The following is a 115,343-nucleotide window of genomic DNA, read 5'->3' as shown; positions in this document are numbered from 1 at the left end:
GTTCGGTTTGTTCATCTTCAGGGTTTTCAAGCTTCATCAGCTTGGCCATATCTTGAAATGAAGAGTCATGGAAAAGTAGCAAAGCTTCTCCAGCGACTCCAGCGCCGATAAACCCTTGGCATAACGCCGATACCGTACTCTGCTCCTCTGTCGCCTTTAGCGTCATGGTCAGTTCACTGACCTCGAGTACGTTCACGTTAGGGATGGGCAACTTTACGAAAACGTTGAGTAGTTTAGACAGGAGATCGGCGGCGCGACCCATTGCGACGTTGGCCACTTCTTGGCAGGCATCACGCAGATCGACCTTGATCATCGGTGCCTGATTTTCGCCGCCGCTTTGGGCCAACTCTAAAATGCCGTATTCTTGCAGAATATGGCTAATCGAATCGACACTCACTGGTTTTTGAATAAAATCGAGGGCACCTAAGCTTTTAACCCGCTCGTGGGCTTTAATTTGAATATCACCAGAAACCACAATAACTAATGCAGGGAGATCTTCTCGTTGAATGGCTTCTAAGACTTGATAACCATCCATAACGGGCATGTTCAGGTCGAGAAAGACAACTTCGCCCTTTCCTTCACGAATCGCCTCGATACCTTCTAAGCCATTAGTGGCATAGGTGATCTCTACATCCCAATTTTTGGGGAGTGTGCGGGCCATCTGCTTTCTGGCCAGCGCAGAATCGTCACAAATTAGTATAGGGAGCGGCATTATTCTTGTTCTTTCCTATTTAACCATTTACTTAACGAGTGTGATCAATTGGTATTATCCCCCCGAATACTGAGGTCCTTATCACTTTGATATGATTAACAGTTCACCACTGGGGCATCAATAATGTATCCCAGTCGTTAATCCTTGGCTTATGCCTTCGAAGTGAAATCGATTGTCTAGCTTCCATAACATCCCCTTTCATGGTCGGGGAATGCTATGGCTGATTATTAATTATCAACCTATTAATAGATAGGCTTATTTTAGGACAATAAAATGATGAGTGTCATAATTTCACCGCATGTTATATCTATTAACCTAATATGCCAAATGTGTTAACTTGTTCAGTCTGGACAGACCACTTGCCAAGAAAGGCCTTAATATGACTTATGATTTAGTACGCGTCGTCAAAAAAAATGGCATTGCTTACGTGAGTCTTAATCGACCTGAAAAGTATAATGCACTGAATTGTAGACTTTTTTGTGAGATTGAACACTGTATAAAAACATTGTCGAAAGACCGAACGCTTACTGCGGTGGTTCTTTTCGGTGAAGGGGGCAATTTTAGCTCAGGTTTAGATGTAAAAAGTGTGATGAGCTCGCCTTTAGATGCAGTTAAACTATTATTTAAGTTTCTACCGGGGAATGCCAATTTGGCGCAGAGGGTCTCCATTGGTTGGCGTCGATTACCTGTACCTGTCATCGCGGTACTCGAGGGGGTGTGTTATGGCGGTGGTATGCAGATCGTTCTTGGAGCCGATTTTAGAATAGCGGATCCCGATTGTAAAATGTCGATAATGGAAGCGAAATGGGGCTTGGTTCCTGATATGGCTGGTTTGGTTGGTTTACGAGAGTTAATGCCAAAAGATCAGGCGCTTATGTTAACGATGTCGGCGGATGTATTGACTGCAGAGCAGGCGCTTGCCGCTAACCTTGTGACCTCGGTAGAAGCTGAGCCATTAGCCGCAGCTACGGCTCTAGCGACCAAATTGTCGCAAACGTCCCCTGATGCCAATGCGGCTATCAAGCGCAGTATTAATAACAATTGGTCGGCCTCTATTCGGCAATTACTCAGGCGCGAGTCCTGGTATCAAATACGATTATTACTGGGAAAAAATCGAATGATTGCAGCGTTAAGACAAGGTAAGGATCCAGATAAGAGATATCGAAATCGGCAGTCAGGTTGGTAGTTTTTAGTAAAAAGCATTAAGCGTGATCTGGTTCACGAATTGCTGTGATTTTTATGTCGTAGGCAGGCGCTTCTTTTACACTTCCCGCCTATTTATTGTTTTTGCTCGCCCGCTTAGGCTTAGCTGCAATTTAACAAAACCATCTCCTTTCAATCAATTGGAACCCTTTTACTCATGCGCGAACTTTTTGAACGTTTTCTATGGAGCAGCCGTCTTTCGGTGATGTTTGGTGTGCTTTCTTGCATCATTGCGGCTTTCGTTGTCTTTGCCATGGGGATTAGAGATATCGTGCATATGATTGAGCTTATTCTCGGTTATATATTTAGTGGCAGCCACGCGGTGCGTAATGATCTAGTGATGGTTGTGGTTGAGATCTTAGACACTTTCCTATTAGGCGCAGTACTGCTTATTTTTGCTTTTGGTTTGTACGAGTTGTTTATCAGCAATCTTAAGCATGCGAGTAACAGTGAAGCTGGCGGTAAGATCCTTATTATTAGCAGCATCGATTCACTCAAGAGTAAGCTCGGTAAGGTGATCTTAATGATGTTGATCATTAAGGTGTTCTCTTTCTTTACCGATATGAAGCCTACCTCTATGTTAGATCTGCTTTATATGGGGATTACCGTAGTATTAATCGCGGCTGCGCTTAAGCTGAGCAAAGACTAGCTCAGTAAAAGACTGCTCAGTAAAAGACTGCTCAGTAAAAATTAGCTCTGAGCACGTCTAACTTTAGCCTTCATTATGATAAAGCCTATCTATTTGGATAGGCTTTATTGATCCTATTAGCAAAACCTTCAATAAACTTAAGACTATCATTCCAAGCAACTTGCAGTGATAGATCCAGTGCTAAGCTCTGCTGGCTATAACGTGTCGGTGCGTTGGCCGGTGATAATACTCGTCGCTGCGCCTGAGTCGCGAGCGATGCCGAGCTACCATCTTTTGATTGAATATCGAGCACGGGTATAGATAGTGCTGCCAGCTTTTGTGGTAGCGCCTTATTGACGGAGGCTATATCGCTGTATGGGTTTATCACCACCAATATGTCAGGCATCGGCAGGTGCTTAGTCTCTAATAACTCTATGACTAAGTTAGCGCTGTTACCGATAGCAATAAGCATGCGCTTACCGGTAAAACTCTTGCCTAAACTGTCGAGCTGCGCCATTGCACTCAGCATAAAGTCTCGTTGCTGCTGTTGAGTTAGAGCCAGTTGTTCGGCGCTAAAGTCAGGTATTTCCTGATTAGCGGGTACTGAGTTTTGCTGCTCACCCGCTTTATTCACTTCTTCGGCGTGAGTGACGAAATAGGGAGCCTTACTGAGGCTCGGGGGAGTCAGTGCTAGCGTTGCCCAACCAGAGTAGTTTAACTCGTGTCTGAGATTGCTGACCAAACCCGGTGCATCGGCTCGCTCAGAAAAAGCAGGGACGATAATCGTTAATCCGAGTTGCTTGTTACCTAACCAGGGGCGTAAAAGTGCAGGGACATCTTTGCCTTCCACCTGCAGTTGTTTTAGCTCGCTTGCAGGAAGATAGCTGTAATCCGCGTTCGAAGCCGATGCCATAAAGGAGTTGAGGCAAAGTAGCACAGCACAAATGCAACAAACAGATGAAAGGGGCTTCGCGATATTAGAGAACAACTTCATACTGACAACAACATCTTTGGCTATAGGATCACCGCAGCAGTATATACGTTTACTTTGCTTTTGTGGGCAAAAAAAAGCCCCGAAATATCGAGGCTTTCCTTACAAGATAGTGCTGTTAAGCGTGGCTGACTAATACGAGTCTAACCGCATCAAGTTGTAGCTTGCTGCTGTCTAAGTATCGGTTTAGTTCGCTCATCTGCTCGCTAAGGTGACTTAGCTCTTCATCACGAATGTTTGGGTTAACCGCCTTTAGGGCTTTCAAACGCTCTAGCTCGCCCGATAACTGGCTGGTCATCTTCTCACGCGCACAAGCTGTTAGCGTCTGTAGCTCGGCATTGGCAAAGGTTTCAGCCTTAGCAAACAGCGGGTGTAAAATCGCCTGTGATGCATTGACTAGCTTACTGGCAATATGGCGGTTCACCGCACTTAACTGCTTGTTAAAGCTTTCGTAAGTCACATTATCAGACAAGTTATTGCCGTTCTTATCCAGCAACACGCGAACCGGTGTTGGTGGCAGGTAACGGTATAGCTGGCTCGACTTAGGTGCAGACGCATCGGCTAGGTAGATAAGCTCAAGGAATATGGTGCCTGCTGGCAATGCCTTGTTCTTCAACACTGCCACGCTAGTGGTACCCGTTTCTGATGAGGTGATTAAGTCTAGACCCGTTTGTACCAGAGGGTGCTCTTGAGTGATCAGTGCGATATCGTCACGAGACAGCGCCATTTCACGATCGAAGGTCACGGTAATACCATCTTCTGGTAGACCTGGGTATGTTGGGAACATCATATGTTCGCTCGGGTGCAATACAATCGCGTTTTCGCCGCTGTCTTCTTGCTCGACACCGATAATGTCCCACAGACGAATTACCGAGCCAATTAGCTGAGTATCGCCATCTTTATCCGCAAGGCTTTGTACTAACTTGTTAGCACGCTCACCGCCATGAGAGTTGATCTCAAGCAGTTTGTCACGGCCTTGCTCCATCGCAAGCTTTAGCTCTTGATAGCGCGCTTTAGTGTTATCCAGTAACGTCTCTAGACTCGTTTCATCATTATTTAGCAAGGTTTCTAGCAGCTCGCCAGAGAACTCGTTAAATAGAATATGACCACTTGGGCAAGTGCACTCAAAAGCGTTTAGGCCCTGGTGATACCACTCGGTTAATCTCTCTTGCGCCGTATTTGCTAAGTAAGGCAGGTGGATCTCAACATCGTTCTTCTGACCGATACGATCGAGACGACCAATACGTTGCTCTAGTAGATCTGGGTTTAACGGCAGATCGAACAACACCAAGTTACTGGCAAATTGGAAGTTACGACCTTCAGAACCAATCTCGCTACAGATAAGTGCCTGTGCACCACCCGTTTCTTGAGCAAAGTAAGCACCCGCTTTATCGCGCTCGATAATCGACATGCCTTCATGGAAGACGGTCGCTTGAATACCTTCACGAGTACGTAACGCCTCTTCAAGGCTCAAGGCAGTCTCGGCTTGGCTAGCAATAATCAGTACTTTCTTGCTGCGGTTGGTCTTTAAGAAATCAATCAGCCAATCTACGCGAGGATCGAACTTCCACCAGCTTGCACTGCCGCTGTCAAAATCTTGATAGATCTTCTCAGGGCTGAGTACTTGGCGAACTTTAGCATTGGTGTCTAAATGCTTGTTCATCATCGCGCTAACGCGGTAAGCGGTAACGTACTGCTCAGGCATCTTTTGCGGATGTACATGCAGATTACGCTGTGGGAAGCCTTTTACCGATGCGCGGCTGTTACGGTAAAGCACGCGGCCAGTACCGTGACGGTCGAGCAGGTCTTGCAATAGTTCGTCACGAGCTTGCAAGCGAGTGTCTGTGTCGGCGCTGTCATCTTGGATTAATGCGATGCTAGCGCTGATATCTTTTTCAGACAGTAGCTGTGTCAAACCTGCTATCGATTCATCCGACAGTGACTCACCACTGGCTAGTGCATCGGCTGCGGTCGCCACGTCTTTGTAACTGTCCTCTTCTTTTAAGAAGGCTTGATAGTCATAGAAACGATCAGGATCGAGCAGGCGCAGGCGAGCAAAGTGGCTCTGGTGACCAAGCTGATCGGGTGTAGCGGTAAGTAGTAATACCCCTGGAATTTCTTCACTCAAGGCTTCAACAATTTGGTAAGCACGGCTTGGTGCTTCTTCCGACCACTCTAAGTGATGCGCTTCATCCACTACCATCAGATCCCAGTCGGCATCTAAGGCTTGATCTAAACGGCGCTTCTTACGCAGTAGATCCAGTGAACAGATCACTAGCTGCTCGGTATAGAAAGGGTTGTCGTTATCGGCATAAGCTTCAACACAGCGGTCTTCATCGAATACCGAGAAGCGCAGGTTAAAGCGGCGCAGCATCTCAACTAACCACTGGTGGCGAAGTGTGTCTGGCACAATCACCAAGATACGCTCGGCACGGCCTGTCAGCAATTGCTGATGGATAATCAAACCCGCTTCAATGGTTTTACCTAGACCCACTTCATCGGCTAGCAATACGCGGGGCGCAAAACGCTGACCCACTTCGTGTGCTATCCATTGTTGATGTGGGATCAATCCAACGCGTGGCCCTTGTAGTCCAAGCAGATCTGATGTGGCTAGCTTATTGCGAAGTAGCTGACACTGATAGCGCACATTAAACCGGTCTAGACGGTCGATCTGGCCGGCAAACAGACGATCTTGTGGCTTATTAAAACGGATATTGTGATTCAGCAAGGTTTCGCGCAGGCTAACTTGCTCGCCAGTTTCGCTATGAGTGCCGTGGTAAATAATCAGTGAATCTTTTTCTTCAACTTCAGTAACGACAAGACTCCACTCTTCGTGGCTTTCAATGGTGTCGCCTGGGTTGTAGATAACACGTGTTAGCGGGGCTTCGGTACGGGAAAACAGTCTATTCTCGCCAGTGGCAGGGAAAAGAACGGTGACCATACGGCCCTCAACTCCAACTACTGTACCTAAACCTAATTCTGATTCGGTGTCACTGATCCAACGTTGACCTAAGGAAAACGGCATTTAAAATTCTCATATACTGGGTGAATCACAAGGGGCGCGTATGTTATACCAATCGCGAGCATATTGAAAATTGAACCCGCTAATATTCGCCCTAATCTGAAGTAATAGTGTACTAAATAATCAGTTGCACCGAAGTATTTTTTTGTGACATCGCCCAATCATATCAGCTCGATATCAATGGTTAGCGCTTAAAAAAACTAAGCTGAGGCCTAAAAACTTATTTAGAGCATTGAAGCTGAAACTTATTGGTGGCAATATGGAATTGTTGTTAACAAATTTATAACTAACAAAAGGAGCTGCAGCGATCTTGTAATTGACACTAATGCACAATTGGAGGCGCCATGGGACAAGACGACAGAAAGTTGTTTGTACTGGATACCAACGTATTACTGCATGAACCCTTAGCTATCTATTCATTTAAGGAACATGACGTAGTCGTGCCAATGACAGTTCTGGAAGAGCTGGATCTGATTAAGGATAGAAAACGAGACGTCAGCCGTGATGCTCGAGTTGCGATTAGAGCATTAGAAGATATTTTAGGTGGTAAAACCACACCCGAGCAAATAGTCAAAGGGGTTCCCCTACCAAGACGTGAAGACCACGCCGATGTGAGTGGCACCTTATCCATTTTCCCCGACCATCAAATAGAGTTCACCATAGGTAGCATGCCAGGTGACAATAACGACAACCGCATCATTAATACAGCGCTACACCTACAAGAGTTACATCAACCTCGTAAAGTGGTACTGGTTACCAAAGATATCAATATGCGCCTTAAAGCCAAAGGTGCGGGTATTGAGCAGGTGGAAGATTACCGTACCGATCAACTTATCGATGATATTCGCTTTCTAACTAAAGGTTTTCATCGCTTCGAAGGGGATTTTTGGCAGCATACCGATGAAGTGAAAACACAGAGTAATGGTCGCCATACTGTGCATAGTGTGCCGCTCGAAAAACTCGGCGAAGATCTGTTTTACACCAATCAATATCTACTCGATGACAGTAGTGAGTTTTGCGGACGTATTGTCGATAAAACCCCGACCGAGCTTAAGTTTTTAGATCTGGGCCAAGAAAGACTGCTTAACCTTGAGGCGTGGGGCATTAGACCTAAGAACGTCTATCAAGGTATGGCGATGCAAGCGCTGCTCGATCCAGATATTGATATGGTGATCTTAACCGGGCCTGCAGGTTGTGGTAAGACCCTACTGGCCATGGCGGCCGCACTGGAGCTGGTGGTTGAGCGTGGTAAGTACGAGAAAGTTATCGTCACCCGTAATACACCTGAAATAGCCGAGTCTATTGGCTTCTTACCGGGCACCGAAGAGGAGAAGATGACCCCTTGGTTAGCAGCAATCACCGACACCTTAGAGGTGCTACATAAAAATGATGTCAACCCGAGTGGCAGCATGAACTACATCATGGATAAAGCCAATATTCAGTTTAAGTCGATTAATTTTATGCGTGGTCGCTCGATTCAAAATTCGGTAGTCATCCTCGATGAGTGCCAAAATTTAACCGCTTCACAGATAAAAACCATGATCACTCGAATGGGCGAGGGCACTAAGCTTATTTGTAGTGGTAACCTTGCGCAAATTGACTCCAATTATTTAACCGCCGTGACCTCAGGACTCACTTATATTGTCGAACGTTTTAAAAATTTCGATGGCAGTGCAAACATCTATCTAAACGGTGTTGTACGCTCTCGTCTCGCTGAGTTTGCTGAAGAAAATCTCTAGCCAGCTCTGTTTTGGCTAGTAAATCAATTAGGCCTCACATTTGTTGAGGTCTTTTTTAACTTTTAAGTTACATTTTTAAGCTATTATTGAAAGCTATCTTACTGATATTATTAACCCCAAAGTTCTGTCTTAGGGATGGTGCGCATTTTGAATAATCTCGAGAGAGTATATCAAGGGTTGTAAATGAAACGGATTGAGCCGACTCTTCAGCTAAAGTCAACGATTCAGAAAAACTATAACAGAGCGGTTTTTTACACCTATATCGGCGTAATCATCATGGCTTTGGCAACCGCTTGGGTGTCATTTGACGGACAAAAGGCCCAGCTCATAGAGCAAACGGAAGAGTTAGTCGAGCGGCATGTGCTACAGGTCGACTTACTGCTGGAATCGAGTATTCGTGCGGTTAAGAGCTTACGTAATGTTGCGGTAGACCATTTACGCTTAGGGGAGTTAGTACGTAAGGACCGACTGCCTCAATACGAAAAGTTTAACGAGAGTGGCCAGTTCTTTACCCTAGAGCCAAGCTATGCCAAAAGCGGCAAGCCGTTTACCAATATGGGGCGTATCACTGGCGCTGGTTCATTAAACGGTCGTAGCGATAAGTTCTATCAAGAACTTGAGATGTTGTTCGAGTTATCCCTTTCTTTCCCTGTTGCCAATGAAGCCGCCCCCAAGGCTTCTTCTATCTATTACATCTCCAAGCGCCGTATCATGTCTTATTTTCCGTGGCCATCGGATGAGCAGCGCTTTCGTGATGAGCTGCTAAATAAGAAACAGTTTCAGTTAGTGACCCCAGCTAACAACCCTCAGCGCAGTGTGGCCTGGAGTCCCGCCTATGTGGAGCCTACAGGTAAAGGCTTATTAACCACATTAGGGGTGCCAATTTACCTCGAAGATGAGTTTATCGGTTCGATCAACCTAGATATGACGCTGGCGTCACTGAGAAAACAGATCCGGCTCTATTTTAAAATGCCAGGTACGGTGATCTTACTGGATCAAAACAATAATATTTTGACCCACAGCGACATCGACAATTCAGATATTAACCGTGTTTATCATATCAGCCAGAAGATCCCATCGGAGCTGCACTCTATCCCAGAGTCTGAGCTGTTCGATGCTCACGAAGGTATTATTCGTAACGGCTATTATATTCATTCGGTTGCGCTACATAATGCGCCATGGCGCTTACTGTATCTGCAAGATGTCGACGACCTGTTTAAAGATTCATGGGAAAAGCTGGAGATGACATTCGTGCTGGTTGTCTTAGCGCTATCGATTTTGGTGACCATAGTGCACTGGCAGACTCGCCGGTCATTCGTTAATCCCGCTTCTCGATTGCTGACTCACTTAGAGGAGTGTTCGGCAGAACCTATCAAGCCTCCGGAAAAAATAACCGTTGGCTGGGCGCCTTGGTTCCAGTTGGTGAGTCGGATTTTTGAAGAGAACAAACAATATACCCGGCACTTGGCGGAGCAAAACCGGCGGCTCGATAAGCTGGTGGCGCAGCGCACCGAGCGACTTAAAGATACCACCGAGCGCCGCGAGCAAGAATACGCTTTACTGCGTTCACTGCTCGACTCGATCCCTGAAGCGATTGTGTTTAAAGACAAAGAGGGGCGTTATCTAGGTTGTAATAAATCTGCTGAGCGTATGCTGGGCTTTAGCGAGAGTGAAATGATCGGCCAGTTCTCTGATGCACTGGCACCCGATGAACAGTCGTTGCGTATTCGCGCAGAAGATGAACGGGTACTGACCGATAGAACGCCACTTCGTTATCAAGAGAAGGTCGAGCTTGCTGGTAAGCCTGTGCTACTCGACACCTTAAAAATACCTTTCTATAACCGCCGTGGTGAGCTGTTAGGTCTGATTGCCGTGTGGCGTGATGTGACGCGTGAATATGAGTCGGCGGAGCAATTACGTCTATCGGAGGAGCGTTACCACTTAGCCATGGATGCGGTAGAAGATGGTCTATGGGATTGGTATTTAGACTCGGAGCAGATTATCTGTAACCCTGCCTACTATTCAATGCTGGGTTATAAGGTCAACGAATTCCCCGCATTAGTGAGTACTATCGACGAGCTTATTCATCCGGACGATCGCATTCGTGTGGAAGAGTATCGAGAGCAATATCTTGCTAATCCAGTCGGTGCCTACGATATCGAATTTAGAATGCTAGGCAAGAATGGTGAATATCACTGGTTATTGTCTCGTGGACGTGTGGTGGAATTCACCCCGAAAAAGCAGCCTAAACGTATGGTGGGTACTCACAAAGATATTACCCGCCATAAACGTAATGAAGTGGCGATGCTCGAAGCCAAGCAAGATGCTGAGATGGCCAACCTATATAAGAGTGAATTCTTGGCTAATATGAGTCATGAAATTCGCACGCGGATGAATGCCATTATTGGTATGTTGCAGCTAGCGCAGCGCACCTCTTTGACGCCGCAGCAAAAAGACTACCTTGAGAAAGCGGGTTTCTCGGCGCACTCTTTGCTGCGGATCATCAACGATATCTTGGATTTCTCCAAGATTGAAGCGGGTAAGTTAGAGCTTGAGCGTATCGGCTTCCCGCTGGATAAGGTGCTTGATCATGCACTGGATATTAATGCTCTGAAGGCGCAGGAGAAGGGAGTCGAATTACTGCTGTATGCCCCTGTTACAGCGGGGCTCATTCTTGAAGGTGACCCCCTGCGTTTAGGGCAGGTCCTGATTAATATGTTGTCTAATGCGGTGAAGTTCACTCAATCCGGTGAGATTGAGCTCGGCTGTGAAGATGTGGGGGAGCGCGATCACCGCATCACCCTTAAATTCTGGGTGCGAGATACCGGTATTGGTATTAGTAAAGAGCAACAAGCGACCCTGTTTGATGCCTTTGCCCAAGCCGATGGTTCTACCACCCGTAAGTATGGTGGTACCGGTCTTGGACTCTCTATCAGTAAGCATCTAGTGTCTATGATGGGCGGCACCATGCAGGTTGAAAGTGAAATGGGGGTGGGTAGTACCTTTAGCTTTACCATTAGCTTTGAGATTGCCGAAGAGGCTGAGGTCTTGCCGCTTGTGGTGCCGGAAACCTTAGGTCATCTAAAGACCTTAGTTATCGATGATAATCCAACTGCGCTGCAGATCTACTCGAGCGTATTACGTGATTTTCATTTTAATGTTGACACTGCTGCTAGTGGCCCTGAAGGCTTATATAAGCTAGGTAAGAATCCTGTCGATCTGTTATTGCTTGACTGGATGATGCCTGAAATGGATGGTATCGAAGTTATCAAGCAGATCGATGCCATGGTGGCCGATGGCCGATTGGAGAAGCGACCCATCATCATCATGATGACGGCCTACACTGCCGAGCCGATGCACAAAGATGTCGAGCAGGCTAATGTTTATGCCTTATTGCAAAAGCCATTTAAAGCCTCAGCGCTATTTGATGAGGTCATCTCTGCGTTTGCCGACGAGCCAAGTTTAAACCCACTGCCCGAGAGTGTGGAAGAGGTGGCTGATAAAGATAGCGGTTACGTGTTATTGGTTGAAGACAATTTTATTAACCAGCAAGTGGCTACCGAGTTACTTAAGAGTGCGGGTTATACGGTTGATGTCGCCGAAAATGGTCAGATAGCCTTGGATATGATCGACAAGACTCAATATGACGCGGTATTGATGGATATTCAGATGCCGGTGATGGACGGTCTTACGGCGACCAAAGAGCTACGCAAACGCTACTCGACCGAAGAGCTGCCGGTGATTGCGATGACGGCTCATGCCATGTCTGGTGACAGAGAGAAGAGTCTAGCGGCGGGGATGAATGCCCACATCACTAAGCCGATAGTGCTTACCGAGCTATTTGAGACGTTAAGTCATTGGATTGGCGTATGTGGCAGAAAGTCCTAAGCCGGATGCTATAAACCCTGATGCTATAAAGATAGTCGCTTAAGTGATTGTTACTCAAATAGATCAAGATAGGCTTGCTAAAGTGCAAGCCTATTTATTAAGCTATTCAACAATATTAATAATAACAATAAAGACTATTGTATCTAACTGAGTACGATAGCGACCAACAAGGATCAAGGAGATCGAATGAGACCCTACAAGCTTGCGCTGGCAATGGCACTCGCCGTTGTACCTATGACCAGTGCTGTGGCTGCCACCACAAACACCGCAACATTGATTAAAAAAAGTCAGGCAGCGACAGGTTTCATCAATCTGTTCTATGAGAAGTCTTCAGGGGAACTCTACCTCGAAGCGAATAAACTTAACCAACCCTTTTTGATGCTAACCAGTCTACCCCATGGTGTTGGCTCAAACGATATCGGGCTCGATCGCGGTCAATTGGGACGTACCCGTATGGTGCAATTTGAGCGCCATGGTCCCTATCTTATTCTAAAGCAGCTTAACACGGCTTACCGTGCCGATACGGACAGCGCTGCCGAACAGCGCGCCGTCAAAGAAGCCTTTGCTGAGTCAGTGTTATGGCGTGGCAAGCTGGTTACCGGGAAGCGTAATCTAGTCGCGATCAACGACTTAGTGGTTAACGATCTACATGGGATCAGTGACGTACTGGAACAAACCAAGCAGGGCAGTTACAACCTAGACAAGACTAAGTCACTTATTTTGCCGGAAGGGGTTAAATCCTTTGAGCGCAATAGTGATATCGATGTGCTACTGACCTTCGATGCCGCCAAAGAGGGGAACTATGTTGCTCAGGTAACCCCTGATGCTAAACATCTATCGGTGCGCCTGCGTTATTCATTTATCGCGCTGCCAGAAGAGGGCTACCAAGCACGCGCTTATCACCCTTTAAGCGGTTATCTATCTGATGAGTACTTAGATTATGGTACCCGTGTCGATGAAGATATTCGCCAGCGTTTTCTTCTTCGTCACCGCTTAGAAAAAGTCACCCCAGGCTCGGCGCCAAGCCAAGTGGTTAAGCCAATTACTTATTATCTCGATCCTGGCGTACCCGAGCCGATTAGAACCGCGCTGCTAGAAGGGGCAAGCTGGTGGGAAGATGCGTTTACCCATGCTGGCTTTATCAATGGCTTCAAGGTCGAGTTACTGCCAGAAGACGCCGACCCACAGGATGTGCGTTATAACATGATCCAGTGGGTGCATCGTGCAACTCGAGGCTGGTCCTATGGATCGGCGGTTACCGATCCTCGTACCGGCGAGATCATCAAAGGTCATGTCACCTTAGGCAGTCAGCGCGTACGACAAGATCACCTTATTGCTCGGGGCTTAACGGCTGGCTGGGAAGACAGAGCCGCAGCCGATGACGCTTCGATGGCGCTGGCGCTAGCGCGTATTCGCCAGCTCTCTGCCCATGAAGTTGGCCACACATTAGGGCTGGATCATAACTTCTCCTCATCGAGTAATAACAACGCCTCGGTGATGGACTACCCGCATCCAATGGTAACTCTCAATGGTGATAAAATTGATATCAGCAAACCTTACGATGAAGGCATTGGTGCTTGGGATCTATATACCGTGGCCTATGGCTATGGTGAGTACGGGGCAGCAGAAGAGGAAGCGCAAGGCCTCGCTAAGCTGCGTGATGATGTGGCTAAACAAGGCCTGAGATATATTGGTGAGGCTGATTCTCGCAGCGCTGGAGCCAGTAATGCTTATGCTAGCCTTTGGGATAACGGCAACGATCCTGTGGCCGAACTGACCCGACTTTCACAGGTGCGCGCCAAGGCTATTAGTGATTTCTCTGCCGAAGCGTTACTTGCAGAACAGCCCCAAGGCGAGCTTCAAGATGCATTTGTACCTATCTACCTGCTGACGCGTTTTCAGATCGCCGCAGCGGCGAAGATGATCGGTGGCACCACCTACAGCTATAGCGATGGTGTCGATGGCAACACGTGGCACTATATTGCCCCTGCCATTCAGCAGCAGGCGCTTGAGGCCCTGTTAGCAAGCCTGTCGCCAGATGTGTTGATTATCGATGAGAAGCTGCAAGAGCTATTAGTGCCAAAGGCGGGCAACTATTATAACACCCGTGAGAGCTTCGATTCCGGTCTTGGAGTGATTACCGATCCAGTGGGCATGGCTGAAGTACTCAGTCGCTTAACCGTGTCACAGATCTACACACCTGAGCGTCTCAACCGTGTCAATCAAGCCTATTTGAGTGATAAAGAGCAGTTATCGGTGACTAAACTCACCGACAAAGTGCTTGCCGCAACCCTGTTTAGCGATATTCCTACCGGACATGAGTTAGGCGTGTGGATGCGAGTCAATGCTGTCACGCTCGATAGCTTGCTTAAGGCTTATCATGACGATAAAACCCGCCCAGAAGTGAAAGCACAACTGGCTGAGCGTTTGGCTTATACGATTAAGCAGCTAAAACGTAAAGTTAAGCGTGTGAGCGCTTATGAAGCGGCGCACTTTGCATGGCTGCAGCAAGGTGTTGAAAAGGGCCTAACCGATGCTAAGGCTAAGTTAATCACTAAGCCGTTGACGTTGCCGCCGGGATCGCCGATTTGATCTCTGTATTTTATTAGTGGATTAATCGATATCAAAAGCGCGAATATTCGCGCTTTTTTTATCTTAAAAATTTATTTGTCATTGAAACTATATCGTTATCTCTTTGTCTACAGAGTAGATTTCATTTTGTTTGTGACAAAATTGGTACATTGATGGCCAGACGTTTCGCCCATTGGGTATTACTCTTTTCCTTACTGGGGCAGTTTCTGCTTACTCCAGCGATGGCGCTGCCTGATCAGTTACATCGGCTGGGTCAGGTTCATCTACAAGAGCCTCTGCAACAATCTGCAATTTTGCTCAATAGTGAGTTGAGCATTGCCGATAGTAGTGGATCTGTAACCGATGCTAGCGCGACTCAGATTGATTCAAGTTTATTTAGCAATCACTTATTTAGTTTGGTGGCTGAGTTTGGCGAGCAGGTGAGTGCGTCACTTTGTGAAGCAAGTTGCCAAATGTTGTCCTCTGGTCACTGCACAACTCACAGTCAATGTACTGCGGGGTTGGACTCCAATATCAGTTTGTTGTTAAATCAGGACATAACAACTGACAAAATAGAATCACCTGCTTGGTCAGTAAAAAGTGCTTTGCTTCAAATAGTTATGAAACCTCCAATCGTATAAATGCTGCTTTAATATTGAGTTTTTTATGTTTCATTTGTATCAAAATGCAATATTTGTCCCTTTTTTGTTCTCTAAAACAAACAAGTAAAGTAGACTGTTTGTTAATCGAATGTGGGCAAATAAGATTGGAGTTGTATATGAAAAAGTTAACCAGCGTAGCCTTAACAGTAGCGATTAGCTGTATTTCTACCTCAGTATTGGCTGAAAGACCTGATTTCTCAAAGACAGTAGCAGCACGTGCTGACTATGACTTTTCTAAAAATATCTCTGCTGCAGAGCAGCCGAATAATATTCAACGAGTCTCAACGCGTCATGATTTTTCAAAGACGTTAGCTGCGACGAGTGACTATAATTTTTCTAAAAATCCCTATGTTGAGCCAGTTAAGCACACTCACCCTTCGAGTCAGCATGACTTTTCTAAAACAGAGGCGTTGCTCGACGGAAGTCTGTAATCGTTAGATTTAGATTAGAAGTGAAAAGATAGAGAAGAGGGCTACCGACGAGTAGCCCTTTTTTGTGGCTGAAGCTTAAGTGAGATTAACGCCAATGCCAGTATTAGTACCAGTATTAGTGTCAATATTAACCTTAGTGTCTAAGCCTGTGTATAAATTACTGCTTAAGTTCTGCGTCATCGGCCTGCTTACCCAAGCGATAAGAGTCGATAATGCCAATGACCCATGCGGCAATAAAGCCCATGGTCGCGATATTAATATAGAGGGCTTCGTTACCTACTGGCGCTTGTGTCACGGCACTATAGATGGCATCGAGTTGCAGTGGAATTTCACCATTTAAGATCTGCTGCGAGATCACTTGAGCACGCTGATAAGCATGCCAGAGTAGAAAGCACAGTGTCATCACTGTGGTGATAAGTAGCAACTTACCGGTTGTGTTTTTCTTGAGATAAAAATGGCCACTGCCAGGGCAGACAAAGGCTGACAGCAGTGCTGCCTTTACAGATGTTTTCATGTGTTATTCGTCATAGCTTTAATCCAAGTGAAACAGTTTAACTAGAGTGGAATGCGAGATCATTCGAGATCGATACGGCGGATTGCTTGTTTAAGGAAGTCGACCCTCTGCTGCAGTTTGGCTTTGTGCGCATCATGGCTGTTATCCAAGTCATCTGAGCGATAGGCTGCTAGCTGGCTCTTCACTCCCTGTAACTCCTGCACTAACCAGCCTCTAACCATCACGTAATAGCGGCTGTCAGTACCATACTGCGTTATGGTGATGAGAGACTCGTCCGATGGCTGTTTTATCGCACTACCGAGAGATTTGACCATCACACCAATGGCATATTCTTCAGATTGAGTCGCTTCATTTGCCAAGGCTTGGGTTGCTAGCAGTGAACTGAGTGCGAGCATGCAGCTGGCAATCTTGTTGCGACAGAAGTGATTCATTTTATGGCCCAGTGGGTAACTCATTGAACTACAGTAACAGTCCTCTTTAGGGAATACCCATAAATTTTTGTTTAGAGGGTGGAGAAAGGAGCATTAGTTTAATATTGAGTTAGAGCCGTCGAGCCGAGCTTGTGTTTAAGGGGGAAGAAAACCCTAACTTAACCTTTTACATTAAGTTAGGGGGCCGGGAAGCATTTTTAGGGTTGATATTACTGATATGATTTAAGTGCCTTAAGCATCGACCTCCTTATATCAGTGCTTGTTACCAGGGTAAGCAATTCTGAACGCTAAGGTGTAGGTCACCGGCAAAACGATCAAGGTCAATACAGAGGCAAAACCTAAACCGAAAATAATCGTGATTGCCATCGATCCAAAAAACGCATCTGAGATCAATGGCAGCATGCCTAGCATCGTCGTAATAGCCGCCATTAACACTGGTCTGACACGGCTTACGGCTGAGTCGACAACGGCCTGATAGGCCTCTTTACCAGATGACAGTTCAAGGTTTATCTGATCCACTAACACGATGCCGTTCTTGATGATCATACCGGTTAAGCTCAGTAGTCCTAATAGCGCCATAAAGCTAAAGGGCGCATCGAATATCAGTAAGCCTGATACCACACCAATCAGCGCTAACGGCACGGTAAACCAAATCACCAAAGGCTGCCTGACTGAGTTAAACAGCAGCACAGTGATTATGAACATCGCCAAGTAGCCTAGCGGAATAGAGCTAAATACCGACTCCTGCGCCTCCATTGAGGTTTCATACTCACCGCCCCATTCAAGCTCGTAACCTGCAGGGAGTGGGATCGCTTCGATATCGGCTTTCACTTTTCTAAATACCGAGTCGGCGGTTTCCCTCGTGCCGTTGAGCGGATCGGCAAGTACTGAGATCACTCGCTTGCGATCTCGGCGCATGATCAAAGGATCTTCCCATTCAGTGCTAAAGTCAGACACCACCTGAGTGACAGGTACAAAGGTATGGTTGTCACTGCTCCATACCTGCAGTTTCCAGATGCTCTGGGCATCGAGCCGCTCCTCGTCAGGTGCACGGGCAATGATCGGTAACAGGTGACTATTCTCGCGATAGGTGCCGATCTGTTTACCGCTAAAGTTAGTCAGTAGGGCGTTATCGAGATCTTGTTTACTGATCCCAGTCTCACGGGCTTGAGCCTGTGCCAGTTGTGGTCGCACTAAGGTCACTTGATTGCGCCAGTTGTGTCTTACGCCAACGGCCGTTGGTTCCGCCTTTAATATATCTTCAGCTTGCACCGCCAGTTGACGCAATACCTGAGGATCTTCGCCATAGAAACGGGCCTCAATTTTTGCCGCAGGGCTTGGGCCATTTTCCATATATTTGAAGCGATACTCGGCTTCAGGAAATTTAAGGCTTAGCTCTCGCTCAAGCACCCGCATATATTGGTTGAGAGTGGTAAGATCTGTCATCTCTAGCAAGATCTGGCCATAAGCTTTGTAGCCTTTCTCTGGCACATAAGAGAGTACGAACCGCTGGGCGCCTTGGCCAATAACCGTCGTCAAATTAACAAGGCCTGTATCTTGTTCCTTTTGTTGCTGTAGAAGATCGGCTTCAATTCGGCTTAGTAGCCTCTCGGTCGCCTTGATATCTGAGCCTTCAGGCATCCACACATCAACAAAGAATATCGGCGTGTTTGATGCAGGGAAGAATACGTTCTTTACGTGGCCAAAACCGATCACTGACGATACAAGTGCTGCAATAACCAAAATCAGGGTTAGGCTTCTAAAGCGCATGGCAAGGTTTAAACTCTGGCGATAAATAGCAAATAACCAACCTTTATACGGGTCGTCATTCTCATCTTCCGAGATTACTCCATCTTTAAACATCAGGTTGCAGAAGAACGGTGTTAGCGTCATCGCAGTGATCCAGCTGATAAATAGTGAGATAAGTAATACTTGGAATAAAGAAGCACAAAACTCACCTGTGGCGTTATCAGACAAACCAATAGGCGCAAAGGCGATGATGGCGATAATGGTGGCGCCAAGCAGCGGCCACTGTGTTTGCGAGACCACCTGCTTGGCAGTTTCTAAGCGAGTCTGGCCTCGCTTAATGCCGATCAAGATCCCCTCGGTCACCACGATCGCGTTATCGACCAGCATACCCAGAGCGATGATCAATGCGCCGAGCGAGATGATCTGTAGCTCAATATTAAGCACATTCATCACGATAAAGGTACCGAGGATCGTCAGTAGCAGCACTAACCCCATTAATAGGCCAGAACGAACGCCCATAAAGATAAGTAGTACTCCAATAACGATCGCAACTGACTCGGCCAAGTTAACCAGAAAGCCATTGACCGTCTGGTCTACCATCTTGCTTTGATCGTAAACGGTATTCAGTGTCATGCCGATAGGTAGCTCACTATAAAGCTCACTCATACGCTGGTTGACGGCCTCGCCAACCTTAACCACATTTACACCGCTAGAGAAGGCGATGCCGATAGACAGCGCTTGCTTGCCATCCGTGTGATAGATGTTCGACGGGGTTTCTTCGCTGCCTTTATAGATCTTAGCAATATCGCCTAAATAGATAAGCTTAGGGCTGCCCGGTGGGCTGATCAGTAGACGCTCCATCTGCCGCACGTTATCAAACTCACCCGTTGGATGAATACGGATGCGGTTATCGCCAACCAACATGCTGCCCGCATTAGACACCACGTTTTGGCTGTTGATAAGGCCATAGATATAGTTTTGATCTAAGCCTAAGGCGTTGAGTTTTTGCTGGGAGATCTCAACCACCACCTGCTCATTGACGCCCCCCGCTATGGTGACCTTCTTGATGCCATCAACCAGCACGAGTTCACGGCGTAAAAAGTCGGCGTAATTTTGCAGCTCACGGTCGCTGTAGCCATCACCGCTGACATTGAGCAAGATGCCATAAACATCACCAAAGTCATCAATAACCGATGGAGTATGCACGCCTGGCGGTAGCTCTACCGCCTTGTCGTTAACCTTGCGGCGCACTTCATCCCACACTTGAGGCAGTTCGCTGGCATCATAATTCTCTTTGATCTCGATCTCTATCTGCGACAGACCCGCGCTGTTGACCGAGGTGATATGCTTGATACCATCGAGTTGCTGCAATGCATCCTCAAGTGGCAAAGTCACTTCCTCTTCCACCTGTTCAGGTGAAGCGCCAGGGTAGGTGGTGACCACTAGGGCCTGCTTAATGGTAAATTCGGGGAACTCCAGCTGGCCTAAGCTAAAGAATGAGACTGTGCCGCCAATGAGCAGTAGTAGGGCAAACATCCAGCTAATGACTTTGTGGGTTATGGAATATTCAGCAAAATTCATCAATTACATCTCTTGTAAGACATGGTTAAAACATCCGAGTTTTGACCAATAAAAAAGCGGCGAGAACAGGGCACTTTGATTGAGTAAGTTAACGGAGCAGACTAACGGATATCGATTACACGCCTCGCTGCCAACGTAGTGGTTTAACTTCAAGCCCTTCAGACAGGTACTGCACACCCGCAACCACCACTTTGTCACCCACCTCGATGCCATCGACAATCTCAATGCCATCGGTAGTGACCTTACCTAGTGTCACTATCTGCTGCTTAACTTTGCCAAGTTTGCTGTCAAAGGCCCAAACCACGCTCAGGCCATCTTGGTCGCGTTTGCTGATGGCGCTTGGAGGGAGAATTGCCGTTAGCGCTTGGGACTTTTGCTGTGCAATATCCATGGTGAGTTCGGCGCTCATTCCCGGCAGTACCGTCATATTGCTTGGACGGGCTAGAGTAAACACCACCTCATAGCTTTGAGTGCCTGGTGTCACTTGGGTGGCATGCTCTTTTAGCAGTACCGGATAAGCAACGCTTGGATCGTTAGCAAATCGCACCACAGGTTGAGTGACTGCGTTTGGATTAAATTGAGTGACTTTGCTCGCTAGAGACTCGGGCACTTGGATGACGATATCTATATCGCTGTCTTTTTGCAGCACCAGAACTGGTTGGTTTGCCTGCACCATCTGGTAGTTATCGATGGAAATCTTAGCCACAGTACCGTCATAAGGGGCGGTCAACTCGGTATAGCTAAGCTGATCTTGCGCGCTAGCAAGATTGGCTTTCGACGACTTTAACTGCGCAGAGGCCAAGTCGTATTCCGCCTGTGAGATTAGCTCGCGGCGCAGCAGTTCACCTTTGCGCTTAAAGTCGGCTTTGGCTAACTCATAATCGGCTTCACGGTTAAGTAGGGTATTTTGAGCATCGCGTCTATCTAAGCGCGCCAACACCATTGCCTTTTTAACCTGCTGCCCCTCAACTAAGTTAAATTCCACTAGGTGTCCCGACAGCCTAAAGGCAAGCTCCGCTTGTTTAGTGGCGGCGACTTTAGCGGGGAAGGTGCGCAGTGAACCGGCATTGATATCGGTGATCTCCAGCAGTTTAACTGGTCGTATGCTAGCAGGGGCAACTTCGCTAGACTCTGCATTACAACCTGAAACGAGTACGGCTAAAAGGAGTAGTGAAACTGAAGTTGTCAGGCTTTTCATAGCGCAAATTCCATATAACAGGGGCAAATATTTAGAGAGAGCAAAGATAGCAGGCCTCAGTGTTGAGTAAAATGGAATTATATGGAACTATCAGTTCCGAAAAGTGAAACTACTTTTACTTGCTTTGGTGTCACAAGTGTGAACAAAGTGATAATAGCGAGTAGTCAGCGGGTTGGAAATGAGAGGATTTTTAGATGAAAACCGAAGATATTGCCCTGTTCCATCGAATTGTCGAAACTGGCAGTTTAGTCGAGGCGGCAGATATACTCAATTTGCCAAAATCCACCTTGAGTCGACGTCTGCAGGCTCTCGAGGATGAACTTGGCGTGAAGTTGTTTCATCGTCAGAGTCGGGCGATGACTTTGACGGCTTCGGGTAGCCATTTCTATGATAAAACCACCTCTATGTTAGCGACACTGGAGCAGACTCTGTCTGAGCTCAGTGGTGAGGAGTCTGAAGTTACAGGCCATCTGCGCATTTTGATCTTTCCGGTGCCAGAGCTGACCCATATTACTCATGCTATTTTTGAGTTTATGGATTTGCATCCTGAGTTGACGGTAGAGATTATTGTCAGCACAGAGCCGCAAGATATGATCCGTAATAACATAGACTTGGCCTTTATGCTCGAAGATGCCTTCAATGAAAATGAGATGGTGGCGCGGCATATCATTAGCGAAACCGTGCACTTCTTTGCCAGTCCAGAGTACCTAGCAAAAGCGGGGCGTCCAACGAGTCCTGATGAGTTACCCCAGCACAACTCCATTTTGTTCCGTTACCCTAATGGGCGGATTTTTAACGATGTGCCCTTTGGTAAAGACAGAACCCTGTCGGTTAAGGGCAACCTGTGTGTTAACAGCCTCGCCACCTGTTTAGAAGCGACCTTGATGGGGCGGGGGATCTCCATGATGCCGCTTCCTTTTGCTAAAGAGCATATTGAAAGCGGTGAACTAGAGATGTTGTTTGAAGATGTCGAGCCCTACGAGGGCAAGTGTTTCTTAGTTTATCCATCGAGACGTTTTATTAGTTTAGCGAGCCAGCGTTTTATCGACTACATGATGAATGCTATGGAGGAGTGTATGCAGAGCGGCAGCGGTCGTTGTGATAAGGAGGTCAAGATCCGTGGTGCTATCAAGTCAATGATATAGCTAGCCAAGATAGTCTGCCGTCGAGACAGAATTCAACCGCGAGCCTAGTTAGGCTCGCGGTTTTTGTTTTCAGTCCTAAAGTGCCTGCTTCAGTAGGTGGAGCATTTATTAATTGTCCACAGCGCCTTCCTCAATCCACTCTTTAATCACTTTAATCTGTTCGCTGGTTAATGGCTTGCTAGTACCTTGGCTTAAATGATCGTCATGATGGGGTGGCATCTGGATAGAGGAGTCGAGCTGATGGTCAATAGCCAGATACAGGGTACTCGATGCAGGGCTACCTGCCACAATCACAGGACCATTCTTGGTACCTCGCATCAGATTGGCATAACTATTTAGGGCGAGTCCTGTACGCTCAACCCCCTCTCCGCTAGCGGAATGACATTCGATACAAGATTCTTGGAATATGGGCAGCACTTGATGTTTAAAGCTGACATTAGGGGTTAGGCCTAAAAAGAACACCAAAAATACTATCGCGGTCAGCAGTACGACTTTTAGGGCGGTCATAGGGACCTCCTTTGGCAAGGCATCGCATTCGCGAGCCTAAGTTTGTTGTTTTTTTAAGTATAGTCGTGGTTGCGGGTTACTCTAGTGTCGCTGCCCCGAGGAGTGGCTTTTGGACAATTGATAGCCGATAGCTTGATGTTGGACAAATTTTAAATAGAAAGTCGCTTGCTTAATCAGCCGTCACAATCAGCCCAAGTGGCGCGAGCAGTTGCTCCTGCTGCCACTGGTTTATCATTACGCCATCGAGCGCTACGATGCGCGGATCTAAGCCCTCGAGCTCAACCCGAGTCAGATTAGCGCCCTTAAGCTCGAAGCTGCCCCATTGCTCAGGGGAAAACTCACCGCCGCTTAGATCGCTGCCTTTCAGCGATGCACCAGTTAGGTTAGCGCCGCGCCAACGGTTATCGAATAGCTCGCACTCCTCCAGTAACGCTCCATTCAAATCTGCATAAGCTAAGTTGCAGGCAGTAATATACGCCGAGCAGAAATAGCTCTTTGCCGTGATGTAGTTAGCAAAGCTGGCACGGCTAAAGTCGCTGCCTTGTAGGTTAGATTCGCGCAGCTCAAGGCCATAACAGCGCGCGCCCTTAAACAAAGCCATACTGAGATTACAGTGCTTAAAGCTGGCGCTAGTTAAGGTGGCATAGCTAAAGTCGCAGCCGCTGTCGTCACCGGGCACAACAAACTTACACTGAATAAACTGCGCATCGGTGAGATCAGCATGGTTAAAGCGGCAGTGGTAGAAGCTGCAGCGCTCGAAGTGGGCATCTTGCAAGTCTTGGTCTGAGAAGTCTTCATCATTAAAGATTTGATCGACGGCGTGCATAGTGCTGCTCCCTAGCGTTTTTGATTGAGCAATTGTAGCTGAAAATAAACCTGATTTAAGACTGGCTCACCACAATCGGCGTCTTATCTGGCTCGGAGATCCGTGTTGCCAGAATATAACAGACGATGCCCATAATGGCATTAGTGATAGGTAGTGCCAAGAGGAGGCCTTTTACACCTCCTAAGTAGGAGCCCAATGCCGCCAGCGGCAACATGATCAAAAACAATCGGCATATATTCAATATCAGCGAGCTCATGGGTCTATGGTAGGCGTTAAGCGTGGTCGCGACTAAAATCACAATCCCTAATGGACCATAGGCTGCTGGCATCACCAAGATATAAAAGGTGAGCCACTCAACCACCTGCGGGTCGTTACTAAATAGCTCTGCTAACGGCTTGGCCAAAAACAGCAGCGGCAGATACAACAAGGTTTGAAACAGTAATACGAATTTAAGTGACAACATCAGCGCGCTACGTGCCCTTAATGTTTGCCCCGCGCCAAGGTTTTGCGCCACAAACGGCACTAGACTCGATGATAGTGCCATTACTACAATCAGCATCACCGACTCTAGCCGCGTTCCAGCACCGAAGGCCGCCACAGCGCTATGATCGATACGCGCCAGCATCGCCATAATTATCGCGTTGGCGAGAGGGTTAAGTAGGTTCATCATCGCCGCAGGCTGGGCAATATGTGCCAGCTGCTTCCAGTTGCACTTGAGGCGCTCAAGATTGGGCTCAACAAAGTCGACTAAGTGACGTTTAAAAATCAGTAGATGGGTCGACAGTGACAGCGCCACCACCCAAGAGATCACCGTGGCAATCGCCGCGCCTTCAATCTCTAAACGCGGGAAAGGCCCAATACCAAAAATAAGTAGCGGGTCGAGAATAAGGTTAATTAGTGCTGCCAGCATCATTATCTTGGCTGGAGACTTGGTATCGCCCGTGGCGCGTAGGCCTTGGTTACCCACCATCAGCAGCACTAGCAATGGTGCGCCGAGATACCAGATAAACATATAGTCATGAATAAGCGGCAGGCTTGAGTCGTTGGCGCCTAGCAGGCTAAATAACGGGTCGATACATAAACTGCCCAGCAGGGCGATAAAGGCTATCAGTAAGAAGGTCAGCATCAAGGCGTCGTGCAAAAATACCTTGGCCTTGTCTGCGTGGCCGCCGCCAATTAAACGACCCAAATTGGTTGATACCCCAGCGCCAATGCCAATCGCAATGCTGGAAATAATCAGGGTCACAGGAAAGGTAAAACTGATGGCCGCGAGGGATTCGGTGCCTAACTGGCTGATAAAAAAAGTGTCAACGAGGCTGAACCCGAGAATGGTTAAGATACCAATCAGGTTTGGAAGGCTCATATTTAGCAGTACACGACCAATTGGCTGAGTTAGCAGCCCGTGTCTGTCTCTCATGGGGAAGTCTTGCCTAGTCTTTGCTCGGAGAGCGATTCTATCAGGAATGCCGCAAATTTTATTCGGCGCAGTTAAAAAAAACGGATTTATTTTGTAAATAGGCCTTGGAACTGCTGACATTCACCCCCATGTATCGAACATCAAGCGGCAGTTTTGGCTTTCACCAAGACGAAACCAAGCGAAGTCGTTACTAACTTTACTCGCCTGAAAAATATTTAGGCACACAAAAATAATAGGAGCATCCATCGATGAACATTCGTCCATTACATGATCGTGTCATTGTTAAGCGTTCAGAAGTTGAATCAAAGTCAGCTGGTGGTATCGTACTAACAGGTAGTGCTGCTGAACAATCTAGCCGTGGTGAAGTTCTTGCTGTAGGCAATGGACGCATTCTTGAAAACGGTAACGTAATGCCTTTAGACGTTAAAGTTGGCGATATCGTCATCTTCAACGAAGGTTACGGCGTGAAGAAAGAGAAGATTGATGGTGAAGAAGTTCTGATCCTATCTGAATCAGATCTAATGGCTGTAGTAGGTTAATCCCTTACTCTTGTAACATACAAATCATTAATGCCGTTGTTGGCGCAACTGTGTAACCACGGCTAAAAAGAATTGAAAGGATATTAAAGATGGCAGCTAAAGAAGTATTATTTGGTAATGACGCACGCGTAAAAATGCTTGCAGGCGTAAACGTTCTAGCTAACGCAGTTAAAGTTACCTTGGGCCCCAAAGGTCGTAACGTAGTACTAGACAAGAGCTTCGGTGCTCCGCTTATCACTAAAGATGGCGTGTCAGTAGCTAAAGAGATCGAGCTAGAAGACAAGTTCGAAAACATGGGCGCACAAATGGTTAAAGAAGTTGCTTCTAAAGCCAATGATGCAGCCGGTGACGGTACTACTACTGCTACAGTACTTGCGCAAGCAATCGTTACTGAAGGCCTAAAAGCTGTTGCAGCTGGTATGAACCCAATGGATCTTAAGCGCGGTATCGACAAAGCGGTAATCGCTGCAGTTGCCGAGCTTAAAAACCTGTCTCAAGAGTGTTCTGATACTAAAGCTATCGCTCAAGTAGGTACTATCTCTGCTAACTCTGACGAGTCAATTGGTGAAATCATCGCAACGGCGATGGAGCGCGTGGGTAAAGAAGGCGTTATCACCGTTGAAGAAGGTCAAGCACTAGAAAATGAGCTAGACGTAGTTGAAGGTATGCAGTTCGACCGCGGTTACCTATCTCCATACTTCATTAACAAGCCAGAAACTGGCAGCGTTGAACTAGAAAGCCCATTCATCCTTCTAGTAGACAAGAAAGTATCAAACATCCGTGAATTGCTACCAATCCTTGAAGGTCTAGCTAAAACAGGTAAGCCACTGCTTATCGTTGCAGAAGACGTTGAAGGTGAAGCACTAGCAACCCTAGTAGTAAACAACATGCGCGGCATCGTTAAAGTTGCAGCTGTTAAGGCGCCAGGCTTTGGTGACCGTCGTAAGGCAATGCTACAAGACATCGCTATCCTAACTGGCGGAACTGTTATTGCTGAAGAGATTGGCCTAGAGCTAGAAAAAGCGACCCTAGAAGATCTAGGTACGGCTAAGCGCGTTATTATCACTAAAGATGACACGACTATCATCGACGGTAACGGCGAAGAGACTCAGATCAAAGCGCGTGTTGCACAGATCAAGATCCAAGCTGAAGAATCAACATCAGACTACGACAAAGAAAAGCTTCAAGAGCGTATGGCTAAACTTGCTGGTGGCGTAGCCGTAATCAAGGTTGGCGCAGCAACTGAAGTTGAAATGAAAGAAAAGAAAGCACGCGTAGAAGACGCACTACACGCAACTCGCGCAGCGGTTGAAGAAGGTGTCGTTGCTGGTGGTGGTGTTGCACTAGTACGCGTTGCAAGCAAAATCGGCGAAGTTGAAGTACTTAACGAAGACCAGAAGCACGGTGTGATCATTGCACTACGTGCTATGGAAGCGCCACTACGTCAAATCGCTACCAACGCGGGTGAAGAAGGTTCAGTTGTTGCTAACAACGTTAAGAACGGCACCGGTAACTACGGTTACAACGCGGGTAACGATACATACGGCGACATGCTAGAGATGGGTATCCTAGACCCAACTAAAGTAACCCGTAGCGCGCTACAGTTCGCTTCTTCAATTGCTGGTCTAATGATCACAACTGAATGTATGGTAGCTGACGTTAAAGAAGATGCTGCTGATATGGGCGGCATGGGCGGTATGGGTGGAATGGGCGGTATGGGCGGCATGATGTAATTATTGCCCATGACTTAACAGTCATATAAAACAATAAGTTAAGGCTACCGTGTTGACACCAATGTTGACCCCAACGGTAGCCTTTTTGTTTATAGGTAGCAAGATAAAAGTAAGTTTGTTTTTTAAAGGAAGAAGGAATGCAACTTAACGCTCGATTTTATGAGACTTATTATTTTTGCAATGTAATCAACAATGTATTGAATGACTCTTTTACCTATGCTGTAGAGTTAAATGACTTCTACGGTGATGGGCGAGTTTTTAGTTTAATTGATAAGTTCCCAAAGCAGTCCGTTTTCCATAGCTTTATTACATTCGTAGTCGAAACCATTTATTCCGAGAATTCAAATAAAATTGATTTTGATAACTTTGATTACAGGAGTAGTGGTTTACTTCCAATAGAAAAAGCTTTCGAGTATCACGGTATAAAGTATCAGCTATTTAAAGAGCATCTAAAAGAGCTGTGTTCTTTAAAAGATGTATTTATAGAGGATGCTTATTATGATTGGTTACTTGCTTCCCAGTACTATGAAGACTTAATCACGCAGACGGTGGAAGAAGTTTTCTATCTATTATTTCTTAATAGAGAGCTTTTACTTAATTTTAATCAAATTATGGCTGATAGCCTTGAGATGCAAGCTAGTGATGTAAGTGTTCATGTTCATTTGAATGATCTACTGACTACTCGGTGTAAAAATAAGCGTTGTCATATTCCCCAGTGGGCTAAAAGAGCTGTGTACTTCAGAGATCGAGGAAGGTGTGTTCTTTGCGATAAAGACTTATCTGGTAAATTAAATATTAATAACCTCGAAAACTATGATCATATGGTTGCACTTGCTAATTACGGCTTTAATGATGTCACAAATCTTCAGCTTTTATGTAAGGAATGCAATCAAAATACTAAAAGCGCGGGCGTTGGCTCTACATCAAATAGTTATCAAGGGTGGTATTAACAGCCATAGGGGGGGGAGGTGAGGTATTAACTCTTCCTTACTATTGCGGCGTTCCCTTATTTGTACACAAAACGTGTTTTACAAATGTTCATTTTTTATGGTTGCTCAAAGGTACTAAGTACCTTGTTGTCGTCCTTAATATTTGCCGAAAAGCCCCGTGCACAGGGCTCTGTAGGTGTTTTTGTGCTGGATCTTTGAGGTCTACATAATTCGTCTAAAAGTCCTCTGCAGACAGGTCTTCATCAATGGTCTTACCGTAGTGATACTCTATATAACTTGAACCTTGCACGCCCTGTTGAAGGAATTGATCAAAAGCATTAGAGAAGTCATTAACACTATTAGCAGTCCAATTACCACCGAGTCTATTTACTTCTTCAACGAACAGTTTAGATGGGGCAACAGAACCTTGACTTAACCAGAGGTCACTTTGAGGTGTCTCTGTGGATTTAGATTTTAGCTTTAACTCTTGAGCAATAGCAGCAATATTGTATGTCTTAGTACACCATGCTTTAACTGCTTGGTTATCCTTAAAGGGCACCTTATCGGTATGAACTCTAAAGCCATGGTCTACGGCCTGCGAGTTACCTAGAGTTTGATTATTAATAGCTGGCGCAATGACTAGGTTCTTAGCGGTTAGCCTTCCTTGGAAGCCTTTACCTGCAACAGGGTCTAGGTGACATAATTGATACTTGTATTCACTTTGCCACTTGCCAGACTCTACTCGTACTGGCTCAGAATCAGCACCAAAAGGGTCATCACCATAATCAAAGGCCTTTTCTGATACGTAACGAGTTCCTTGGGCTTGTCTTCGTCTTAACCATAATTGATAGATAGCCATAACATCGTCATTATCGAATGGCATTGAGTCAATTGATTGTCTTGAAGCTGCATCTAGAAACCATAAGCCAAAAGCTGAAGTCCAAAAGCTACCACCTTTACACTCTTTGCAAAACTTTGTGGGTCTATTTTTACTGCCAAGGAATGGAACTCGTTTCTTTCCACACCCCTTACAAATGATAGGTTTAAGTTTATTCATTAGCCGCTAAAGCCCTTTGTACTGTAGATAATGATACGCCTATTTCCTTGGCAATCTTCCTTAGTGAAACCCCTTGAGAACGTAGCTCAGAGATCCGCTGGTGGCTTAATTCGTTAGTAGGCCTACCTTTGTATTTGCCTGCTGCTTTAGCCTTCTCAATGCCTTCCTGACGCCTCTCCTGAATCATCGCTAATTCAAACTGAGCTACAGCACCAAGCATGTTAAGCATTAGCTCTGACATATGGTCGTTACCACCAGCATTAAAGCTTAGACCTTCTTTATGGAACTTGACGGTTATACCTTGGCTATTCCATTCATTAATCAGTTGCTTTAAATCAACCAAGTTACGAGCAAGGCGGTCAATGCTATGTACATGAATAATGTCACCATCCCTAACGTAGTCTTTTAGTTCCGTTAAGGCTGGTCGTTTGGTTGTACCACCACTGCATTTATCAGTGAAGGTCTTATCAAAGGAGATACATGTATCGTTGAGTTGGCGGTCAGTGTTCTGCTCTACTGTGGAGACTCGGAGATAGGCAATGTGTGCCACGTAGTGTACCCGTTAGGTCTTAAGAGGGGGTGGAGATTACAGTACCCGTTAATCAAAATCAATCCTAATGGGTACTGTTCGATCGGAGTTTGACCATACCTATATGGGTATACCTAATGGGTACATAAAAGATGTTAGAAAATGGTGGCGATTAATTTCTACTAACTATGGAACTAAGCAGTATCTTTCAGTGCTTTTGACTCGGCAATTAGTTCTGCCCACGAATCAGGGATTGTTCCATTTTTTAGCATTTTGGTGAAGACTGCATAAACATCGGTCTTTGCACCTTCTTTACGAAGGGTTTGTTCGTTATTGAGCCACGCATAAACAATAGTTTTTGGCTGCTGAGTATTGAAGCGGAAAAATAGTCTATACCTAGCAGGCATGTGTTTTTTTACTCTTTTCCAGCTAGTAAACTTTCTGCTTTTACTTTTATCTAGGGTGGTTCCGAGATTGAAATCTCTAGACTGGGGGTCTTTAGGGACATACTCATAGATAGCAGAAGCAACACAATCTAACAGCTTATACGAGGGGTGCTCATAAAGTGCTTCGCTTGTTTTACTAATTGCTTCTACTTCTGAAATTAAAGAATCGAGGTATTCTTGAAAGATTTCGAGAGAGTGTAACTCAAAGCCGTTTACTACTTGTACATCCATGCAACAAGCCTTAAATTAGCACTCAATAAGATCGTGTTCTTGACGCTGAACTTCAGCTTGCTCACGAAGTACTTTTATGCGGTCAAACATAGATCGAGGAAGAGGTTTAACACTACCTTCAATACTAGCTTCCTTGTCTAACAGCTCGGCAAAATGCACTTCAACTTCACGTTCTTCACGCTTAGCTTGGATACTTATTACATTGCCCATACTAATAATCCTGTTTAGTTGTTAATACATACCATCGGAAAAACTGGTAGAATTAAGTTAACCAATATTTGCCTGTCAGTAACAGGGCGCAGAGTATAACAGACTCTAAAACTGAGCACAATATACTCAATCTGCGCAAAACTAATTCCCTTTAAGCTTAGTTCAAAGCTACCTTAAATGTATTTTAAAAACAACATTTGAATTTACTTTACGTTAACTCTGGCATTGTTGTTTGACCTTTATGCGTAAGCCAGTCTCGCTTAATTACCACGACCGCCTTCTCTGTAGCCTCCTTTAGCCTTTGCAGTTCATCAGCCTTAGCGTAGTAACCATAAGACATTGTCTTGCCTCCTTTGTGACCAAGGATAAATGCAGCCGTTAGCTCATCAATTCCTGCACGACTAAAAGCTGTTGCCATATGGACACGGAAACTGTGGAATCGCTTGGTCTTATCCTTTGTGATTGACTCGATCTTGAAGTGGCTAAAGTCACGGCTAGCTTGCTTGCCATTCATTCCAAATAACAGAGCTTCAGGTTCAAGAATGCTCAGACGTTTCCTAATTGTAGGTACTAGCTCATTACATACAGGCACAGTGCGTTGAGCTGCGTTAGTTTTCCCTTTGCGAATAAAGAAGGCCATTACGTCATTTTCAATGTGAACATCTTCAGCTTTAAGACTACAGATTTCACCAATTCTCATCCCTGTAAACAAACCTACCTTTGTGATATCTGCCATTGCGTTCTGTTGTGAGTTAGCCCATAGCATGATTGTTTGGACTTCTTCAGCACTAAACATTTGGGTTTTCTGCGTAGTGCTTTCTTTATAGTAAGCTAGGTCATGATCAGAGAATGGGCATGGACGTTGTTCAATTAGACCTATTTGCCAAGCGTGTTTATAGAGTGTTCTCAACCTACTGAGGTTACCTGAAACGGTGCTAACACTGTAACTGTCAATCGTCAGCTCTATGTAGTTAAGGACATCTTTACGGTGGATAGATTCAAGTTCAATATCAAACTGACCACAGCACTTTAAGAACTTATCTGTAGTGGTTTTAATTTTTGATAAAGTATCTGCATTTCGGCGTGTGTTACGCTCAAGCCATGAATGCAAAGCCTCTCGTATTGTTGGTCGATACCCTTCTGGAATATTGCCTGTCTCAACCGAGTGCGAGGCTGCTAATTGAGCCTTAGGGAAGGAGTCTGTATCAAGAAGATCTTGGGTTGAGAGTTGATAATATGCTTCGTAACGGTTGCCTCTTGCTTCCTGTTTAGCTTCTTTAAGGGTATCAACGAAAGCTAAGAAGGCTACTCTTTCATTGCTGTAAGCTGATTCCTTTTGCGCTGCAATTTCACCAACAATTCTATCCCTGCGAATTCTAGCTGTTTTAATGCATGCAGTGCCTAGTGTGCGAGTAATGAATGTCTTATGAGGGTAGAGGTGCATCAAGGCCTTAGGCACTCGCATATTGAACTGGTAAGTGTCTTTCCCCTTCTTTTTGACTATGTACTTGTCTTGCAATGTATACCTCTTCGTTGACCTTAATAAAACCAATCATAGACACCCAGCCTAATGGCATGTTTTGCAGCCTCTTACTAAGCTATAGGTATTGCTTAGTAGGAGGATATTATGCCCCGCGCAAGAAGTACCTTAATAAGTCTTGAAGATACGCCTTATTATCATTGTTGTAGCCGAGTTGTTCGCCGTGCCTACCTGTGCGGTGATGATAAATATACAGGCAAGAATTATGACCATCGTCGTGGTTGGGTTGAAGCGCAAATACTCAAGTTAACAGAGGTGTTTGCGATAGATGTCGCAGCCTATGCCGTGATGAGTAACCATCTGCATGTAGTGCTTTATATTGACCTTGAAATGGTGAACAGTTGGTCAGATAGGAAAGTCGTTGAGCAGTGGCACAAGCTGTTTAATGGTACTGATTTAACACAGAAGTTTGCTAAAGGTGATGTGATAGAGGAGTGCATGGTAGCCGCACTAAAACACCTCATCGCGACTTATCGCTCACGTCTGAGTGATATCAGTTGGTTTATGCGCTGCCTCAACGAACCTATCGCTAGACAAGCCAACTTCGAAGACAATTGCACAGGGCATTTCTGGGAAGGACGCTTTAAGAGCCAAGCCTTATTGGATGAGGCAGCTGTGCTAGCTTGTATGGCTTATGTAGAACTCAATCCTATTCGGGCCAAGATGGCGAAGACCCCGGAAAAGTCTGATTTCACTAGCTTGCAACTACGAGTGAACGCAGCCTTAAGGGGTAAACAACCTGCTAAGTTATTGCCGTTTATTGGTAATGAGACAAAGCGCCAACTAAAAGGCATTAATTTCTCGCTGCAAGATTACTTAATGCTTGTAGATGAGACTGGCCGAATCATTCGTGATGATAAACGAGGCTCTATTTCTCCTAGTGCTGAAAGGCTATTGAATAGACTTAATATTCCAAGTGAGAATTGGGTCAAGCTTGCTGCTGATTTTGGTAAGTTGTTTCATGGTCCCGTTGGGTCATTGCAGGAGTTAACCTATTATTGTGAACACCTAGAGAAGCGGCGAAGGCACTTTGCTAACAGTTGTCAGTATCTTGGATAGGAAACACGGTTAACGCTCACCAGCGAACATTACTCATAGCCTTATAGTCTATGCCGGCTTCTTTCGTCTAAATCCTATCATTTTCTGCTCAAATCATGGTTTTTAAAGCTTCTGCGCTATTCGTACTCTTTGGATATGAAAAAGTGAATGCTGATTACTCTTGCAAGCAGCACTTATTGAGAGAGGTGAATATGTTATTGATTATTAATGGGTGGCTTTGGTTTACTGATGTTTTCTTGGTTAAATCTAATATACATATCAGCCTGCCCATGACTCGTTAAAGGTTGCAATTGGCACGAATTCAACGCCCTTTGGTGAATGTTGCATGATTTGATTGACGATATCTTTATGATAAAAGGTGTGAAAGCCCCAAGATTTATCTCGGAAAACGAGCCTTTTGTATAGCGGGATTTGCGCAAGTTTAGTTGGGTCAATAACCAGTTTTTTCATCCCCGATATATAGCCTCGTTTGAATCGTTTAAAAACGCTCTGCTGATGACAAATAACATCGACTTCATGTGCCAATTGCATCATCATGAAATCATGTTCACCTTGATCAATCAGCTTTATCGGTATCCAGTTTGCGCCATACATCTGCTCTAATTGTAGTGAATCAAAAAGCCGCTTAGATATTGAGAGTGCAGGCTCTAATATAACGTCTGGGATCTCATACTCTTCTCTTGGCTTATGTTGTGCCAAAACCGGTATTGGTGCACTTGGAAAGGTAAATCGAGTGCTGTACGCCGCCTCTTCATACTCTTCTGCTACTGCATATATGGGCGTAGGCTGGTTCTCTTTTACAAAAAAATAATCACTCATGTTATAACCTTTAGCTTTCTGGTTCCATTATCTTACAGCCTGAACGGGTTAAATCTTCCCTATTCTCTTAAATCACTCGCTGTCCACCACCACACTCTTGGCAGCCCAATCTTTTAAGAGAGTAAATTTGCCATACATTGGTAGGTAATTCGTTGATTATCCGCAATGTTTGCAGCGTAAACTTACCTGGAAATAATCATTGCCCTCGCGCTCATGGCGTATATCTAGCAGTGTACTTTCTTTGTCTGTCATTTAGCCATTTTCCGCTTATATGATTGATTTTTTAAATCTTAGTAACTTCTTGGAAGGGAGGCGATTGCTGAATAATGACTACGGCTATTAAATACCAAGGCAAGCTAACGCGTCTTGGGTATCTCATTGATTATTCGTGAGTAATTGGTTGTTAATGGGTGGCAATGACTTTTTTCATTATCGATTATTAATGTGTGGCAATGGCTTTTTGGATTACAATAGCGGTCCAAGACAAGCTTGTTAATTTTTAGGCCATAGATAACCTCATGGCCCTTTTTTTTTGAGATATACATTAGTGAGGGTTTAGCATGTCTAAACAAGATTATTACAGCGTGCTAGGTGTTTCAAAGGCCTCCTCAAATCAAGAGATAAAAAAAGCCTATAAAAAGTTGGCGATGAAGTATCATCCCGATAAAAATCCTGATGATGCTACAGCTGAAGCAAAATTTAAAAATGCTAAAGAAGCGTATGAAGTACTGACTGATACTGACAAGCGTCGCAAATATGATCAATTTGGTCATGCAGGGCTTGAAAACAACGGCCAAGGTGGGCGTCATTACAGTCAAGATGGATTTAACGACATGTTTGGTGGCGGGTTTAGTCAGCGTGAACGTGGCTTTGGTGGTCAAAGCTTTGATGGCTTTGATTTTGAAGAGATGTTTTCTCAATCAAGAGGCGGGCGTAGTCGAGCCCAAAAAGGCCAAGATAGTGAGTTTGTGTTCACTGTAGACTTTGTTGATGCAGTGCAAGGTGTTGAGAAAGTTGTTGAATTACCGGTTAATGGCGAAACTAAAAAGATAAAGGTTAAGATCCCTGCTGGTATTAAAGACGGTGAAAAAATACGTTTCACTGGCAAAGGTAGTGCTGGAGTGAATGGTGGGGCCGCTGGTGATCTATTGCTGACCATAGCAACCCGTGAACATGCGTTTCTTGAGCGTGACAACAACGATCTCATTTATACCGCTAGCGTCGATATGGTGATGGCGGCATTGGGTGGAGAGCTTGAAGTTAACGTATTGGATAAGCGTTTTAAGCTTAAACTGCCAGCTGGGACTCAACCGGGGCGTAAGTTCAAGATAAAGGGCAAAGGTGTTACGGATCGTAAGGGAGCGACGGGTGATTTGTTTGTGCAAATTAAAGTGGAAATCCCGCAGGATCTAACGGAACAGCAGCGTTCATTACTTGAACAATTTAAAGCGTTAACGGAAGTGAATACACTTTAAATTGGCTGAGCGCTGAGCCGTATTGTACATGAGTATAAGCTCATATCTCACCAGCCTAAATCTCAGCATTTAACCCCCCTACTTATCGCTAAGTTGGGGGTTTAGTTTACAACTTTTAAGCTAACTTGGTTTAAAGGTGCCTTATTAAGTTAGCGTTAGCTATTTAGCTTTAGCCCCACAGTTGAGCTCTCCGTTGTAGTCGCGTGGCTAGGCGAGCCAATTTTCTATTATAAAGATAGTGCGGTGATGAAAAAAATCTGGGTAAACACTATGAGCATTGGTGTGGTTGTATTAATAATGCAAAGAGACTAGCATAATAAACTTACCGCCCTACGCTCAGTTGAAAAAGTGTAGCCCGTGACACATTTAAGGCGGCATTTAATATGGCGTTTATTTAACTCTGGCTTCAAAAAATCTTTACTGATTATTGGCAATAACGGATATCTATTCAATATTGACAGTTACTTCCTTTTTTATACAAAGTTGGAGCGTACAAGGGGGCGGGGGGCTGAGGTTTAGTTTTCCAGTCTTAATATTAATCAAAATTATTGCTTAATAAAAAAGGTGGTAATGCTTTGGGTGGGCGTTATCGGCAAAGCTTGAGAGATGTAAAAGTGTAACTTACGTAACAAAAATAAGAATAATCAATTTACAACAAATAGCTATGAGTTATATTTTGCACAAAATGATTTTGTGGCTAAGCGCATTATCGGGCTGCTATTAAATATACCGCTGAAGTTAAATTTTATGGAATATTAATTTCAATTTTCCAAGTTTGATGTCGTTAAGGATAGACAAATGATAGAGGAAGACGTCAATCTGCTGAATGGGCTGCGTGCAGCATTAGATCACGTGCAGTCTTTTGTATATATTAAGAACTGCAAATTAGAGTATGTATACGCAAACAAGCACACTCTTGATCTTTTTGGATGTACTGCTGAAAATTTGAACTTAGCTGATGACTCTAACTTTTTCTCACCTGATATAGTGCCAATTCTAAGAGCCGTTGATCTAAGAGTTTTATCTGGAGAGTCCACAAGAGAAGAGGTTATTGTTGACGATGGACATCCGGAAAAACGAATTTATCTTAACGTAAAAACGCCAGTTTATTGTGATAGCGATCCTGAGTGCATCATAGGCATTTTAGGTATATCTACGGACATTACTTTCGCGAAATTACTTGAAGAAAAAGCTCTTAAGCTAGCGAAAACTGACGTACTAACGGGATTGGCAAACCGATTGGAGCTGGATTCAGTACTTAGTTATGAAATTGAAAGACTCAAACGCTTTCAACATCCTTTAAGTATCATCATGTTAGATCTCGATCATTTTAAGACAGTGAATGATAATTATGGTCACCTACTTGGGGATAAGTGTTTGATAAATATCGCCAAAATGATGAAAAATAATTTCCGCTTAATTGATACTGTCGGTCGCTGGGGAGGGGAAGAGTTCCTTATTATATGCCCCGAAACAGACTTTAATGGGGCTATAAAGCTGGCGGAGAAATTTAGACGTCTTATTGAAGAGCATATTTTCCCAGAAGTTAAACGCATAACCGGAAGTCTTGGGGTAACCTCGTTTATTGAGGGCGATACTCATGAAACTTTAGTCAATAGAGCCGATAAGGCTTTATATAAAGCTAAAAAGGCTGGAAGAAATAGAGTTGAAGCTTTTGAGGCGTGAGTAAAATAGTGGGGTTAGAGTAAAGTCTCTCTCCCCAAATAATCCGCAGTCCATAACCAAACTTTTTGCCGCTCAAGCAGTAGGCTTATCTTTTCGTCACCCCGCGTATTCCGACTTTGGTTCACTGTTTTTAGAAAGTGGTCAAGTTTGTCTCATCAGTGTGTTTTTAGTGATTATAAATGGGAAGCTTCACAATATTTGGACGATTGTTTATCGGCCACTGTCAGCTAATATTTAATTATTATAAAAAACCCTACTTATCACTAAGTAGGGTTTAGTTTAATCACAACTTTTAAGCTAACTTGGTTAAAGGCTAAGTTATTAACTTAGCCACTTAGCCACTTAGCCACTTAGCCACTTAGCCACTTAGCCACTTAGCTACTTAGCTTTAGCCGCACAGTTGAACTCACCGTTGTAGTCAAAGTTAAAGTGGAACTTAGTGAAGCCTTCAGTACCGGCTTTAGTTTCTTCTACTTTCTCAGTTGAAAGACCAGTGATGCCATTGTCTACACAGCGGAATGCTTCATCAAGTGTGGCAGATGCAAACCAAACGCTCTTGGTATTGGGTGCTACAAGCTGGAACACTTCAGCATTAGGGAATGCCAATGCAGCCTCACCGCCATTATTAGCTAGCGAATCTTCTAGGTAGAATTGCACTAACTCACGGTTATTAAAGGCTGCTTCTTCTTTTACTAGAACAGCTTTATCAACACCCGGCATGCTCTTATTAGAAGCACGGTAGTTGTTAGTGATGACATAAATTTCAGCATCATCAGCAATTTCAACACCGTTATAGGTCAGGCTAGTTAGCTGTTTATTCTCTGTAACGTCATGTTCAAAGCCATTAATGTTGATGTACTTTGATTCATTTTCAACATTCACAGTGTACTTAAGTAAGCCTTCACCTGATTGGCTGAATCCACCAAAGAACGCATCAAAGTTATAACCTGGGAATGATTCATTTAGGAATCGCTCACCCGCTGCTAAAGGTAGGCTGTTGTAAGCATTTGAGTTAACCCACTCAATCCAGTTCTTCATATCAGAACCCGTCATCTTCAACACTGCTGGGGTATTGTTATCAAATACATAGATATCAGCAACAGATGCGTTAGTGAGCTCGCCTTCTTGGATGTTAGTAAAGTCTTGTGGACCGTTACGGCCAGACTTGAATGGCGCTGAAACTGACAAGAAGATAGCGTCTTCAGCTGCGTCGTTAAATTCACCGGCTTGTTTCCACTTCATTAACTGATGCAGTTGTGCTTCGTTAACGACCTGAATCGATAAATCAGGTACCACTTGTGGGAAGAAGCTGTTCATGTTCACATCGATGTCGGCAATTGATGTAGACATGTAATCAATCGTACCTTGATGCTCTTCAGCGACTAAATCTTCGATAATACGATTTGAGCTATTAGGGATTAGTGAACGAAGCTCTGATGTTGACTGAGTATGGTCAACGTCCCAGCTTTCGCCGTTATCTTTAGTTGTAAGGGTTAAGTCAATAACACCTAGCTTAGCGCCCCAAAAACCTGGCATCACAGCAGGAATACCATTGATTAATCCAAGCTCTGCATCTACGCCTTCGATTTCGCCGTATTCGCCAGTGGTATTTGGAAATTCACGATGGTCATGACCAAACATGATTGCATCAATATCATTAACATAGGCAAGATGTAACGTTGCGTTTTCAGCAAACTCATTGTCATTATCATTTAGGCCTGAGTGAGGAATCGCAACAATAATGTCTGCGCCTTCAGCTTTCATCTTTGGAACATAATGCTCAGCTGTTTTCTTGATATCAGACACCATGACATTACATTTAAGTAGTGATTCATCCCAGCCCATAATATTTGGTGGAGTAAAGCCAATAACACCGACTTTAACTAAGTAAGTTTCGCCGTTGCTGCTCATAAATTCACGATCTAAGATCACGTATGGCTCATATTTGTGCTTAGCTGTGTCATAGAACTCTTCAGTGATGCGAACTTCACACTCGTCTGCAGCATTACTTACTTTCTCTAGCGAGTTATCAACTTTCCATACGTTGGCACTCACATAAGGGAAGTTTGAACCTTTTAGCGATTCATCAAGAAAATCAAGACCGTAGTTAAACTCATGGTTACCCAAGTTAGCCGCGTCGTACTGCAATTCGTTCATTGCTTTGTAAACAGGGTGGGTATTTTCTTTAACGTGCTCAGTACCCAGCGACGCCATATAGTCGCCCATTGGGCTACCTTGGATTAAATCGCCATTATCAAATAACATGCTGTTATGAACTTCACCACGTGTGGCTTCGATAACCAAAGAGGTACGTGCTAAGCCCCATTCAGGCAGTTTAGTTTCGTTAACTTCTTTGCTGACAAAGTAGTTGTATGGCATTACGTTGGTGTGGATATCAGTGGTTTCCATCAGGCGAACGCTGATGGTGTTATCACTAACGTTATTGTCATCGTCTGATGAGCTGTTACAACCTACTAGCGCAGCTGCAATGCTTGAAACAAGCAAAAGCTTTTTAGTACTTAATTTCATGTTTACTCCAAAAACCATTTTATTTTTATTAAAGTCATTACTACCACTCAAGAATTCGATAGTGTGTTCTCAAATGAAGTAGGGAATATCAAGCTATAATGCTCAATATCAATAAATTCTGAGGCAAAATAAATAAAAAAAGTCACTAAGTAAAGTGAGTGATGTACTTCTTAAAATAGCCGTTAACAATTGAAATGAATAAGAAATTAACTATGCAGGTAAATTAAGTAATAAAATTAAAAAATGTAAGTAATAGAAAGGTATAGCAAGCAGTAAACAATCAAATCTAGGCATGTGCACCAGCTTAAATCCACCCACAACTACACAACTAAATATTGTCCAGCCATACACAAGTAAAACGTTAGGCGTTTTTTCATTACAATAGTTGCAATTGTTTGCAGTGGTAAATACCAGATAAACATATATTCAAAATAGAAATATATTTCATAAAATAGAACACTAAGATTAAATAAACATTTAAACTAATTAGAAACAATAAGCTAGCTCATAACACGATTTGGGTATTACTATTAATAGGTATGGTTTAGTAATATTGATATCTTTGCTAAGCATGTTTTGAATACTGATTTCTTGTATTTAGTAGGTAGTTATGTATCTTTTTGATATTTAATGATCAAAATAGAACAGCTCTGACTAAAAACTAAAATTTAGAGATGCTTTTTATCGCAAAAATATTTTTAAGAAATATAATTCCTCGCACTAAAAAATACAATATTAGTAACATAGTTGAAGCCAAACTGGAACAATTGCAACATAATGCCAGCGACTCTGCCGCGTAGGAGAAACCTGTTTAGATTAGCATTCCAACAAAATAACCAAGAAAAATCTCATCGACAGCCAGCATTAATGACAGGTTTTGAGACCTCTTACTAAGCTTTAGTGCTTACTGAAGTAGGAGATTGATATGCCCCGCACAAGAAGTACGCTCATTAGCTTGAAACTTTCTACTTAATAAGAAAACCTTACGATCATTGTTATCCTCTTGCATGTTGAGCGTGGCGTGGTCGTTGCGTTTGGCGACACTTGCAGCCATCTGCTGTGGCCTTAGATGCAAAGTGTGGTCTAGCTTAGAGTAGTCAATCTAGAACGTAGGGTGGTGTAACGGTTTGTTAGTACGAATGCGCGAGTTACATCTCTTCAGTGACGGTGCACATTCCGGTAAAGGCGGGTTGGTCAGCAACTTGTACTGTGGCAAGCAATTGATGATCCGCTAAGGGGTATTGGGTGTAAGCAATATAGGTTGGTGTTTCACTAATATCTTGGCCATCGACACCGTCTATCCGGTAAATGTTATTCATGGTGGGAGACATGTAGCTGCCATCAATTTTAACTAGCGCCTGATTTGAACGTAAGATCTCAATATTCTTCATGATGACATCATCACCGCCTTTGACTTTACAGATCAGGTCGCTGGCCTGTGCGGCACCACTCAATGCTGCGATACCGATGGTTGAACTTATCAATAGTTTGCTCAATATATTCATATAAAATCTTGCCTCATTAGTTTGTTAAGTATCTGCACTTACATAATAAAACTGCTCTGTACAATTAGGTTGAGTACTTAACTACAATAATAGTTCCCAGTCTGTGGCAGTCAATGTATGAACGCGGCTTGTTTACTCAGCGCAGAGGTAGACAGCCAAATCACTCCTACAGGCGAGTTTTAGCGCATCCGATGCGGTGTTAAGGAGCTTAAACGTAGAAAAGCTATGTTCTTCACTCGGTGCAAACTACATGCTCTTGTATGTTCCCGACATAAATAAGACATTTCCTCCGTCCTTGGGGGTTAGATGTGGTGAATGTCATTAATGCACGACTATATGGATATAGGAGGTAGGGTAACGCTGGAGCTGTTACCGAGGAGCAATTAATTACCTTGCCTCAGAAGCGCTAAACTCTCGCCGAGCGACCACATCTTTATGCCGATTGGTATTAACTGTACAGGCTTCAAACAAATACTTTGCCTTTAACGTAGCTTAGTGCAAAGTTAACGAGTCGCTTGTATTTTTAAGGAACTTGCATGGACGTGTTGATCTTAATGGCGCTTATTCTTCTTAACGGGGTGTTTGCGATGTCTGAAATTGCACTGGTTTCAGCCCGCAATAGCCGTTTACAAAAGCTTGCCGATAAAGGAGATAGTGGCGCTGCTAATGCGATTATACTTAAACAAGATCCCACTCGATTTCTATCTACAGTACAGATTGGCATAACGACCATAGGCCTGCTTAATGGTATCTATGGTGAGGCGGCACTGGCGGCACCATTAGCCGAGTATCTAACTTCGTGGGGAGTATCTTCAAAAACGGCCTCTATGGCTTCAACCGTTATTGTTGTTCTGGGGATCACTTATCTATCTATTGTCATTGGTGAACTGGTTCCCAAAAGACTAGCCCAGCTCCATCCCGAACTTTTTGCCCGCCTAGTTGCTAGGCCACTCACCTTTCTAGCCATGCTATCTCGCCCCTTTGTGACGCTACTGGCCTGGTCGACAGATCTCATGCTTAAGCTTCTGGGTAAAGGTCGTGGAAGCGGTGAAGAAACCATCACTGAAGAAGATATTTTTGCCCTGTTAATGGAAGGATCACGCAGTGGTAGCATTGCGCCTCATGAACGAGATATGGTGCGTAATGTCTTCCATCTCGATGACCGTAAGGTGTCATCTTTACTCACCCCCCGCAGCGACATCATAGCCTTTGATTTAAGTAAGCCTATAGATAGCAATCTAACATCTTTGCTAGCCTCAGAGCATGATCGCTTTCCCATCATTGATAGAGAGATAGATAACCCCATTGGCGTGCTATCTGCAAATAAGCTACTGAAAATAAAAATATCAGGAGTACTGGATAATGCCGCAATAAAGTCAGCAGCATTTCCGCCCGTCTTTATTCCAGAGAGCTGGAGCGGTAGTCAGCTATTGGCTTTTTTTCGTCACACAGGTGAACATATAGCCTTTATTGTCGATGAATATGGCGATCTGCAAGGCATAGTGACCCATACCGACCTGCTTGAAGCGTTGGCTGGTGAGTTTAAATCTGCTTCACCCGATGATATCGGATCCAAGCTACACGCTGATGGCAGCTGGACCATTAATGGACTTATCTCTATTTTGGTCCTCAAAGAACTCCTAGAGTTAGACGCCCTTCCCGATGAGGAGCTGCATGGCTACCACATCCTTAGCGGCATGATGATGTGGTGTCTAGATAGCATGCCCAAGGTTGGAGATGTATTTGTGTGGGAGCAGTGGCGCTTTACAGTGTTAACGCTTGATGGCAATCGGCCCGATAAGATTGAGGTGACGCCAGTTCCAAAAAGTTAGTTAATCATAGACATATGGGCGCTCCCGGTTAGTCAAGATGATTATTAATGGGTGGCTTAGCTGTTTGGTTTTTATTTCAAAATCTTATCCTTATCTCATTTATTGCATAATTATTAAACTATCATGGCTGTTGGTATTAATTTAGGGATGGAGATAAGCGTGCGTCAGTTAATCAAAAACGCCACCGTCATAGATGGAACTGGTGGGGCAGCTTTTAAAGGCGACGTTCTAATTGATAATCAGTTGATTATTGATGTGGCACCGCTTATCGAACTTGCTGCTGACAGTGTCATCGATGCTGGTGGTGCCTATCTGACTCCAGGGTTTATTGATGTTCATAGTCACAGTGATTTAGCGACATTTTTACCACAGGGATTTAAGCCAAAAGTGCTGCAAGGGATCACCACCGAGCTTATCGGTGTCTGCGGCCTTGGGGTCGCCCCGCTACCCAAACCACTTCAGGCGGAGGTCAGAGAGCGCCTGATCATCGGTAACCCTAATATCGATTGGAGCTGGGACAGTTTCAGCAGCTATGGCGCTGCCCTTAAACGGCATGGGCTGGAGGTCAATCTGTCTGCCTTTGTTCCCCACGGCTTATTGCGTTATCAGATCTGCGGTAATAGCAGTTTGACGATGGATGGCTCTCAGAGAGAAAGGCTGGCTCAGCTAGCTGATCAAGCCTTAAGTGAAGGGGCTCTTGGGATCAGCTTAGGGCTCATCTACCACCCGGCGCTGTTTAGTGACAAGCGTGAGCTATTAACTCTGGCTCAAGTCGCTGCTAAACACCATAAACCCTTAGTTGTGCATATGCGCAGCGAAAGCGATGAGGTTATTGAGGCGTTGCAGGAGATGATTATCCTGTCGCAACAGGCTGGGTGCCAGCTGCATATCTCTCACCTAAAGCTAATCGGGCGACGAAATGCTGCTAAAGTATCAAGGTTACTGGCACTGATTGATCGCCATGAACTGACATTTGATCAATATCCATATAACTACGGCAGCACAACACTGCTCTCTATTTTACCGCCTAGCCTTATTCGCACATACGAACCCGATGCCTTGATGATTGCCCTGAAAAAAGCGGAGATCAGACAGCAAGTTCGAGATTGGTTTGCTGAGCGGATTTTGCCTCAGGCTGGTGAGCCATGGGACAACCTGCCTGCTCTGTTGGGCTGGGAAAATATCTTAATCTGTGAAGTGGGATCTCAGAGCGCAAAGCAGTGGTTAGGATGTTCTATTACTGAGTGCGCACAAAAAATGGATCAGCACCCTGTTGATTTTGCACTTGACCTTCTTGTTAGCGAGCGAGGAAATGTGCGTATGATTGATTACTTTATGGATGAGGAGCTAGTTGAGCAGATCTTTCAGCACCCTAGGGGGATGGTTGGTACAGATACCATATTTGGAGGGCATCTTCACCCAAGAGTTAGTGGGTCATTTCCACGGATTATTCAACGGTTTGTCTCGCAGCGTCAGCTACTGCCACTTGAGCAGGCCGTACATAAGATGACCGGTTTGAGTGCAGAGACTTTTTCGCTCCACAAGCGAGGCAGGTTAGCGCCGGGCTACTATGCCGATATCAGCTTGTTTGATGCTAGTTTTAGTGACAATTCAACGATAGATAAGCCTGATGCCTATGCAACGGGGTTGCGTGATTTGTGGGTGAATGGCAAGCGAAAAGTGAAGCAGGGTGAGTATCTAGAAATCCGCAGTGGCGAGCTGTTACTGTAGCGGCAGCTCATTTTGAGCTGGATAGACTAGTTATGCCATTGATTAAGAATGGGTGGCTAGGCTGTCATTTACAATTCAAGGCGTTACAACTAGTCATATCACTACCGATATGAGTTCAAGTTAAATGCTTGAAATAACGTTAAAAGCGAAATAATTCACTGCGCTCTAATATTTGCTGCGACTTTCCTGTTGCTTATCTCGATTTTATTCCTACTTTCAATTGTGCTAAAATATCGCCCCTTTTACAGCCTCAACCTTTACAAAGTCACTCAATGTCTTTGCGATAGCCGAGGAAAATTCACCGACTCAGCTTAAAATATATCTTAATAAACAGACTTATATTTAATGGCTGACGATGACAAAAGCGAATACTTAATGTCGAATTTGACACAATCTGTTGATCGTAAATCAACAGATGAAAACTACCTTGCAGCCCATCCCCCTGAACAAAGTGATGCGTCAACCAAGGTAAATCCCTTCTCCAGTCCAGTACTCTGGTTAAGTGGCGGCTTTTTAGCTCTCTTTGTACTGCTTGCTGTTTTCGATACCTCAGCTCTGTCCAACATCATTCAAGTTGGATTCTCTAAAGTGACCCAATGGTTTGGCCCATTTTGGCAAATTCTTTTGCTGGCTAACTTTATTATTGGTCTCTACTTAGCCTTTGCTAGAACTGGCGACGTTAAGCTCGGTAATCGCAGCACCCCAGAAATTGATACCTTCAAATGGTTGGCGATTGTTCTGTGTACCCTGTTAGCCGGTGGTGGTGTATTTTGGGCTGCAGCTGAGCCTATCGCTCATTTTGTTTCCTCGCCACCTTTTTACGGTGAAGCAGAGGGGCGCACGCTGGCGATCAATGCCTTATCTCAATCTTTTCTGCATTGGGGGTTTCTTGCATGGGCGATACTCGGTAGCTTAGCCGCGATTGTTTTAATGCATCTACACTACGACAAAGGTTTACCATTGCAACCTCGCACTTTGTTGTATCCCATTTTTGGCGATAAAGCACTTAACGGTTGGATTGGTACCTTAACCGACACATTTTGTATTATTGCTGTGGCCGCCGGTACGATTGGTCCAATTGGCTTTCTTGGTCTGCAAATTAGCTATGCGCTCAATGCGCTTTTTGGTGTGCAAGATACCTTAATCACCCAGAGTTTGGTGGTACTGTTTGCCATCGCTATGTATACCTTATCGGCATTAAGTGGCCTAAGCCGCGGCATTCAGCTAATAAGCCGCTACAACATTTTACTTTCTGCTGCACTGATCATCTTCATTCTACTATTTGGCCCTACCAGCTTCATCATCGATGGCTACATGCAGGGCGTGGCTAAAATGGTCAATAACTTTGTGCCGATGTCACTCTACCGAGGCGATGCTAATTGGCTAAGTTGGTGGACGGTGTTTTTCTGGGGCTGGTTTATTGGCTATGGTCCGATGATGGCGATCTTCATTGCGCGAATTTCTCGCGGCCGCACGATTCGTCAATTGATCCTGTCTATTTCTATTATTGCACCACTCATCACCTGTTTCTGGTTTAGTGTTGTCGGTGGATCTGGCCTTGCGTTCGAGTTAGCGGAGCCCGGTGTTATCTCGACAGCATTTGAAGGATTTAATTTACCTGGCGTGTTGCTGGCTATTACCTCACAACTGCCAATGCCGTCGCTGATTGCAGTACTGTTTTTAATCCTAACGACCACATTTATCGTCACTACAGGTGATTCGATGACTTATACCATTAGTGTGGTCGTGACAGGTTCCACCGAGCCTAGTGGCGCAATGCGTGCGTTTTGGGGAATATTAATGGGACTGGTTGCTATCGCATTGATCTCGATGGGCTCTGGTGGCATTTCCGCCCTACAGTCGTTTATTGTGATCACTGCCGTTCCGGTGTCATTTGTTTTGCTACCATCACTGTGGCAAGCACCCAAAATGGCTAAAGCGATGGCGGAGCAGCAATTTGGTAAGCCATCACTCAATCATGCGCAAGCAAGCCATTCACAAACAGAGCATTCACAAACAAAGCATTCGCAAGCAAAGCAATCCGGATAAGTGGGTTAAAGTAAACGTTTACTTTAAAGCCCCGATGCTTGTTAGTATCGGGGCTATTGCTTATGTACTGACCCACACCGCCGCCTCGGCAGTATAGCCTGTTAAAGTGCGCCGACTTGGATAATCACACTGGAAAAAATGCTAAGTACAGCTAATTAGATTGGTATAAAAAAATGGCTGTGGTAAATTAATTCTATCGATAAGTTCGTATGTTGAACGATTTGTTTTCACCGTATATTTTTTGTATTGAGAGGTACTTCATATGAAGAAGACTTTTGTTACCACTGTCAGTGGTGTGACGGAGCCTGGCATAATCAAATCATTAGCTGAGATCACCCGAAAGCATGGTGGTGAATGGCAAATGAGTAAAGTGATTAAACTTGGCGGGCATTTCACTGCTTTGTTTGAGGTGACTATCGAGGCTGAGTCTCAGCCCCAACTTGAGTCGGACTTTGTGACTCATTTTCCCGCACTGTATTTTTCCTACGCCCTAGTCGCTGAGCGAGCTCCGAGCGCATGCCAACGCGTCAAACTTGTATTTGATTGTAATGACCGCCCCGGTCTAACACGAGATATCGATGATATTTTGGCGGATCTTGAGGTTGAATTGGAATCGTTGGAGTGTCACCGTTTAGCCGTTATAGGCATGAGTTCTCCCGTATTCTCTTCAATCTTAACGTTAGCTATTCCAGGATCGATAACCAGTGAGAGGGTGATCGAGTCACTCGAAGGTTTGAGTGATGATGTGAGGGTGAGTCAGATCTGAGTGATTCATGTTCTAGACCAGTGCATTCAAGCCTAGATGAATGCACTGACCTGATGCACCATCAACGACCTGCACCACCACAGACTGCCATGGTTAATACTTGATAGTTAATGTCAGATAGTTAATGGCTATCATTAATGACATGTTTTTAGACCTCTTACTAAGCGTGAGCTAATGCTGAAGTAGGAGGTTATATACCCCACCCTATAAGTACGCTAATTAGTTACAGCTAACGTGATCAATAATGGGTGCCTTGCTTTTTATTGGCATCGATTACTAAGATCTGTCGTACTCAATATGTGATTGGTATAAGCACAATGGCCCATTGCTAATGCTGTTTTGGTCGAGTCCTTGTTGTAACTGCATTGTCTCTAGCACTCAAATCTATCTGCTTGGCTTTCTGTAATCCCCTAGGCTTAGTTAAAGTTTTTTCTTGACCTGCGCGTCTTCATTAAAAATTTTACCAAGGTTTAAGAGCTATTTTGACGCCTTAAAATCGCTTACGGTAGGCCTGTTAACTTGTTGATATTTAAGGCTTTGTTTTTATTGGTTTCTCATGGCGTGAATGTTAGTCTCCGATTTCTAAACTTGGTTTTATGTTGCAAGAGGCGTTAATGAATAGAATAGATGAGCAATTTGATGGGGATGATTTTAGTCATCAAGACTTGAGTGATTCACATTTTGAGCGGTGTAAATTTTATAACTGTAATTTTAATCATACCGATCTCAGAGAGAGCCGTTTTGTTGACTGCTCATTTATTGAGTCAGGTTCATTGAGTGGTTGTAATTTTGAGTATGCAAATTTGCAAGATTCGAGCTTCAAAGGTTGTCAGTTATCTATGGTGATTTTTACTGGGGCCAATTGCTTCGGTGCGGAGTTTAGAAACTGCGACTTGAAAGGGGCTAACTTTTTTAAGGCGAGTTTTGCCAACCAGATCAGTCGACAAGTCTATTTCTGTTCTGTTTATATTACTGGGTGTAATTTGTCTTACGCTAATTTTGAGCGTCAATGCATCGAGAAATGCGATCTATTTGAAAACAAATGGACGGGCGCAAATTTATATGGGGCGTCATTTAAGGGGTCTGATTTGAGTCGGGGAGATTTTTCCAGTGATGCCTGGGGACAGTTTAATGTGCAAGGCTGCGATCTTTCTTATTCTGAACTATCTGGACTGGACCCAAGAAAGGTGGATCTTAGTAATGTCAAAATATGCATGTGGCAGCAGGAGCAGCTATTAGCGCCTCTTGGAGTCATTGTTGGAGCTGACTAACTGTTTCAGTCTGAGTCAATTTCAACTATGCCAAGTGCCCACTTTGGCAAAATAGTCGCAAATTTTAACTTTTGATTTTTAATCTAGGCCTCAGGTTAGCTGATTACTATGGGACGATTTGCTATCTATTTTATCGTTAAAAGAAGGATTTTCACCTTGGATACACTAAATTCGAATACGAGTCGTAAGCCGTGGATTGCGTTTGCTGTGGTTGCTGTCATCGTGATTTTATTCGCAGCGCTGGTAATGGTGATGCCTAAAGGCTTTAAATCGACCCATGAAGAGATAGGTACGGGTAAACCTGCAGTCGTGTTTGTTTATGATAATGGTCTTGCGGTGAGTAATAGTCAGACAGAGCAGATGAATGAAGCGCGTGATTACCTTGGCGATCAAGTGCACTTTCTTATCGCTAGAATGGGCACCCCAGAGGGGGATTTACTGATTGCTCAGTACCGCGCCGACTCGGCAGAGCTTTTACTGTTTGATCCAGCGGGGGAGCTAGTCAAAAGGCAACCTGCGATGAAATATGCCGGGGAGCTAGTTCAGTGGGTACAGTAGTAAAGTAGCTACTAGTCACCTTTCAAAGTTGGCCATCTGAAAGCCCTGATAGTAAAAACTATTAGGGCTTTATTGTTTGTGAAAGTTGTGAAGCATGGCGCTATACAGTTGTGTATCTGTCAGTGTAAAATCTCTTGGCATATTCAAGAGAGGTTAAAATGAAAAAGATACTATTAGCTTTGGTGCTACTTGCCGCGACAGGCTGTTCAAGTAATGGACTCACTGAGTTGAAACAGATGGAACCCAGCTTTGATAAGCAAATCGTGATGACTAACGATGCTAAGCAAACGGCTAACGTTAGAAGTATTGTCACTAACTGGATGCTTGATAATGGTTATAACGTATCCAAGACAACGGCGAGTCCTAAGGCTCAGTTAACAGATAATCAGGTGATGTTTGAGTTTAACGCTAATTGGTGGTGGGATATGGCTACTTACATGCGTTATGTAAACTTAGATGTGACTGATAATAAGGGTAACAAGATAGCGGAGTTAGATTTCGATTCCGTGCAATACGGTGGCTTCGATAAGTTTGGTAATGCGGAAGAAAGGCTTAACCTGATCATGGAGGTTTTCTTTCAAAAAATATCGATACAAGATGCAGAGCGTCAATTGGAGCATGGTAAAGACGTAAGAGGTAGCAGCGCTGAGTCGGTATCAACATGCGCATATGACTGTGACTAAATAAGATCAGATTAAGATTCGTTATGGTGAGACTTTAGCTGACAAAAAACCATCCATCTTGAGTGTTCAATTTAACACTAATGAATGAACTGATGGATGGTTTGCTTGTTTAACAGCTAGTTAGCCGTAGATGCAAAGGTAAGCGGTTTGGGTCTCAACCTTTACTTGGAACTTAGCATTGCCGATAACATCAAACTGTTCACCAGCGTTAAAGGTCTGCCATTCAGTTTGACCCGGCAGCATTACCGTTAGTGCACCTGAGATCACTTGCATCACTTCTGGTGCTGCAGTACCAAACTCATAATCGCCAACTTCCATTACACCAACAGATGCTGGTTTTTCAGCACCATCAAAAGAGATCGACTTAACCTGGCCTTCAAAATATTCATTTACAGCTAACATTATTATTCCTCGTGATAAGAATGTTGAGCACAGCTAAACAGCCTTAGTTTAGAGCCTGCGTCTCAACGGCGGGATAATATATCAATTGTATAAGTACCAAAAATAAAATATGCCTAGATTTATCGATGAAATGTGAATGGTGTTTTACCTAGCCAGTTAATTAGCTATTCTAAAACTGCAGATAGAGGTGTTGAGGTTTAGTGATAAATTCGAGTTAATACCAATCAGTATAAAGATTTGGTCGCTCAGCGAGAGTTTAGCGGCACTGAGACAAGGCAACGAGTGAAGAGCATAGTTAAACTAGGTTTAAGCTCCCTCTTGTTCCTTAAGAGTCACAGTATCAGAGCCGCTAAAACTCGCCATTCTGGAGCGTTTTTGGCTGCCTACTTCTGCGTTGAACAACTTCACAAGGGAGCAACCATTCTTTCAGTTATTCGCCTTGAATTAGTTTGCCAAAAACGTTCTGAGTAGATCAACTTCTTATACTGATTGGTATAAGATGTGCGAGGGTGAAATAGCAAGGCCGAGTGAGCGGGCATAGATGCCAAGCTGGAGGAGGCTTGAGAGTCCTTTGCTCAAAGTAGAAATAGTAGAACAGCCATAATCGTTATGGCTGTTTATCGCATTTTATTCTTCGCTAAATTTTGCCTCAATCTTATCCATTTCTTGTTGTTCTTTAAGCTAACGCTGTTGCTGGGGAGTTTTTTGGTTTAGATGGCAGACTATTCTTTATCTGTTAACTCGGGGGGGAGCTTGGAGTCATCATTATAAAACTGAGCACAAATTTTGTTTTTAATTCAGGTTGTTGATTTGTTGCGCCCCTGTTGTAAAATGCTCATTTCAAGGATTGAATAACAGAGTTGGAGTACTATGGGCGGCTTGGAAAAAATCAACAATAAGCGATTTACCATTCGCGTTACTGTGGTGGGGATCTTTATTTTAGCCACTATCTTAACCGCCGCGATTGCCATTAGCTTGCAATATTACTTTAGTAAAAATATGGCAACCGATGCCGCCGTTAAGCTCTATAACCTTACCGCTAAAAATACCAGTAGTTACCTTACCCAAGTCGATAGTCGCGCGATTAATACGACTCAGTTACTTTCAAATTTTGATGTTCTTGTGATCGATAGAGCCTTTAATCCCGAGGTCAGGCAAGCATTTGCCGATGTGATGCAAATCAACCCATTGTTTTATGGTATCTATGTGGGGATGCCTAATGGTGACTTCTATGAGCTGATTAATTTGAATGCTCACCCGATAATAAGAAAGCAGCTTAATGCATCCCATCTTGATCGTTGGGTGCTTATTAGCATCAGTGGTGAGGGAGAGTTACGTCAGAAGCAACAATCTTATCTTGATGAGCAGTTTAATCTGCGTGTTACTCATATAGAGCCTAGTGAGTATGACGCCAGAGCCAGACCTTGGTTTGTTGATGCTAAGCCCCATGTGGTTTCTAAAACAGAGCCTTACCTATTCCAGCACCTGCAATCACCGGGTCAAACCTATTCGATAAAACTCGCTGACTCAGGAGTGGTTCTCGCCTTAGATATTGCACTATCAACCTTGTCGGATTATCTAGTTATGCAAGGGGAAGATGAACAGGGCATCAATGAGAAAAAAATCTATCTCTATAAGCAAAGCGGCGAGCTGATCGCATCTAATCAAGATAGAAAAATAGGTGTTGAAGTACCCGATTCTAAAGAACTAGTGTTAACTGCCAAACAGCGGGCTCTGGTAGCCAATACTGAGCCCTTGTTAGTCTCTAATGAAACCGACTGGGCCCCCATCGACTTTGCTATATCAGGCATGCCGCAAGGCTATAGTGTCGACCTATTGAACCTTGTTGCCGATATGACCGGTTTAGAATTGCATTATATCAATGGTTTTAGCTGGAGTGAGCTGACCGAAAACTATAAAGCCGACGAGCTAGACATGCTGCACTCTGTGATTAAAACCGATGAGACGCGTCTATTAGGTGAATTTAGTGAGCCGTTTCTTGAGCTGCCTTACGCGCTTGTTACCCAACAGGGGACGCCTGAAATCACCCATATCGAGCAGTTGAACGGTAAACACGTTGCGATCCCAACTGGCTGGTCCATTGTCGAGGTGATTCGAAAAAACTATCCGCAGATTGAGATCGTTGAGATGGCTTCAACCTATGCCATATTACATGCGGTTGAACAGGGCGAGGTTTTTGCGGCGCTTGATAACAGCATCATATTGCATTACACGGCGAAGCAGTTTTTTGTGGAGCAGATTCAATATCATGAGCAGCTGGACTTCTCACCGATAAAACTTAATACCGGTTTGCATGTTGTGATGCCTGCAGAGAGAGCAGAGCTTATCGCGGTGATCAATTTGGCGCTTGCCAATATTACCCCTGAGCAAACTCAAGCATTGAGGGCTAAGTGGTTTGGTGAGGGAGTAAAACAGACCCTATCGACACAGGGAACCGTGCCTTTTGAGGCGCTTATCGAGCTGGCTCGCGAGCCAAAAAACCAGAAAAGGCTGATTCGTCGTGAGTTAAATGGAGTTGAAGAATTTCTCTATGTGACACCTTTTGGGGGGAGCTCATCTGGCAGTGAAGAGCCTTCGGCTGGGAGTCGGGAGTACTTTGCTATTGTGGTGCCAACGGAGCAGTTGCTTACGACCAGTGTTGAGAAAGTGCAGCAATCTATTCTACTTACCAGTCTCTGCTTATTGATCATCTTACCGGTTTCATGGCTGTTTTCATCACCTATTATTCGTCCTATCAAGTTACTGGCCATCGAAAACGATAAGATAAAGCATCGCCGATATGATGAGGTAGAGAGAGTTCAGACCAGTATCACAGAGCTTGATGAGCTGGCGCAGTCTATGATGGATATGTCTAGCGCCATTAAGACTCATGAAGAGAATCAAAAGGAGTTAATGGAATCGTTTATCAAGCTCATCGCCCAAGCGATCGATGACAAGTCCCCCTATACTGCAGGCCACTGTAATCGGGTGCCGGAGCTTGGCTTGATGTTGGCTCATGCTGCAGAAAACTCTGATCTTGCCCCCTTTAAGGATTTTAAATTTAACACCGATGATGAGCAGCGAGAGTTTCGCATCGCTGCCTGGCTGCATGATTGCGGTAAGATCACCACTCCAGAATATATTGTCGATAAAGGCACTAAGCTCGAAGCCGTCTACAATCGTATCCATGAAGTTCGGATGCGCTTTGAGGTATTGTGGCGTGACGCCGAGATTGACTATTTAAAGCAGACCCTCTTAGCTAAAGAGTCTGGCGAGCAGTCGGCACAATTAGTGACTGAGTTAACGAATGGGTTAACCAATGAGCTTGCTCAGAAGCGCAAGCAATTAAAAGCAGACTTTGAGTTTATCGCCAAGGCTAATGTAGGTGGTGAATTTATGGTTCAAGAGGCGAAAGATCGCCTCTCACAGCTTGCTAAAATTAGCTGGCAGCGTCACTTTGACGACAGGCTAGGTCTCTCACCTGTCGAAGAGCTTAACCTCAGTGAGCGAGTAGCCGAGCTAAGCTATCCAGTTACAGAGCCACTACTAAGAGATAAGCCTGAGCATATTATCAAGCGCATCAATAAGGTGGAGTTTGATCCTAAGTTTGGTATTAAGATGGCTATTCCTGAGTATCAATATAACTTAGGTGAGCTCTATAACCTTTCTATCTCCCGCGGCACCTTAACCGCAGAAGACAGGTTTAAGATTAACGAGCATGTCACCAGTACCATTAAGATGCTGGAGAATCTGCCATTTCCACCTGAGCTGGCAAAGGTGCCGCGTTATGCCTCTACTCACCACGAAACCTTAAAAGGCAGCGGCTACCCACGCAAACTCAGCGCCGATGAGCTGTCGATCCCTGAGCGTATCTTGGTGGTTGCCGATATTTTTGAGGCGCTAACCGCGGCAGATAGGCCTTATAAGAAGGCCAAGCCTCTCAGTGTTGCCATCGATATATTGTATAAGATGGCACTGGATGAACACCTTGATATGGATATCTTCAAGCTATTCCTCTCTAGTGGGATCTACCTAGATTATGCGCATAAATTCTTGGATTCGGCTCAGATAAACGAGGTCGATACCGCTAAGTATTTACACCCATAACCGATGGATAAAAGTGCTTAAAAGAATATCGCAGCTACGGCAGCCAAGTTCTATCTGTTACAGAATTTGGCTGCTTTTATAACTCAGTGAATAAGTTATCGGAAATTCATTGCTGATTAATCCTTAATCAAAAAAAGTCATTGTTGAATACTCTTGTAGTGGTAGAATGCCGCCCCTTAGCTCCCCATTTTCTTCGTTACTGATTAGAGTATTTATGAAACGGATTTTATTGTTAACCCTGTGCGCTTTTTCAAATCTGGCGCTCGCTGTAGAACCTCTATTTGACACCCCTAAAGATATGCAGCCGACTTGGGTCGATGACATCTTGTCGGTGTTTGGTGCTGACGGTGAGTTTGATCAGAGCAAGCCTATCGATATGAGCTACTTACCTACTGCGTACTACACGCCAGAGAAGAAGTTTGGCGTGGGTCTGTTGATGGTTGGCTTATATAAAACCGATGGCGCGGCGAGTGACGAGCAGCCATCTTCCTTGGTATTAAACTCTTTTGTTTCAATGAATAACTCTTACGGTGTTGAAATTGAAAATATGACCTTCTTCAACGGTGGTAAGCAGCGCTTACTGTTGGGGTTAGAGCTACATAACGAAGCCGCAGTTTATTACGGCCAGGGCATCGAACAGGGCAATATCGACGCAAATCATCACGAGTTTGAGGAGCAACTATACAGCTTCAAACCGCGTTGGATGACTGAGATTGCCAACAACTATTTTCTAGGCATTGGGGCTGATTTTACCTACGCGAGTGCTGATAAGTTAGAGTTGGTTGAAACAGGCTTACCTGTGGATTCAGCCGATATTTTACCGAATAACTTCAGCTCGGGTGTGGTGATCACCAGTATCTATGATTCCCGTGATTACCGCCTAAATGCCACTAAGGGCTGGTTATTTCAAATTGATGCCGGACTGTATCAAAACGATGAATATTCAACATTTTCGACTTACGATCTTGAGCTAGCTAACTATATCGACTTGAGCTCAACCTCAATGCTGAGTTCGGCGCCAGGGCTTATCGCATGGCAAGTGCAGGGACACTTTACCGATGGCGATGTACCTTGGAATATGCTGCCAGATCTTGGTGGCTCAGGTGCGATGCGCGGCTATATCAAGGGTCGTTACCGTGATAAGCAGATGATGATGGGCCAAGTGGAGTACCGCCTACCTATCTTTCAACGTTATGGCATGGTGTTCTGGGGCGGCGTGGGTAGCGTGGCGTCAAAGATGAGCGACCTAAATGAAGAGTTAATGACCTCTTACGGCACGGGTTTCCGCTTTAAAATCAAAGATAATATTAACTTACGTCTCGATATCGGCGTGGGTGAAAACGAGACTAACTTCTACCTCAATGTGAACGAAGTATTCTAATCATGACGCGTTTAATAGCCTGTATGTTTAGCCGTGTATTAACGCTGCTGTTAGGGTTAGCACCTATGCTAGCCCTGAGTAATAACGTGTTAGCTCATGAGTTAAAGCCATCCTCAACCGAGCCAGTGCAGTGTAGCCGCAGTTCAAGTTACGATATTTACCTCAGTGGTATCCATACTGGGACAATGAAGCGCACCGAAAAATGGCAAGGGAAAACTGCTGTTGTCACCTCAAATAGCAAAGCCAGTATTTTAGGCATAGGCACCCAATATCAGCAAAGAGCCGAGTTATTTTGGTCGAACCAAACCAATGAGTGGCTGACCGAACAGTTTCATCAAAAGGTGACCGGCTTTCGTGCCCGAGACATGCAGGCAACCTTTAGCGATAACGGCCGCAGTTCTCAAGTTGATATTGATGGTGACATAGAAAGCTATAGATCAAACGATATTGCCCTGCGAGACGTGGACACCTTGGCCATTCAAATGCGTGAATACCTGCTGCGGGGGCGACAGCAATTTGCTTTAATCAGGCAGGCCTCGGATGCGATGGAGCCGTATCAGTTTTATGTTCAACAGCCGCAGACTACTGAAATTGCGCCTTGGGGCGAGCTAAGCTTGATTCCGGTTAAGCAAACGGGCGCAGAAGAGGTGACCTACTATTTTGCTCCCGCCATGGATTATCAGCTTGTTAAAGCCCGCTATCATGGCATCATACTGCGCGGGTTGATTCAGCTTAATCACTACAGCTCGTCTTGTGACTAGATAGCCAACCACCATTTGTCTTGGTTGGCATATCTTTGAATTAACGACGGTATTATTTATTAGTCCTCTGTATTATAGGGGACTACGAGTACATTACTGCGGATCCTTGTTAAAATTGATTCGGCCGTATTACCTATTATATGGCCTAGTATGCCTTGTCGCTGACGCGCGCCCATAACCAAATACTCCGCTTTTAAACGGCAACTTAATTCAAACAGACACATGTCGGCATCTCCCGCCATAATATGTACATGGTCGCAATCGAGTCCTATTTCTTCAATTTCCTGTTTGTGCTTACGATAGGCATCTTTGATCTGGCGCTGACTATTCACCAGATCCATATCGCGCAATATTTTAGGAAAGTGGATCACAAAGCCGAGATGTAGCTCGTAACCTGTGGCGGCAGCAAGTCGATTTGCTTGTAAGATGACAGCTTGATTGAGTGCTTGTTTCGATGAGTTATTACTGCCTAGTTCCACTGCCATCAAAATTGATTTCACTCGATTAAGAGGGTTGTTACTCAGCAACATGAGTGGCACTTTAGTATTGCGGATAAGTTGCCAGTCTATGGGAAGGAAGTGCGTCGATTCATGTATTGATTTTAGCATCATGCCATACTCATCTGGGCGTATGTGTTCGCAAGCATGGCTACACAGGTTCTTACACCACATGGTGGTAAACGGTGTATTGTTGGCGTTGAGTTGATTTAGTGTGTTTTGCACATAGGCTTCATCTTCGGCTAATATTTTGGCTCGTACCGATGCCGCGATCCTAGGGTTATGATACTCATCATCACTGAATGATTCATAGCTATAGGCCATCACCTCGGGAAGCAAACCTAACTGATTGGCTAGCAAAACGCCTGCACTGATAGCATCCGTTTGTTGCTGATGCTTTTGTGAAATAATAAACATCTTGTCCATGTGCTTTCCTCTTTATTATCCATAATTCAACATAGCAATTTGCAATATTTACTCCTTGATCTTTATCATTAAAGCGCTCAATGTTTGGCCCGTTTACCAGCAGTGGTTACGAGACGAATATGGCAGTAGACCTGTCTATTATCTCGCTATGCTCGATTCTATTTTTTGGTAAGCTTTTTGGGAGCCGATTTAAATTATTAGGGAGCCTTGCTCCGACCGTTGTGATGGGCTTTAGCCGCGCATATGAGCTAAGTGATTCGACTCTTGTTGCCATCTATCTAGGCTAAAATTTTAAGTCAGTATGCTCGAATATTCAGGGTATTTCGGAATAGTTTGGCAAAGTTAAAATTTAATTAATTATAGATTTTTTGGTTTCTCCAATATAAATGCACTTAATTAATTTTAATGCGTTAAATTTTAGGAGCTATTGACCGAACTGATGCATGGGCATCGGCTTTTGGAAAATGAAAATACACGATGGAATTTTTGCTTGAACCCCAAATTTGGATTGGTTTAATAACCCTTATTATTATCGAGATCGTACTGGGTATCGATAACCTTGTGTTTATTGCTATTTTAGTTAAAAAGCTCCCACCAGAGCAAAGAGATAAGGCAAGAACTATCGGATTGTCTCTCGCATTGATTATGCGATTAGGCTTGCTGAGTATTGTGTCTTGGTTGGTTACACTGACCCAGCCTCTTTTCAGTATTTACGACTTAAGCTTTTCAACTCGAGACTTGATTCTAATTACGGGTGGTCTGTTCTTGCTGTTTAAAGCGACCCATGAGCTTCATGACCGTCTGGAAGGGGATTTACAGCAACAGCAAAATGCCAATGTGTATGCCAGTTTTGGTGTGATTATTGCCCAAATTCTGGCCCTAGATGCCGTATTCTCCTTGGATTCGATTATTACGGCTGTGGGTATGGTCGATAGCCTAACGGTGATGATGATCGCCGTCATTATCTCTATGATAGTGATGTTGCTCGCATCGAAATCGATTACCAACTTTGTCAATGCACACCCGACCGTTATCGTATTGTGTTTAAGCTTCCTATTGATGATTGGCTTTATCTTGGTTGCAGAGGGCTTCGGATTCCATATTCCTAAAGGCTATCTGTATGCGGCAATTGGTTTCTCAATCTTGATTGAGATGTTTAATCAGATGATCACCTCAAGCCATGCTAAACATGCAGAGCGAGTGCCGCTGCGCCAGCGTACAACTGAGGCTATTTTTCGATTAATGGGTAATAAGCATTACAACATTAACGATGATGAGGGCAGTGAGCCAGCACCAGTGAGTTTTGGTGATGTCGAGCGCGACATGGTTACCGGCGTTCTGTCTCTTTCTGAGCGAAATGTACGTACCGTCATGACGCAAAGAAAAGAGATCGTTTGGTTAAATACTGAAGATAGTACCGATAAGATTAAAGAGATTATCAAGACTAGCCGTCACCAAATATTCCCGATTTGTCATGGCTCGCTTGATAACTTAGTCGGTATCGTACGCAGTAAAGATCTGCTCTTTGGTATCGAAGCGGGCGAAAACTTAAGCCAAATCGCATCATCTTTTCCGGCATTTATCGTGCCTGATACGATTAACGTTATTCGCTTACTCGATGGTTTTAGGGAGTCTCGGGCGGGTATGGCTGTGCTTGCGGACGAGTTTGGTAGCATTCAAGGTATCGTGACCCTACATGACTTACTCGAGTCTATTGTGGGCGAGTTCCCCGATATTGGTGAGATCCCAGAGATCAGTGCCTGTAATGACGGCTGGTTAGTTAAGGGGTCTACCTCACTGCATGACCTAGAGGCGCGCTTAGAAACCTTAGGCTTGATTGATAAACAGCAGGAGTACATTACTGTTGCAGGCTTATTACTGGCCCTAAACTCAACCATTCCGAAGGTGAGCGATGTGATTGAATTTGCAAAGCTTAAATTTGAGATTGTCGAAGCCGATGACTTCAAAGTTTCAATGGTTAAGGTGAGCTTTCTAGAGCCAGTCAGTTAGATTTTATCTGCTAAAGAAAAAGGGCCGTATTGTACGGCCCTTTTTTTATGCGCTTATTTACAATCGATTACAGCATCACGAGGTAGGCGATAAAGATAACGGACAAGCCATAGATGATCGGATGTACCTCACGGCCTTTACCTGCAACCACCATGGCAAACGCATAGCTGATAAAGCCCATCGCCATGCCGTTGGCCGGAGAGAAGCTCAAAATGGTAAACATCATGGTGAAGAAGGCGGCGATACACGATGGCTTGTGATCCCACTGGATCTGCCCTAAACGACCAATCATGTAAATTCCCACCACGATCATCGCAGGCGCAACGATAGCGGTAGAGAACATAGAGAATACCGGATAGCAGAACAGGGCGAGTAGGAACAATACTGCGGTGGCAACGGCGGCGAGCCCCGTCTTAGCACCTTGAGCCGAAGCGATCCCCGACTCTGAAAACGCCGTGATAGAGGTGGTACCGAGTACGCTGCCAATCACGGTGCCGCCAGCATCAGCTACTAATGCGGCGCGGGCGTTAGGCACTTTTCCGTCTTTGTCGATAATGCCTGCATCTTTACCTACGCCGACAATCGTCGATAAACCATCGAAGAAGTCGACGATAAAGAAGATGATGACGATAAACAGAAGATCAAATAGTTTATCGATTGTGAGAAACTCGAAGTTGAATACCTTACCAAAGCTAGGCTCTAGGCTAGGTGGCGCGCTGAACCAAGTTTCAGGAATGGGCGCATACTGAGTGCCAAGTACGGCATCGCTAATAAGCGTCAGGATGATTGAGGTCATAAAGGCGATGAAGGTGGCCAGTTTGATATTTCTCACCATGCAACCGACCGCTACGAACAGGCTGATAAAGGCGATGGCGACTTGTGGCTTGGTAATATCTCCCATGCTCACGAGCACCACGGGATTAGCGACGATGATGCCGGCATTCTTCAGTCCGAGGAAGGCGATAAATAGACCTAGAGAGACTGTGATGGCGAGTTTTAGATCCTCGGGAATAGACTCAATCATCTGCTTGCGAATTTTGGTCATCGAGAAGATCAGGTAGACGATACCCGAGAGAAAGATGCCGAACAGCGCCTCGTGCCAGATAAGCGCCACAGAGCTCGATGCCAGCATGCCCTTAAAGAAGCCATTCATGCTCATCCCTGGCGCTAGCATCACTGGATAATTACCGAAGAAGCCCATTATCAATGTTGCGAGCGCGGCAGCTAAGGCGGTAGCGGTAAAGATCGCGCCCTTATCCATACCTTCGATACCACCTAAGATCGCAGGGTTCACTGCCAAGATATAACTCATGGCTAAGAAGGTGATAAAGCCTGCGTATAGCTCGGTGCCAACATTGGCTTTGCGCTGTGAAAGTTGGAATGTTGTATCTAGAAAGCGGGACTGTCCCGCACGTTGTAGTAAGCCAGAGATCGCCACAGTGATGCCTTATTGGTATTTATTGATATGCTAATTTATCTATGTATTCGTGAGTGCATGACTCATGCATTATTAATACATTAGGGGTCAATAAATTTATTGGCAGATACCACTGGCCGCCAAGTGTTTCAAGTGTTTGGCAGCGGACGGTGATTGGGCTGTAGTCACAAGATTAGGTCTTGTGGTAGAGACTTCTGGACCAGATTTCCAGCGATATACAGCACAATAAATTGTTGGCGCGGATTGTACGCGGCTATCAAAGCGGCGCAAGCAACACTAGGTAAAATGTGCACTAGTTCAAGTTTTATATATTGAGCACGCTCGGGATCGATTCACCAGGGATGATTACGTGAACTAACCCACATAAAGAAAATTGGCCTCTCTCTAGCGTAATGTTTTCATCTAGGATGCGGCGGACGGTTATGACGTGGTTGATGCCGTGCTGTTTAGTTTGCCAAGAGAATTGAGTATTCCGGAATTCCCAGAGCCTAAACTGTTTGCGGCTAAAAGCGAGTAAATAAAGTGCGCCGCTGCTTAGGGGGATTAACCAATCTGCTGTTTAGCAGATAAAAAAAGAGTAAGCGAAAGCTTACTCTTTTTTTATCACGCTGATAGCTAGCGCCTGTTGCTAGGTGCTTTTGCAGCTAATTACTGTTGAAGCTGAGCCTTGGCCGCTTCAACTTTTGAAAAGTCTAATCCAAGCTCTTCAACAGCTTCTTTAATTAAAGCCGGGTTTTGCATCACTAGCCCCATAAGCTGTTGTAGCTTCTCTGGAGGAATGCCTAACTGGCCGATAACAGCCATCGCCATCATTGGGTTCTCTGTCAAAGTTTGGAACAGCTCTTTAGCTTGCTCGTCGCTGACGTTGTGCTCTTTTAAGATCGCAAGAATCGGGTTCATTGCACTACCTTTGCTTGATGTGGAAAGTTAATTGCTGCTGATTCTAGCACTTTTCTGCACTTAACCCTTAATTAGATTGTGTGACGACCTTTACTGCGATTCGATTCTTTTGAGTGATAAATAGAAATCAGTTTCTGGGCCGTTATTGATAAGCGTTATTACTAGGCGTTTAAGACGAGCGGCAGCCTTATCGCTAACGGATTGCTGTAGCGATATGGGCTCTTTAGAGCAAACATGAGCAGATTTAATGATCGAGTATTAGAGAGGTTAACCTGCTTAACCAGCCTAATTTACTCCTCACTCCCCCCATCTTCATGCTTATGGGCTAGTGGAGCCTCTGCCTGTTCTTCATGGTATTCATGTTGATCTTTGCTTGGCTTAGGTACATGAAGTTCATTAGGGTTTTTACCTAGCTTCTTCTTATGCTCAAACTCTGCAGAGTGTTGTTTGCCGTGGTCTGACTGTCTACGGGTACTGTCGTGTGATTTGCTCATATTTACATTCCCAACTAGTTCGACTGAGCGTGGTATTTACGCCGATGATATATATTGAAGTATGGCATTGAATGCGATTTTTAGATGGATAATTTTGAACTAAGTGCGAGGGTAAAGATGCAGCTTAAGCGATTCGGCTAGGGGAACTTGGTTGTATGCGCTGAAACGTGAGTAAAAGCCAGCCAAGGTTGTTTTTTGTATAATACTTCCTGTTATTACAGCACCTTGCTGTAAAGTGCTACAAAGGGTTTAGATACGCTTTTACTACGGTTAAGGGCACAGTTTTCGCACCTATAAAATCGAGAGAATTGTGCGTCGACAGTGGCTTGTCGACGCTAACGTTGTGCTGTTTTAGATGGTAATAATCGGTTGTTTTTATGTTGGTTATGGATAAGTACTAACCAGTTAACGCTTTGTTTGTTGACCTATTTTGCAAATTGAATCTTTGTTTATATGGTACTGGCTTTGCCTTGGTTATGCTGCCCGGCATCTGGCGGTTAATACCGCATTATTGCTAGGAGCAAGTGTTTTATGGAAAAGTCACAAGTGGGCGTGAGCCATTATTTATCAGGGATATTTTTAAAAGACAGAGCCGTGAGTAAGTCGGTGTTTAACTTGGTGATTGGCTTGGTATTGATGTGGGGATTTACGACGAATTACCTGACGGTCGTTCATTTTCCTACAGAGTGGATTAATAGCGTTAATCCTTGGGTGATCCTCATTGGTTTCCTTATTTTCTCTACTCTTGGCTTTCTGATCATGTTTCGTTATCGGGCGCCGCTATTTAGCTTTTTAGGTTATAACCTAGTGACCTTGAGCGTGGGCTTATTACTGAAACTATGCCTACAGTACTTCACCGATAGTGAAATTGTGACTGCGATTCAATATACCGCAGGTATTACGCTATTAATGATTATTAGCGCGACCTTGATGCCAAAGTTGTTTATGAGCTTTGGTAAGGTGTTGGTTGTGATCACGGGGTGGATCTTAACGATTGAGCTGAGTTGGTTGCTCATGTTTGGCCATAGCCATGAGTTAATTCACTGGATCGTGGCCGTCAGCATGTGCGGCTACATAGGATACTTTTGGGCGCAGGCCTGTAAATACGGCGAAACCTTAGATGAAGCGATCGATTTTGGTGGCCTGCTGTATATGGAGATCATTAACTTGTTCCTACGACTGTTAGAGATCTTATCCTCCAAGCGATAAATCACTGAGTTTCATCACGGTTAAAAAGCACAGCCTAGGCTGTGCTTTTTGTTTATGTCGCCATAGTTGCCATCACCGCGCTTATAGCGGATTGAGGTAAGCTTTTACCGCTGTTAATCTCACCGTTGCTGCACCAATAATGTCGAGAAATCCCAATATCGAGGACGGCTTGTCGGCGCTTATCCACGCCGAGCCCGTGGCGCCAATAGGCAGCATCGCCATAGTGGCGTCATCGACCTCAAGCACCACAGTTCTGCCAACAGGCATGGAGCCTAAGTTGATGTGACGAGACACCATCTGCTCGCGAGGTAAGATATCGCCTTGAGCTTCACCTGTGGCCTCAACCTTGCTGTGCACTCTTGCTCTGAATATCTGCCCAGGGTAGGCATTAATATAGAACTCGGCAAACTGTCCGGGTTGAATATAGGCAAAGGACTGGTCGGGAATACGCATCTCGACAAACTTGCGGCCAGTATCCCAAAGGTGCATGGCACCGACACGCGAGCCATCGGCGATATAGACATGGGTCACCATGCCGTCAAATGGTGCACGTACTTCGAGTCTTTTAAGCTCAAACTCTTGTTTACGCAACTGGGCATATTGCACCTCTAGTTGGGCATATTGAACCTTGAGTTCGGCAGTGGTGATCTCTACTTTATCGGCAGCGTTTTCTAGATCTCGCTCACTCACATGATCGCCCAAGTTAATTTTACGTTGGTGATTACGCTTGGCCTGCGCCAGTTTGACTTCTGTCGCTTCAATATTGCGCTTTACCTCTTGTACTCTGGCATTGATCTCATCGATGGCGCTGCTGACCTTGTCATCGACCAAGGTGTAGAGCAGTTCGCCTTTGTTCACGTGTTGGTTGTGATCGATTGAGATAGTATCGATCTGTTGGCCAATCGCTGGTGACAAAATGGCGTGTGGAGCGCGCACTGTGGTGGAGTTGGTCAGATCCGCCGGCGAGTAGAAACGATGAGCTAAGAATAGGGCCACCGCAATCAGGCAGCCAACAAATACGCTGATAAAGTAGTTTCTAGGTCTCGCTTTAATGACTTTAAATTTGAATAGTAACCAGACGATAAAAATATAGGGCAGCATTATCTCTTTCATGCGCGCGTCCCCCTAATCCACTCTTGTACTCGGTCCCAATCGGTCACGATGGCGATAACGGCGAGCACCCAAAGTGGCTTCCAAAACAGGCCTAGCATACAGAGCCAGAAAACCAGTTTGGCCTGCCGCATGCCGCGTTCTTTGGCTAAGTACTTGGGTAATGAGTGTAGGTGCCAAAGTTTTAGTGCTACCCAGCTGACTATCCCTAAGGTGATCAGGGTGACGACCCACATAAAGGCAATAGATTCGAGCAGCAGCATTACGCTAGGGAGGTTTTCGTAAGTTAAATTGGTGTCATGGATCTTCATTCAACTCTCTTAGATAGCTAATCATTAGGTTAAAAACATGAAATAAACTGACTGCAAATATTAGCTTTTCTTAGCTGAACCCCAGTTGAACTCTATGGGCGGTTCTTGAGATTTGTGCCAATAAATAGTGATTGCGCTAACTCATATCAATAATCTGACATTTTTAGGTTTGGGTTATATTTTTGGCGTTAATTTTGTCAAATTATTTTTAATGGTTACTTTTATTGAATAACTCTGGCGTTAGTTACTTTAAATGTTGGTTAATGTATATTTTGTTTTATTTTTATCTTTGTTTAATCAGTATGTTAGTTGTCAATATTTTGTCTTTTGTGGTTTTAAGGTGTTTATTGCTGTTAGCTTGGGTTTTGTCGCTATATTTAGATTTACAAAATTAGGGTTACAGATAATAATCCGCAAAATAAGACGAGTGCTATTTATGCACTTGATGAAAAAGGCAAAACCTGTGAAAGCGGGTGACGCAAAGCATCCAGCCTAACGGAGCAACTCCTACGGCAGTGGCGCTACCGCAAGTGACACGGGCAGCAGATATTACCTGCCTGTTTGTTGCTTTTCGATATTGAATGAAAAGGGATGAATTAATGAAATCACTCAAACTTAATCTACTTGGCGCAAGCATAGCCTTGGCAATGGGCGCGGTTTCGGCGCCAGCGATGGCCAATGGCGTTGATATGATTAACCCACAAGCGGGGGTTGTTGTGGGTTACTGGCATAACTGGTGTGGCGGCGCGGGCTATAAAGGTGGTGTCGCCCCTTGTGTGACCTTAACTGAGGTCGATCCGCAATATAACGTGGTCGATGTGTCGTTTATGAAGGTCTACGGCGCAGTCGGCACCATTCCTACCTTTAAACTCGATCCTGAAATTGGTTTAACCGAAGCACAATTTATTGAGCAGATCGGCGAGCTCAACCGCCAAGGCCGTTCGGTATTGATCGCCTTAGGCGGCGCCGATGCTCATATCGAGCTACGCAGTGGTCAAGAGCAAGCTTTAGCCAGTGAGATTATTCGTCTTGTCGAAGTCTATGGCTTTGATGGTCTAGATATCGATTTAGAGCAAGCGGCGGTGACCGCTGCAGACAACCAAACCGTTATTCCTGCGGCGCTGCGTATCGTTAAAGATTACTACCGTGAGCAGGGCAAAAACTTCTTGATCACCATGGCGCCAGAATTTCCGTACCTGACAACAGGCGGTAAGTATGTGCCTTATATCACCGCGCTAGAGGGCTATTATGACTGGATTAACCCACAGTTTTATAACCAAGGCGGCGATGGTATCTATATCGAGGGGCTAGGTTGGGTTGCGCAAAACAACGATAACCTTAAGCAGGAGTTTATCTATCATATTGCCGATGCCTTATCTAACGGCACCAACGGCTTTACCAAGATCCCCCACGATAAGTTAGTGTTTGGTATTCCAACTAATATCGACGCCGCAGCAACGGGTTATATCAATGAGCCGCAAAAGCTATATGCGGCATTTGAGCAATTAAAAGCGCAGGGTCAGCCGCTACGTGGTGTGATGACTTGGTCGGTTAACTGGGATATGGGACAGAGCTCTGCGGGTCAGGCGTACAACGAATCATTTATTAAGGCTTATGGTCCATTCATTCATGGTCAAGATATTCTGCCGCCAGAGCCAGATAACGGTAAGCCAATTTTCTCAGGGCTTAGCAACACTCGCGTTAAGTTAGGCGCAGAGTTTGATGCACTGGCGGGCGTAAATGCTCGTGATATGGAAGATGGTGACATCACATCAAGTATTCAAGTTGAAGGCTCGGTCGATACTCTGACCTTAGGTTTGTATGCACTGACTTATCGCGTAAGTGATAGTGATGACAACCTAACTGAGCAGGTGCGCACGGTAGAGGTATACAACACTAAACCTGAGCTTAAGGGTGTCGCCAACGCTAGCGTATTACTGGGCAGTGTTTTCGATGCATTAGCGGGCGTGAGTGCTATCGACGCCGAAGATGGTGACCTAACGGCGCAAGTTAGTGTCGAAGGTGATGTGGATACCAGCAGCGTAGGTCAGTACCTACTAACCTATCGCGTCAGTGATAGTGCAGCTCAGCAAGTTGAGGTGTTACGAACCATCACAGTAAAAGAGCAGGGCGCGGTGTGCGATAACGCTTGGGATGCGACAACCACCTATCTTGGCGGTGAAACAGTAAGCCATGCTAGTAAGAGCTGGTTAGCGGGCTGGTGGACTCAAGGTGATGAGCCGGGTACCACAGGTGAGTGGGGCGTTTGGAAAGCCCAAGGTGATAGCGATTGTGATGGTGGTCTGCCGCCAGTGGTAAAGCCGACACTTGATATAAGCGGTATTGCACCGCGCTATGTGCTTGAGCAAGGCAGTGTGTCTATTGAGTTTAGCGCTAGCGTTAACCAAACTATGGTAGTTAATGCTAGCTTAGTGCAAGGCAGCACTGTGTTTGCAAGTAGTGAAGTCAGCGTAGCTAGCTCAGCAGCTATGACTCTATCTGCAACGGATTTAGCGGCAGGCAGCTATGAAGTCGTAGTGAGCGCACCAGAACAGGAACTGATTCGTCGTACTAGCATTAGCTTGGTTGAAGAAGATAGCGAGGGCGGCGACTATCCAGCTTACGCGGCAGGCACAAATTACCAAGCGGGTGACGTAGTCACTAATGCTGGCGGTGTATATGAGTGCCTACCTTGGCCAAACAGCGGCTGGTGTAGTGGCGCTGCGAGTCATTATGCGCCAGGTACAGGTAGTGCGTGGCAAGATGCCTGGTTTGCTCGTTAATCGTGAATGCTATGATTGTATAGCATGAACACGCTAAAGCCTCGTCGATGTGACGGGGCTTTTTTACGCAATAAATACATAGCTAATTTATTCTTTATTTATATAGGATTAGGTGTATGAAAAAGTGTGATCTTGGCTACAAATCTAGTCTGCTAGACTAGCGATAGTGAGTCGTTAATAAGAATATCTAGTGTATATATTAATTCAATAATAATAACTAAGTATGCAAAACTCTTCTTTCAAGTTAAGTCGTCGTCAATTCTTATATGCAGGTGCCGCCGCATCAAGTTTAGCGACCTTAGGTTGCAGCTCAACCTCAATCTCTACTGCAGCAAGTTCGTTAGCATCGGCCTCGATGAGTACGGATGAGCCGATCCCGCTTAATTTTAATGAGAACCCACTCGGCTTGGCACCTAAAGCCCAGCAAGCAGTTACCGATGCGTTGCCCAATGCTTGGCGTTACCCCGATGCGGCCCGAAGTGAGCTGATGGCGAGTATTGCTGGCAATTTGGGGCTTATAGAGTCGCAGTTAATCTATGGTAATGGCTCCTCTGAAGTGCTTAAGATGGCGCTTGATGCCCTCGCGCAAAGCAATAGCCAGTTGGTGATGCCAGATCCAAGTTATGGGGTGATAATCGATTACGCCATGGCGCGTGGAATCCCTGTGGTCAAGGTCAAGCTCGATGGTGACTGGCAAACCGATTTAGCCCAGATGCAAGCAAAAGTGGCTCAGCATAATGGCCCGTCGATTGTGTACCTGTGTAACCCTAATAATCCAACGGGATTAGTATTACCACAGAGTGAGCTGAATCAGTGGTTAGATAAGGCATCGAGTCAACTAAGCTTTATCATTGATGAGGCCTATGTGGAGTATGTCGCTCAAGCTGGGTTTGTGTCTGCGGTTGAACGGGTGAAGCAAGGTCAGTCACATATTGTGGTGTGTCGAACCTTCTCAAAAATCTACGCCCTTGCTGGGCTACGTGTCGGTTACGGCGTGGCGCATAGCGAGCTCATTAAGGCGATGCAGGCGCAGGCAAGTATCGATAATGCCAATCTAATCGGCTGCGTCGCGGCTAAGGCTAGCCTCGAGAGTTCACAGTGGCTAGGGTTGAGTTTGCAATCAAACAGTCAAGCCAAAGCCTTGGTATATCAGCAGCTAAGCGAGCTTGGTTTAGATTATCTACCGAGCGAGACTAACTTTATCTTTCACAAAGTTAATGGCGATAGCGGGCTGTATATGCAACGCATGGCAAAGGCAGGCATTTTGGTCGGCCGCCCATTTAACCATGGTGAAGGCTGGAACCGTCTCTCTATCGGCACACCCGCGCAGATGCAATACTTCTGTAAGACCTTGGCAAAGTTTCGCGAGTTGGGCTGGGTGTAATTAACGGTTGGGGGTCGATAGCTAATCTTAGCGAGTTAATCAGTATTGCGGCAAAGCAATACTGATCCTCAGTTAACTGAAGTATCATGGAGCCACAGGTTTGGCTTATAGGTGAACTGTGCCTAATATTGAATGAGAGCCAATAACTGAGATAGCCATCTATGTCATCTTCCGCTGTAAATGATAACGACTCTTCCCCTGTAAAATCAGGGATCTCAGGTAATATTACTGAACTCATCGGCAATACTGATCTGTTACGAATCAACAGTCTGAGTGAGTTGAGTGGCTGTGAGATATTGCTTAAATGCGAACAGCAAAACCCCGGTGGTTCAATTAAAGATCGCGCCGCCCTGCAGATGGTCCAAGATGCCATTGCCAGCGGAAAGCTAACCCCCGGCATGACTATCGTTGAAGGCACGGCTGGAAATACTGGAATAGGCCTGGCGTTGGTCGCAAAAGCGTTAGGCTTTAAGATGCTGGTGGTGATGCCAAGAGGTCAGGCGCACGAAAAAGAGCGAATGATCTCCCTGTACGATGCTGAGCTTAAGTTAGTGGATGCCTGTCCCTTTGCTAATCCAGATCATTTCTATCATACGGCTAAGCGTCTTGGTGAGGCTAACAGCGATTATTGGTGGGCGGATCAATTTGAAAATACCAGCAATAGCAAGGCTCACTTTATTCATACTGGGCCTGAGATCTGGCGTCAAACTCATGGAAAAATCGATGCTCTGGTGTCTGTCGCCGGCACCGGCGGCACCATTGCGGGTAATTCTCGTTACTTATCGACCAAGAATAGACAGTTGCAGACTTGGCTGGTGGATCCCGATGGTTCCGGGATCTATAACTATTTAAAAACCGGCGAATATGTTTCTAGTGGAACTTCCTTTACCGAAGGGATAGGCATCATGCGCAGCGTCGAAAACTTTCGACAGGCAAAGATTGATAAAGCCATTACCCTGCCGGATCTCGACCTAGTCGCCATCGCGCGTCATGTAAGAGAGCATGATGGCATCGTACTCGGTAGCAGTGCGGCGCTTAATGTGGCGGGCGCCCTTTATGCGGCGGCTAAGATGGGGCCGGGCAATACCATAGTCACTTTCTATTGCGATCAGCCTGAGCGCTCCTCCTCTAAGCTCTACAACGAACACTTTCTATTAGATAATGGCTTTAGTGGTGAGAGTGAGCCTGCTCTGACGATGTTTAGTCGCTATCAAAAACAGCCATTATCGGCCGTAGTGGAGGTACGAGGGTAATCGAGAGCTCGTAATCGCTTTAGATTGAGAGCTGAGTTTTATTTTCACTGCGTCTTTATTGATTATTAGCTTATGGCATTAGATAGTTCACTAAAGTAGTTATTAGCGTTTTATCCCTAAAGTTTGCCTTGGCATGTTAGCGTGGCTTGAAAGGGAACTGATGGCAAGAGATAGATGAAAAGTGTCCCGAGTGTTGATTTTAGAGCCCCAAATATCCATAAAGCGGGTGTCGAAATATTAGATTTAGAGTTGTTTTATACCAAGCTATCTAAGTGTAACTTTTGCCCCTCAAAGCCCCACCGCATTAACTACTTTTGCTTTATTTATGTTACTGAAGGGCAAGGCGGTCATTTTGTTGATTTTAAGTATCATCAGTTTAAACCAGGGAGCTTTGTTTTTGTCAATAAACATCAAGTACATGCTTTCGATTTAATGAGTCGCCCAAAAGGTAAAATGATCAATATTACCGAAGACTTCTTAAATACTATTTTAGCCAATATGCGGATTCCCTTTTTCACACCAACTCACCTAGTGAGTTCTCAGCAGCCGCTTTTGACTCTTAGCTCATCGCTGGTAGAGACTTGCGATAGTCTACTGCTTGAGATCAATAAGGCACAGGAGAGCGAAGCGGAAACACAGTTACTCGTGCAGCTTTTATTTTCGTCATTGCTGGTAGCCTTGGCGACGGAAAGAGAAACCGATGCACAGCATTTAAGTGAAGCTCAGGCATACCGTTTTCAGCAATTTTTATTGTTGATAGAGAGTAATGCGGCTCATACTCGTGATGCATCAGGTTATGCAGAGATGCTGCATATCTCTTATAAATCGCTCAATCAAATGTGTAAGCAAGCGAGCGGGCAAACGGCTAAGCAGTTGATTGATGCCCATGCCATTCTGGAGATAAAGCGCAGATTAATTATCGGTAGCGCTAAAATTCAAGAAATTGCTTATGAGTTAGGTTTCGATGATGTGACCTACTTCGTGAAGTTTTTTAAGCGTCACACCCAGCTGACTCCCTCTCAATTTAAAGACAATGCAGTCACAGCTTTATCTTAAGCGTTATCTTCACATCATTTGATGACTTAGTGATGCTGATAGATAAAAAGCCATCAAGCTCACATTGTTGTCACTAGGTACGAAAAACACCATTTTGTGGACGAAAAATCCATTACGCCGCGGTCGTGAATTGACTATTTTCTATTTTGTAAAATAGAGATAAACGAAATCCACTTTTCAATAATCCTTTTCACGCCTTCAATTCTGCGTGATGGTCTTTTGCGACTTGAATAAAGTGTAATCAATTGAATATTGGTTTGTTTTTGTCTTTTTCATCGAAGAGTCATTTTTGTTTGCGGAAACGGGGATGACTTTAATAACAGTACAAATATAAAAAAATGATGAATTTGCAGGGAATATCATGATGAACAATTTAAACGCTTGCTATAAAAGAGTGTTACTCGCGAGTATGGCCACCTTATTGGTCGCCTGTGGCTCTGACAATGATGATGTTGTGACGCCTCCTCCAAGTGATAACAACCCTCCTATAGCTCAACCTACAACGGCTACCGCGATTGTGGGGACTTCGGTAATGGTTGATGCCATTGCCAACGATACCGATCCTGATGGCGATGCGCTAACGCTAACAGTGGTTGAGTTAACGGAGGGCTCTGGAGAAGGAGTAATTAAAGATAACCAGTTACTATTTACTCCAGAAAAACCCGGCATAGTAGTGTTTAGCTACACGGTTGCCGATCCACAGGGTGAAACAGATGACTCGACTGTGACAATTAAGGTGACTGAAAGTGCTGAGACTGGCAGCTATGTTGGTAGCCAAACCTGCTTAACCTGCCACACCGATAAGGCAACCTTCTTAGAAACGGGTCATAATTTTAAGCTAAGCAAAATTGAAAACGGTGAAGCGCCACAATTTCCATTCTCATCGTTAGAAGGTTCGGTCGAGTTGCTTCATGGTGCTGATAACAGTGTTGGTACACCGAATAGCTGGGAGGAAGTGAGCTATGTTATTGGCGGCTATTACCGTACTGCCATGTACCTAGATAGCAATGGCTATATTCTGTCGGGGACAGGGGTTCGTGCGATATTACCTGAAAATGGTGAGGACTTTAGCATAGATCATATCTCAGGTTATGCGCCTGGTGGTGAGCCGGACTCGCATCCTTTTGATTGTGGCCATTGCCATACCACGGGTTGGAAGGATTACACACCAGATTCACCTTTAAACCCAAATCACCAAGATGGCCTTGTGGGAATTGAAGGTACATTTGAGATGACGGGGATCCAGTGTGAAGCCTGCCATGGTGCCGGTGATAAGCATATTAAGTCACAGTCGGCAGATGATATTGATCGTATTGCAAAGGGCCGTTACACCTCTGATTTACAGCAAGCAGATATGGCATTTGGTAAGGCGATCACTTGCTCTGAGTGTCACAGTAAGAAGACCAACCGTAAGTTCCCAAGCTTTATTAGTGAGCATAACCAAGACTTTGGTGGTGATAGCATAGGTGGCCGTACGATCCCTTATGATATTGGCGGACGAGTTGCTGGTGATGCGCTATTAGGAATGGATGCCAACACTGGGGAGATCACCGGTAAGAAACAGGATATGGCGTGCCATACTTGCCATAATCCTCATCAATCTAAGATCAACAGTGACCAGCCTGGGCATGAGAATGCCATGGTGAAGCAGTGCGTCGATTGTCACTATGACAAGCCATTTACGCCTGAGCTTGAGGTACACAGCTTTGTGGCTAAGTGTGAGAGCTGCCATATGCCTAAGGATAAGCACTTCTTCAGAATTAACTTGGAGTTTCCAGCCGATAGTCCAGAGAACTTCTCAAAAGATGGTAAGTATGTACAGCCTTGGAATACCTCTAAAGATAGCTGCTCAAGTTGCCATACAGCAGATTACGATGCGCGTGCAGCCTTAATTGAGAAGATGCACCAGTAATAAAAAGGCGTCGGATTAAAAGCCCCATACTTTTATACGGTTAGGGGCTTTTTTATTGCTTATTCTTGAATATACCTGAACAGAGTTATATCAAGACTGTGGTTTTGCGTAGGGGCTATTACAATGCTCCCTGCGACTGTCTTAATGACATTTTTACGGTCATTTTGACTGTTACCGGTGCTATCAAAAAGACATTGATTTATAGATGGTTTTTACTTTAAATCTTAAAAATCAATTAAATAAAAGATTGGCACATTAACTGCTATTACTAATGCAGGTTTAGTGTAAGTGCACTAATTAAATTTTAGTAATAGGTGGCAATATGACAATCCATGTCAAAAACAATATTCATTGGGTAGGGCAACGTGACTGGGAAGTACAAGACTTCCATGGTACCGAGTATAAGATGACCAAAGGTACCAGCTATAACAGTTACCTTATTCGTGAACAGAAAACTGTCCTTATCGATACCGTCGATCACCGCTTCAGCCAGCAGTTTATTCAAAACCTAGAGATGGAGATCGATCTTAATCAGATCGATTACATCGTCATAAACCACGCCGAAGAAGATCATTCTGGTGCGCTGGTGGCCTTAATGGCAAAGATCCCTAATACCCCCATTTATTGCACCGAAAATGCCGTTGATTCAATCGTAGGTCATCACCATCACCCTGAATGGAATTTCAATATCGTTAAAACTGGCGATAGCTTGGATATCGGTAATGGCAAGCAGCTTATCTTTATCGAAGCGCCAATGTTGCATTGGCCTGACAGCATGATGACCTACCAAACTGGAGATGCAGTGTTGTACAGCAACGATGCATTTGGTCAGCATTATTGCGATGAGCGTCTATTTAACGATGAGGTGGATCAAACTGAGTTAATGGATCAGTGCCTGCGTTATTACTCCAATATTTTAACCCCATTTAGCGCGTTAGTGACCGCAAAGATCCATGAGGTTTTAAGCTTTAACTTACCAGTGGATATGATTGCGACCTCACATGGTATCGTGTGGCGCGACAATCCAGCACAGATCATCCATCAGTATCTCGAGTGGGCAGATAACTACCAGGAAGATCGCATCACGCTTTTCTATGATTCGATGTCGAATAATACCCGCATGATGGCCGATGCGATCGCGCAGGGGATCCATGATGTTGACCCTAGTGTTGCGGTCAAAGTCTTCAATGTGTCACGCCAAGATAAAAATGACATTCTCGCCAGTATCTTTAGATCGAAAGGGATCTTGGTGGGATCATCGACCATGAATAACGTGATGATGCCGAAAGTGGCGGGCATGCTTGAAGAGATCACCGGCCTGCGTTTTAAAAATAAGAAGGCCGCCGCTTTTGGGAGCTTTGGCTGGAATGGTGGTGCGGTTGACCGTATTCATACACGCCTCACTGATGCGGGTTTTGAAACGACCTATGGCATGAAAACTAAGTGGCGCCCCGACGGTAAGGCGATGCGCGAATGCCGCGAGTACGGCCAACATATCGCTAAGCAGTGGGCGCTTAAAGATCTATCTGAGCCGTTAAAGCAAAATATCGTCAATCGTGAGCAGCCTAAGGCAGATCTTGCTGTCGAGTCATTCACCCCCGAGCTATCTGAGTGCGAGCCTATTGGCACCTCTGTCGAAAGCGGCAATCAACGTATGCTCTGTACTGTGTGTAACTGGATATACGATCCCGCAATCGGTGAGCCTAATCAGGGCGTAACGCCGGGAACAACTTGGGCTGATATAGCTGAAGATTTTCTCTGCCCTGAATGTGGCTTAGGAAAAGATGTATTTCAGCCTATTGCAGGAGTCTAACAATATGCTTCAATCAATCGATGCACCTATTGTCATTATCGGCAGTGGTTTTGCGGCTTACCAGTTGATTAGGGCGATTCGACGCACAGATGCTTCGACACCGATCCAAGTTTTTACGGCAGATGAGGGGCATGACTATAATAAACCTGACTTAAGTCATGTGTTTTCAAAGAGGCAATTAGCTAGCGATCTGGTGAGATCTCAAGGCTCAGAGATAGCCAATGAGCTTAATTTTGAGCTATATGCTAACACCTATGTTGAGGCTATCATCCCGCAGCGGCATAGCCTTATTGCGGCTGGGCGTGAATTCCCTTACGCAAAATTAGTATTGGCGACCGGTGCGCGTGCTTTTGTTCCACCAATGCTTGGCAATGCCGTGGACAAGGTTGTGACGCTTAATAGTCTGCAAGAATACCAAGCGGCGGAGTCTGATTTAGCGCTTGCTAAGCGGGTACTCGTCATTGGCGGCGGCCTGATAGGCACCGAGCTATCGATGGATCTGGCGAGTGCAGGTAAAAAGGTGATCACTGTCGACCCTTGCATGCAGCTGATGGCCAGCTTACTGCCGGAGTATATCGCGACTCAGCTTGGCAAACAGATGCAGCGTCAAGGTGTATATCTTGCACTCAATAACAGCGTGAATTCACTCAATACTGCAGCAGATCAGGCGACGATTGTGGCGACGCTGGCATCTGCCGAGCAGTTAGAGGTTGATATGGTTATTTCTGCGGCGGGATTATTACCAAATATTCAACTGGCCCAGCAGGCGGGGATCTCCGTTGGTCGTGGTGTGCTGGTCAATGATTACATGGAAACATCGGCCAAAGATATTTTTGCCTTAGGTGATTGCGCCGAAATTAACGGTAAAGTATTAGCTTACTTACAGCCCGCACTGCTAAGTGCCAACGCGTTAGCGAAAACCTTACTCGGTCAACCTACAAAGCTCAGCATGCCAGCGATGCTGGTTAAGGTAAAAACGCCCCATTACCCCATTCAATTAGCGGGGCAAGCTGTCGATGGTGTTTATCGCTGGCAGATGGATATTGATGCACAGGGAAGTAGCGTCAAGGCCTTCGCCCATAATGGTGATTTACAAGGTTTTGTGGTTGCCGAGCAGCATATGAATAACGCCTTTAGCTTACTAAAAGCATTACCGAGAACTTAATCCCTATATTGCTGCTGTGCTATTGGCTGGCAGCATCCGTATTTGCATTAGGAGAAGATGATGAGTCATTTACGCATCCCTAAAAATTGGACAATTCAGCGTTCAACTGCTTTTTTCACTAAAGATAATGTGCCAGCCGCCTTACTGAGCCACCATAACACTGCCGAGGGAGTATTTGGTCAGTTATGTGTCATGGAGGGGGTGGTAACTTATTTCGGCTTTGCCGATAGCGAAGCAACTGAGCCTGAATTAAAGGTGGTGATTGAGGCTGGGCAGTTTGCCACGAGCCCTCCCCAGTATTGGCATCGAATTGAACTAAGTGATGATGCCCAATTTAATATTAATTTCTGGTCAGAGTCAGATAAGTCCGATAAGCCTATGTTTCACACTAGGTAGACTATGAATGATTAAGATAAGAAGCCAGCCTTTGCTGGCTTTTCTATTTTAGTCTTAAATGTCTCTTCACCTTTGTTTTCCAGGATTCAATGGTATAGCTATGCCGCTATTCAAACCATGTTTAGGTGACAAAAAATTGACTCTTGTTGTGACAATTTAGTTATCAAATTAGATTGTATGCGATTGTTTTACTGTGCTTATTTTATTTTTCAGCGGGCATTGTTTTAAATTTAATCATCACTTTAAAAAGTGTAATCTGAGTCGTTGAAATTACATCGGCTCAGGGTATACTCCACGGCCGTCATTCAAGCTGAACGCTCCCAAAGAAGTGAGACTTTTACGATGAGACTTCAAGTGAAATCAAGGTTTCTAATCCAGCTATTATTATTCTTTATTCTTGGCGCCTCGATGACTCAAGTCATGGCAAGGGATTTGGCCGAGATACAAGCCGAAGGGGTGTTACGCCACCTTGGCGTACCCTATGCAAACTTTGTGTCTCAGTACTCTGAAGGCAACAAGCTAACCCATAGCGGCCTCGATATTGAACTAATGCAAAATTTTGCCCGTTACCTAGGTGTCGAGTATGAGTTTGTGCCTGCCACTTGGACAAGCGTCTTCGGTATGCTGACTGGGCGTAATGGTCAGTTTATTAATAATAAAGTGGTATATGGTGAGCCGGAGTCAATTATTGGTGATGTGATTGCCAATGGTTTTACAATCTTTGATTGGCGCAAGGAGATTGTCGATTTTTCTGATGATTACTTCCCGTCAGCTGTCTGGCTGGTGGCGCGCACCGAATCAAATCTCAACCCTATCACTCCCAGTGGTTCAACCCTAAGAGATGTTCGTATGGTGAAGGGGATGCTGAAAGAGCGTGATATATTGGCGATGAAACAATCCTGCCTAGATCCTGACCTTTATAATCTATATGCAACTCAGGCGAATGTTATCTTGCCAACTAAGCAGCTGCAGCTCAATGAGATGGTACCGTTTCTCTTAAACGTTGAGGCTGAGGCGACCCTATTAGACGTCGCGGATTCGCTGATAGCGATAGATAAGTGGCCAAGTGCCATCAAGATTATCGGCCCCATTTCAGACGAGCAAAGAATGGCTGTCGGTTTCCGTAAACAGTCTCCCGAGCTACGAAAAGCCTTTAACCAGTATCTAAGGCAGATTCGTGCTGATGGCAGCTATAACAAGCTAGTGAAGAAGTATTACCCGACAGTTTTTCATTACTATCAAGACTATTTTGATAAATCAGCGGCAGGTGTTCACAAGTAACATGAAACACTTTAAGTGGTTTAACAGTAAAACAGCGATTATCGTTGCAGGCATTCTATTGAGTGCCTACTTGATCCTTATTCTGACGGTTACTAACTTAGGCCAGAGTCGTTTAAAGGAATCACAAAACAGCGCATTAAACCTTAGGGTCAGTAACTATACCGAAAACCTAAGTTTTTTCTTTGATGCCAGTGAAAAGAATATCGCCAATCTAAGTCAGAAGAGAGACGTCAATACTTACTTCTCTAACTTGGCCGCAGGGATGTCGTTGCAGTATGGCCTAGGCTCGAGCCTGTTTAGCCTGAGGCGAACGATAGATAATTTTAGCCAATCTAACAAAATGGATGGTCAGCTTATCTACTCTAGGGTGATGATTGTTGGCTTAGGGGAAACCGTTATTGTCGATACTCATCCGGAGGTCGATTTTGAGGTTAACCAACTGCCTTTTAAAGAGATGGAGACGGTTAGCCATAAAGTTCACCTAGTCACAGATGAAAGTGGGCCGGTTATTCAGCTGCTGCAGACGATTTATCATCAGAATAAGCCAGTGGCGATCTTAGTTGCCAGCCTCAATACCGATCTGGTGATCCGTATGCTGTCGACGCAAGAGCATTTAGATAGTGGCAGCTGTCTAACCTTAGTCACTCCTGTTGGGGATATTGTCGTTTGGAATTCATTAAGTGGCTGTATATCCGATATTGAGCGCGGTACGACTAGCTATTATAGCGACTCATCAAGGATCATCTATTTTGAGAAAAATGTGGTCGCGACGCCGTTTAAACTAGAGAGTTGGTTTGAGCCGGTGACTGAGCAAGATATTTTCACCTCTGCTTGGTTTATTGCGGCTATCTCATTGTTGGCACTGCCAGTATTTATGGGTTTGATCTACCTTATGCGTGTGAACAATGCCAACTTAGTGCTGCAGACCCAAGTGGAGTTGTCTTCAGAACAGCAGCAAGAGTTGGCGACACAAAACGCTCTATTGCATGAAGAGATCTGTAAACGTAAGGCATCAGAGAGCAAGCTTGCGTATCAGGCGACCCATGATGAACTGACTAATTTGGCAAACCGCACCCACGGCATGGCTAGGCTGCAAGAGGCCATTCGAGCAGCCCATGAAAAGCAAACTCAAATTTTGTTGCTGTTTATCGATCTGGATAACTTTAAACAGGTTAACGATACCGTCGGCCATCATGCCGGAGACCTGCTTTTAAAACAAACCAGTGAGCGCTTGCTAACATCGGTACGCCGTTCCGATATTGTTGCTCGTCTAGGTGGCGATGAGTTTTTGGTGATAGTGCCCGATATTCAGCATCAAGATTCAGCCAAACTGGTTGCTAGCAGTATTTTGTCTGTGTTTGAGAAGCCATTTCATATTGAACAACAAGAATTTTTTGTCTCGACTAGCATTGGCATGTCTATCTATCCTAAAGATGGTAGGAATGCTGCGACGCTGTTAAAGCGCGCCGATACCGCATTGTACAAGGTCAAAGATTTAGGCCGTAATGGCTTTAGTTTTTACGATGAAAGTATGAACTTAGATGTGCAGCGTAATTTTGCGCTCAATGTGCGATTACATCAGGCTGTTCAGCAAGGCGATATAGAGATCTACTATCAGCCGATATTGGACTTAACCAGCCGTAAAATTGTAGCCGCTGAAGCCCTGATGCGCTGGACCGACAGTGAATTAGGTTATGTGTCACCGGAGGACTTTATTCCGCTAGCGGAAAAGAATGGCTTAATCCATCGACTCGGCGATATCGTTTTACTCGAGGCTTGTACTCAGGCTGCTAGCTGGCAGACTATCAGTCCCATTAAGATCGCCATTAACTTCTCTAGTGTTCAGTTTAGGTATTGCGAGCAACTGCAGTCGCGTATCGTCGATGTATTGATGCAGACGGGTTTGCCTGCATACCAGCTCGATATGGAAGTGACCGAGAGTTTATTGATAGATCAAGGTCATGCCTTGATGAAGATGTTGTCATACCTTAAGCAGCTCGGCGTAGGTTTATCTATCGATGATTTTGGTACCGGTTACTCGGCGCTAAGTTACTTACAGAGGTTTTCATTCACTAAGTTAAAAATTGATCGTGCTTTTATCAATAATATGACCACCTGTTCATCGGATGCCTCTTTGGTGTCGGCGATATTGGCGATGGCTAAATCGTTAAAGCTTAAAGTGGTTGCCGAGGGGATTGAAAATGAGCAACAAGCGCTGTTCTTGCAGGAGCACCGTTGTGAGTATGGTCAGGGGTATTTGTTTAGTCGTCCGGTACCCGCAGCCGAGTTTACTCAGTTGCTACTTCGCGACCAGAAGGATGCCAGTTTAGGGCAACAGGTTGAGCGAGTAAGCTAAGTCTTCTACTCGCGCTATTTGCTTGATCTCAATATAAAAAATGGCCAGCTTATTATTTAATAACAAGCTGGCCATTTTTATTGGCTCTTATCTTATAGTATTGGTCTTATCTCATTTCACGATGTAGTTGCTTCATCGCCTTAACTAGGCCTTTAACATCATCATTATCGTGGAAAAGGTGAGTCGAAATACGTAGAGAGAACGTCTTGAACGTATCATTCGGATCTAAGTAGAAAGAGGTGGTTCTAACGATGTAGCCATACTCTTCATGTAAACGGTCACGAAACTCGGTGAGTCGCTCGCTATCGTTTAGATCATCGAATGGATTGAAAGAGGTTAGGCCGCTAGATAGTTCACGGATATTAGGTGCGAAGATCATTGCGTCAGGGAATTTCTTGGCAAGTTGCTTCTTACATAGGGCGCTTAAGTCTAAAATGCGCTGCTCAATAGCATCACGTCCAATTTCATCCCACAGTGCGCAAGCGTCTGCTAGTGCGCGCTTTGCAGGGTAGTTATCTTGACCAATCGATTGCAATCTCGCTTGCACTGCAGTGGCTGTTGATGAGCTATTAATAAACCACAGTGGTGTTTCGCGATCGCTCCAGAACTCATATAAGCGGTTAGCGTTATCGCGTACGTATAGGAAGCCTGTTGCGCCAGGACCGCACTGCCACTTATGGCCTGCTCCAGAGTAGAAGTCGCAATCGATGTCATGAAAATCTAAGTTGAACATACCCGGTGTATGAGCGCCATCGATTAGGGTGACAATGTTATTCGGAATTGCGAGTTCTTTACAGATCCGTTTCGCTGGCAAAGTGGTACCTGTGGTGAAGGTAACGTGAGAGAACACCATCAAACGAACTCGACTACCATATAGGTTTACTGCATCGGCAAAGACTTGCATAAAGTCATCTGCACTCACTTCATTGTTTGGCGTATAAACTGGTAAGGCTAACTCAATCACTTCGGCGCCATAGCGCTGTGCTACATGCTTCAGAGGTGTAGTAACACCTGGGTGCTCATGGTTAGTGGTTAAGATGATATCGCCGTATTCAAACTGTAGGCCGTTGATAATGGTACATAAACCATCGGTAGTGTTACGACACAACACTAGCTCATGTTCATCAGCTCCAAAGCTAGGTGCAATCTGTTTGGCATATTCTATTGTCGGTACATTGCTGTTCCAAGGGGTGATAGAGATCTGCTCGTTGGCGCGGTTATAGTCTTTTAGTACACGCTTTGGCATGGTGCCAGAGGTACCGATGTTCATGTAGGTCGTGCGTTTATTGAGGACAAACTCATTACGGACTTTATTCCAAAAACCGTGTTCAGAACCATGACCATGGAAAGGCTCGATATGATTGTCACTGCTCGCGTGTGCGGTGGCTGGGAGTAAACTTGTTCCTACTGCTGCAAGGGCAACACCTGTTGTCGTCTTTAAAAAGCCTCGACGTCCTGCATTAGTTAAGCTTGCTTCATCTTTGTGATTCATTGTTCTTTCCTGGTTAGGTTTTCTTTTAAAAATATAGTGTTATATATTTATTATGTGTTTTTTTGTTTGTTCGTGGTTAATGGTGGAGCTCGCGAGGGATTTTATCGGCTTAAGCTAGTTTGTAACGTGATTTTCGCCACATTTGTCATTACCTTAATGTGATAAAAAGTCTTATTTATCAAAGGTAAAGTCATTATTTTGACGCTTTATGTTGTGATTTAGTTATTTATGCTTATATCGGTTAAAAATAGAGCTTTTGTCGATTTGAGGCCGGGCGTTGATGGGGGAATAATATATTTTTAGTCTCAACTAGGAGTAAAATGTCTTATAGACCGCATAAGCGCATGATGAGAGTGTGAGTACCATGATTATTTTTACCACCAACTTAGGTGATATCGAGATAGAGCTGGATCTGGAAAAGGCGCCAGTGAGTGCCAAGAATTTTATCAAGTACTGCCAAGATGGCTTCTTTGAGGGCACGATTTTCCATCGCGTCATTAAGGGCTTTATGATCCAAGGCGGTGGTTTTACTGCCGAAATGGAGGAAAAGCCAACTCGAGCGGCGATAGTCAATGAGGCTAACCGTGGCCTCAAGAACGTTCGTGGAAGCATTGCCATGGCGCGCACCGATGCCCCCCATTCGGCGACCGGACAGTTTTTTATTAATCTAGCCGATAATAGCTTTTTAGATCATAGTGCAACTACCAATGCTGGCTGGGGCTATGCGGTGTTTGGTCAAGTGACGGCGGGTATGGATGTGGTGACAAAGATAGGCCGCGCTAAAACAGCCTCTAAAGGCGACCATGATGATGTACCAAGAGAGGCTATCATCATTGAGAAGGTGACTATCAATCAATAATCGATTGTGTACTCTAGGATAATAAAAAAGCGCTTAAAAGCGCTTTTTTATTATCTGTTACCTTAGTATTTCACTGCGGTCCGGATCTTATAGATACGGTAGCTCATCGCCAGCGCAATACAGATGGCAGCGGGAGCCAGCAGGGCAAAGAACTGTAACTTGGAAAAAAGGTACGCCCCTAGTGCCCCCCCAGAGATAAAGCCCGCGATGATCAATATAAACAGTATCGCTTTACGTTTATCAAACTTCTCCCCTTTAAACATGCCACCTAGCATGATGCCTAAGTCGGTGAAAATTCCCGTGACATGTGTGGTACGTACAATCGCGCCACTATAGGTGGTTGCCAATGCGTTTTGTAGGCCGCAAGCCGCCGATGCCATGTAGTGACCGTAGTAGGTGCCATCTTGTAGTAGGTAGATGGCAAACAGTAAAAAGCCCGCCTCGATAAGTAGCAAGGTGTCGTAATGACGACCCAGTTTGACGCTGCTGCCGGATAGAAATGCTCCTGAAAGCATTGCTCCTAGCATAAAGCTGACTAAGATCCCGAGTAGGTGAAACAGCACTGTGGGTGACGAGCTTAGAAGCTGGGTACCGACTAAGGTTGCGGTGCCAGACAGATGGGAGACAGATTGGTGCTCGAAACCCAGTAAGCCGATAGCATTCACGCTACCCGCGGTAAAGGCTAGAATAAAAGCGCCATACTCAACCCACTTAGGAAGTCTAGATATCACGGTATTGCCTTAGTTGTAGCCAATAGACATCGCTACTTGAGAGTAGTGAAGCATGCAGACTATTGAGTCATGAAATTAGGATAATATGGACGTTAACCCTGTCAGACAAAAGCATGTGGGCTAAGGTGCATATTTTGCCTATGTTCAACATACTAAACTGCTGTCTAGATCGCAAAAGTACTGAGATTAGGTTCAGGCTAATTAAAAATAGTATGAGATCCCAAGTTCAAATTTATGGTCATTATCGAGTGCCTTTATCGGGGTACCAATAATGTTGATTTTAGCATCGGTGCGAGTATATGTATGACTCAATTCAGTCCACCATTTACCGTTGTCACTAATGGGCATACCGTAACCAGTTTTGACTTTAAATACTTTACCACTGAGCTTCTCGCCTTTGGCATTTTTACTCGGCTTACCGTCAAGCTGCATAAATTGTGGCTGGACTATGACATATTGGCCCGAGTCTCCGATTGAAAATGATCCAAATAGGTTCACTTGATAGCCTTTTAAATCAAAGCTTGACCCATTGCCTTGAGAGGCGCTGCCACGAACAACGGCAATATTTGGAAAGAGTGAGAAGCTCTCCCATGGGGTGGTGAGTTTTGTAATGGCCCCTAAGGCGACAATATCACTGCTAGTATCGTCTGAATGGGTCTTCCAACCTTTCATGTAATCTACTGAAAAGCCAGCTTGTGGTAGCAGTTTATTACCTGTATCGAGGACTTGAAAGTAGCGTAGCCTTGAATTTTGTGCCTTGCGGGCAAACTCGTTGTTTTTAGTGTCGCTGATATGCTCGACCAAGCCCATATAGTTGTTGCCTTCGCTAAAGCTGCCAGCCATGCCTAACATGCCGTTGAGCCTACCTTCATTATCGACCGTACCATAGACAAAGGAGTTTACTGCCGTGAGATCCGACGGATCCGGTTGCTGATCTGCGGCGAGTGGACTGCCTGACAGGCCTAAGAGCATTGTTGTGATTAACCAAGATGTTTTCATGTTCTCTCCTCAATGGGTATGTTGCCGCTCGATAAAGCTTTAGCTGCTATAAAGCATTGTTATTGAGAAAGGTTTGCCAAGCATTACTAGGGGTGTTAGTGGTTCTTAATCATCGGCTCACTTAGCCTTCTAATTGGTATTAAGCCGCTACTAGCTCCATTGTTTGAGCGAATGGCAATGTGGCCATGGGATATGCCGAGTCAGCAGCAGGCGGCGCTTATCGCCCTATTTGTTGAGGATCTAAATTTAGCGGAAGAGATCAAGCTGTCGCTGCCCATACCGGCAGATAAACGCTTACAAGGCTGGCTAGCAGCTGGCTGGGCAGCGTCAAGCCGAGCAGCTTAAGCTGATGGCGAGTGAGATTGGCGCCAGCGAGAAGACTATTTCGCGGATCTTTACTAAAGAAACGGGGGATGAGTTACCAAGCTTGGCGGCAGCAATGGCGCTTGCAGGCCGCGATAGAACACTTAGCCGATGGTAAGAGCGTATCTGTGGTGGCATTTTCACTGGGCTTTGCTAGCGACAGTGCTTTTATCTGCTTTTTTAAGCAGCATCTGGGGAATACGCCAAGTCAGTACTTTAGGGCGGGTACTGAGCACTCTAAGGCCGTTTTCGCTAGGCTAAACTACCCCAGCGCGACTTAAACGTGCCACCTTAACGCCTTTTAACGCGGCGATTCGATTCACAATGGCGTTAAGCTCAGCCGCCTGCCCCTTGATGATAATTGTCTCTAGGCAGTTGTGATGATCCACATGTACATGGGTGCTGCACAGTACATGTATTAGATGATTATGTTGGATATCGATAAGTTTCTCGGACAAGCCGCGTTGGTGGTGATCGAAAATCAGTGTCAGTACGCCAACGACATCCTCTTTGCTCTCGTTCCATTGCTTATCGACCAAACGGTCTCGAAATAGATCGCGAATATATTCGGAACGGGACTGATAGCCTCGTTGTAATTGATCTTGTTCAATTTCTTCAAACTGAGATTTTGGCATGGAAACAGTAAAGCGAATAGTGTCATTAGACATAGCGTAAATTCCATAAAACTTAATTACTTTGAGTATCTTATAGATATAAGCAAGATGCACATGTATAAAAGTGATCTAAGTCAATGTTGCTGTATTTAGTCGTGGGGATAAGCTGTTTTACTAAACAATTGGGTGTAGTGTGACGATTCGAAAAATAGTATTACTCAGTTGATTATTGGTGTTCTTGTGAAGTCATTAATTCTATTCATTCTATCTATCTCTTTGCTGCCCTTTGCTAGCTTTGCCAGCACAGACAAGGTATTGACCCTTGCCCTAGGCGCCGAGCCAGAAACTGGCTTCGATCCGATTTATGGCTGGGGTAAGTATAACCGTCCGTTATTTCAATCTACTCTGATTAAGCGTGACAACGCACTAGAGTTGGTGAGCGATCTTGCGCTGCAATGGCAGCTTAGTGATGACCGCCGGATCTGGTCGGTCGATTTACGTCCAGACGTGAAGTTTAGCGATGGTAGCGCGTTAACTGCTGCGGATGTGAAATTTAGCTTCGATACCGCTAAACAGAGTGCTTCGTTGCATGACTTAACTAATCTAGATCGAGTTGAGATCTTAGATGATTACAGCTTGCGATTCTATCTGAAGCAGGCTGATATCACCTTTATCGATAACCTAGTGAATCTCGCCATCGTGCCTAAGGCAAGCTATGGCGCACAGTACGGCCTTAAGCCTATCGGTTCGGGCCCACTAGCCTTTGTGCGCTGGGATCGAAATCAGCAGCTTATTATGCAGCCCAATCCATACTATTACGGTAAAAAACCAGAGTTTTCTAAGATCATCGTGACCTTTAGCGATGAAGATAGTCGCTATGCAAGACTGCGTTCTGGCCAGCTAGATCTGGCGGCGATCGCGCCACGTTACGCGAAGATATTACCGCCGGGCTACAAGCTGTGGAGCATAGATAGCGTCGATAACCGTGGCATTGCATGGCCTATGGTGCCAACTCAGGCCGATGGTATAGGCAATGATGTCACATCGGATGCAATCATTCGTCAAGCCGTTGGTATGGCCATTGACCGTCAAGTACTAGTACAGCAGCTACTCGATGGCTTCGCCACGCCTGCCTATTCGATAGCAGATGGTTTACCTTGGGGGCCACAGCTGAACCCGACAATTAAGCCTGACCTCGAGGCTGCCAAGCAGTTGCTCGAGCAAAATGGTTGGCAGCTTAAAGTAGGACTACGCCATCACGGTGACACTGCGGCTAGCATGACGCTCTATTATTTAGCGGGTGATACGGTGCGGCAACAGTTGGCGCTTGCCGTCGCGCAGATGGTTAAGCCATTAGGCATAGAGATCAAACCGGTAGGCAAGAGTTGGGAGGCGATCTATCTGCAGATGCATAGTCAGCCTGTGTTGTTAGGTTTTGGTAGTCACAGCGCGACGGAGGTCAGGGCGGTTTACCATAGTGCAAGTCGCGGCAAAGGCTATTTTAACTCGGGTTACTATAGCAACCTTCAGGTCGATAAGGCGCTAGACAGTGCACTAGGGGCGGCATCATGGTCAGAGTCATTGCCATACTGGCAGCAGGCACAAACTTTGATAGCTCACGATCGCCCCTGGACTTGGTTGGTTAATTTACAGCATCTCTACGCGGCCAACGAATGCTTAGATCTTGCTAAGCCCGGCATAGAGGCTCACGGACATGGTTGGCCGCTGGCCAATAATATTGAGCAGTGGCGTTGGCTATGTCCTAAGCGATGAGAAATCTACCCGCTTCGCTACTCAATACCTGTCTACGGCTAGTACTGCTGTTAATTTTGGTTATCTTACTCGCTTACTTCTTGCTTAGCTGGTCGCCACTCGATCCTATTAATGCCTATCTTGGCGGCAATGTTTTTGCGGTGTCTGAGGCACAAAAAGCTCTGCTAGAGAGTCAGTTGTCATTGGATCAAGATGTCGGAGAGCGTCTGCTACACTGGCTTGGTGGCTTGCTGCAGGGGGATTTAGGTTACTCAAGCCTCTATCAACAACCTGTGTCGAGTGTGATTGCCGAACGTTTGCCGATCTCACTGCTACTCATTGGGCTTAGCTGGGTCTGCTCGCTAGTTCTTGGTTATTTATTGGGATTAATCGCGGCAGTCTATCGCGGCGGCTGGTTAGATCGCATTATTCAAAAGTTCGCTTGGTTGATGGTCTGTATGCCATCGTTCTGGCTAGCGATGCTGTTAATTAGCCTGTTCTCTATTGGCCTTAGCCTGACCCCTGTTTGCTGCGCAGCACCGATAGGAATGACGTTTACCGAGCAGTCGTTAGCTAGCATGTTGCAACACCTGCTATTGCCCGTCGTTACGTTGACGGCGGTGAGCATGGCGCCGATTATGCTGCATACCCGTGAGAAGGTGATTGATGTACTGCAGTCTGATTATGTGCAGTACTCCTTAGCGCATGGTGATGGCCTGTCCAAAGTGGTGCTGTTTCATGTGATCCGCAATAGCCTGCTGCCGGCGATTATCCTGCAATTTGCCACCGTCGCTGAGCTGTTTGGCGGCTCCCTGATTGCAGAAAGCGTGTTTAGCTTTCCTGGGATCGGGGCGAGTATCGTTAAGGCTGGCTTGGCCAGTGATACCGGCTTGCTGATGGGCTGCACCCTGATCTCGGCGCTACTCGTCTTTGGCGGAAACTTGATCGCCAGCTTACTTTCACGCCGCTTTATGGTGGAGGCGAGTGATGCATAAAAGCTACTGCGTCAGCTCAGCTCTCTTTCGGAGATGCAAAATGCGCAATATGTCGCGCCAGCCGATATGTATGCAGGAGGCGAAAGATGCATAGCACACTGCGCCAGCCGACATTTATTTTAGCATCCGCCTGCTTACTGCTGTTGGTACTGACCGCCTTTTTATGGCCATTTCAGGGGGCAGAACTCAATCTGCTGCATAAGTATCAAGCTCCCTCTATGGCGTATTTTTTTGGTACCGATTGGTTAGGGCGAGATCTGTTTAGTCGTAGCTTACAAGCGCTGGCCCAGAGCATCTATGTGGGGGGGCTCGCGGTGCTGATGAGTAGTCTCTTAGCGCTGATGATGGCGATGTTCGCCATGCTGCATCCATACTGCCGTTGGCTGGTGGACTTGCTCGTGGATCTGTTTATGTCGCTGCCGCATCTGCTGCTACTGATCTTGCTCTCTTTGGCCTTTGGTGGGGCCGAGTGGGGCTTAGTGATTGCCATAGCACTGAGCCACTGGCCCAAGCTTACGCGGCTATTGCGCTTTGAGATGCAGCAAGTGCAGTCGACTCCCTATTATCAGTTAGCCTGTCAGTTTGGTCGCTCCCCGTGGCAACGGCTTAAAACCCATATGTTGCCACATATTCTGCCTCAGTGGTGGATAGGAGGCTTGCTCCTGTTTCCCCACGCCTTGACTCATATGGCTGCCTTAACCTTTTTGGGCTTTGGCTTAAATCCAGATAGCCCGTCTATGGGAGCCCTGCTCGCTCAAGCGAGCCAATATGTACTTACCGGACATTGGTGGCTGGGTGTGTGCCCTGGGTTGTTACTGCTTATCTGCTTACTGCTGCTGTCTTATATTGCCCAGCAGTTATTGGCGGCGCTGCGCCAGGGGCCGCAGACCCATCTTAAAGGAGCTGTGTAATGTTGTGTGTCGATAAACTCAGTATTCAATCGAGTGACATCTGCTTGTTATCCCCCTTAAGTTTCTCGATTGCTAAGGGCGAAGTATTCGGTGTGGTAGGAGCGAGCGGTAGCGGCAAGAGCCTATTAGCGCAGGCTCTATTAGGCCAAGTGCCGGACGGGTTTAACTTAAGTGGTCAGGTGCTCCATCGCAGTGGTGATAGGCGAGTATTGGCGGCCCAGTCAGCTTCGGTGCTCGACCCTTTAAGGCGGATTTCATCGCAATTAAGTTATGCCTTGAGCCGAGTGCCTAAGGGCGCGACACGCAAGAGGCGTTTCCCGCTGGCGGCAGATATTACGCGTTGTTATCGCCATCAGCTGTCTGGTGGCATGGCTAAACGGGCATTACTGGCTCAGGCCTGTTGGCAGGCCAGTGAAATCATGATTGCCGATGAGCCATGCTGCGGCCTAGATACACAGGCCGCCGAGGCGATCTATCAACACCTCGCTTACTTGGCTCAAAGTGAGGACGTTGCTGTGATGGTGATAAGTCATAACCTAAGGCAGTTGCTTACGGTGGCCGACCGCATCTTGGTGCTGCGCGATGGCAAGCTGGTTGAGATCACCACAGCTGCCAATATTCGTAACGGCACCTGCGACAGCTATACACAAAGTCTGTGGGCGGCTCTGCCTGAGCACTGGGGGCTAACAAATGCTAACGCTGCGTAATGGTTATCTACACCGTCGCAATAAGAGGATTGAATTTCCCGATATCTATTTGCCGCGGGGTGAGGTATTGGGGATCTCTGGTCCCAGCGGTGTAGGTAAGTCATCGTTAGCGAGTGTACTTGCGGGAATGATAACGGCCGATGTCGAATTACTCGAGTTGCCAATGAGGCAGGTTAACCAAGCCAATCCAGTGCAGTGGTTAATCCAGCAGAGTGAGTTCGCCTTTAATCCGCGGCTGACGTTAAAGGCTTCGTTAAATGAGAGCTGGAAAGGCGAGGCCTACCTGCCCCTGTTGAGTGAGTATGGTTTGGAGGCGTCTTGGTTAGCGAGACGACCTAACCAACTTTCTGGCGGCCAGCTACAGCGCTTTAATTTGATCCGGGCGCTGGTACCGACCACTGAGTATTTGATCTGTGATGAAGTAACCGCTCATCTTGATATGGTGACCCAAGCCGAATTTTGGCAACAGCTGCTCGTCTGTGCAAAGCGCCGCAATATAGGCCTGTTGGTGATCTCCCACGATGAGTACCTGCTCAACGCCATCTGTCAGCAGGTAATCAAGTGGCCACGATAAGCCTTCAATCTACCTTTTACCTATAATTCAACGCTTATATAGCTAATGCTTGTGTAGGCGGTGCTTTTGTACGTAACCGTTATTTAGGCTCGGCGAATATTTTTGAGTGTGACTCCCCCCTCAGTTTGCAGAGAACACATAACCAATAATAGTGGTTATTGGCGTAAGCCAATAACTTGCAGTAATTAGCTGCATAACAAGGTAAAAGCGCAACCAATTCACTCCAACGAATTAATTCCAACAAGATAGTCAGGGGGCAGTTTGTTATGTCTAGACCTAAGAAATGCCGCCACCTAAGTAGCTGTGTGCCATGTAGTTTATTTAAACCCAATGGCATTCCATCGAGTGAGCTTGAGAAAATTCAGTTAGAAGCTGATGAATTTGAGGCACTCAACCTAGGAGATGTACAAAAACTGAGTCAGCTCGATGCCGCGGCATCAATGGGGATCTCACGGCAAACCTTTGGTTATCTGTTGGCGAGTGCGCGCAGGAAAGTGGCAACGGCGGTCACTCAAGGTCAGGCGCTTTTACTTCCTCTCAATGTGAAAAAGGATTAATCATGGTCATTGCTATTCCTATGAGTCGAGATCGTTTAGCGACTCACTTTACTAAAGCGCCGCAGATCGGCTTTTTTGATGAGTATCAGCAGTTAATTGCCCTGCATGATAATCCAGCGATGAGTGGAGGTTGCAGTGCTAAAAAGGCGATGCTAAACCTTATCATCGAGCATAAAACCGATATTGTGTTGGTGCAGCATATTGGTGAGCGTATGTTAGGCAAGTTGCTCGATGCGGGTATTAGCGTGAGTCAGGCAGATAACAGTTTAGATCTGGCAGAGCTTATCAGCAGAGCGAAAGATTTGAATCACCGTTTGCTTGACGCCTCTCAGGGGCGAGCTTCATTGAATCATGAGAAGAAGGGCGGTTGCTGTGGTGGTTCATCGGGTGGCTGTGGTTGCAGCGGTAAAGCTGCATCGGCGAATAGTCTAGATCCAAGGTTACTTAAGATGCCCTCTACTCAGCAAACTGAGGTGCAATACGCCGGATTTAGAATGATTAAATAGTATAATCAAGCTTAATAATTGACAGCGATAGCCATTGTCGACTTTACATCCTAGCGGAAATATTCGATGTTAGTTGTACATGAGGATGATTTTTGACCAGGAGGGGATGATGGCGGTATTGGCTATGGGCTTTATTATTCTGTTTGTGGGATTAGCTTTTATGGGCTTGCCGGAGCTGAACCGAGTGCTAAAGCAACATGATAAGGCGCTATGGGAGCGTCTACTGGGGTCCCAAGGCTCATTTATCTCCTCTTTCGATCGCACGACGCTGTTTATTTGGACGCTGGGCCGAGGTTTTGAAAACTGCGAGAATATCGATATTCAGTATCAAGGCTTATTGGCCTATAAGCGCGCGACACGGGTGAAATATACGATTTTGGCTGGGGTGTCTCTGATTATTATCGGCTCAGTTATCTCCTTGATGGGAGCCTAGCTATTTAGTTTAGCAGCAGATTGAAACAAAAAAGCCGCAAACACCAAGGTGCTTGCGGCTTTTTCATTAAGCATTTGCTTAGTCTACAGCAACCATTACGTTGCTTGCTTTGATGATCGCGTATGCTTGACCACCAACAACTAGACCTAGTTGCTCACAAGACTTCTTAGTCACAACTGAAGTGATTTCAACACCCGGTGCTAGTTCGATAACAACTTCGTTGTTTACTGAACCTTCGTCGATTGATTTGATAGTACCGTTTAGTGTGTTGCGTGCGCTGATTTTCATAAGTATATCCTTAATAATAAAGGCTTTATTATAAAGAGCTTATTGTGGGATTGATATTGCTCACGGACAATATGTCTCATTTACTTGAATTAGGTCGCATTTGCTTATCCCAAATCTATTTTTTTGGGATCTGGATCGTATCTGGTTAATTTAAAACGGTTATCCCGTAGTTAGCTTTAGCTAACCCTTATGCTTCAGAGGACGGGGATTGGCTGGAAAAATATCTTAGCAAGCACATCAAGACTTAGGGTTAAGCCTTGATGTTGGAAGGTGCTGTGGCGATTAAGCGTCTTTAAGTAACATGACTAAGACTTCGAAATGATCCGTATGGGGGAACATGTCGAATAGCTGCACCTTTTGGACTCGGTAGCCCTGAATACAGGCTAAATCTTTGGCCAAGGTGTGTGGATTGCAGCTTGAGTACAAGATGGCTTTAGGGGCGAATGCCGACAGTGATTGACACAAGCTTTCACCTATACCACGTCTTGGCGGATTGACGATAACCACATCGGGCTTGTCTTTGGCATCACAGCCTTGAGCAAAGCCGGTAGAGTCCAGTGCGGTAAAGTTAACTTGAGTTAAGCCCATCGCCTCTGCCGATAACTTGGCGCAGGTGATCGCTTCGGCCGAGATCTCAATCCCGGTTAATGCACTCTGTTTCGATGCGCAGTGCAGACCAAAACCTCCGACGCCGCAGAATAGATCCCAAAGCGTATCCGGCTTAAGCTCTGCCACCCACTCTCGAGCCGTTTGATAGAGCTTGGCTGCTATTTCTGGGTGAGTCTGAAAGAAGCTCTTTGGTCGAATGAACAGAGGTACATCGTTAAACTGTTCTGATAAGCGTGTCTCTTCGGTGAGGAAAAGCTCTTCTTCCCCTTCGAGAATAGCCATATGCACAGGCTGAATATTTACCGATACCACTTTAATCTGTGGGTACTCGCTTAATAGCTGCGGTAGCTCTCGCTCTATACGCTCGATAGATTTATGGGATCGGAGCACAAAACGCAGTAGGTATTCGCCCTTGATCTGACTGCGAGTCAGCAAGATGAACTTAAGCTCGCCTTTTACTTTATCGACATTGTAAGGCGGTATGCCTGCTTGGCGCACAAACAGCTCAAGACGATGCAACAGCTGCTGCATATCGATTGGATATAAGTTGCAATCGCACAAGCTTACAGGCTCACCTGTTGGGGTAACAATGCCTAAGATGGGTTGATGCGCCGCGCCAAGAACCACCATTTTAGCCTTATTACGAAAACCACTTTCTGGGCCGAATACAGGCTCGCGCCACTGCTCAACCTCAAAGCCACTCAGTAGCTGGCTTAGTACTTGTGACTTTGCTGCGACTTGCACAGGCATGGGTTGGTTTATATGGCGGCAAGAAAGACATTGCTGCTGAACAAAGTGGGCACATTTCACTGATTGGGTACTCTAAAGCGTTGGAACGATAATATTGGCGACTATATTCTGCTAGATACTATTTTGAATAACTATTTCTTCAAGTAACTATTTTAGTTTAGCGATCAGATATAGAAAATCATAAAGTGCCTATTTTAGTGCTTTCTCACTTAAAAATCGCCCCTTGTGGGCAAGAAGTCTCGGTTATTTTTGTTGTGGAGCAGATAGCAAAAGCGCAGCTTACGCTGCGCTCTTTATATTACTCTAAGTGGCGATTAACCAATTGCTGGAGTGTGTCCGCTACGAGTGTTTTGCAGACTCTTAATCAACATGTAAATTGATGTCGTCAGCAATACCACCGCAAGGTAAGTGATCAGCGAATGCGCCGAAGTACTGCTGTGCTCAGCAATGACGGGTCCAAATACCGAGCCGACACTGTAGCTCAGTAGCATTAGCTCTGTCGCAGCAACAATCTTCTCTAGTACCATCGTCTCACAGGCCAGCGAGATAGCAATAGGGTAGAGCGCAAAGCAGCTAGCACCGAGTAAGAAGTAACTTACGGTGATAATCGCAATTGAGGTACCATCGGCGATACCAACGATACCGATAGTACCGAGTAGGCAAAATAGCGCCATCAATAGGCTCTTACTAACCCTTGTCGACAGGTAGCTCACTAAAGGTTGTATTAACATACCACCTAAGATAATCACCGCCATTAAAAATGCAGTTCGTTCGGTACTGGCAAACTGGCCATTGATATAGCTTGGCATTAGGCCATAAATTGGCCCTAGTAACAGGCCTGAGACTAAGCAACCGATCACAGCTGGTAAGCTGATCTTTCTCACTTCACGCATGCTGATCTTCTCATGCTCAAGGCTTTCTGGCTGACCTTTTTTGATTAAAAGAGGTGGCAAGATAGCTAACATGAGTAAACCTATAACCCAAAGGAATGGGGTGACACCATTGATGCCTAATGGTCCAATCGCTAGCTGACCCAGCGCAGTACCACCGTAGAGCGATGTCATATAGAGACCTAAACGCTTAGCCCTCTGCTTTGCGCTATCAGCCATCAGTAGCCAAGACTCAACGACCACAAACACACCCGCAACGGCAAAGCCGGCGAGAAAACGTGCGGTCAGCCAGACAGCTGCTGTCGGCATAGCCAGCATCGCAACGATTGTCAGGGTTAACATGGCAAGAAAAAGCATCAGTGAAACTCTGTGCCCTATTTTAGCCACGATTGTTTGAATGCAGGTTGTACCAACTAAGATACCTAGATAGAAGATGCTAGCTAACCATGCGACTAACGAGCTATCCATGCCAAATGATGCAAGTGACAATGGAATAAGACTCATTAGAAAGCCTGAAGCGATAGCAAAAAACGATAAACCAGCAACAGGTACGAAGGTACTGTTTTTGTGTGGTTTGCAGGCAGAAATGTCCACCTTTATCTCCTATAGATTGATACTTATTAAAGTTTAAATGTTGGTTTGAGGAGGCGGATTTTATGCTTTTAATATGGAAAGTAAAGTTTAATTTATGTACTAAGAAATAAAAAACTATTTTTTAGATTACTTTGTTTCTATATGGCTGATTTTTATGCGTTAAACTTTTATTCGTCTTTGCTTAATTTAGGCGGGTTTTTATGGTCGTGGTGACACTGGTTTCTAAGTCGTTTTGTCGTAAAAGATTTAGGTTTATCGGCTGGTGTTAACTGTTGTTTATAGTCCTTTGGGGGCTTGGTGGTTAATAGATGGTTAAAAAGGCGGGTTTGTTGGCCGCCTTTTTACTGTTTGAAGCTTTTTTTGCAACGATTTCTAATCTTGCCTAAAGCGGGTTAGCTTAACTGTAGTGCCACTATCTTCAGTGGGTGATTACCGTCAAATGATGGGAAATCGTTGTGGCAGTCTAACCAAGTCACTTGGGTGACTGAGCGCCCCTGTTTCTCGACGCAGCGCACTAAGCTGTCAAACCATGCATTGCGATCGACTTTGGCGACATTGTTGCAGCAGACAATTGTGCCACCGGCTTTGGTGGTCAGTAATGCTGGCTTAAACAGACTCTGATAGTCATTGACCAGATCGACAATACCAAAGGGGCTCTTGGCGTATCTTGGAGGGTCGAGAAACACTAGATCAAATTCGGTTGCACTCAGCTTAGGGTAAGAGGGGAGCTTTTGATTGCGACGCCCGCCCACTTTAAGTCCTGCAAGTTGTCTAAGTGCTGGAAAGGCATCACTTTGAATAAACTCACATACATCTTCAGCTTGGTTTAACGCCGCATTCTTACGACCCGCCGCTAAGGCAAATGAGGAAAAGTCGACATTGACGACGCGCTTAGCGCCGCCGACTGCTGCAGCTGTACCAATACCGCAGGTATAGGAGAATAAGTTTAATACGCTCTTGTCTTGGCTATTTGCCGCGACATATTCACGACCAATACGCATATCTAAAAAGAGCAGCGGGTCTTGGCCTTCATGGCGTAACTTGCTGGTAAACTGGATGCCATTTTCTTGCATCTGCTGTTCGCTAGTGGCAAAGCTCTGTAGCTCTTCTGATAAGTGGTTTAATACTCGAGAGTTCTTGTCTGAGCGATCGTTGTAGATCACAGGCAAAGGCGCAAGTTGTTCCAGTTGCTGGCGAATATCATCAAGCTCTTCTTGAGTCAGAGATTGGTGAAAGGTTTGGATGAGCCAAGCATTGCCGTAACGATCAATATTGAGCCCATTACAACCCTCTACGGTACCGTGAAATACACGGTAGCAATCGGTATCTTGTGTCTCTGCTTGCTTTAGAAACGCTGCACGCTTAGCAATGGCTTGGGTCAATGCTTGAGAAAGAGGTATAGCTGCTGGGTCCGATGTAGTGATCGACATAAATATTAGGCTCATTTGAAATACTGTCAGAGGTGACGGCGCTAATGATAGCAAAAATGCACCAATAAATACCCTCAATCTTGAATGTAAGATAGGGAAATTCTCCTGGCAAAGGGAGGCTACAATAGAGGCTCCGCATGGATTTAATTTGACTCTCGTTTGAATTTGGCGCAGAAATAAACAGGAGTCTTTGTTATCAGCTGAGGGTATATGAAAGTTGTATTGGTACATGGCATCTTTAATACTGGACATGTAATGCGCTGGTTGCAAAAGCGACTACAAGCCTCTGGTCATGAATGCTTTACTCCAACGATTAGCCCATTTGACGGCCGCCACGGTATAGAGCATGCGGCCGAGAATTTACGTCAGCAGATCGACAGCAGGTTTGGTTGTGCTGAACAGATAGTGCTAGTGGGCTTTAGTATGGGCGGCATTACCGGACGTTATTACCTGCAGTACCTAGGAGGCGCTCGGCGAGTCAGCCATTTCTTTAGTCTATCTACACCTCATAACGGCAGTTACTTAGCTTATCTGCCCTATCCCTCAAAAGGCATTAGGCAGTTAAGGCCTAACAGTGCTTTTCTGACTGAGCTTGCGGAGTCTGAAGCTGCTTTAGCTAAGGTGAAGCTCTACTCTTATTGGACGCCGATCGACTTTACTATTGTGCCCAGCTCCAGCTCTTTTTGGCATATTGCCGAAAATAAAAGTTTTGTGATTATTCTGCATCTGACGGTCATTTTTAGCCGACGCATCGCGAACGCGATCTGTCATAAAATGGGTCAATAAGCTTTGGTCTCGGCATATTGGCTGGACTCATCATTAACTGGTTTGGCGCTAATCGCTGGACCTATCGAGCCGTTACTCTTGAATAATGCTCAAAATACTGGGCTTATGTTACAAACTGTTAACCAGTGGTTTTACTTCGGCTAGAAAACCGCTAGTTTCACTCTCTAGTGTATTTATGGATGAGGTGGTTAACATGAAGTTCTTCAATATGAGATCGGCTTTAATTGGAGGTGGTGTTTTTTGTCTGCTGGCTGCTTCGACATTACCACTATCCGCTCGAGCGGTCTCCGAGGCATCGTTAAGCTTTACTGAAATGACAATCGATGCCCCTTTTGAGCTGACTCATCCCATCATTGCTGCTGATTTACTGCCTGAACCGGGCAAAGAGCTCGTGGTATTTGGTGTCGATGATTTGAGTCAGCGCTGGATGGCTATCTATGCGTTTGAAAAGGGGCGATACCGACTTGCAATGAAGCGAGGGCTTCCTCAAGAGCTACACAGCTTTGACATCACAGAGTTCGTGCCTGGCAAACAGCAGCAGTTGTATTTCCTTTCTCAAGATGAGCTCAAGCTCTTAGTCAGCAAGGAGAATAGCTCTAAGCTATACATTGAAACGGTGGCGGAGATTAATTCGTTATCTTTTAAAGAGCGGCCAGACTTCATCAGCCGCGGTGAGTTTATTCAGGATCTTAATGGTGATCGCCTCGACGATATCTTGATCCATGACTTTAATCAGCTACATCTATTTTTGGCTAAAGAGCAAGGCTTTGAACGTCAAACCCTACCGATAAAACCGCAGTCTCGCCTGTTTGATGATGGTGCCACCTATACCCAATCTAAACTCTATATCAGTGATATTAACCTCGATGGCTTGGTGGATATCGTGAAGATTGGTGAGGGGGAGTTAGAGGTCTATAAGCAGAATCAAACTAAAGACTTCGATCAGGTTGCCGAGTATATCTCGGTACGCCAGCCTATCAGTGGCATCGACTGGTGGAACAAGCGCGATGCCTACGGTGAGCAGTTGGATCAGAGTGAGCTGGTTTATCGTAAGGTGGAGCAGCTTAAAGATCTTAATGCCGATGGGGTGACCGATATGGTGATCCGTTACACCAAAAGCAGTGGTGTATTCGACAGGGTGAATGATTATGAGATCTACCTCGGTGAGAACCAAAAAGGCGCTTTGGTTTTTCCCAAGGTAGCGAGCAGTGTGATTAAAGCCGAAGGTACACTCACTGGCTTAGAGTTTATCGATATCGATAGCGATGACAGGGATGAAGTGATGGTGGCGGGGTTTGATATTGGCGTGTCGCAAATTATAGGTGCGTTACTCTCGGGCAGTATCGATCAAGATGTGCACCTGTTTAAGATGGATCCTAGCGGTCGCTTTAGTGATGACTCCAATGTGACAAAGGAAGTTGAGCTCAGCTTTAGCTTCAGTTCTGGGCAAGCGGGCACTCCAGTGGTTAAGCTTGCGGATGTTAATGGCGATGGCTTTAAGGATCTTTTACTGTCGGAAGATGAGTCGACGCTAAAGATCTATTTGGGCCAAACAGGAAAGCGCCTATTTGGCTCCGATCCCGAGAAGCATCACTTGCTGCTGCCGGTGGATGGCAACATGTTAATCAGCGATGATCTCAATGGCGATGGCCGAGAGGATCTGCTTATTAAGTATGGTCGCCAAGATGATAAAAAACTCTCTAGGCAGTTCAGAGTGCTATTAGCGAGTTAGCCTCTACTCCAGTGTTTAGATAAATGATAAGCGACCCAAAGAGGGTCGCTTTTTTATTGAAGTCACAAAGCAACAGACGATATTTATCTTGCACTCATTTACAAAGCTATTCATATCCTTGCCGTTTATTTCATTATCTGACAGTTCTTGACGTAAATTTTAGGTCATAAGAGGTGCACATATTGCGAATTAATTAAGGAAGATAGATGAAACAAACACCATGGCGTTATATCGGCATATCAGCAGTGATGGCGACAGCAGTCGCCTGCAGTTCTGATGACAGTGAATCTACCAGCAGTGGTAGCTATATCCAGTATTACAACGGATCGGCAAACAGCACCTCGACTGCGCTGGTACTCGATGATTATGCCTATTCAGAGGTGAGCTTTGCCGACTCTCTGCCTAGATATGAGTACGGGACGGGAACAACCGAGCTTGAGATCAGTGGCTTCGATGCTCAAGGCGATGAGCTGAGTATCTATCAATCGACGATAGAGCTGAGCGATGCTGACAACCATCTTTTTATGTTAGTGGGCGATTATAGTGAGCCTGAATTAGTCGATATCGTCTACAGCCGCAGCGAGATGGATGCACTCAATAGTGATGAAAGTGGTGACTACAGCAAGATGCAGGTGTTAATCGCCCATGCTGCGATGGGAGAATCTAGCTTTGACCTGTACTTTGGCAAACAGGGAGAGGCGTTTAGTTCGGCGGTCATGCTGGACTCCATTAGCTATAAAGACCACAGCGATGAGCAGATGTTTGATACTGGTGAGTATGTACTGTATCTCACCGAAAGTGGTAAGGCTGAGCCCGTGTTTACCACGGCGGCAATGGAGCTAACTGATAACACGGTATACAAGCTCATTATTCGCAACAGTTTTGGTCCAGGGCAGCCTAAGATCACGGTCGATAATGTCGACTCAACCGGCACGCCGGATCCCTATGTCAATATTGATGCAAATGCAGAGTATCGCGTTTTTAATGGACTCAATAATACCGACATGATCGATGCTGAGCTAGTCAGTAATCAGGAGTCGCAGTATCTATACGAGCTTGAGCAGAGTCAACTTACTGAGTTTAAAGAGATAGGTTACAACGACTACGGCGTTACTATTACTAACAGTGCAAGTAACCAAGTATTGGCCAATAACCTGCTGATCACCTTTAACCAAGATGAGAGTAAAACCATTGTGGTTTATGAGGATGAGTTAGGTGAAGCAAAGGGTATGACGATCACCCATGATCATCGACCAAGAGCGTTTGAGCATCAGATCAGCTTAGCTAATCTTGTGCCGGAGTTTGAGGAATTGATGATCTATTTTGTGCGCTCGAGTGAAACTATTGAGTCGGCCGAATATAAGTTAACAGGGGTTGAGTTTACCGAGCTGAGTAGCATAAGTTTGCCGTCAGATGACTATGAAATAAGTGTGGTATTTAAAGATGAACATGGCACCTTAACTCTGCTGTATCAGTCAGCTGTAGTGCAGTTTAGTCAGGCGGGTAACTACACCATGGTGTTAAACCCTGACGATACCGAATCACTAGGTTACCGACTGACCACATTCCAATAGTCGCTATTGAACTTAAGATGGGGTGCAGAGGCGAAAATCACATTAAGCGTATTTTATTTGTATAGAGTTAGCGCGTTAATTTTTTGATTTCGTTGGGGCGAAAATGAGTGTTTCCCGCCTCTGCTTAACAGGGTACAGCCTGTTAAATTTAGCGACGACCTAGTAGCTGCTTTATACGTAAAGCGAGTTGTTTGGTCTGTTGCATAATGGGCAAGGAGCTTGTTTTTGAACCTCGCTCATTTTCATTAATAATTTGATAAACGGTTTTAGTCGACAGTCCGTAATCTTTAGCAACGTCCGATAACAAGCGGCCGTTATTTTTGACTTCGTTGATAACTTTTAGGTTAAGGTTCATAGTATCCATCGGCATTCTCTTTTAATTCCTAATGTTAAAACATCAGTGGTTTTGACGTCTTTGAGCGTGGTGACGGAGTTCCCATGGCAAGGTTGTATCGCTTGACCCTGTCGTTATTCACTAACCTTGATTTGTTATTATTTTTATTGCTAGTGAATACTCAATAGTGAGTATGCTTAAGTCATGCCAAGTTTTTACATTGATTTTAATTGTTTGTTTTCACCATGTTACATATGCCTGCACTCGATTGGGTCGCTACCGACTGCGGTAAACGACTTAAATTGGTGCATTCATGCACAGGTTTGGTGCAACTTGTTAATGGAGTTTGTGGAATAGAATTAACCATATTTGATTGTTTTTAACTCACTCAGTTGCATTTTCATTGTCTAATTCACCGTGCTTTATATACTGATTTAAAATTGTGGTCGCTTTTGTTACTGGCAAAGGCTGTTAGGGGTAGTAAAAATGTGTGTTAAACGTAGTTCTTTTCTGGCTGGTGGCCTAATTGCTACCATGTTGGTTTCTGGTTGCCAAGTAACCAATCCTTATACTAATGAATCTCAAAATGCTAAAGCGACTAACGGTGCCTTGATCGGTGCAATCGCGGGTGCGGCTATCGGGGTAGCGTCATCGAGCAAAAATGATCGTGGTAAAGGGGCGTTGATCGGCGCAGCATCGGGCGCAGCATTGGGCGGTGGTATCGGCTATTACATGGATGTGCAGGAAGCTGAATTACGTAAGCTGCTACAATCATCTGGTGTTAGCGTTACCCGTAGTGGGGATAATATTATTTTGAACATGCCAAATGATGTGACCTTTGGTGTGGATCAAACTGATTTAAGTCAACGTGCCCAGCAAGTGTTAAACAGTGTGGTGCTGGTAGCGCTTGAATATGATGAGACCAAGCTTAATGTGATGGGGTATACCGATAGCTCGGGTGCGGAATCTTATAACTTAAGATTGTCTCAAGTACGTGCTAGCGAGGTGGCTAACTACCTAACAAACCATAAGGTGCCTGCTCAACGCGTAGCCTCGCATGGTATGGGTGAGTCAAAGCCTATCGCTTCTAACCAAACTAAGCAGGGGCGCGCTGAAAATCGTCGTGTAGAGATTATTCTAAGCCCTATGCCAAACGCGTAACCAGCAATAGTTACAGCGATAAATGAAAGCCACGCTCGAGTGGCTTTTTTTGTGCCCTAAACTGGCTACTTATCGCTGTCATTTATACTAGGTAGAATAGGGTTTGAGTTACATAAGCTCTATACAACAATGCTTTATGGTTGCACAAATATGACGGTGTTGGGACTTTTTGTCTTGTCAGTTAGTTGAGGTAGTGATTGATCTCTCGGGGTTAGTAACTAGAGTTAACTTGCTAAAAGGCAAGTATTGTTATTTGGCTAGAGATGCTTTTTCATTGCCTAAAGTAAGTTCATCTAGATAATGATTAATACAGATAATGGAAACAATGATGAAAAAATGGCTCTTCGTTTCACTGCTAACTCTGCCACTTGCGGCCAATGCTAACCCAATTGAACTAAGAGCGGCAGGCAGCTTAAAAAATGCCATGACTGATATCGTCAGTGCCTACCAGCAGGTTGGAACACAAAAAGTACATGCTGATTTTGGGCCATCTGGGCTGCTTAGAAAGCGCATCGAAAACGGTGACAAGGTTGGCGTGTTTGCCTCTGCGAATATGAAACACCCACTGGCATTACAAGCTGAAGGTAAGGGCGGCAGTGTGGTGATGTTTGCTCGCAACCAGATGTGCGCGCTAGCGCAGCCGAGCGTCAATATCAACAGTGAGGGCGTGTTAGCTGCGATGCTTGATCCTAATGTGCGATTAGGCACCTCTACACCTAAAGCTGACCCTTCTGGTGACTATGCGTGGAAAATATTTGCTAAAGCTGACCACTTGCAAGCCGGCGCGACTGCAAAGCTAGAAGCCAAAGCCTTGCAACTCACTGGCGGTGAAAATAGTGCTAAAGCACCTAAAGGCCGTAATACCTATGGCTGGGTGATGGAGAATAAACGCGCCGACCTGTTTTTAACCTATTGCACCAATGCGGTACTGGCTCAGAAAGAGGTCAAAGACTTACAAGTGGTGCAGATGCCTGCACCGTTAGCGGTTGGGGCTAATTATGGTTTAATTGTGCTTGATGATGCTCAAGCCGATGCGTGGAAGCTGGCGATGTTTATTCTGTCAGAGCCAGGTCAAACCATTCTTGCTGACTACGGATTTGATGCACCGCTAAAGCCTTAGACAGCAAAAAGGCCGCGAAAGCGGCCTTTTGTTTTAACTTATTCAACAAATCGTAACTAGTGCATCAAGAAAATGGTTGCTAGACCTAGGAAGGCAAATAGACCGATAACATCGGTGACCGTAGTTAGTACCATACCGCCAGCGAGTGCGGGGTCAATGTTCATTTTCTTTAGCATTAGCGGAATGCTGGCACCAGCAAGTCCTGCGACAGTCATATTGATAAGCATTGCGCCACCAATAAGCGCACCAAGCGCTATATCGCCTTTCCATGCCCATACAGCGCCAAAGACGAGAACTGACCACAGAAGGCCATTTAGGAAGCCAATAGCGAGTTCCTTACCAATCAGCCAACGTGAGTTACTCTGACCAATCTGGCCGAGTGCAATACCACGAATAACCAGTGCTAAGGTTTGGTTACCCGCAACGCCACCCATACTAGGCACAATGGTCATCAAAATAGCGATAGTCGCAAATTGCTCTAGCGTACCCTCGAACATGTTACTGACCGATGCGGCTAGCAGCGCAGCGAACAAGTTAACGGTTAGCCATAGTGAGCGGCGGAAGGTACTCTTTAATACCGGACCAAAGGTATCGGTATCGTCATCCATACCCGCCATACCCATCATCGAGTGTTCGGCATCTTCACGAATAACGTCGACCACATCATCGATGGTGATACGGCCGAGCAGCTTGTTGTCAGCGTCGATAACCGGTGCTGATACCCAGTCATGTCGTTCGAATAACTGCGCGACTTCGCTGTCTGACATACCAACAGGGATCGCTTCAAGATCTGACACCATGATTTCACGCACTGAGGCGTTGGGATCACAGGTCAGCAGGTCGGCGATACGTACGCCACCTAAAACACAGTCTTTTTTATCGACCACATACAGCATATCGGTAGCATCAGGCAGTTCACCGCGGATCCGCAAATAGCGCAAAATCACATCGATATTGACGTCAGGCCTTAAGGTCACCGTATCGGTGTTCATCAGGCTACCGGCGGTGTCATCAGGGTACGACAGCGCTTGCTCGACACGTACTCGGTCTTGCTTGCTCATCGACTGTAAAACTTGGTTAAAGATGCTGTCAGGCAGGCTTCGTAAAATATAGGCTAAGTCATCGGTGTCCATGCTTTCGGCTGCTTTTGCAACGCGCTCAGGACTCATCTGTTTGATCAGGCTGTCTTTAAGCTCTTCACCGAGTTCGTCAAGAATTTCACCTGTGTGTTCTTGGTCAATCAGTTGCCATAACACTTGACGGGTGCGAGGTGGAGAAGATTCGAGAATAAAAGCAATGTCCGATGCCGCCATATCCTGCAACATGTTGCGGACATGGACAAACATACCGTTGCCTAATGCTTGAGTCAGCTGATTGAGACGTTGGTCAGTTGTTTCGTTGTCTAAGACTTCAATCGGCATGGCTCCCTCACTGGATAGTTTTAAAGGCGCTTATAATAACTTAAGTGCTGGGGATTTGTGTGTGATAACTAAGGAAATGAATGATTAATTATTAATTATCTTCATCAAATTTGGCATCAATTAATTGGCAAATAGCATCGAGTGCCTTTTTGGCGTCGGTTCCTGTTGCAAGGAGTTGTACCGTTTTTCCCATGCCTGTTTCTAACATTAATAAGCCTAGTACACTTGACGCCGAAGCCTGTTTCTCACCTTGAATGATGGTGATTTCGGCATCAAATTCAGAGGCGAGTACGACCAGTTTTGTTGCTGCGCGGGCGTGAAGACCTAGTTTATTGCAGATGGCGACTTCACGTTCAATGGTCGGCATTTTTTAGCTCTCGGTGGCGGACTTGTATTTTATGTTTGCCATCTTTGAAGTGAGCTGCAAGGCGCTCGGTAATGTAAACCGAGCGGTGTTGACCACCTGTACAGCCAATCGCTATGGTGAGATAGCTGCGATTGTTGCGCTCTAAGTCAGGTAACCAAGTCTCGAGTAGATCTTCGATCTGTTTAATAAACTGATTGACTCGAGGACGTTCATTTAAGAAGTCTTGTACTGGTTTATCGAGTCCTGTCATTGGGCGCAAGTCTGGTTCCCAATGGGGATTGGGTAAAAAGCGAACATCAAACATAAAGTCGGCTTCGGTCGGCATGCCGTGCTTAAATCCAAATGATTCAAAATTGATCATCAGTTCTTTATCAAGGTTACCGAGCAAGATCTCACGCACCTGATCGTTAAGATCATAGATGTTGAGAGTTGAGGTATCGATATAGTGGTCGACGATATTGGCTAGCGGCTCAAGTGAACGCCCTTCTATTTCAATTGCTTCTTTTAACGATACATTATCGTGAGATAGAGGGTGTAGACGACGAGTCTCGTTATAGCGTTTTAGTAGTACTTCATCGCTAGAATTAAGGAAAAAGCTAAGTAACTCAACTCCATCAGGTAAGTTGGTTAGGTGCTTAATAAGCTCGCTTTCTTTTTCTGGTAGGTTACGGATATCGACGCTGATCGCTACAAGATTGGTGTTTCCAGAGAGCTCTTTGAGTAGTGTGCCCATCATAGGCAGAGGCAGATTATCGACACAATAATAGCCGAGATCCTCTAGCATTCTTAACAGAACGGATTTTCCTGAACCGGAGCGACCTGAGACTAAAACAAGCTTCATCGTATGACTACCTGATAGAGATTTAACTAAATGTTTGGATTTTGTGATTATGTTGTACAAGTATATAGATTAACGTCTTTAAGGCTGAAAGCAAGAATTTGAGTGGGTAATAAAAAATAAATAATATTGCAGTAATAATTACTTAGGTCTTTAAATCATCAATGCATCATTGGAACAATGATAATAATTTAAAGACCCGAGTAAGACGCTACTGAGTAATGACTTGGTATAGCTCCGATTCATTACTGGTTTTTCTCAACTGCTTAACAACTGCTTTATCGTTGAGTTTTTCAGCCATACAAGACAGTGTCGCTAAATGTTGCTCACACTGTTCAGATGGCACCAGTAGAGCAAATAAGATATCGACAGGCTGCTTATCGATTGCGTCAAATGGGATAGGAACTTCACATTTAACCAATACTGCAACGGGACGGTCTATATTTGCCAGCCTTCCATGAGGAATCGCTATACCATTACCTATACCCGTGCTACCCATTTTTTCTCTCGCCAAGAGACTTTCAAAAATTTCTTGTGAAGAAAGGGTAGGGTACTGGACAGCAGCAATATCACTGATTAGCTCCAGTACCTTTTTCTTACTGCCCGGAGTGGCGCAGGTGGTGCACTCCGGCTGCAGGATGGTACTTAGTTCCATCGTTAGTGTTTAATCAGCTTCTCTTTGTGTTTAATAACCTGACGATCTAGCTTATCGATCAGGGAGTCTATCGCAGCATACATATCTGCGTGTTCCGAAGTGGCAAATACTTCCCCTTTTTTAAGGTGGATTTTGGCCTCGGCAATCTGCTGCATTTTCTGTACATTCAAAATAACGTGCACATTATTGATCTGATCGAAATGTCGTTCAAGCTTTGTGAATTTATCTTCCACATAGCCGCGCAGTGAAGCGGTAATTTCTATGTGATGTCCTGTCAGGTTGATTTGCATTATCGATCCTCCATGTGCCTAATTTTGAGTTATAAACTCTTACGTTGGTTTGAGGGTGGGATCAGCATTGCTTCGCGGTATTTCGCGATAGTACGTCTAGCTACTTTAATCCCTTGTTCCGCCAGAAGTTGGGCCATTTTGCTGTCGCTTAATGGTTTCTTCTGGTTTTCAGCAGCGACTAACTTCTTAATAAACGCCCTAATTGCTGTAGATGAGCACTCTCCGCCGTCGTCTGTACCGACATGGCTCGAGAAGAAATACTTGAGTTCGAAAATACCCCTTGGGGTATGCATATATTTTTGTGTGGTAACCCGTGAAATGGTGGATTCATGCATTTCAACGGCTTCGGCAATGTCATTTAATACCATAGGTTTCATGGCTTCTTCGCCGTACTCAAAAAAGCCTTGCTGAAATTTAACGATACAATTTGTTACCTTTAATAAGGTGTCATTGCGGCTTTCAAGGCTCTTAATAAACCACTTTGCTTCTTGAAGGTGGCCGCGAATAAACTGTCCATCGGCCTGATTAGTCGTGCTGCGTGCCATAGAAGCGTAATGCTGGTTAACATTAATCTTAGGCATATAGTCAGGGTTTAGCTCCACCACCCAGCGGCCTTTTTTCTTGCTAACAGACACATCCGGGATGACATATTCATCTTTACTGCGGGCTATTGCGAGACCAGGTCTTGGATTGAGCGTTTGGATCAGTGTGATAGCATCACGCAGGTCATCTTCTTTGAGCTTGGTTTTACGCATCAGCTGCCTAAAATCACGGCCAGCAATAAGGTCCAAATAGTCTTTAATCAGTAATCTAGCGTTATCTATATGGGGAGTATCGGCTGCATACTGCGCAAGTTGGATAAGTAGACATTCGCTTAGATTACGCGCGGCAACGCCGATAGGGTCGAAATGTTGAATCCGTTTTAAAACGGCCTCAACCTCATCGAGTTCAGTCTCTGGGTCGCCCATCGCTTCGAGGATCTCATCACAGCTTTGAGTTAAATAACCCCGCTCGTCGATTGCATCGATAATTGCAGTCGCGATAGCAAGGTCATTATCTGAAAATGGAGTGAGATTCTTTTGCCATTCAAGGTGCTCGTATAATCCTTCGCTAGTCTCACCCTGAAAAGGCATATCATCTTCACGACTCACGCCTGAGCTGGCGTTCGAGGAGACGGTATAGACTTCATCCCAAGTGGTATCCATCGGTAGCTCATCGGGCATGGAGTCTTGGGTTAGGGCATCAGAGGTTTCAACGCTTGCGCTATCTTGGATTAGCTCACTATCGGAGTTACTTGAAGACTGGTCTTCATCGTTGAGCATGTCGCCGTCTGATTGCTCTTCATCTAACTCCAGTAGCGGATTAGAATCTAATGCTTGTTGGATCTCTTGTTGCAGCTCTAAAGAAGACAGTTGTAACAGGCGAATAGCCTGCTGTAACTGGGGAGTCATGGTGAGCTGTTGACCCATTTTGAGCTGGAGTGACGCTTTCATTTTACCGCTATTCCCTACACTGTAGTTAAACGTTAAAGCTCGCTGAACTGGCGAAGGTTGCTCAAAAACTCAATACTTTGATTTTGTGTGGAAATAATTCCATATTGAGTTTTTTAGCTTCCATACTGTGAATTAACTATAGCCTGAATTGTTCACCTAAGTACACAGCTCGAACTTGTTGGTTGTCCAAGATTTCGGCAGGTGTGCCTTCGGCAATGAGATTTCCGTGGCTTACGATGTAAGCGTGCTCACAAACATCTAATGTTTCGCGAACATTGTGATCGGTGATTAGTACACCTAGGCCGCGACTCTTAAGTTGCTCAATAATCTTTTTGATATCGATAACTGAAATCGGGTCTACACCGGCAAATGGCTCGTCTAACAAGATAAACTTTGGATTAGCCGCTAGTGCTCTAGCAATTTCAACACGGCGGCGCTCACCCCCTGACAATGCCATACCTTGGCTGTCACGAATATGAGTGATATGGAACTCTTCAAGCAGATGCTCAAGTTGTTCTTCACGTTGCTCGTTATTGATGTCATGGCGAGTCTGTAATACCGCCATGATGTTGTCACGCACAGACAACTTTCTAAAAATACTGGCTTCCTGAGGCAGATAACCAATCCCTTTACGAGCGCGCAGATGCATAGGATCGAGTGTAAGATCGTCATCATCAATAAAGATCTTACCCTTATCACTCTGTACTAGGCCTACCACCATGTAGAACGTGGTTGTTTTACCTGCACCGTTTGGCCCAAGTAAACCGACAATCTGACCCGTCTTTACGGTTAAACTAACATCTTGTACGACAGCGCGATTTTTATAGCTCTTCGCAAGATTAACCGCTCTTAAAGTGATTTGCTTCATTGCTGTTCCTGCTGTTCCTGCTGTTCCTGCTGTTGCACTGGTGTTTCTGGTTTCTCTTCCTGATAGGTTTCAGGCTGAATAATGGTGATTACTCTATCATCGCCTTTACCTGAACTTTCAGCGATAAGTTGTTGTAAACTAATGTTGTACTTGATGCGATTACCGGTGACCTGACTACCGTCTTGCGCTAGAGTCGCGTCGCCGACTAAGGTCAGGGTGCGCGTCGCAAGTTCGTAACGGATCTCTTTGGCGCTAGCCGTTGCTGGGCGTCCATCGTCCATTATCTGGGTATAGGTGGCTGGGTTGCCTGTTGCCACAAGGGTTTTACCGCTCTTATCTTCTTTTGAGAAAACACGCAGTTTATCAGCATTCATCTTGATAGAGCCTTGGGTCACTTCGACAGGTCCAAAGAAGATAACCTGATTATTCTTAATATCGGCTTCTTGGCTTGCGGCTGCAATTTTCACTTCTTGCAGCAGATCATCGACCTTAGCAACAGAACTGAAACTTAGCAGGCAAAAAAGGCCTGCAAGGATAGATAGATTGTATTTCATAGCGTCCTTCTACTCAGCTAAAGCACTTTATTGAGCTAGCTCGAGTGTAAAATTGTTCAATATGTTGGGCGTTAATTAGCTTGGTAGATACCTTCTACTTGGCTGATTAGTTTTACGCTCTGGGCATTCAAGTCGGCATACAAGCCTAAACCTTGAATGACAAATTCGTTGCCAGTGACGTGGATAATTTCATCTGACGTCATAATCATAGTATTCAAATCAAGATCTAAATAGCTGGTGCTTAACGTCTGTATCGGCTCTTCTGGGCTAATAGAGTCGATAATAACATTGTTTTCTAGCGTTACCTTGCCAGTCACTTTATTAAGGCTGCCTTTGTCACTTTTTAGTCGCCATTGAGCCAAGCCATCATCAGGGAAAATGAGATAAACAGGCTCAGTAAAATAGGTCATGTTGACGCTATCATAGTGCTCCATATGCTTGGCCGTGACTTCGCTATTAATGAAGCCTAACTCGTTATATTCGATACTGCGTAGATCATCGATAATATAATCGGGTTGCTGACTCGTATCGATACTCAGCTCTTGCTCGCTCTTTTTAGACTGAACTTGCCAATAGAGCAAAAGTGCAGTGCCAAAAAGTGCGATTATCGCAAGGGTAACGCGGCTCATATACTCATCCCATGGGCGGAATCAAACTTGTCTTGGCTTAATAGTAGTAAGTCTGTGAGCTCGCGTAGGGCGCCGTGGCCGCCTTTAATGTGAGTTGTCATCTTGGCGTGCTGTTTCACGTAAGGGTGACCGTCTACCACACAGACAGAAAGACCCACCTTTTGCATGACCGGTAAGTCCACCATATCATCTCCAATATAGGCGACTTCTTCTGGAGTGACATTATAAAGTGCGAGTAGCTCGTTATAGGGAGCCAGCTTATTGTCGACGCCTTGATAGATATGTGTGACGCCAAGGGCGGTAAAACGGTCTTCAACGATTTGTGATTTACGGCCTGTAATAATCGCGACTTGGATACCGCTCGATAATATTGAGCGCACACCATAACCATCACGAGTATGGAATGTTTTTAGCTCTTCACCGCTGTTGCTCATATAAACCAGACCGTCGGAAAATACACCATCAACATCACAGATAAGCAGTTTGATCTTGCTGGCAGCTTGCCAGACATCATCGCTAATAGGGCCGTATAAACCTTGCTTGGACATATTAAATTACTCCCGCTTTAACCATATCTAGCATGTTTAGTGCGCCAACCGGCTGTTGTTTGTCATTAATTACGATTAAGCCATTAATACTTTTAGTATCCATGACTTTTAACGCTTCTGCTGCAAGTACATTATCAGTAATCGTGACGCAGCCCTTAGTCATCACCTCTGCAATAGGTGTGGTTCTTAAATTGACTTCAGCATCGATAACGCGGCGTAGATCGCCATCGGTGAAAATACCGACTAAGGTGTTGTTGCAGTCGACGACCGCCGTCATACCTAAACCTTTTTTAGAGATCTCATATAGCGCTTCGGTAATACAGATATCATCTTGGACGCTAGGTAGTTCATTACCTTTATGCATAACATCGCTGACTTTAAGTAGTAGCTTACGACCTAGGCTACCGCCAGGATGAGACAGTGCAAAGTCATCTTGAGTAAAGCCACGAGCCTGCAATAATGCAACGGCTAGAGCGTCACCCATTACCAAGGTTGCAGTCGTACTTGATGTCGGTGCGAGCCCGAGCGGGCAGGCCTCTTCTGGTACTTCGATGCAAAGATGTAGCTGAGCCAGTTTCGCCATATTCGAGTCAGGCTTACCCGTAACAGAGATCATAGGCAGTCCCATACGCTTAATGACTGGCATTAAGGTTAAGATCTCACTCGACTCGCCCGAGTTTGAAATCGCAAGTACGATATCGTTTTCACTGAGCACGCCAAGGTCGCCATGGCTGGCTTCTCCTGGGTGTACGAAAAATGCAGGCGTACCTGTACTAGCCAAGGTGGCTGAAATCTTGTTGCCAATATGGCCCGATTTTCCCATGCCCATCACGATAACTTTACCTGTGCATTGCAATATTAATTGGCAAGCTTGGGCAAATTCTGAAGAGTCGATGTACTGATACAGATTATCGAGTGCTTGTTTCTCGATATCGATAACCTTAGTACCCCATTGGCGTAGTTGATTTGCATCTACCATTTATTGATCTCTCTTTAAATTGCTGCTTAACGTATCGCACCCATTGCTATGATAGGAAGAGTAATGCCTGATATGCGATAAATGTAATAAGTAATACTACGCCATGCCATGGTTTTAGCTGTCTGGCGCGTCCAGATAATAAGATCAGTATTGCAAGTGCGCTGCTCGTTGCAAGTACCATATAAAAGTCACGTGTACTCGCTGCTGCATCTACAGCGCCCGGCGCTATGATGCCAGGTATAGCAAGAACCGCTAGAATATTGAATAAGTTTGAACCAACAATGTTACCGATCGCAAGATCATCTTCCTTTTTTAGGACTCCGGCAACACAGGCGGCAAGTTCCGGTAGGCTAGTACCGACGGCAATAATGGTTAAACCGATAACTAAATCTGACAAATGATACGCTTTAGCTATCCCAACTGCACCCTGAACCATCCAGTCTGCGGATAGTGGCAACAGTATCATACCGATAATCAGCCATAAAATAGCTTTACGGGTAGGGACATCAGCTGGAATTTCATTTTCAGCATCGACAGCCAGGGCGTCACGGTTTTTACTGTTTAATCCGTGCCAAATTAGGTAACCCATTAAGCCAATAAACATCACTAATAAGCTGATGCCTTCGATACGGGTTAGAAAGCCATCATGCAGGAAATAACCTACAATCACTGTAGCGACTAGCATCATTGGAATTTCGCGCTTGAGTGTCTGCGAACTCACTGAGATCGCTCCGAGCAGCGCTGTAATACCTAAAATTAATGTGATGTTAGCGATGTTAGAACCTAGGACGTTACCAATTGCGGTATCAGTCATGCCTTCGAGTGATGCGGTGGCCGCAACAAACATTTCAGGGGCCGAACTCCCCATAGCGACAATCGTTAAACCAATAAGCATTGGCGGTAAACCAAGGTTACGAGCAAAGGCGGCAGCACCATAAACAAACTTATCGGCACTCCAAACAAGGGCGCCTAAGCCTGCGACTAACATAAAAATATTAAATAACATCGATTCTTAGTATTTTGAGGTATAGCCGCGTATTTTCGCTGTAATTGAATAAAAATGAAAGTATTGAGGCGAGATAGTCTTGATTTGGTTGTGCGTCTTTAGTCAATTACGTACAATTTCTCCCTTTCCGGTACGGAAAATGGAAGTTTCCATAATTTAGATGCAGGGTACTTGCATGACTGAAATCCGCAAAACATTGGTTGAAACTCAAGGTATGACCTTTAGTCGCGGCGAACGCGTCATCTTTCAAGACGTCAGCCTGTCGATACCTCAGGGCAAAGTTACCGCGATTATGGGGCCAAGCGGGATCGGAAAAACCACCTTACTTAAGCTTATTGGTGGGCAGTTAATCCCCGATAGCGGCTCTGTAAAGTTTGACGGTGTCGATGTACATAAGTGCAGCCGGAGTGAGTTGTTTGCCCTGCGTAAGCGTATGAGTATGCTGTTTCAAAGTGGCGCGCTGTTTACCGATATGAATGTATTCGACAATGTTGCTTTTGCCCTCAGGGAGCACTCTGGTCTACCGGAAGATATTATTCGCCGAATCGTGTTGATGAAACTCGAAGCCGTGGGGCTTAGAGGGGCGGCACAATTGATGCCGACAGAATTATCTGGCGGAATGCAGCGCAGAGCTGCGTTGGCGCGAGCGATTGCGCTAGAGCCTGAGATGATCCTCTACGATGAACCCTTCGCGGGTCAGGATCCCATCTCTATGGGGGTGTTGGTGAAGCTTATTCGAGAGCTTTCAGATGCGTTAAACTTAACCTCTGTGGTTGTTTCACACGATGTGGCCGAAGTGCTTGGTATTGCTGACTATGTTTATGTTTTGGCGGATAAACGCATTATCGCTCATGGTACACCTGAAGAGCTGCGCTTGTCAGAAGATCCAAAGTTAAAACAGTTTATTGGTGGTGAGCCTGATGGTCCGGTACCGTTTCACTACCCAGCAGAAGATTATAAGAAGGAACTACTCCGTGAGCTTGATTGATCAAATTGCTCGATTAGGTAGGGCTAGTATCGAATTTGTGATTGGGCTAGGAAAAGCCGGTTTGATGCTATGGGGCGCAATTGCACATCGCCCTAGGTTTCGAAAAGGTGCACCGCTGCTGTTGAGGCAGCTGTATGTTGTGGGCGTACAGTCGATGGTGATTATCTTAGTTTCAGGCCTGTTTATCGGCATGGTACTGGCGCTGCAGGGCTATAATATTTTAGTGGGCTTTGGCACCGAAGAAAGTTTAGGTCCCATGGTTGCTCTAAGCTTATTAAGGGAGCTAGGCCCCGTGGTGACGGCACTGCTATTTGCTGGCCGAGCGGGCTCTGCGCTAACGGCTGAGCTTGGCCTAATGAAGAGTACCGAGCAGCTGGCGAGTCTTGAGATGATGGCGATTGACCCACTGAGGCAGATTATTGCGCCGCGTTTTTGGGCTGGCGTCATTAGCTTGCCATTACTGGCATTGATGTTTACTGCTGTGGGGATCTATGGCGGACACATAGTCGGTGTTGAGTGGAAAGGCATTGATAGCGGTAGCTTCTGGTCGATTCTTCAGGCATCAGTTGAGTGGCGAGAAGATATTGTTAATTGCATGATTAAGAGCCTACTGTTTGCGGTTGTGGTGACATGGATAGCGCTTTATCGTGGCTACCATGTTATTCCAAATCCGGAAGGGATTAGTCGAGCGACGACTCAGACGGTAGTACAATCTAGCCTAGCTGTTTTAGCGTTGGACTTCCTACTGACAGCGATAATGTTTGGTCAGTAGTTGTATGATGATTGAGAGAGTTCCTAGTTGTTAATTATTGTTTAGATTTATTCAATAGAGTGGTAAATGAGTTATGTTGACAAGGAAAATTGAGATTCTAGTCGGTCTATTTTTATTGTCCGGATTGACAGCCTTTCTAGTATTAGTATTTAACGTTGCCAATGTTGAGGTTAAATCCGGCGATAGCAGTTATACGCTGCATGCCAAGTTTAATAATATTGGTGGCCTCAAAGTGCGTTCTCCTGTCAAGGTCGGGGGCGTCGTGGTTGGTCGCGTCAGTGCAATCACCCTAGATCCTGAAAAGTTGGTTCCTGTTGTAACAATCGCTATGGATAAG

The 115,343-nt window shown here is 45.1% G+C and carries 101 protein-coding genes and 2 riboswitches (2 of these 103 only partly in view); of the genes, 55 read left to right on the top strand and 46 right to left on the bottom strand.

The genetic code is table 11. The annotated features are described in order from the left end of the window. On the bottom strand, positions 1–712 hold the 5' portion of the coding sequence (locus tag SHAL_RS19615; protein WP_012278853.1) for a response regulator. The gene continues 284 nt to the left of window position 1, outside the view; only the first 712 of its 996 coding nucleotides appear in the window; the start codon lies at positions 710–712; the stop codon falls past the left edge of the window. A 379-nt stretch (positions 713–1,091) separates the two neighbouring features. On the opposite strand from SHAL_RS19615, the gene SHAL_RS19610 reads away from it, so the two are divergent. Continuing rightward, positions 1,092–1,898, top strand: coding sequence for a crotonase/enoyl-CoA hydratase family protein (locus SHAL_RS19610; RefSeq protein WP_012278852.1), 807 nt, complete (start codon positions 1,092–1,094; stop codon positions 1,896–1,898). 174 nt (positions 1,899–2,072) lie between these two features. After that, entirely contained in the window at positions 2,073–2,564 is a 492-nt protein-coding gene (locus SHAL_RS19605; RefSeq protein WP_012278851.1) for a YqhA family protein, read from the top strand. 85 nt (positions 2,565–2,649) lie between these two features. Here SHAL_RS19605 and SHAL_RS19600 read toward each other — a convergent pair whose 3' ends face one another. Together SHAL_RS19600 and rapA are read right to left on the bottom strand one after the other, a co-directional pair. Beyond that, complete coding sequence (locus SHAL_RS19600) at positions 2,650–3,456, bottom strand: DUF3530 family protein (protein WP_223296221.1); 807 nt, start codon at positions 3,454–3,456, stop codon at positions 2,650–2,652. A gap of 196 nt (positions 3,457–3,652) precedes the next feature. Beyond that, positions 3,653–6,559 (bottom strand): RNA polymerase-associated protein RapA, encoded by a 2,907-nt coding sequence (gene rapA, locus SHAL_RS19595; RefSeq protein WP_012278849.1) that lies wholly within the window; start codon positions 6,557–6,559, stop codon positions 3,653–3,655. Between the two features lie 341 nt (positions 6,560–6,900). On the opposite strand from rapA, the gene SHAL_RS19590 reads away from it, so the two are divergent. The 5 genes from SHAL_RS19590 (at position 6,901) to SHAL_RS19570 (ending at position 15,847) form a co-directional block, all read left to right on the top strand. Continuing rightward, positions 6,901–8,295, top strand: coding sequence for a PhoH family protein (locus SHAL_RS19590; RefSeq protein ID WP_012278848.1), 1,395 nt, complete (start codon positions 6,901–6,903; stop codon positions 8,293–8,295). Positions 8,296–8,478: 183 nt separating this feature from the next. Further along, positions 8,479–12,183 carry a response regulator gene (locus tag SHAL_RS19585; RefSeq protein WP_041416135.1) on the top strand — a complete coding sequence of 1,235 codons (3,705 nt, stop codon included), beginning with the start codon at positions 8,479–8,481 and terminating at the stop codon, positions 12,181–12,183. A gap of 186 nt (positions 12,184–12,369) precedes the next feature. After that, positions 12,370–14,775, top strand: a complete 2,406-nt coding sequence (locus SHAL_RS19580; RefSeq protein ID WP_012278846.1) for a zinc-dependent metalloprotease — start codon at positions 12,370–12,372, stop codon at positions 14,773–14,775. Between the two features lie 152 nt (positions 14,776–14,927). Continuing rightward, a complete protein-coding gene (locus SHAL_RS19575) occupies positions 14,928–15,395 on the top strand; it encodes a hypothetical protein (RefSeq protein WP_041416134.1) in 468 nt (155 codons plus the stop codon). A gap of 137 nt (positions 15,396–15,532) precedes the next feature. Then, positions 15,533–15,847: a hypothetical protein gene (locus tag SHAL_RS19570; protein ID WP_041416133.1), complete on the top strand. Its 315-nt coding sequence runs from the start codon at positions 15,533–15,535 to the stop codon at positions 15,845–15,847. A gap of 157 nt (positions 15,848–16,004) precedes the next feature. Here SHAL_RS19570 and SHAL_RS19565 read toward each other — a convergent pair whose 3' ends face one another. From SHAL_RS19565 to SHAL_RS19550, 4 genes are all read right to left on the bottom strand, one after another. Continuing rightward, the gene (locus SHAL_RS19565; protein WP_012278843.1) at positions 16,005–16,361 is read right to left on the bottom strand and encodes a DUF6677 family protein; all 357 of its coding nucleotides are present in this window, start codon (positions 16,359–16,361) and stop codon (positions 16,005–16,007) included. Positions 16,362–16,420: 59 nt separating this feature from the next. Next, complete coding sequence (locus SHAL_RS19560) at positions 16,421–16,816, bottom strand: hypothetical protein (RefSeq protein WP_012278842.1); 396 nt, start codon at positions 16,814–16,816, stop codon at positions 16,421–16,423. Positions 16,817–17,044: 228 nt separating this feature from the next. Next, the gene (locus SHAL_RS19555; RefSeq protein WP_012278841.1) at positions 17,045–20,122 is read right to left on the bottom strand and encodes an efflux RND transporter permease subunit; all 3,078 of its coding nucleotides are present in this window, start codon (positions 20,120–20,122) and stop codon (positions 17,045–17,047) included. A 115-nt stretch (positions 20,123–20,237) separates the two neighbouring features. After that, a complete protein-coding gene (locus SHAL_RS19550; protein WP_012278840.1) occupies positions 20,238–21,320 on the bottom strand; it encodes an efflux RND transporter periplasmic adaptor subunit in 1,083 nt (360 codons plus the stop codon). A gap of 194 nt (positions 21,321–21,514) precedes the next feature. Here SHAL_RS19550 and SHAL_RS19545 point away from each other — a divergent pair, with 194 nt between their 5' ends. Next, the gene (locus SHAL_RS19545; RefSeq protein WP_012278839.1) at positions 21,515–22,465 is read left to right on the top strand and encodes a LysR family transcriptional regulator; all 951 of its coding nucleotides are present in this window, start codon (positions 21,515–21,517) and stop codon (positions 22,463–22,465) included. Positions 22,466–22,573: 108 nt separating this feature from the next. Here the strand turns inward: SHAL_RS19545 and SHAL_RS19540 are convergent, their stop codons facing one another. From SHAL_RS19540 to SHAL_RS19530, 3 genes are all read right to left on the bottom strand, one after another. Then, positions 22,574–22,972 carry a c-type cytochrome domain-containing protein gene (locus SHAL_RS19540; protein ID WP_012278838.1) on the bottom strand — a complete coding sequence of 133 codons (399 nt, stop codon included), beginning with the start codon at positions 22,970–22,972 and terminating at the stop codon, positions 22,574–22,576. Positions 22,973–23,141: 169 nt separating this feature from the next. Then, the gene (locus SHAL_RS19535; protein ID WP_012278837.1) at positions 23,142–23,798 is read right to left on the bottom strand and encodes a Qnr family pentapeptide repeat protein; all 657 of its coding nucleotides are present in this window, start codon (positions 23,796–23,798) and stop codon (positions 23,142–23,144) included. 55 nt (positions 23,799–23,853) lie between these two features. Further along, entirely contained in the window at positions 23,854–25,215 is a 1,362-nt protein-coding gene (locus SHAL_RS19530; RefSeq protein ID WP_012278836.1) for an MATE family efflux transporter, read from the bottom strand. Between the two features lie 248 nt (positions 25,216–25,463). Between SHAL_RS19530 and SHAL_RS19525 the strand changes: the two genes are divergently transcribed. The 3 genes from SHAL_RS19525 (at position 25,464) to SHAL_RS19515 (ending at position 28,437) form a co-directional block, all read left to right on the top strand. Further along, positions 25,464–25,754: a co-chaperone GroES gene (locus SHAL_RS19525; protein WP_012278835.1), complete on the top strand. Its 291-nt coding sequence runs from the start codon at positions 25,464–25,466 to the stop codon at positions 25,752–25,754. Between the two features lie 89 nt (positions 25,755–25,843). Continuing rightward, positions 25,844–27,487, top strand: coding sequence for a chaperonin GroEL (groL, locus tag SHAL_RS19520; RefSeq protein WP_012278834.1), 1,644 nt, complete (start codon positions 25,844–25,846; stop codon positions 27,485–27,487). Between the two features lie 137 nt (positions 27,488–27,624). Beyond that, on the top strand, positions 27,625–28,437 hold the full coding sequence (locus SHAL_RS19515; RefSeq protein ID WP_012278833.1) for an HNH endonuclease: 813 nt from the start codon (positions 27,625–27,627) through the stop codon (positions 28,435–28,437). Positions 28,438–28,651: 214 nt separating this feature from the next. Here SHAL_RS19515 and SHAL_RS19510 read toward each other — a convergent pair whose 3' ends face one another. The 5 genes from SHAL_RS19510 to SHAL_RS19490 all read right to left on the bottom strand — a co-directional run bounded on the left by SHAL_RS19510 (position 28,652) and on the right by SHAL_RS19490 (position 32,408). Continuing rightward, positions 28,652–29,473 (bottom strand): hypothetical protein, encoded by an 822-nt coding sequence (locus tag SHAL_RS19510; RefSeq protein WP_012278832.1) that lies wholly within the window; start codon positions 29,471–29,473, stop codon positions 28,652–28,654. Next, positions 29,466–30,023, bottom strand: coding sequence for a recombinase family protein (locus tag SHAL_RS19505; protein ID WP_012278831.1), 558 nt, complete (start codon positions 30,021–30,023; stop codon positions 29,466–29,468). The genes SHAL_RS19510 and SHAL_RS19505 overlap by 8 nt, the downstream gene beginning before the upstream one ends. Positions 30,024–30,196: 173 nt before the next feature. After that, complete coding sequence (locus SHAL_RS19500; RefSeq protein WP_012278830.1) at positions 30,197–30,679, bottom strand: type II toxin-antitoxin system YhaV family toxin; 483 nt, start codon at positions 30,677–30,679, stop codon at positions 30,197–30,199. Between the two features lie 15 nt (positions 30,680–30,694). Continuing rightward, the gene (locus SHAL_RS19495; protein ID WP_012278829.1) at positions 30,695–30,889 is read right to left on the bottom strand and encodes a hypothetical protein; all 195 of its coding nucleotides are present in this window, start codon (positions 30,887–30,889) and stop codon (positions 30,695–30,697) included. Between the two features lie 208 nt (positions 30,890–31,097). Continuing rightward, complete coding sequence (locus SHAL_RS19490) at positions 31,098–32,408, bottom strand: site-specific integrase (protein ID WP_041416132.1); 1,311 nt, start codon at positions 32,406–32,408, stop codon at positions 31,098–31,100. A 108-nt stretch (positions 32,409–32,516) separates the two neighbouring features. Here SHAL_RS19490 and SHAL_RS19485 point away from each other — a divergent pair, with 108 nt between their 5' ends. Then, entirely contained in the window at positions 32,517–33,488 is a 972-nt protein-coding gene (locus SHAL_RS19485) for a transposase (RefSeq protein WP_012278827.1), read from the top strand. A 258-nt stretch (positions 33,489–33,746) separates the two neighbouring features. Here the strand turns inward: SHAL_RS19485 and SHAL_RS19480 are convergent, their stop codons facing one another. Continuing rightward, on the bottom strand, positions 33,747–34,307 hold the full coding sequence (locus tag SHAL_RS19480) for a hypothetical protein (protein ID WP_012278826.1): 561 nt from the start codon (positions 34,305–34,307) through the stop codon (positions 33,747–33,749). Positions 34,308–34,867: 560 nt separating this feature from the next. Here SHAL_RS19480 and SHAL_RS19475 point away from each other — a divergent pair. Both SHAL_RS19475 and SHAL_RS19470 read left to right on the top strand, forming a co-directional pair. Beyond that, the gene (locus SHAL_RS19475) at positions 34,868–35,782 is read left to right on the top strand and encodes a DnaJ C-terminal domain-containing protein (RefSeq protein WP_012278825.1); all 915 of its coding nucleotides are present in this window, start codon (positions 34,868–34,870) and stop codon (positions 35,780–35,782) included. A 798-nt stretch (positions 35,783–36,580) separates the two neighbouring features. Further along, positions 36,581–37,468, top strand: coding sequence for a sensor domain-containing diguanylate cyclase (locus SHAL_RS19470; protein WP_012278824.1), 888 nt, complete (start codon positions 36,581–36,583; stop codon positions 37,466–37,468). 378 nt (positions 37,469–37,846) lie between these two features. Here the strand turns inward: SHAL_RS19470 and SHAL_RS19465 are convergent, their stop codons facing one another. Further along, on the bottom strand, positions 37,847–39,997 hold the full coding sequence (locus tag SHAL_RS19465) for a bifunctional 2',3'-cyclic-nucleotide 2'-phosphodiesterase/3'-nucleotidase (RefSeq protein ID WP_012278823.1): 2,151 nt from the start codon (positions 39,995–39,997) through the stop codon (positions 37,847–37,849). 1,148 nt (positions 39,998–41,145) lie between these two features. Next, positions 41,146–41,502, bottom strand: coding sequence for a hypothetical protein (locus SHAL_RS19460; RefSeq protein ID WP_012278822.1), 357 nt, complete (start codon positions 41,500–41,502; stop codon positions 41,146–41,148). 536 nt (positions 41,503–42,038) lie between these two features. Here SHAL_RS19460 and SHAL_RS19455 point away from each other — a divergent pair. From SHAL_RS19455 to SHAL_RS19425, 7 genes are all read left to right on the top strand, one after another. Continuing rightward, positions 42,039–43,334, top strand: a complete 1,296-nt coding sequence (locus SHAL_RS19455) for a hemolysin family protein (protein ID WP_012278821.1) — start codon at positions 42,039–42,041, stop codon at positions 43,332–43,334. A gap of 159 nt (positions 43,335–43,493) precedes the next feature. Beyond that, positions 43,494–45,065 (top strand): N-acyl-D-amino-acid deacylase family protein, encoded by a 1,572-nt coding sequence (locus tag SHAL_RS19450; RefSeq protein ID WP_150102113.1) that lies wholly within the window; start codon positions 43,494–43,496, stop codon positions 45,063–45,065. Between the two features lie 375 nt (positions 45,066–45,440). Continuing rightward, complete coding sequence (locus tag SHAL_RS19445) at positions 45,441–47,114, top strand: BCCT family transporter (RefSeq protein ID WP_223296220.1); 1,674 nt, start codon at positions 45,441–45,443, stop codon at positions 47,112–47,114. 262 nt (positions 47,115–47,376) lie between these two features. After that, on the top strand, positions 47,377–47,880 hold the full coding sequence (locus tag SHAL_RS19440) for a glycine cleavage system transcriptional repressor (RefSeq protein ID WP_012278818.1): 504 nt from the start codon (positions 47,377–47,379) through the stop codon (positions 47,878–47,880). Between the two features lie 614 nt (positions 47,881–48,494). Beyond that, the gene (locus SHAL_RS19435) at positions 48,495–49,151 is read left to right on the top strand and encodes a Qnr family pentapeptide repeat protein (RefSeq protein WP_012278817.1); all 657 of its coding nucleotides are present in this window, start codon (positions 48,495–48,497) and stop codon (positions 49,149–49,151) included. 156 nt (positions 49,152–49,307) lie between these two features. Beyond that, the gene (locus tag SHAL_RS19430) at positions 49,308–49,709 is read left to right on the top strand and encodes a hypothetical protein (protein ID WP_150102112.1); all 402 of its coding nucleotides are present in this window, start codon (positions 49,308–49,310) and stop codon (positions 49,707–49,709) included. Positions 49,710–49,867: 158 nt separating this feature from the next. Continuing rightward, entirely contained in the window at positions 49,868–50,392 is a 525-nt protein-coding gene (locus tag SHAL_RS19425) for an Sbal_3080 family lipoprotein (RefSeq protein WP_012278815.1), read from the top strand. Between the two features lie 120 nt (positions 50,393–50,512). Here the strand turns inward: SHAL_RS19425 and ppnP are convergent, their stop codons facing one another. Further along, the gene (gene ppnP / locus SHAL_RS19420) at positions 50,513–50,794 is read right to left on the bottom strand and encodes a pyrimidine/purine nucleoside phosphorylase (protein WP_012278814.1); all 282 of its coding nucleotides are present in this window, start codon (positions 50,792–50,794) and stop codon (positions 50,513–50,515) included. 870 nt (positions 50,795–51,664) lie between these two features. Here ppnP and SHAL_RS19415 point away from each other — a divergent pair. The 3 genes from SHAL_RS19415 (at position 51,665) to SHAL_RS19405 (ending at position 57,043) form a co-directional block, all read left to right on the top strand. Continuing rightward, positions 51,665–54,901 carry an HD domain-containing phosphohydrolase gene (locus SHAL_RS19415; protein WP_012278813.1) on the top strand — a complete coding sequence of 1,079 codons (3,237 nt, stop codon included), beginning with the start codon at positions 51,665–51,667 and terminating at the stop codon, positions 54,899–54,901. Positions 54,902–55,115: 214 nt separating this feature from the next. Then, positions 55,116–56,282, top strand: coding sequence for a BamA/TamA family outer membrane protein (locus tag SHAL_RS19410; RefSeq protein ID WP_041416130.1), 1,167 nt, complete (start codon positions 55,116–55,118; stop codon positions 56,280–56,282). A gap of 2 nt (positions 56,283–56,284) precedes the next feature. Beyond that, entirely contained in the window at positions 56,285–57,043 is a 759-nt protein-coding gene (locus tag SHAL_RS19405; protein WP_012278811.1) for a hypothetical protein, read from the top strand. 59 nt (positions 57,044–57,102) lie between these two features. Here SHAL_RS19405 and SHAL_RS19400 read toward each other — a convergent pair whose 3' ends face one another. After that, complete coding sequence (locus SHAL_RS19400; RefSeq protein WP_012278810.1) at positions 57,103–57,966, bottom strand: universal stress protein; 864 nt, start codon at positions 57,964–57,966, stop codon at positions 57,103–57,105. 477 nt (positions 57,967–58,443) lie between these two features. Here SHAL_RS19400 and SHAL_RS19390 point away from each other — a divergent pair, with 477 nt between their 5' ends. Continuing rightward, on the top strand, positions 58,444–59,976 hold the full coding sequence (locus tag SHAL_RS19390) for a TerC family protein (RefSeq protein ID WP_012278809.1): 1,533 nt from the start codon (positions 58,444–58,446) through the stop codon (positions 59,974–59,976). Positions 59,977–60,043: 67 nt separating this feature from the next. Here the strand turns inward: SHAL_RS19390 and SHAL_RS19385 are convergent, their stop codons facing one another. The 3 genes from SHAL_RS19385 to SHAL_RS19375 form a co-directional block, all read right to left on the bottom strand. Next, positions 60,044–61,414 carry an NCS2 family permease gene (locus tag SHAL_RS19385; RefSeq protein ID WP_012278808.1) on the bottom strand — a complete coding sequence of 457 codons (1,371 nt, stop codon included), beginning with the start codon at positions 61,412–61,414 and terminating at the stop codon, positions 60,044–60,046. A gap of 141 nt (positions 61,415–61,555) precedes the next feature. Beyond that, positions 61,556–61,655, bottom strand: a riboswitch (purine riboswitch). A 407-nt stretch (positions 61,656–62,062) separates the two neighbouring features. Next, positions 62,063–62,314 carry a DUF2999 family protein gene (locus SHAL_RS19380; protein WP_012278807.1) on the bottom strand — a complete coding sequence of 84 codons (252 nt, stop codon included), beginning with the start codon at positions 62,312–62,314 and terminating at the stop codon, positions 62,063–62,065. Between the two features lie 290 nt (positions 62,315–62,604). Next, a complete protein-coding gene (locus SHAL_RS19375) occupies positions 62,605–62,808 on the bottom strand; it encodes a hypothetical protein (RefSeq protein WP_041416128.1) in 204 nt (67 codons plus the stop codon). 531 nt (positions 62,809–63,339) lie between these two features. Here SHAL_RS19375 and SHAL_RS19370 point away from each other — a divergent pair. Further along, entirely contained in the window at positions 63,340–64,017 is a 678-nt protein-coding gene (locus SHAL_RS19370) for a Bax inhibitor-1 family protein (protein ID WP_012278806.1), read from the top strand. Positions 64,018–64,098: 81 nt separating this feature from the next. Here SHAL_RS19370 and SHAL_RS19365 read toward each other — a convergent pair whose 3' ends face one another. Together SHAL_RS19365 and SHAL_RS19360 are read right to left on the bottom strand one after the other, a co-directional pair. Further along, positions 64,099–65,130, bottom strand: coding sequence for an HlyD family secretion protein (locus SHAL_RS19365; RefSeq protein ID WP_012278805.1), 1,032 nt, complete (start codon positions 65,128–65,130; stop codon positions 64,099–64,101). Beyond that, positions 65,127–65,438 (bottom strand): hypothetical protein, encoded by a 312-nt coding sequence (locus SHAL_RS19360; protein WP_012278804.1) that lies wholly within the window; start codon positions 65,436–65,438, stop codon positions 65,127–65,129. The genes SHAL_RS19365 and SHAL_RS19360 overlap by 4 nt, the downstream gene beginning before the upstream one ends. A 443-nt stretch (positions 65,439–65,881) precedes the next feature. Further along, positions 65,882–65,967: riboswitch (cyclic di-GMP riboswitch) on the top strand. A gap of 70 nt (positions 65,968–66,037) precedes the next feature. Between SHAL_RS19360 and SHAL_RS23620 the strand changes: the two genes are divergently transcribed. The 10 genes from SHAL_RS23620 (at position 66,038) to SHAL_RS19305 (ending at position 80,837) form a co-directional block, all read left to right on the top strand. Continuing rightward, the gene (locus SHAL_RS23620) at positions 66,038–68,221 is read left to right on the top strand and encodes an immunoglobulin-like domain-containing protein (protein WP_012278803.1); all 2,184 of its coding nucleotides are present in this window, start codon (positions 66,038–66,040) and stop codon (positions 68,219–68,221) included. 223 nt (positions 68,222–68,444) lie between these two features. After that, positions 68,445–69,605, top strand: coding sequence for a pyridoxal phosphate-dependent aminotransferase (locus SHAL_RS19345; protein WP_012278802.1), 1,161 nt, complete (start codon positions 68,445–68,447; stop codon positions 69,603–69,605). Positions 69,606–69,766: 161 nt separating this feature from the next. Then, a complete protein-coding gene (locus tag SHAL_RS19340) occupies positions 69,767–70,858 on the top strand; it encodes a cysteine synthase A (protein ID WP_012278801.1) in 1,092 nt (363 codons plus the stop codon). A gap of 174 nt (positions 70,859–71,032) precedes the next feature. Next, positions 71,033–71,914, top strand: a complete 882-nt coding sequence (locus SHAL_RS19335) for an AraC family transcriptional regulator (RefSeq protein WP_012278800.1) — start codon at positions 71,033–71,035, stop codon at positions 71,912–71,914. A 361-nt stretch (positions 71,915–72,275) separates the two neighbouring features. Further along, positions 72,276–73,826, top strand: a complete 1,551-nt coding sequence (locus tag SHAL_RS19330) for an Ig-like domain-containing protein (RefSeq protein WP_012278799.1) — start codon at positions 72,276–72,278, stop codon at positions 73,824–73,826. Between the two features lie 322 nt (positions 73,827–74,148). Further along, on the top strand, positions 74,149–75,639 hold the full coding sequence (gene norV, locus SHAL_RS19325) for an anaerobic nitric oxide reductase flavorubredoxin (RefSeq protein WP_012278798.1): 1,491 nt from the start codon (positions 74,149–74,151) through the stop codon (positions 75,637–75,639). Between the two features lie 4 nt (positions 75,640–75,643). Next, a complete protein-coding gene (norW, locus tag SHAL_RS19320) occupies positions 75,644–76,804 on the top strand; it encodes an NADH:flavorubredoxin reductase NorW (RefSeq protein WP_223296219.1) in 1,161 nt (386 codons plus the stop codon). A 60-nt stretch (positions 76,805–76,864) separates the two neighbouring features. Then, positions 76,865–77,200 (top strand): TehB family protein, encoded by a 336-nt coding sequence (locus SHAL_RS19315; protein ID WP_012278796.1) that lies wholly within the window; start codon positions 76,865–76,867, stop codon positions 77,198–77,200. Positions 77,201–77,554: 354 nt separating this feature from the next. Continuing rightward, positions 77,555–78,481, top strand: coding sequence for a transporter substrate-binding domain-containing protein (locus SHAL_RS19310; protein ID WP_223296218.1), 927 nt, complete (start codon positions 77,555–77,557; stop codon positions 78,479–78,481). Between the two features lies 1 nt (position 78,482). Further along, positions 78,483–80,837 carry a putative bifunctional diguanylate cyclase/phosphodiesterase gene (locus tag SHAL_RS19305; protein ID WP_012278794.1) on the top strand — a complete coding sequence of 785 codons (2,355 nt, stop codon included), beginning with the start codon at positions 78,483–78,485 and terminating at the stop codon, positions 80,835–80,837. A gap of 106 nt (positions 80,838–80,943) precedes the next feature. On the opposite strand, the gene SHAL_RS19300 is transcribed toward SHAL_RS19305, so the two are convergent. Further along, entirely contained in the window at positions 80,944–82,329 is a 1,386-nt protein-coding gene (locus SHAL_RS19300; protein WP_012278793.1) for an aminotransferase class V-fold PLP-dependent enzyme, read from the bottom strand. Between the two features lie 364 nt (positions 82,330–82,693). Between SHAL_RS19300 and SHAL_RS19295 the strand changes: the two genes are divergently transcribed. Continuing rightward, positions 82,694–83,188, top strand: a complete 495-nt coding sequence (locus tag SHAL_RS19295; RefSeq protein WP_012278792.1) for a peptidylprolyl isomerase — start codon at positions 82,694–82,696, stop codon at positions 83,186–83,188. Positions 83,189–83,250: 62 nt separating this feature from the next. Here SHAL_RS19295 and SHAL_RS19290 read toward each other — a convergent pair whose 3' ends face one another. Together SHAL_RS19290 and SHAL_RS19285 are read right to left on the bottom strand one after the other, a co-directional pair. After that, the gene (locus tag SHAL_RS19290) at positions 83,251–83,919 is read right to left on the bottom strand and encodes a YoaK family protein (RefSeq protein ID WP_012278791.1); all 669 of its coding nucleotides are present in this window, start codon (positions 83,917–83,919) and stop codon (positions 83,251–83,253) included. Positions 83,920–84,120: 201 nt separating this feature from the next. Then, on the bottom strand, positions 84,121–84,918 hold the full coding sequence (locus tag SHAL_RS19285) for a hypothetical protein (protein ID WP_012278790.1): 798 nt from the start codon (positions 84,916–84,918) through the stop codon (positions 84,121–84,123). Between the two features lie 171 nt (positions 84,919–85,089). On the opposite strand from SHAL_RS19285, the gene SHAL_RS23520 reads away from it, so the two are divergent. Then, complete coding sequence (locus tag SHAL_RS23520; RefSeq protein WP_223296217.1) at positions 85,090–85,263, top strand: hypothetical protein; 174 nt, start codon at positions 85,090–85,092, stop codon at positions 85,261–85,263. 68 nt (positions 85,264–85,331) lie between these two features. Then, a complete protein-coding gene (locus SHAL_RS23515; RefSeq protein ID WP_012278788.1) occupies positions 85,332–85,562 on the top strand; it encodes a helix-turn-helix domain-containing protein in 231 nt (76 codons plus the stop codon). On the opposite strand, the gene nikR is transcribed toward SHAL_RS23515, so the two are convergent. Further along, positions 85,539–85,949 carry a nickel-responsive transcriptional regulator NikR gene (gene nikR / locus SHAL_RS19275; protein WP_012278787.1) on the bottom strand — a complete coding sequence of 137 codons (411 nt, stop codon included), beginning with the start codon at positions 85,947–85,949 and terminating at the stop codon, positions 85,539–85,541. The two genes, SHAL_RS23515 and nikR, sit on opposite strands and share 24 nt — an antisense overlap. Positions 85,950–86,135: 186 nt before the next feature. Here nikR and SHAL_RS19270 point away from each other — a divergent pair, with 186 nt between their 5' ends. The 8 genes from SHAL_RS19270 (at position 86,136) to SHAL_RS19235 (ending at position 92,330) form a co-directional block, all read left to right on the top strand. Beyond that, a complete protein-coding gene (locus tag SHAL_RS19270; protein WP_012278786.1) occupies positions 86,136–87,668 on the top strand; it encodes an ABC transporter substrate-binding protein in 1,533 nt (510 codons plus the stop codon). Then, on the top strand, positions 87,665–88,642 hold the full coding sequence (locus SHAL_RS19265) for an ABC transporter permease (protein ID WP_012278785.1): 978 nt from the start codon (positions 87,665–87,667) through the stop codon (positions 88,640–88,642). Before SHAL_RS19270 ends, SHAL_RS19265 begins: the two co-directional genes overlap by 4 nt. Positions 88,643–88,728: 86 nt before the next feature. After that, complete coding sequence (locus SHAL_RS19260; RefSeq protein ID WP_012278784.1) at positions 88,729–89,553, top strand: ABC transporter permease; 825 nt, start codon at positions 88,729–88,731, stop codon at positions 89,551–89,553. Then, a complete protein-coding gene (locus SHAL_RS19255) occupies positions 89,553–90,260 on the top strand; it encodes an ATP-binding cassette domain-containing protein (RefSeq protein ID WP_012278783.1) in 708 nt (235 codons plus the stop codon). Before SHAL_RS19260 ends, SHAL_RS19255 begins: the two co-directional genes overlap by 1 nt. Continuing rightward, on the top strand, positions 90,244–90,834 hold the full coding sequence (locus SHAL_RS19250) for an ATP-binding cassette domain-containing protein (RefSeq protein WP_012278782.1): 591 nt from the start codon (positions 90,244–90,246) through the stop codon (positions 90,832–90,834). The genes SHAL_RS19255 and SHAL_RS19250 overlap by 17 nt, the downstream gene beginning before the upstream one ends. A gap of 266 nt (positions 90,835–91,100) precedes the next feature. Continuing rightward, the gene (locus SHAL_RS19245; protein ID WP_012278781.1) at positions 91,101–91,391 is read left to right on the top strand and encodes a DUF134 domain-containing protein; all 291 of its coding nucleotides are present in this window, start codon (positions 91,101–91,103) and stop codon (positions 91,389–91,391) included. Between the two features lie 2 nt (positions 91,392–91,393). Then, on the top strand, positions 91,394–91,897 hold the full coding sequence (locus SHAL_RS19240) for a NifB/NifX family molybdenum-iron cluster-binding protein (RefSeq protein ID WP_012278780.1): 504 nt from the start codon (positions 91,394–91,396) through the stop codon (positions 91,895–91,897). Positions 91,898–91,982: 85 nt separating this feature from the next. After that, the gene (locus tag SHAL_RS19235) at positions 91,983–92,330 is read left to right on the top strand and encodes a hypothetical protein (protein WP_223296215.1); all 348 of its coding nucleotides are present in this window, start codon (positions 91,983–91,985) and stop codon (positions 92,328–92,330) included. A 78-nt stretch (positions 92,331–92,408) separates the two neighbouring features. On the opposite strand, the gene SHAL_RS19230 is transcribed toward SHAL_RS19235, so the two are convergent. The 4 genes from SHAL_RS19230 to SHAL_RS19215 form a co-directional block, all read right to left on the bottom strand. After that, positions 92,409–92,618 carry a TOBE domain-containing protein gene (locus tag SHAL_RS19230; protein ID WP_012278778.1) on the bottom strand — a complete coding sequence of 70 codons (210 nt, stop codon included), beginning with the start codon at positions 92,616–92,618 and terminating at the stop codon, positions 92,409–92,411. A 282-nt stretch (positions 92,619–92,900) separates the two neighbouring features. Continuing rightward, positions 92,901–94,037 carry a 23S rRNA (uracil(747)-C(5))-methyltransferase RlmC gene (rlmC, locus tag SHAL_RS19225; protein ID WP_041416126.1) on the bottom strand — a complete coding sequence of 379 codons (1,137 nt, stop codon included), beginning with the start codon at positions 94,035–94,037 and terminating at the stop codon, positions 92,901–92,903. A 254-nt stretch (positions 94,038–94,291) separates the two neighbouring features. Continuing rightward, positions 94,292–95,461: an MFS transporter gene (locus tag SHAL_RS19220; RefSeq protein ID WP_012278776.1), complete on the bottom strand. Its 1,170-nt coding sequence runs from the start codon at positions 95,459–95,461 to the stop codon at positions 94,292–94,294. 392 nt (positions 95,462–95,853) lie between these two features. After that, the gene (locus SHAL_RS19215) at positions 95,854–96,891 is read right to left on the bottom strand and encodes a class I SAM-dependent rRNA methyltransferase (RefSeq protein ID WP_049763891.1); all 1,038 of its coding nucleotides are present in this window, start codon (positions 96,889–96,891) and stop codon (positions 95,854–95,856) included. A 210-nt stretch (positions 96,892–97,101) separates the two neighbouring features. On the opposite strand from SHAL_RS19215, the gene SHAL_RS19210 reads away from it, so the two are divergent. The 3 genes from SHAL_RS19210 (at position 97,102) to SHAL_RS19200 (ending at position 100,983) form a co-directional block, all read left to right on the top strand. Next, positions 97,102–97,677: an esterase/lipase family protein gene (locus SHAL_RS19210; protein WP_012278774.1), complete on the top strand. Its 576-nt coding sequence runs from the start codon at positions 97,102–97,104 to the stop codon at positions 97,675–97,677. Positions 97,678–97,870: 193 nt separating this feature from the next. Beyond that, positions 97,871–99,409 carry an FG-GAP repeat domain-containing protein gene (locus tag SHAL_RS19205; protein WP_012278773.1) on the top strand — a complete coding sequence of 513 codons (1,539 nt, stop codon included), beginning with the start codon at positions 97,871–97,873 and terminating at the stop codon, positions 99,407–99,409. A 206-nt stretch (positions 99,410–99,615) separates the two neighbouring features. Then, the gene (locus SHAL_RS19200) at positions 99,616–100,983 is read left to right on the top strand and encodes a hypothetical protein (protein WP_012278772.1); all 1,368 of its coding nucleotides are present in this window, start codon (positions 99,616–99,618) and stop codon (positions 100,981–100,983) included. A gap of 148 nt (positions 100,984–101,131) precedes the next feature. On the opposite strand, the gene SHAL_RS19195 is transcribed toward SHAL_RS19200, so the two are convergent. Beyond that, complete coding sequence (locus tag SHAL_RS19195; protein WP_041416125.1) at positions 101,132–101,347, bottom strand: hypothetical protein; 216 nt, start codon at positions 101,345–101,347, stop codon at positions 101,132–101,134. Positions 101,348–101,803: 456 nt separating this feature from the next. On the opposite strand from SHAL_RS19195, the gene SHAL_RS19190 reads away from it, so the two are divergent. After that, positions 101,804–102,478, top strand: a complete 675-nt coding sequence (locus tag SHAL_RS19190; RefSeq protein ID WP_012278770.1) for a YiaD family glycine zipper/OmpA-like lipoprotein — start codon at positions 101,804–101,806, stop codon at positions 102,476–102,478. A gap of 316 nt (positions 102,479–102,794) precedes the next feature. Then, complete coding sequence (locus SHAL_RS19185; RefSeq protein ID WP_012278769.1) at positions 102,795–103,598, top strand: molybdate ABC transporter substrate-binding protein; 804 nt, start codon at positions 102,795–102,797, stop codon at positions 103,596–103,598. 56 nt (positions 103,599–103,654) lie between these two features. On the opposite strand, the gene mgtE is transcribed toward SHAL_RS19185, so the two are convergent. The 12 genes from mgtE to SHAL_RS19125 form a co-directional block, all read right to left on the bottom strand. After that, entirely contained in the window at positions 103,655–105,019 is a 1,365-nt protein-coding gene (gene mgtE / locus SHAL_RS19180; protein WP_012278768.1) for a magnesium transporter, read from the bottom strand. Positions 105,020–105,110: 91 nt separating this feature from the next. Further along, positions 105,111–105,386, bottom strand: coding sequence for an HPr family phosphocarrier protein (locus tag SHAL_RS19175; protein ID WP_012278767.1), 276 nt, complete (start codon positions 105,384–105,386; stop codon positions 105,111–105,113). Further along, on the bottom strand, positions 105,373–106,227 hold the full coding sequence (rapZ, locus tag SHAL_RS19170) for an RNase adapter RapZ (RefSeq protein ID WP_012278766.1): 855 nt from the start codon (positions 106,225–106,227) through the stop codon (positions 105,373–105,375). The genes SHAL_RS19175 and rapZ overlap by 14 nt, the downstream gene beginning before the upstream one ends. A gap of 208 nt (positions 106,228–106,435) precedes the next feature. Then, a complete protein-coding gene (gene ptsN / locus SHAL_RS19165) occupies positions 106,436–106,879 on the bottom strand; it encodes a PTS IIA-like nitrogen regulatory protein PtsN (protein ID WP_012278765.1) in 444 nt (147 codons plus the stop codon). A gap of 2 nt (positions 106,880–106,881) precedes the next feature. Then, a complete protein-coding gene (gene hpf, locus SHAL_RS19160; RefSeq protein ID WP_012278764.1) occupies positions 106,882–107,169 on the bottom strand; it encodes a ribosome hibernation promoting factor in 288 nt (95 codons plus the stop codon). Positions 107,170–107,198: 29 nt separating this feature from the next. Then, on the bottom strand, positions 107,199–108,662 hold the full coding sequence (locus SHAL_RS19155; RefSeq protein ID WP_012278763.1) for an RNA polymerase factor sigma-54: 1,464 nt from the start codon (positions 108,660–108,662) through the stop codon (positions 107,199–107,201). A 136-nt stretch (positions 108,663–108,798) separates the two neighbouring features. Next, a complete protein-coding gene (lptB, locus tag SHAL_RS19150; protein ID WP_012278762.1) occupies positions 108,799–109,530 on the bottom strand; it encodes an LPS export ABC transporter ATP-binding protein in 732 nt (243 codons plus the stop codon). After that, complete coding sequence (gene lptA / locus SHAL_RS19145; RefSeq protein WP_012278761.1) at positions 109,527–110,084, bottom strand: lipopolysaccharide transport periplasmic protein LptA; 558 nt, start codon at positions 110,082–110,084, stop codon at positions 109,527–109,529. Before lptA ends, lptB begins: the two co-directional genes overlap by 4 nt. A gap of 71 nt (positions 110,085–110,155) precedes the next feature. Then, a complete protein-coding gene (lptC, locus tag SHAL_RS19140; RefSeq protein ID WP_012278760.1) occupies positions 110,156–110,713 on the bottom strand; it encodes an LPS export ABC transporter periplasmic protein LptC in 558 nt (185 codons plus the stop codon). Continuing rightward, a complete protein-coding gene (kdsC, locus tag SHAL_RS19135; RefSeq protein WP_012278759.1) occupies positions 110,710–111,261 on the bottom strand; it encodes a 3-deoxy-manno-octulosonate-8-phosphatase KdsC in 552 nt (183 codons plus the stop codon). Before kdsC ends, lptC begins: the two co-directional genes overlap by 4 nt. Position 111,262: 1 nt before the next feature. Beyond that, positions 111,263–112,240, bottom strand: coding sequence for a KpsF/GutQ family sugar-phosphate isomerase (locus SHAL_RS19130; RefSeq protein WP_012278758.1), 978 nt, complete (start codon positions 112,238–112,240; stop codon positions 111,263–111,265). A 46-nt stretch (positions 112,241–112,286) separates the two neighbouring features. Continuing rightward, a complete protein-coding gene (locus tag SHAL_RS19125; RefSeq protein ID WP_012278757.1) occupies positions 112,287–113,246 on the bottom strand; it encodes a calcium/sodium antiporter in 960 nt (319 codons plus the stop codon). A 175-nt stretch (positions 113,247–113,421) separates the two neighbouring features. Between SHAL_RS19125 and mlaF the strand changes: the two genes are divergently transcribed. The 3 genes from mlaF to mlaD form a co-directional block, all read left to right on the top strand. Then, a complete protein-coding gene (mlaF, locus tag SHAL_RS19120) occupies positions 113,422–114,234 on the top strand; it encodes a phospholipid ABC transporter ATP-binding protein MlaF (RefSeq protein ID WP_012278756.1) in 813 nt (270 codons plus the stop codon). Next, entirely contained in the window at positions 114,221–115,006 is a 786-nt protein-coding gene (gene mlaE / locus SHAL_RS19115; protein WP_012278755.1) for a lipid asymmetry maintenance ABC transporter permease subunit MlaE, read from the top strand. Before mlaF ends, mlaE begins: the two co-directional genes overlap by 14 nt. Positions 115,007–115,079: 73 nt before the next feature. Beyond that, positions 115,080–115,343 carry the 5' portion of an outer membrane lipid asymmetry maintenance protein MlaD gene (gene mlaD / locus SHAL_RS19110; RefSeq protein WP_012278754.1) on the top strand. The gene runs 207 nt beyond the window's last position, so only the first 264 of its 471 coding nucleotides appear in the window; the start codon lies at positions 115,080–115,082; the stop codon falls past the right edge of the window.

The sequence above is a fragment of the Shewanella halifaxensis HAW-EB4 genome (assembly GCF_000019185.1).
GTDB classification, from domain to species: domain Bacteria; phylum Pseudomonadota; class Gammaproteobacteria; order Enterobacterales; family Shewanellaceae; genus Shewanella; species Shewanella halifaxensis.
The sequence above is the reverse complement of the archived record's forward strand: the minus strand, read 5'-3'. Positions and strand labels throughout refer to the sequence as shown.

What these genes read in the sequence shown, in the direction of transcription:
- SHAL_RS19475 (WP_012278825.1), top strand. Translation starts at nt 34,868, where the DNA reads ATGTCTAAACAAGATTATTACAGCGTGCTAGGTGTTTCAAAGGCCTCC.
- norV (WP_012278798.1), top strand. Translation starts at nt 74,149, where the DNA reads ATGACAATCCATGTCAAAAACAATATTCATTGGGTAGGGCAACGTGAC.
- norW (WP_223296219.1), top strand. Translation starts at nt 75,644, where the DNA reads ATGCTTCAATCAATCGATGCACCTATTGTCATTATCGGCAGTGGTTTT.
- lptC (WP_012278760.1), bottom strand. Translation starts at nt 110,713, where the DNA reads ATGAGCCGCGTTACCCTTGCGATAATCGCACTTTTTGGCACTGCACTT.
- SHAL_RS19370 (WP_012278806.1), top strand. Translation starts at nt 63,340, where the DNA reads ATGGAAAAGTCACAAGTGGGCGTGAGCCATTATTTATCAGGGATATTT.
- SHAL_RS19470 (WP_012278824.1), top strand. Translation starts at nt 36,581, where the DNA reads ATGATAGAGGAAGACGTCAATCTGCTGAATGGGCTGCGTGCAGCATTA.
- SHAL_RS19190 (WP_012278770.1), top strand. Translation starts at nt 101,804, where the DNA reads ATGTGTGTTAAACGTAGTTCTTTTCTGGCTGGTGGCCTAATTGCTACC.
- SHAL_RS19610 (WP_012278852.1), top strand. Translation starts at nt 1,092, where the DNA reads ATGACTTATGATTTAGTACGCGTCGTCAAAAAAAATGGCATTGCTTAC.
- lptB (WP_012278762.1), bottom strand. Translation starts at nt 109,530, where the DNA reads ATGAAGCAAATCACTTTAAGAGCGGTTAATCTTGCGAAGAGCTATAAA.
- mlaF (WP_012278756.1), top strand. Translation starts at nt 113,422, where the DNA reads ATGACTGAAATCCGCAAAACATTGGTTGAAACTCAAGGTATGACCTTT.
- SHAL_RS19235 (WP_223296215.1), top strand. Translation starts at nt 91,983, where the DNA reads ATGATTTTTGACCAGGAGGGGATGATGGCGGTATTGGCTATGGGCTTT.
- SHAL_RS19295 (WP_012278792.1), top strand. Translation starts at nt 82,694, where the DNA reads ATGATTATTTTTACCACCAACTTAGGTGATATCGAGATAGAGCTGGAT.
- SHAL_RS19515 (WP_012278833.1), top strand. Translation starts at nt 27,625, where the DNA reads ATGCAACTTAACGCTCGATTTTATGAGACTTATTATTTTTGCAATGTA.
- SHAL_RS19570 (WP_041416133.1), top strand. Translation starts at nt 15,533, where the DNA reads ATGAAAAAGTTAACCAGCGTAGCCTTAACAGTAGCGATTAGCTGTATT.
- hpf (WP_012278764.1), bottom strand. Translation starts at nt 107,169, where the DNA reads ATGCAAATCAACCTGACAGGACATCACATAGAAATTACCGCTTCACTG.
- SHAL_RS19485 (WP_012278827.1), top strand. Translation starts at nt 32,517, where the DNA reads ATGCCCCGCGCAAGAAGTACCTTAATAAGTCTTGAAGATACGCCTTAT.
- nikR (WP_012278787.1), bottom strand. Translation starts at nt 85,949, where the DNA reads ATGTCTAATGACACTATTCGCTTTACTGTTTCCATGCCAAAATCTCAG.
- SHAL_RS19340 (WP_012278801.1), top strand. Translation starts at nt 69,767, where the DNA reads ATGTCATCTTCCGCTGTAAATGATAACGACTCTTCCCCTGTAAAATCA.
- SHAL_RS19530 (WP_012278836.1), bottom strand. Translation starts at nt 25,215, where the DNA reads ATGAGAGACAGACACGGGCTGCTAACTCAGCCAATTGGTCGTGTACTG.
- SHAL_RS19305 (WP_012278794.1), top strand. Translation starts at nt 78,483, where the DNA reads ATGAAACACTTTAAGTGGTTTAACAGTAAAACAGCGATTATCGTTGCA.
- SHAL_RS19465 (WP_012278823.1), bottom strand. Translation starts at nt 39,997, where the DNA reads ATGAAATTAAGTACTAAAAAGCTTTTGCTTGTTTCAAGCATTGCAGCT.
- SHAL_RS19590 (WP_012278848.1), top strand. Translation starts at nt 6,901, where the DNA reads ATGGGACAAGACGACAGAAAGTTGTTTGTACTGGATACCAACGTATTA.
- SHAL_RS19405 (WP_012278811.1), top strand. Translation starts at nt 56,285, where the DNA reads ATGACGCGTTTAATAGCCTGTATGTTTAGCCGTGTATTAACGCTGCTG.
- SHAL_RS19460 (WP_012278822.1), bottom strand. Translation starts at nt 41,502, where the DNA reads ATGAATATATTGAGCAAACTATTGATAAGTTCAACCATCGGTATCGCA.
- SHAL_RS19205 (WP_012278773.1), top strand. Translation starts at nt 97,871, where the DNA reads ATGAAGTTCTTCAATATGAGATCGGCTTTAATTGGAGGTGGTGTTTTT.
- SHAL_RS19410 (WP_041416130.1), top strand. Translation starts at nt 55,116, where the DNA reads ATGAAACGGATTTTATTGTTAACCCTGTGCGCTTTTTCAAATCTGGCG.
- ppnP (WP_012278814.1), bottom strand. Translation starts at nt 50,794, where the DNA reads ATGTTAGCTGTAAATGAATATTTTGAAGGCCAGGTTAAGTCGATCTCT.
- SHAL_RS19415 (WP_012278813.1), top strand. Translation starts at nt 51,665, where the DNA reads ATGGGCGGCTTGGAAAAAATCAACAATAAGCGATTTACCATTCGCGTT.
- SHAL_RS19525 (WP_012278835.1), top strand. Translation starts at nt 25,464, where the DNA reads ATGAACATTCGTCCATTACATGATCGTGTCATTGTTAAGCGTTCAGAA.
- SHAL_RS19540 (WP_012278838.1), bottom strand. Translation starts at nt 22,972, where the DNA reads ATGACCGCCCTAAAAGTCGTACTGCTGACCGCGATAGTATTTTTGGTG.
- SHAL_RS19265 (WP_012278785.1), top strand. Translation starts at nt 87,665, where the DNA reads ATGAGAAATCTACCCGCTTCGCTACTCAATACCTGTCTACGGCTAGTA.
- SHAL_RS19585 (WP_041416135.1), top strand. Translation starts at nt 8,479, where the DNA reads ATGAAACGGATTGAGCCGACTCTTCAGCTAAAGTCAACGATTCAGAAA.
- SHAL_RS19360 (WP_012278804.1), bottom strand. Translation starts at nt 65,438, where the DNA reads ATGAAGATCCATGACACCAATTTAACTTACGAAAACCTCCCTAGCGTA.
- SHAL_RS19125 (WP_012278757.1), bottom strand. Translation starts at nt 113,246, where the DNA reads ATGTTATTTAATATTTTTATGTTAGTCGCAGGCTTAGGCGCCCTTGTT.
- SHAL_RS19495 (WP_012278829.1), bottom strand. Translation starts at nt 30,889, where the DNA reads ATGGGCAATGTAATAAGTATCCAAGCTAAGCGTGAAGAACGTGAAGTT.
- SHAL_RS19440 (WP_012278818.1), top strand. Translation starts at nt 47,377, where the DNA reads ATGAAGAAGACTTTTGTTACCACTGTCAGTGGTGTGACGGAGCCTGGC.
- SHAL_RS19260 (WP_012278784.1), top strand. Translation starts at nt 88,729, where the DNA reads ATGCATAGCACACTGCGCCAGCCGACATTTATTTTAGCATCCGCCTGC.
- SHAL_RS19210 (WP_012278774.1), top strand. Translation starts at nt 97,102, where the DNA reads ATGAAAGTTGTATTGGTACATGGCATCTTTAATACTGGACATGTAATG.
- SHAL_RS19550 (WP_012278840.1), bottom strand. Translation starts at nt 21,320, where the DNA reads ATGAAAAGCCTGACAACTTCAGTTTCACTACTCCTTTTAGCCGTACTC.
- SHAL_RS19380 (WP_012278807.1), bottom strand. Translation starts at nt 62,314, where the DNA reads ATGAACCCGATTCTTGCGATCTTAAAAGAGCACAACGTCAGCGACGAG.
- SHAL_RS19255 (WP_012278783.1), top strand. Translation starts at nt 89,553, where the DNA reads ATGTTGTGTGTCGATAAACTCAGTATTCAATCGAGTGACATCTGCTTG.
- SHAL_RS19300 (WP_012278793.1), bottom strand. Translation starts at nt 82,329, where the DNA reads ATGAATCACAAAGATGAAGCAAGCTTAACTAATGCAGGACGTCGAGGC.
- SHAL_RS19185 (WP_012278769.1), top strand. Translation starts at nt 102,795, where the DNA reads ATGGAAACAATGATGAAAAAATGGCTCTTCGTTTCACTGCTAACTCTG.
- SHAL_RS19230 (WP_012278778.1), bottom strand. Translation starts at nt 92,618, where the DNA reads ATGAAAATCAGCGCACGCAACACACTAAACGGTACTATCAAATCAATC.
- SHAL_RS19240 (WP_012278780.1), top strand. Translation starts at nt 91,394, where the DNA reads ATGGTCATTGCTATTCCTATGAGTCGAGATCGTTTAGCGACTCACTTT.
- groL (WP_012278834.1), top strand. Translation starts at nt 25,844, where the DNA reads ATGGCAGCTAAAGAAGTATTATTTGGTAATGACGCACGCGTAAAAATG.
- SHAL_RS19545 (WP_012278839.1), top strand. Translation starts at nt 21,515, where the DNA reads ATGAAAACCGAAGATATTGCCCTGTTCCATCGAATTGTCGAAACTGGC.
- SHAL_RS19335 (WP_012278800.1), top strand. Translation starts at nt 71,033, where the DNA reads ATGAAAAGTGTCCCGAGTGTTGATTTTAGAGCCCCAAATATCCATAAA.
- SHAL_RS19500 (WP_012278830.1), bottom strand. Translation starts at nt 30,679, where the DNA reads ATGGATGTACAAGTAGTAAACGGCTTTGAGTTACACTCTCTCGAAATC.
- SHAL_RS23520 (WP_223296217.1), top strand. Translation starts at nt 85,090, where the DNA reads ATGGCAATGTGGCCATGGGATATGCCGAGTCAGCAGCAGGCGGCGCTT.
- SHAL_RS19425 (WP_012278815.1), top strand. Translation starts at nt 49,868, where the DNA reads ATGAAAAAGATACTATTAGCTTTGGTGCTACTTGCCGCGACAGGCTGT.
- SHAL_RS19195 (WP_041416125.1), bottom strand. Translation starts at nt 101,347, where the DNA reads ATGGATACTATGAACCTTAACCTAAAAGTTATCAACGAAGTCAAAAAT.
- SHAL_RS19445 (WP_223296220.1), top strand. Translation starts at nt 45,441, where the DNA reads ATGTCGAATTTGACACAATCTGTTGATCGTAAATCAACAGATGAAAAC.
- SHAL_RS19560 (WP_012278842.1), bottom strand. Translation starts at nt 16,816, where the DNA reads ATGAGTTACCCACTGGGCCATAAAATGAATCACTTCTGTCGCAACAAG.
- SHAL_RS19330 (WP_012278799.1), top strand. Translation starts at nt 72,276, where the DNA reads ATGATGAACAATTTAAACGCTTGCTATAAAAGAGTGTTACTCGCGAGT.
- SHAL_RS19345 (WP_012278802.1), top strand. Translation starts at nt 68,445, where the DNA reads ATGCAAAACTCTTCTTTCAAGTTAAGTCGTCGTCAATTCTTATATGCA.
- SHAL_RS19605 (WP_012278851.1), top strand. Translation starts at nt 2,073, where the DNA reads ATGCGCGAACTTTTTGAACGTTTTCTATGGAGCAGCCGTCTTTCGGTG.
- rapZ (WP_012278766.1), bottom strand. Translation starts at nt 106,227, where the DNA reads ATGAAGCTTGTTTTAGTCTCAGGTCGCTCCGGTTCAGGAAAATCCGTT.
- SHAL_RS19285 (WP_012278790.1), bottom strand. Translation starts at nt 84,918, where the DNA reads ATGAAAACATCTTGGTTAATCACAACAATGCTCTTAGGCCTGTCAGGC.
- SHAL_RS19455 (WP_012278821.1), top strand. Translation starts at nt 42,039, where the DNA reads ATGGACGTGTTGATCTTAATGGCGCTTATTCTTCTTAACGGGGTGTTT.
- SHAL_RS19215 (WP_049763891.1), bottom strand. Translation starts at nt 96,891, where the DNA reads ATGTCGATCACTACATCGGACCCAGCAGCTATACCTCTTTCTCAAGCA.
- SHAL_RS19390 (WP_012278809.1), top strand. Translation starts at nt 58,444, where the DNA reads ATGGAATTTTTGCTTGAACCCCAAATTTGGATTGGTTTAATAACCCTT.
- SHAL_RS19155 (WP_012278763.1), bottom strand. Translation starts at nt 108,662, where the DNA reads ATGAAAGCGTCACTCCAGCTCAAAATGGGTCAACAGCTCACCATGACT.
- SHAL_RS19575 (WP_041416134.1), top strand. Translation starts at nt 14,928, where the DNA reads ATGGCCAGACGTTTCGCCCATTGGGTATTACTCTTTTCCTTACTGGGG.
- SHAL_RS19480 (WP_012278826.1), bottom strand. Translation starts at nt 34,307, where the DNA reads ATGAGTGATTATTTTTTTGTAAAAGAGAACCAGCCTACGCCCATATAT.
- kdsC (WP_012278759.1), bottom strand. Translation starts at nt 111,261, where the DNA reads ATGTCCAAGCAAGGTTTATACGGCCCTATTAGCGATGATGTCTGGCAA.
- SHAL_RS19245 (WP_012278781.1), top strand. Translation starts at nt 91,101, where the DNA reads ATGTCTAGACCTAAGAAATGCCGCCACCTAAGTAGCTGTGTGCCATGT.
- rapA (WP_012278849.1), bottom strand. Translation starts at nt 6,559, where the DNA reads ATGCCGTTTTCCTTAGGTCAACGTTGGATCAGTGACACCGAATCAGAA.
- mgtE (WP_012278768.1), bottom strand. Translation starts at nt 105,019, where the DNA reads ATGCCGATTGAAGTCTTAGACAACGAAACAACTGACCAACGTCTCAAT.
- SHAL_RS19400 (WP_012278810.1), bottom strand. Translation starts at nt 57,966, where the DNA reads ATGGACAAGATGTTTATTATTTCACAAAAGCATCAGCAACAAACGGAT.
- SHAL_RS19580 (WP_012278846.1), top strand. Translation starts at nt 12,370, where the DNA reads ATGAGACCCTACAAGCTTGCGCTGGCAATGGCACTCGCCGTTGTACCT.
- SHAL_RS19565 (WP_012278843.1), bottom strand. Translation starts at nt 16,361, where the DNA reads ATGAAAACATCTGTAAAGGCAGCACTGCTGTCAGCCTTTGTCTGCCCT.
- SHAL_RS19250 (WP_012278782.1), top strand. Translation starts at nt 90,244, where the DNA reads ATGCTAACGCTGCGTAATGGTTATCTACACCGTCGCAATAAGAGGATT.
- SHAL_RS19200 (WP_012278772.1), top strand. Translation starts at nt 99,616, where the DNA reads ATGAAACAAACACCATGGCGTTATATCGGCATATCAGCAGTGATGGCG.
- ptsN (WP_012278765.1), bottom strand. Translation starts at nt 106,879, where the DNA reads ATGGAACTAAGTACCATCCTGCAGCCGGAGTGCACCACCTGCGCCACT.
- SHAL_RS23620 (WP_012278803.1), top strand. Translation starts at nt 66,038, where the DNA reads ATGAAATCACTCAAACTTAATCTACTTGGCGCAAGCATAGCCTTGGCA.
- SHAL_RS23515 (WP_012278788.1), top strand. Translation starts at nt 85,332, where the DNA reads ATGAGTTACCAAGCTTGGCGGCAGCAATGGCGCTTGCAGGCCGCGATA.
- SHAL_RS19175 (WP_012278767.1), bottom strand. Translation starts at nt 105,386, where the DNA reads ATGCCGACCATTGAACGTGAAGTCGCCATCTGCAATAAACTAGGTCTT.
- SHAL_RS19600 (WP_223296221.1), bottom strand. Translation starts at nt 3,456, where the DNA reads ATGGCATCGGCTTCGAACGCGGATTACAGCTATCTTCCTGCAAGCGAG.
- lptA (WP_012278761.1), bottom strand. Translation starts at nt 110,084, where the DNA reads ATGAAATACAATCTATCTATCCTTGCAGGCCTTTTTTGCCTGCTAAGT.
- SHAL_RS19555 (WP_012278841.1), bottom strand. Translation starts at nt 20,122, where the DNA reads ATGAATTTTGCTGAATATTCCATAACCCACAAAGTCATTAGCTGGATG.
- SHAL_RS19435 (WP_012278817.1), top strand. Translation starts at nt 48,495, where the DNA reads ATGAATAGAATAGATGAGCAATTTGATGGGGATGATTTTAGTCATCAA.
- SHAL_RS19510 (WP_012278832.1), bottom strand. Translation starts at nt 29,473, where the DNA reads ATGAATAAACTTAAACCTATCATTTGTAAGGGGTGTGGAAAGAAACGA.
- SHAL_RS19130 (WP_012278758.1), bottom strand. Translation starts at nt 112,240, where the DNA reads ATGGTAGATGCAAATCAACTACGCCAATGGGGTACTAAGGTTATCGAT.
- SHAL_RS19365 (WP_012278805.1), bottom strand. Translation starts at nt 65,130, where the DNA reads ATGAAAGAGATAATGCTGCCCTATATTTTTATCGTCTGGTTACTATTC.
- SHAL_RS19535 (WP_012278837.1), bottom strand. Translation starts at nt 23,798, where the DNA reads ATGCACGCCGTCGATCAAATCTTTAATGATGAAGACTTCTCAGACCAA.
- SHAL_RS19375 (WP_041416128.1), bottom strand. Translation starts at nt 62,808, where the DNA reads ATGAGCAAATCACACGACAGTACCCGTAGACAGTCAGACCACGGCAAA.
- SHAL_RS19315 (WP_012278796.1), top strand. Translation starts at nt 76,865, where the DNA reads ATGAGTCATTTACGCATCCCTAAAAATTGGACAATTCAGCGTTCAACT.